The sequence below is a fragment of the Parabacteroides sp. AM17-47 genome, from assembly GCF_003434625.1.
GTDB classification, from domain to species: Bacteria; Bacteroidota; Bacteroidia; order Bacteroidales; family Tannerellaceae; genus Parabacteroides; species Parabacteroides distasonis.
The window spans coordinates 57,672-173,014 of the sequence record NZ_QTLI01000005.1 but is presented as its reverse complement, the minus strand read 5'-3'; the positions used below and the strand labels follow the sequence as shown (position 1 = coordinate 173,014).

The following is a 115,343-nucleotide window of genomic DNA, read 5'->3' as shown; positions in this document are numbered from 1 at the left end:
ATTGCCCGTTTAATCGGTGAAAACAGCCCCTTTTTCTAGTCTGGTTGCCCATGTTTTTAAGGTAATATAGTTTTGCTTTCGTAAAAAGATAGAAAACGAAGGCAATATGAAACAATACGCTTTATTATTCGCATGTCTGTTCTTCCTCTGTGTGGGGAGTAAGGCACAAGAGCAACCTACCCGATGGACGTTGCGTGCTTGCTTGGATTACGCTTTGGAGCATAATATCCAAGTAAAGAAAAGCAAGGTGTCGCATCTTTCCGGTATAGAGGATACGAAGCAGGCGAAAGCACAGCTTTTCCCTTCCCTTTCGGCTTCGGTTACCCAAGGATTCGTGAATTATCCTTCGAGCGACGCCGCTACGAATAATAGCTATAGCGGTAATTATGCGCTGAACGCTAAATGGACGCTTTTTGATGGAGGGCAACGTGTACAGGCGATCAAGCAACAGGAAATACAAAATACCGTCGATGAGCTGGGTATCGAGCAAAACGAGGATGATATCCAAATCTCCTTGATACAGACCTATATGCAGGTACTATATGCGATGGAGTCCGTTCGTATCAACCAAAATACGGTCGAGGTATCTACGGCGCAACGGGATCGTGCGGTGGAGTTGCTACGTGCCGGTTCGATCTCGAAAGTGGATTTGGCTCAGTTGGAAAGCCAGTTAAGCACCGATAAATATCAATTGGTCGTAGCCCAGACGAATCTAGACAATTATAAGTTGCAATTGAAGCAATTACTAGAACTGGATATAACCGAAGAGATCGAATTGGTGATGCCGGAGCTTACGGAGAAAGATATCTTAACCCCGCTTCCGAGCAAGCAAACGATTTACAATACCTCTCTGGCCGTGATGCCGCAAATAAAGAGCAGTGAGCTGGCCGTGGACATCGCCGAGCTGGAGAAGAAAAAGGCGAAAGGTGCTTTCCTTCCTTCGCTCTCCATGAACGCCGGGCTGGGTACCGGCCATCTTTCCGGAACGGATTACGCTTTCGGTAGCCAGGTCTGGAATAGTTTCAACGAGAGTGTCGGATTGACGATCAGCATCCCTATCTTCAGTAACCGTCAGTATAAGACGGCCTATAACAAGGCGAAATACGCGATTACCACCAGCCAGTTGGAGTTGCTGAATACCCAAAAACAATTGCTGCAAACCGTGGAGGGGATCTATCTGGACGCTACCTCGTCGCAGACCCAATATACCTCGGCTACCGAACGCTTGAGTTACGTGAAAGAAAGCTATAACTTGATCGATGAGCAATTCAGCCTCGGTATGAAAAATACGCTTGAGCTATTGACGGAGAAGAACAATTATCTGACCGCCCAGCAAGAGCAGCTACAAGCGAAATACATGGCCTTGATGAGCGTTCAATTGCTGAATGTTTATCAGAAGAAGCCGGTTGCGGAGAATTATTAACCCACTAATGGATATATTTACTCCACTCTCTTTTTTCAAGGTTACCCTGCGACGGAGGTCGTGGGGGGCCTTTTGAACAAGAATACAACGTAAAACAGAAATAAAAAGAATCAGAATATGGACAAGAAGAAACTAATCATGGGCGGTGTTGCCGTTATCCTCATTGCGGGGGGCGTGTTCCTTTTCACGGGCAAATCCTCGAAAGGCGGGATCAAGCTGGAGACCGCTAAAGTAGGGCGCAGCACGATCACGAATACGGTTACGGCCACCGGTACGGTAGAGCCCGTTACCGAGGTTGAGGTAGGTACGCAGGTCTCCGGTATCATCGATAAGTTGTACGCTGATTATAACGACGTGGTGAAAGCCGGCCAACTGATCGCCGAGATGGATAAGATCAACCTCCAAGCCGAGCTTCGTTCCGCCGAGGCGCAATTGGCGAGCAGCAAGACGGAGTTCGAGTATCAACAGAAGAACTACGCACGTAGCAAGGTGCTTCACGAGAAACAATTGATTAGCGATACGGATTATGAGACGGCTACCTATAATTACGAGAAGGCGAAGGCCGCTTACGACCAGAGTCAGGCCTCCATGGTAAAGGTAAACCGTAATCTCGAATATGCCACGATCACGAGCCCTATAGACGGAGTGGTTATCAATCGGGCTGTTGAGGAAGGACAGACCGTTGCCGCCGGCTTCGAGACCCCGACGCTGTTTACCATTGCCGCCGACTTGACGAAGATGCAGGTAATAGCGGATGTGGATGAGGCGGATATAGGTAATGTGGAGGAAGGCCAACGGGTTAGTTTTACGGTGGATGCCTATCCGAACGATCAATTCGAGGGCGTGGTTCGTCAGATTCGTTTAGGGGACAGCGAAAGCACTTCCAGCGCTTCTTCCAGTACTTCTTCTTCCACGGTTGTTACGTATGAGGTAGTAATTACGGCGGATAATCCGGACTTGAAACTGAAACCTCGCTTGACGGCAAATGTCACAATTTATACGTTGGAACGTGCGAATATCTTGACCTTGCCGAACAAGGCGCTTCGTTTTATCCCCGAGCCCGCCATCATGGAATCGTTGGGTATGACCGTGACGGATCCGAATGCGGAGGTACAACCCGGAAAACGCTTGGTTTGGTCCCGCCAAGGAAATACCTTGAGCCCGAGGCAGATTACGGTCGGAACCAGCAACAACAGCGTGACCGAAGTAACCGAGGGCTTGAGCGAGGGCGATGAGGTAGCCGTAGATTTAGCGAGCGCCGCCAACATGCCGGAAGTAGGTGCAGGAGCGGAGCGTAGCCCCTTCATGCCGGGCCCTCCGGGAAGCAACAAAAATAAGAGATAGTTTGCGTCATGAAAGAAATTATCACATTAGACAATATAAAACGAGACTTCCACGTAGGCGACGAGACCGTCCATGCCCTGCGAGGCGTGTCGTTCACGATTCGCGAGGGGGAGTTCGTTACGATCATGGGAACCTCCGGCTCCGGAAAGAGTACGTTGCTGAACACGCTGGGTTGCCTTGATACTCCTACGAGCGGGGAGTATTACTTAGACGGAGTATCCGTGCGCACCATGAACAAGCGGCAGCGAGCGACCCTCCGGAATCGCAAGATCGGATTCGTTTTTCAAAATTACAATCTGTTACCGAAGACGACAGCGGTAGAGAACGTAGAGCTTCCTCTCATGTACAATCCTACTTATAAAGCGGCCCAACGTAGGGAGAAGGCGGTCAACGCTTTGATCGCCGTGGGCTTGGGAGACCGACTGATGCATAAAAGTAACCAGATGTCCGGTGGCCAGATGCAGCGTGTGGCGATCGCCCGTGCCTTGGTGAACGATCCGGCGGTGATCCTTGCGGATGAGGCTACCGGCAACTTGGATACCCGTACCTCTTTCGAGATCTTGGTGCTCTTCCAGCGCCTGCACGCCGAGGGACGCACGATTATCTTCGTCACCCACAACCCGGAGATTGCCCAATACAGCAGCCGGAATATCACGTTGCGCGACGGTCATGTAACCGCCGATACGGTGAATACGAATATCTTGAGCGCCGCTGAGGCTTTGGCCCGCCTGCCCAAGAATGATGATTAGAATAATGAATTAATGTGGTAATAGCATATTATTTAGAATGAATACGACGAATTTACTAAAGATAGCCCTCCGGGCCTTGGCCAACAACAAGCTGCGGGGATTCCTCACGATGCTGGGTATCATCATCGGCGTGGCTTCCGTGATCACGATGCTGGCCATCGGTCAAGGCTCGAAGCGGAGTATACAGGCGCAGATCAGCGAGATGGGCTCGAACATGATCATGATCCAGCCGGGAGCCGACATGCGTGGCGGCGTACGCCAAGACGCCTCTGCCATGGAGACGCTGAAGCTACAGGACTACGAGGATATCGTGAACGAGACTCGCTACGTCTCCGCCACCTCGCCCTCCGTGAACAGTAGTGGGCAGGCCATCTATGGCGCCAATAACGCCCCGACTACCGTCTACGGTATTAGCCCGGATTATATGGAGATACGCCGATACGAGGTGGAGGATGGCGATATGTTCAGCGATCAGGACGTACAGACCGCCGCCAAGGTATGCGTGATCGGGAAGACGGTGGTGGATAACCTTTTCCCCGGCGGAGAGAATCCCGTCGGTAAGGTGATCCGTTTCCAGAAGCTACCGTTCCGGGTCGTGGGCGTACTGAAAAGCAAAGGATACAACAGCATGGGAATGGACCAAGACGACCTGATCTTAGCTCCATACACAACTATTCAAAAAAAGATCTTGGCCATTACCCATTTGCAAGGCATAACCTGCTCGGCGCTCAAGGAGGAGTACACCGATCAAGCCATAGACGAGATATCGGAGATACTGAGGCGTAACCATAGGTTGCGGGAAACCGATGATGATGATTTCACGATCCGGAGTATGCAGGAGTTGAGCACGATGTTGACAAGTACGACGGATATAATGACGACGTTGCTGGCTGCGGTGGCTGGTATCTCTCTTCTCGTTGGTGGTATCGGTATCATGAATATCATGTACGTGAGCGTGACGGAGCGTACGCGGGAGATCGGCCTCCGTATGAGTATCGGTGCGAAAGGCATGGATATCTTGGCTCAGTTCTTGATCGAGTCTATCCTTATCAGCGTGACCGGAGGATTGATCGGCGTGCTTTTCGGCGTGGGAGCTGCCTTGATCGTGAATGTCGTGGCGCATTTCCCGATCTATATCCAGCCGTGGAGCGTACTGCTCTCTTTCGTGGTATGTACGGTGACGGGCGTGTTCTTCGGATGGTACCCGGCCAAGAAGGCGGCGCAGCTCGACCCGATCGAGGCCATACGCTATGAGTAGACGGATGCTCACTAGATAAGGCTACATGGCTCATATAACGGTAGGAATGACTATATTTGCGTAGCACTAAAGAGGATAATAAGATGAATGACACACCACAATCTCCCCCTATCAAAGGTTTGGGAAAGTTGATACACATCGCGGGATGGGGTATCCTGTTCTGCTCCCCTTTCTTCTTCACGGGGAGGGAGTCGCAAGTCACGTTCGAGGGCTATTTCCGGAGCATCATCGTGCCGCTTTCCTTCATGCTCGTCTTCTACTTGAATTACGGGTGGCTGGTGAGGCGGTATTTGTTTAACCGCCGGACAGGGCGTTTCCTGTTGATCAATCTATTGCTTATCGGGGCTACGATGCTGTTCGTGCATCTCTGCATGCGCTATTTCTATCCGCCGGAGATGCATCATCCGGCTCGTCCGCCCCGCCCGTTGAACGAGACGGTGGGGTTCTTTCTCGTCAACGCCGTTATCTACTCCTTGGTAGCCGGCCTTAGCGTGGCGATCAAGATGACGGACGGATGGTACCGGGTGGCGGCTATCCAGCGGGAACTGGAGAAGGAGCGTGCCGAGGCGGAATTGCAGAACTTGAAGAGCCAGCTTAACCCGCATTTCCTGTTTAATACGTTGAATAATATCTATAGCTTGATAGCGTTCAGCCCGGAGAAGGCGCAGGAGGCGGTGCACGATTTGAGCCGCTTGCTTCGCTATGTCTTGTATGAGAGTAGCCAGCCTTTTGTCCCATTGGAGAAGGATTTCGACTTCCTTCGTAATTATGTGGAGCTGATGCGTATACGCCTGCCCAAACATGTGGAGCTGAAAACGAATATCGTCGCTTCCTCCCCGGGAACCTTGATCGCCCCCCTGTTGTTTATCTCCTTGGTCGAGAATGCGTTTAAGCATGGGGTGAGCAATAATAAGCCGTCTTTCATCCATTTGGATATCCATCAGGAGGGGGCGGAGGTAGTTTGTACTATTGTGAATAGCTATTTCCCGAAAAGCCCGGATCAAGATAAAAGTGGTTCCGGTATCGGGCTGGTGAATCTGGAGAAACGCTTGGGGCTGCTCTATTCGGGGCATTTCTCGTTCCAATGCGGTCGGGAGGGGGATAACTATTCTTCTTATCTATCAATTACTATAAACGAGACTGAGATATGAGATTGACTTGCGCGATTATTGACGATGAACCTTTAGCGGTTAGCTTGCTGGAAAGCTACGTCTTGAAAACTCCGTTCCTGGATTTACAAGGGACTTATAATAGTGCCTTGGACGCTCTTTCCGACTTACGGGATCGGCCGGTGGATCTGCTTTTTCTGGATATCCAGATGTCGGAGTTGAGCGGATTGGAGTTCTCCCGTATCTTGAACGCCGATACCCGTGTCATTTTTACGACGGCTTTCGATCAATATGCCGTGGATAGTTACCGAGTAAACGCGCTGGATTATTTGTTGAAGCCAATTAGTTATCCGGACTTCCTTGCCTCGGCGAATAAGGCGTTGCGATGGTATGAGTTGCTCCGTAAGCCGGTGTCTTCGGAAGAGAAGGAAGGATCCGCGCCAATCGCGGAGAAGGGCGGGATGGAGAGTATTTTCGTCAAGAGTGAGTATAAGCTGTTGCAAATAGAGCTGCGCAAGATATTATATATTGAAGGATTAAAGGATTACGTGAAGATATTCGTGGAGGATGAGCCCCGTCCGGTCCTTTCGTTGATGAGCATGAAGAGTTTGGAGGATATGTTACCTTCGGATCGCTTTGTGCGTGTTCATCGCTCTTTTATCGTCCAGCCGGAGAAGATCAAGGTGATCGAGCGGAATCGGATTGTCTTTGGAAAGGAGTATATCCCGATCTCCGACAATTATAAACAGCATTTCCTAGAGATGATAGAGCGTAGATCGATCCTGCCGAAATAACCGCTGGTTAGTTGAACAACTGGAGCAATAATTTCTCTATCGCTACGGTCATAGGACGTCCGTCGCAGGAATAGTTGTTTACGAATAGGGCGATGGCGTATTGCTTATCGCCTTTGTTTATATATCCCGCATATCCTTTTACCCGGCTCATGCTTCCGCTTTTAAGATGAGCTTTTCCTTGGAGGGATGAGCCTTTTAAGAAGTTCCTCACCGAGCCTTCTACCCCCGCTACGGGCAATGATTCGTAGAAGGCTGTGTGTTGTTGTGAACAGGTTTTCATATAAATCAATAAATCAGCCACAAAAGCTGTTGATAACTTGTTGGTAACCGCAAGACCGCTACCGTCGTACATCCAGACGCACGAGAGGTCGAGTCCTTTCCCTTGCCAATAGTCCCGAAGCACCTGGATACCCCGGTTAAAAGAAGATATGACCTCTCCCTTACGGGGCGTATATCGTAGGCCGATCGTCTTGATCAAGGCATCGGCGAATAAATTATGGCTGACATGATTGGTCACTTCCACGATTTCCCGAAGCGTAGGGGAGTAAGTGGTAACAATCTCGGTCCGTTTCCCGGGTTGCCACCTACCGGCTTCCCGCAAGATACGGAAACAAGACGGTGATTCGCCGACCGTGATCCCTTCATGTTCCAATTGCCTAGTGAGATAATCCGCTAGGAAAAGAGCCGGGTCGGGAATATCCCCTTTGAGCGGATACCATTCCCGGTTAGCGGGGACAATGCCATATAAATAACGATCCGTGGCGAATGGCGCCCCTACGATAAAAGAACTATCCGAAGATACTTGCTGGGTCGTTAAGTAATTATGGAAATGGATGCCGGATAATTCCGGTTCGGTTCCTTTCAACTTCGGGCGGGTTCCGGGAGCTCCGGTTTGCAACCCTAATTTATAAAGATTGTCGAATACGCAAATCCCATAGCTTCCGGCACCATAATAACTACCCATATCTTCGCCAACCCATTTAAGGGAAGTGCCTTCCGTGTCGAATATACTTTCATCAGCGATTACGGCTCCTTGTATTTTATGGATACCCACCTTCTTCAAGGCGGAGATCCATTCCTGTAGAAACCGCTTATGATCCGGGGCGAAATGCGCTGAGCCAAGGCTAGGATCTCCGCTTCCCTTGATATATAAATTGCCTTTTAACAAGCCGTTCTCGATGGAGCCGTCGTATTCTAATGTTGTGGGAAAGCGATAATCCTCGCCCAGTATCTCCAATGCGGTAGCGGTCGTAACCGTTTTCATGACCGAGGCTGGGGTCAGCTGCCGGATTGTATCGTAAGCGAATACCGTCTCGCCACTGTTAACCTCTTTCACGATCAAGGAAAATGAAGCTCCTTCCATATAAGGCTTGCGCAGGAATTGCTTGATAGGTTGTGGAGTCTGTGCCCCCACTGAAAGGTATAAGCAAGAAATGAGGAAGAAAAAGGATATTTTACGTATCATGATGTTTATATATTCTACTTTATTCTATCTTTGTCGCAAGCAAAGATATGAAAATAATATGAATCCACTGTTTGACAAGCCTTTTACGTTTGACCGTGTAATACGCATAGTGTTCGGTATACTGGTCATCTCAGGAATTATTTATTTGATAGCCTTATTACGAAACGCTTTGTTACCTTTCCTGATCGCTTGGTTACTGGCTTATATGATGCAACCGTTCGTAAAGTTCTTCCAATATAAATTATGTTTTAAGAGCCGCATCTTATCGATTATGGCGGTATTGGTGACTTTAGGGCTATTGATAACGTTGCTGGTAGTCATGGTCATTCCTTCCATTGCGGCTGAGGCGGATAAAACGCTAGAACTGATCCGCACACATGATCCCGGTGAAGGTCATGTCCCTTTGATCCCGCATTCATGGATGGAATATCTGGAAAGTAATGTGAACTTCGCCCAGATCATGGAGTTATTGAGTAAGGAGAATTTGTTGAAAGCGGTGAAGCAGATTGCGCCCCAGTTATGGTCTATCTTATCGAACACTTTCTCAATCCTTTTCAGTATCACGATCGTGTTCGTGATCTTGCTTTACTTTATTTTCATCCTTTTGGATTATGAGAAGATCGCGAATGGTTGGATCGATTTGATACCGGAGCGTTACCGTCCGTTCCTGCAAGGTTTGGCTGAGGATGTGGAATACAGCATGAATCGTTATTTCCGCGGACAATCGTTGATCGCTCTTTCTGTAGGGGTTCTCCTCGCGATCGGCTTTAAGATCATTAATTTCCCGTTGGCGGTCACGTTGGGTCTGTTTATCGGCGTGCTGAACTTAATTCCCTATATGCAGGCGATCGGTATTATCCCGATGATTCTATTGAGCTTATTGCGTTCGGCCGAGACTGGCGAGAACTTCTGGTTGATCTTTGGTATGGCTATTTTAGTCTTGGGTATCGTACAATGTATACAGGATTTATATCTTACCCCTCGCATAATGGGTAAGGCTATGGGACTGAATCCCGCCATCATCTTACTCTCATTATCCATCTGGGGAACGATCCTAGGCTTTATAGGCTTAATAATAGCCCTCCCATTGACAACATTGTGCTTATCCTACTATAAACGCTTTATCTTGCACGAAGATAATGAGTTAGATCCCGGAAACCTTGCTCATCAACCTAAGCGAGAGAAAATAAATTCAGATTTAAGCGCAAAAAAATAGCCATGCCTATTGCATATTAAAAAAATACTCCTACCTTTGCACCCGCATTACAGAAGTAACGCACAGGATGATTCGCTAGCTCAGCTGGTAGAGCACAACACTTTTAATGTTGGGGTCCTGGGTTCGAGCCCCAGGCGGATCACATAAGAACAAAGCTAAAAGAGATAAGTCCTGCAATATTAACGTATTGTGGGACTTTTTTATGTTTTAGTCTTGCTTGAAAGCCCAAAAAGGCGCACGAAAAGATACGGTTGAGTATCCAAATCGTACCCCCTTCCCCGAAAAACAAAAAGGGGGTACAATTGTCGGAAAGTCCTTCTGATAAACTACGTGGAGGTCTTCTATTTAATACCAAAACTCATGATCGAATACAGAACTAGCTTTTTTATTTGGTAGATAACCTATTTACTTATTTCTCCAACTTTATAACCTACGATTCCAAAAGACTTGTGTAGCGCCGGGATTAACCACATGATCAAGCCGGGTAGTCCCCAGCGTTTTTTCTCTTCGCTGATGAAATAGAATCGTTCGATCAGTTTGAGCTTGGGGAACCATTGCTCGATTGTGTGCGGATCGTTTAGTCCGAAATGGAAACGGGCTTTTGTCCGTTTTACCGATTCATGCTTGTCGGAGTTGCGGGCGGCCCATTTACTGACGAAATCAAAATATATCTCGCATCCGGGAAAGCGTTGGGCGAGGTTTTGGATAACAGATTTTACCTGTTCCTCATTGAAATACATCATTACACCTTCCGCGAGGAAAAGGAAGCGGCCGTGAGGATGTTTTTGTCTCAACATATCCATCCAGTCCGTCTCGAGCATAGAGCCTTTGATCGTGAGATCTTTAGCGGAGGCAGGGAATAGCTTTTCACGCAAATTGATTACTTCAGGTAAGTCTAGTTCGTAGAAGGTCGCTTGGTTATGGTTGGAGACACGTTGGAAACGGCTGTCTAATCCGCAACCGATCGATACCACTACCGGATCTTCAGTTACCTTACGGTCGATGAATCGCTGGACCAAACGATCGAAATGGCGTAGGCGGATAGTGGTTCCGGTAGTACTCATCGTGATTTTACCAAACTTGGCGAAATCATAATCTATTTTCTCAACAAGCTCACATGCCATCGGGTCTTTTAATATCGCGTCTTTCCGGTGACTTTCGTGAGCGCGTGATAGTAAGGGAATAAACAAGGTCTCCGCGATGTCATCCTTTATCTCTGGTTTTATTTTATTCATAATATACCTATTTATAGGGATTGATTATCCGGTACAAAGATGGGATCTTTGCTTTTGGTTTATTTACGCAAGAAGGAAGTGTATTTTAATCAAACGGAAAAATGGTACACATAGAACTCTCATCTCGTGGAAGAGATACGATCGCTTTAGAAATGCCGGATATAAGTTATTTTTCTACCAATCGTTCAGGAGGGCTAGAAGAGAACTGTTGGGAGGCGGAGAACAAATTATTGACCTATCGTATCAGTGATTTCAGATGCAGGGATTTTAATGTGACAAGATACCAGATCTATTGCAAGGAGGATTGTTGCATGCGTTCCCTAAATGTCGGTAACTCGTTTATGGGACTTTCTGTTGTTCGTCAGGGGATCGTCGAATGCTTTTTGTCGGAGACACGGGATAAGCGGATTTGGCGGAAAGGGTATACGAATATGATCGTAAGTTCTGGTATCAAGGAAGAGCGGAATCTGTTCCGTAAAGGAGATACTTTTGGTATGACAAGTATTCTGGTGTCGCCGGATTTCTTCCAACATTTGTCGGAACGTTATACGGAGTACTTCGGGAGTGCTTATTTGCGATTCGGCAGGGGGGAGACTTTCTTTATCGCTCCCAAGAATCTCTCGATTCCAATCGCTTTATCTGTGGCGTTGAATGATCTTGAGGTCTCTCAGATGATGGGAAATGCCTCGCCAATGTATCTCGAAGCAAAAGTAACCGAGTGCTTGTCTTTATTTATGCGGGAGACGGAAGGTAAAGAACCGGTTAACGCAAAGATAGTAGGCTTTTCCGATCGGGATAAAATTTATCAGGCCCGGGATATTATATGTTCCGAATATTTGAACCCGCCTTCATTACATGATTTGGCTTTACGTGTCGGAACTAATGAATGTACTTTGAAAGCGGGGTTTAAAGAAGCGTTCCGGACGACCGTGTTTAACTATCTCTTTGATTATCGTATGAATATAGCGATTCACTATCTTTTGGATACCAATAAATCAATAGGGGAAGTTGCCGGCTTGGTCGGTTATGAACATCAAGCGCATTTTTGTACTGCCTTTAAGCGGAAGTTTAATGTCACCCCGTCTGAATATAGGTTGAAAGCGTAGTATAGACCATCGACTTTTATTTCCCGAATCGGGAACTATCCACCTCTTTATGCTCTTTAGCTTTAAAATCTCCGAATTTATAGATAAAGGATAAGGAGACTCGTCTGGAATCCGGGATCATACGCATATGTAAGTCTTGTGTTTTGTATTGGAGATTAAGATCTTTTGGGACCCATGAATTAAACATGTCATCCACTTTTAAAGAGATCTCCGCTTTGCCGTTGGGGGAGATCCATTTCAAGCCGGCGTCTACGTTATACATACTGCTGATCGTCATTGGCCTTGAATGTTGCGGGTAATATAAGAACCGGATACTTCCGCTTTGATAGTAGGCTTCGATGAGATGTTGAACGTATTATTTAATTCGGCATAGAATGCCAGATTATCTTTATTGAAGCTTATATCATGGTAATTATCACATTTCATCTTGTCATAATAACCGTTTAACGTTAATCTGGAATCAAGCACGGAGCCGGCTTTGAATGGTATCATTACATTTAGGCCTAGCTTACTGGAATAGTCGAAATTCAGTGTCTTATAGATAAGAACTAGTCTCTCGGAGGATTGATAGGGGAGCTGGTTGAAATTATTGTCTATATAATTTGCGTATAGCGTGAAAATGTATTTGTTTTTTAGGATGTAGTTCAATTGGGCAGAGTAGAGTCTGGACGGCCTTAAATCCGGGTTACCTTGTATCTCGGTATATCCATTCAGATAAGACACCGTATTCTGCATCTCCCAATAGCTGGGATAGGTCTTGTCTGAAGAAACGGATAATTGCAGGATGTGGCTGGGGTGGGCTCGGTACGTGATTTCCATCATTGGGAATAAGCTCCAATAATCAATCTCCTTATGTTTGTAATACTCTCCGGTCAAAGAGGCGTTTACGGATAGGTTATCAGAGAAGCTTTTGGAAAAGCCGGTATATAAATCATATACATATTCATCCAGTTTACTGTAACTATTAGAGATGGACCAATCGTGTTTGCGCAGTGAATGATATACCTGAGAACTTTTGTCTGAGGCGAAGCTGAATTTTGTCCCATAGTTGAGCATCCAGCCTTTTCCTAATTTATGGTTCTGGTCCGCGTAGACGGAGAGCCTACGGATGTCTTGTTGTGATTTAGCGTTGAAGGCATCTTCTTTCCCGGCTTTCTTCTCTTGGTAATATTGTGTCGTAAGATTGATGTAAGCGGTAAAATCAATCCCTACATTAAGGCCGAACCCGGAGGCATAGTCGAGCGCCAGATTATGCATCTGGATCGGTTTGTCGGATTTCTTTCTGTTTTCGGAATCCGAATAGGTTCCTACAGAAGAGGTGAAAGGATGAGTCCATTGCTGGATCTCTGAGGTATAGGCGAAGCTTAGTTTGTTCTTATCGTTCAAGAACCAATCATTGCCTAGGCGTATGGTATGGACTGGGAGCCGGGTATGTCCTCTGTCGAATTGCTCGATCTCGTAGGTCTTACCATCGAATAAATGGTGTGATAAGATATCCTCACCTGTCCGTTCCCTGTGGTAGCCGAAGGAGTACATGAGATCGGTAGAATATTTAGGCGCGTTGTAAACGAGAGTAGCGCCACTTTGGTAATTAGCGTAATGCCCTTGGTTGTATAGAGCATTGACTTGTCCTTGCAGTTTGGGAGTCTCGGAAGTACCGTTATTAAGGACCAGATTAATCACGGCCCCGCGTACATGATATTGGGGTGGAGCGCTATACATGATCTCTGCTTCTTGAATACGTTCTTTGGGCATATTCTTAAGCAGATTCTCCAATTGGCTCTCACCCATATTGGTGGTCTTGCCATTGATGATAACCGTGACTCCATTTGTTCCGGCAAGTTGTATTTTCCCGCTTTGTTCCCGCACTCCCGGTAGTTCTAGGATCGCTTCGTAAGCGCTAACGGCCATCTTGTCTTTTAACAAATGCGGCATGCTGTAGGTTATTTTACCATCGACAACCTTGGCTAAGGGACGCTCTCCGGTAACAGATACTTCCGAAAGCGTCTGGCTTTTCTCGTTCAGTTGTATATTGCCTATCGTAAGTGAGTCATAAGTGCTTTGATACGTTTCATACAGCAGATGCTGGACGGTTAAGAGGAAAGGGGATATCTCCGCTTTGACACTAAAAGAGCCCAAAGAGTCCGTATAGGTGGAGTTTACATATACTGAATCGTTCGTTTGTATAATCACGACCGCTAGTTCGATAGGATGGTTATTTAAGTCCGTAACCCTTCCCGTAATAACTTGTGCCTGTGTGAATGTGGTAAATAATAATCCTAAAAAGATAATCCAGCTTCTCATATCATCCTCGATTTAGTCAACATTCCTGTGCATATTTCGCAAATATACTTTTCATTAGGGAATCTACCTAATAAATTCTACTTTTAGGACTTAGGGGATTAGGATATATTTGATAGCTTTGCGGAGGAATGGGGTTCGTGCCTCTTTCTCGAATAGATGATAACAATAAAAGTAAATGATAATGAATGAAAAAATGAATACTCCATTGGGTAGCGCTTTTCCCAAGGAACGGGTTCGTTATGCGATGCTTTCTTTCTTTTTAGCGCAAGGTCTTTGTTTCTCTAGTTGGGCTAGCCGTATTCCGGACGTGAAGGATTTCTTTGAGGTGAATTACGCTTTCTATTGGGGGTTGGTCTTGTTCCTGATCCCGGTAGGTAAGTTTGTGGCGATACCGTTAGCGGGTTATTTGGTGTCGAAGTTGGGAAGCCGTATTATGGCGCAGGCCAGTGTGTTGGGATATGCCTTGGCCTTATTCGCGATCGGTACGGCACATAATATTTATCTGCTGGGTGTCTATTTATTCTGTTTTGGGGTGTTCTGGAATCTTTGCGATATATCCTTGAATACGCAAGGGATTGGTATCGAGCGGCTCTATGGACGTACGATTATGGCCTCATTTCATGGAGGTTGGAGTCTGGCGGCCTGTTTAGGAGCTTTGATCGGGTTTATCATGATCGTATCCGGCGTCACTCCGTTCTGGCATTTTACGTTGATTGCATTATTGATTGGAGTGACTGTTTTGGTAAGCCGGAAGTATTTGCAGGAAGACGTGGCGGTTGAGTCACCGGAGGAAGAGAAGGAAGCGGAGAAGAAAGAAGCTCCGGCATTGTTGAGCTTTATCCGTAAGCCGGAAATGCTGTTGATCCAGTTAGGTATCGTCGGACTGTTTGCCTTGGTGGTGGAAAGTGCGATGTTTGATTGGAGTGGACTTTACTTCGAATCGGTACTACAAGTTCCTAAATCCTTGCAGATCGGTTTCTTAGTGTTCATGGTGATGATGACGGTAGGCCGTTTTCTTACGAACTCCGCCTATAGTGTTTTAGGAAAGCAGAAGGTGTTGCAATTGGCGGGTTTCTTTATTTTTGCCGGTTTCTTTATCTCAGCCATGTTGGGCGGTATGTTCGAATCGATGACGGTAAAGGTGATCGTGAATTCCTTAGGCTTTATGTTGGTAGGCTTGGGTATCTCGTGTATGGTGCCTACTATTTATAGCTTGGTGGGTGCTAAATCGAAAACTCCGGTGGGAATTGCCTTGACAATCCTTTCTAGCATCAGTTTTATCGGCTCATTGATCGCACCTTTGTTGATCGGGGCGATCTCGCAGGCTTTCAATATGAAATACGCTTATATCGTGGTCGGCTTGTTAGGGCTTTGTATCTTGCTAATGACTACATTCTGCAAAGCATTCAAGAATAATTAAAGATAGAGAATTGAGAATTGAAAATTAGGAGAGAGCGAATAATTTTCAATTCTCAATTTTCAACTACTCAGGCATTCGTTGTTCCGCTGTCTCTAAGCATCGCAACACATCTTCCTTAGTGCCGTTGAATGGGCCTATTCCTTCGATTTTCAATGTTGTCATAGCTGCCGCGAAACGTCCGGCTTCTTCTATGCTTGCGCCTTTGGCACGTTTATAGAGATATCCTGTCATATAAGTATCACCCGCTCCGGTAGCGTTTACTACTTCTTTCGGTATGTAAGCGGGGATTTTATGGAAAGTGGAACCGTCGTAAATGATAGATCCCATGCTTCCGAAAGTCAGCAATACCTCTTTCACGCCCCAATCGTAGATAACTTTTCCTGCGTTCACGGCATCGGTATATCCGGTTAACACCTCCATCTCATGTTCGTTAGCCTTGAGGAAGTGCACGTATTTAAGTACTTCTTTTTTCTCTGGCCAATCCACGGCAAATACATCCTTGTCTCTTACTTCCCGTAGATACCCTTGCGAGTCAATCGATACTAAGCCTTTCCCCGCTAAATACTTTACCACTTCCAAAGAGAAATCATCGGCAAGCAAACTACCAAGGTGGAAGATCTTGGAGTCGATGTTCTCCAGATACTCTACGGTGAAAGGATCTGCTTTCGCCAATACACGTTGCGTACGGTTATCTTGGTTCTCTCCATAAATATTCTCGAAATAAACGGTGTGCTTACTTGGCATCACGGCAACGTCGATACCTTCGGCTCGTAGTTCCTCCACCGTTTTCATCTCAGATTCAGCCAAGGCTGTCACTAGAGTATAGTCAATATCATCGAAATGTTTTATCGCATGCGAGAAATAAAAGGAGGTTCCTCCCGGCATATGGACGGTGTTCTTAGGTGTTACTACCTTATCCAAGGTGATGTGTCCTACGCAGCAAAGTTCGTGTGTATTCATTTTTTACTCAGTTTATTATAAAGCGACAAATTTATGAAAAAAGAGTTCAAGTACATAGGATAGTCGTTATTTTGACCAATAAAAGCATAAACGAGGCGTTTCCATTCAAGAGCGAAAGTATTTACATATAGTAGAAACGAAAGTGTTTACCTCTAGAAGTAAAGTCATTTACATATGGAAGTAAACAGCGTTACATCTAGTTGTAAATGTAATATGCTGATAATCCGTATATAATACTGTTGGCGGATAATGCTCGGTGTATCTGCTGGAAATATTCAAATTCACCTTATCCGATAAGCATGCTTATTTGGATTTAGAAAGAAGAATTGATAATCAGTCAACGACATAGATAATATATAATGTACGCTCGTACATTATAATATATGCAATACGCATAGAGGTTATACTACTATATAGGTGATGTATATTTTATGTGCGATGGAATAGAATGTGAGAAACGACTAGTCTAAACGATCGATTTTTCTAGTCATTTGCAAAGGTACGCGTTTCTTCGACACTTACAACCCTTCCGCATTATTTTTTTATCGCTTATCCTCTTTCTTATCAATAGGATAGGTTATCCTTTACGAAACAACGGATTCTTTCAACAAATCTCCTGTTTTGGCACTAAAAAAACGCAAGATTTAGACGATCGTTTAGACTAGTCGTTTTATGCCCAATTTGAAGGGGCAAAATATTGAAGAGCTTTTAATTAACACTAGTATTAATATTAATTTTAGAATTATGAACAAAAAGTTTTCTACTCTTGTAGCTGGACTTGCAATGATTTCGGCTGTTGCTTCAGCCCAAATCACCAAAACAGACGGTTACACCATGTTGAAGTCCAGTTCTTCTGATTATTTAGCTGTTTATGGAGCTAAATCGGACTCTGTAGTGGTAAAAACATTTAGCAATTTGGCAACTGCTCCTAAAGCTTCTATTGACTCTGCTATGTGGAAGGTTACTGAAGCTGGAGTTGATGCTACAGGAAACAAGCTTTACAGCTTCACTAACAAAAAGACTGGTGCTGTATTGTCTTTCGCTGCAAAAAAAGATGCTAAACCTAATTTAGCGGCAGGTGTTGACAAGTGGTCTGTAACTACTGACGGCAAGATTTCTGCTTATTATTCTGCGAACGGATCTTTAGGATTGGTTGTGTCTGGAGGTAAGTTATCCTTGGGCATTGCTAGTGCCGCTACAGCATTCACTTCGGAAGTAAATTCGGCTTTGAAGGCTCGTACTTTGGCTGCCTCTGACTTAGGCGATGGTTTCACTGTATTCTCTTTGAACTTTGGAGAGGCTTATCAAGAGAACATCTTTGAGGGCAAAGAATTAGTAGCTACTCAGTTGACTGGTGCTGATGCTGATTATGTACAGTTGCAGGAAGTTGGCGCTGATAAGATCGGTGAAAAGGATGCTTACTTCGGTTTGGATACAACTAAGTACACGATCGCTGGGCAAAAGGATGTATTTGGCTATAAATTCGCAAAAGACTCAACTTGGTTGGATAATGGTTATCATACAGTATTGAATGGTGATTTTCAAAAGTTCAAATTTATTCAAGACTTATCAAACGATAAAGTCGCTGTTTATGTAAAGAATGCACCTGTTTATAATACAACTACTAAGAAATTTGAAGCTGCGCTTACAGGTACTGCTGCTGATGTTCAAGTAGTATATGCTCAGGTAACCAATTCAAAGGTATTGACAGTCTCTAAACTTTCTGGTACTCCTTCTACAATCGAGCAAGGTGTCGCTCCTTCCGTAAAATTAGGTAAGGGCACTCCGGCTACATTGCCTACTGGTGATGGTGTTTACTTCATCAAGGTTAAATCTGGTGATGAGTTTAAGTATGTTTATGCTACGGCTAGTGGATTGGAATTGAAGAAGGATGCTCCTAATGCATATAACCCTGCTGGTCAGTTCTATGTAGTTGCTAAGGGTGGTAAATACCAATTCGTTGAACGTAACTTCAACCAAGGTCTTACAACTGCTGCCGCTCAGATCTATAAGGTAACAGGTAAAGACGCTTACAGAGTGGATGCTGTAAATAGCGCTGCTTCTGCAAGTTTAGCGGCTGGTACTGAATTCTATTTCGAATATCAGAAAGATATCAAAGCCGGTGGCAAGGAATACAACTATATGGCTACGAAGTATTTGGACAAGGTAGCTGTTGATAACTTCGCTTATACATTGAACTTGATCTCCGGTACGGAGGGTGTTGATGATTTGTATACAATCGTTGACGGCGTATTGAAGGTTAAGAAAACTACAGCCGAAGACGCTGCTAAATTCAAGGTTGAAGTAATTAAAGATAAAACGGGTAAGGTCTGGACTAGCAATGCTGATGAACACAAAGCTGGTGTAGGTGCTATCGCTTTAGGTGATACTTTAGCTACGGCTACTTATAAACTTTACAAGCAATATACAAAAGAGTATGTTGTAGCTAAGGATAATGAATTTAAGTTGGCAAAAGAAGATAATACAGCTACTCCTGCAGTTGCTGGTTCTGAGTTCACATTCAAAACAGCTAAGGGCAATGGTTATTTATTGTCTACAGGTGATAAGATTGTGGTATTGGATGTTAATACTGGTAAGTTGATCTCTGCTGCAGCTTCAGCTGTAAATAACAACTATTTTGACTTGGTAGTAGAGCCATCTCCGGACTACGCTACATTGAATGCTCCTTCTCACATGTTGGTTAAATCTGCCGAGGCTGATGGTAAAGCTCTTTCCATGAATCCTAAGTCTTTGTTTGCGGAGGTTAAGTTGGCAGGTCAAGAAGAATATATCGACAGCTTGTTTGGTTTGTGGATTGATACTGCTTGTGTAAAAGATGTAACTAGACCTACTTATTACATCACAACAGGTAATGGGTTAGACTCTGCTGCTATCGCTGATGGTTACAGATATTTCTTGGTAAATCCTCAAGATTCTGTTTATTCTGCGGTTAAGGGTGATGATGATAAATATACATCTAAGACAAATGAAGGTAGCGCTTATTGGAATGCTACAGAAGGTTTGGTGAAAGCAGCTTTTGTTAAAGCTATCGTTTATGGTGAGGATTCTTTAGCTATTGTTCGTGAAAAAGCAACTGCTGTTGATACCTTGAAGACTATGTCTGTAAATCCGGCTGCAATGGCATTTGTTACAACTGCAAATAATACATTGAAGATCGAGAATAAGACAACAAAGGAGATTGCAAACGAAGATGATGCAACTAAGACTGATCGTGAAGATGTAACTTCTTATTTGAAAGTTATCAACAACGTATTAGTTTGGACGGATAATCGTGACGAGGCTCATGAGTTCGTTGCTGAGGCTACGACATTACACCCGACATCCAACGATAACGTTGAAGAAGGAGCTTCTGCTATCTCTGTTGTCGCTAACGCTGGAACTGTAACAATCCAAGGTGCCGCTGGCAAGTCTGTTGTTATCTCTAACATCTTAGGTAAGGTGGTTGCTGAGACAGTTCTTTCATCTGATAACGCTACAATCGCTGTACCGGCAGGTATCGTAGCTGTAGCTGTAGAGGGTGAGGCTGCTGTTAAGGTGGTTGTTAAATAATTATTTTATTCGAAATGATACAGTAGAGGCGGGCACGTCCCGTCTCTATCTAAATATATTTAATTAAATAATTTCCACGCAACAAAGTATCCCGTGATGGGGGAACGTGTGGTTAATACTAAAGTAAAAAAGTTCTTCCGATAGTATTTCCGTGAGGAAGGAAACCGGATAAAAAATTGCTCCCGGCGATATTCGTATCGTCGGGACTTTTTTATGGTTCGGAAAGCTTTTACATAAATAAATGCGTATATTGCGGCAAGCTTATAATTTTAGAGTTTATGGAATATACCTTACTGATACTTCTATTACTGATCATGATTTGGATAAACTTGCGTAATAAGATATCCAAATCACAAGAGAAAACGGAGGAATTGTTGAAAGAGATCGCTGCCTTGCGTAAACGTTTGGAGAATAGTCCGGAAGTTGTGGACGAGATAAAGGAACCGGAGCCTGAGATCTTGAAAGAGCCGGAAGTTTTCGTACAACCTGAACCGGTAAGGGCGATTGTCGAACCTGCTAAAAATCCTCAACCCCAGAAGGTGCGGAAACCTGTCAATTATGAGAAATATATCGGTGAGAACTTATTCGGTAAAATTGGTATCCTGATACTCGTCTTGGGTATGGGGCTTTTCGTGAAGTATGCGATAGATAAGGAATGGATAAACGAGACCTTGCGTACGATCCTTGGCTTTGGGATGGGCGGATTACTTCTATTCGTGGCTTGGCGTTTGAAGGATTCCTATCGTACCTTTAGCTCTTTGCTGGCGGGAGGCGCTTTCGCGATCTTCTATGTAACGGTGGCGATCGCCTATCATTATTACGGGCTGTTTAGCCAAACGGTCGCTTTTATTCTGCTTGTGCTGTTTACCGGATTTATGTCGTCTTTATCTATACTCTATAATCGTAGGGAACTGGCGATTATCGCTTTGGTGGGTGGATTTATCGCTCCATTCTTAGTGGGTAGCGGAGATGGAAGTTATTGGGTGCTGTTTACCTATGTCATGATCTTGGACCTAGGAATGTTCGGGCTATCTATCTATAAGAAGTGGGGGGAATTGCCTGTAATTTGTTTTGCCTTGACTTGGATCGTCTTTGCGGGTTATACGTATGCTGCGGATCTGGATTTGATGGGAAGTGTCCAATTAACACATTTACTTATTTTCTCTATCGCCTTCTATTTGATCTTCTTATTATCGGTCGCTTCCATCGTACGAATCAATATCCGGGGGATCAATCAATATTTATTAGGAGTGATCGGATTGAACAATTTCGTATTCCTGTTCTTTGCCCTTTGTCTCCTGCAGAATATGGAGCTTGAGCGGAATTGCAAAGGTCTGGTAACCCTTTTTGTTGCGGCTATTAACTTCGCTCTTTTCTTTTGGATCAAACGGAAAGGGGAACCTTTCACTTTCTTGATGCATACGTTATTGGGTATCGCTCTTACGTTCGTATCGGTGACGATCCCGATCCAACTGGAAGGGACCTTTATTACCTTGTTTTGGGCTTCAGAGGTAATGATTATTCTCTGGTTCTATAGTCGTTTCCGTCTGCGGGTTTACGAGATATTCGCTTGGGTACTTCCGGTCTTGACGCTGGGCTCTTACGGAATGGATGTCTTCCACGGATGTATGGAGGCTCGGTACGGAGATTCTTCCCTATTTATAAATGGCTTGTTCGCTACCGGTATTTTTACGGGGCTATCGTATTGGGTAGACGCTTGGTTGGTACGTCCGACAAGGATATCTACGAAAGGGCCTCTCTTGACGGGATGTGTCGTATTATATATAGCCTTTGTTTTCGATTTCTATTCATATGTAGATCCTTCGATCGTGTCCTTTAGCTATATCGAGACATTTACGGTGGCGGTTTTATTTGCTGCGAATGTTTTATTAGGGAAAAGCTATTTGCCTGTGTCAAGAAATGCGGGGGGATACGGACTACTCTTGGGGCTATCTTTATCCCTGTTCGGAGGAATGTCTTTGTGGGTCGGGTATGATGATCTCTTTATTCCCCGGTTCCTGCTATGGGTTTCCTTGCTTTTAATCGGGGGGCATATTTTTGTCTTGGGGCGGTACTATTATAAGTCATTTGACGCAAGAGAAAAGCGTACGCATGGGATGACCTTATATATTTGTTTGCTGTCTACGATATTACTGGCCGTGGGAACGAATAATTTGTTGAATCAGTTGGGCTTGCCGGATGAATTAAGCGCAGGCTTCTCTATCTCGTTGAGTCTTGCCGGCTTTATGCAAATGGCGGTGGGAATGCGATTGCACCTGAAGGTTGTCCGGATGATTAGTTTGGCCACTTTCTCGATCGTATTGCTAAAGTTGGTGTTGGTAGATCTGTGGCTCTTGCCTACGATCGGGAAAGTGGTCGTCTTTATAATCTTGGGAGTTATCTTATTGGTTCTCTCCTTCTTGTATCAGAAGTTGAAAACCGTCTTGTTCGATGATAGCTTATAGGATATCCGCTAGTTTCTCCAGCCCCATGCTATGAGAGCCTTTGATCAAGATATGATAGCCCTTTAACGGCTGTTTCCGAAGCTCTTCCACCATTGCCTCCGTGGTAGCGAAGGGGGAGAACTCTTTGCCTACTTTAGAGAAATGCTCGCCGCAGAGGAACACCTTGTCGAACTGGCCTTTCTTGATCTGTTCGACAACCTCCGCGTGTAATTCGTCGCTAGTTGGTCCAAGCTCGCGCATATCTCCAAGGATGATGGCTTTAGGCTGTACGGGCATGGTGATGAAATTGTCCAGAGCTACTTTCATGCTACTCGGATTCGCATTGTAAGCATCGATAATCAATTCGTTATTCTCGGTTTTCTTGAATTGGGAACGGTTATTGGTTGGCTCGTAAGCGGCGATAGCACGACTGATACGCTCTGCCGGGATCTTGAAGAAGCGGCCTACGGCGACGGCGGCCAATACATTATCTAGGTTATAACTACCGATCATATGTGTTTCGACGGTATGCAACTTTCCTTGTTGCTTCCAATTGAACACTAAGAAAGGATCGCAACTGACTACCTGTCCGGACGCGAAAGCATCATCCCCGTTTCCATATGTGATTTGTTCGATGCCTTTGGCGATAGACTGAAGGTACTCGTTCTCTTTCTTGATAAATATCTTGCCTTTGGAGCGACGGATATAATCATATAACTCCCCTTTTGTCCGGATCACACCCTCGAAAGAACCGAAGCCTTCCAGATGGGCACGGCCTACGTTCGTGATGATGCCATAGTTAGGATGGACGATATCCACTAATTCCTTGATGTCTCCCGGATGGCTGGCGCCCATCTCGATAACCGCCATCTCATGGTCATGAGTCAATCGGAGCAAGGTCAAGGGAACGCCAATATGATTATTGAAATTACCTTCGGTATATAGCAAATTGAATTTCGTTGAGAGTACGGCAGCCAATAACTCTTTGGTCGTGGTCTTGCCATTCGTTCCGGTAATCCCGATGATCGGCAACCCCAGTACCTTGCGGTGATGGTGCGCTAATTGTTGCAAGGTCTTCAGCACGTTATCAACAAGGATCGTGCGTTCGCCTATATAATAATCGGGATTGTCTATGACGGCATAGACACAGCCGGATGCCAAGGCTTTCCCGGCATATTGATTTCCATCGAATTTATCGCCTTTTAAGGCGAAGAAGATAGAACCCTTCGGACAGTTCCGGCTATCTGTCGTTATTTGAGGGTTATGTATAAATAAATCATAGAGGTCGATAATACTCATGACTGTATCGCGTTAAATATTTATTCCTGTCTAATTCGGGGCAAATGTAGCAATTAAATAAAGAATGAAGAATCTAGAAGGAGATTTTAAGAGAGAAACCTGTATCTTTGCTGGAAATAAGGAAAGATCATGTTAGATAAAACGCTCAATATTAGAGGGACACTCACTTCTTTAGCGACGCCGTTGGTGATGGGAATCTTGAATATTACCCCTGATTCTTTTTATGCGGGCAGCCGCAAACAGACCGAGACCGCTATCGAGGACCGTATCCGAGAAATCTTATCGGAGGGAGGGGATTGGATAGATATCGGTGGTTATTCATCCCGTCCGGATGCCGCTGAGGTTACGCCGGAGGAAGAGATGCGCCGTTTGGAGTTTGCCTTACATATATTAAATAAGCATTACCCGGATATCCCGGTGTCCGTAGATACGTTTCGTGCGGGGATTGCCCGTCGTTGCGTAGAGGAATATGGAGTGGCTATCATTAACGATATCTCCGGCGGTGAGTTGGATGCGGATATGTTCCAAACGGTAGCGGATTTGAAGGTGCCTTATATTATGATGCATATGCGTGGAACCCCTCAAACTATGCAGAGGCATACTGATTACCCGGATATGATGGAGGAGATCATGCTGTATTTTTCCCGGAAGGTACGCCGGCTTCGGCTTTTAGGGGTGAATGATATCATCCTCGATCCCGGCTTTGGCTTTAGTAAGACGTTGGAGCAGAATTACCAATTGATGAGCCATTTAAAGGAGTTCTCTATTTTTGAGTTGCCTTTATTAGTTGGAGTCTCCCGTAAAAGCATGATTTATAAATTACTGGGTGGAACCCCTGCGGATAGCCTGAACGGAACGACCGTATTGAATACGTTCGCTCTCTTGAACGGTGCTAATATCCTCCGTGTGCATGACGTGCGGGAAGCAGTGGAAGCCATTCGCGTCATAGGTCAAATGACCAACAAATAATTTTCAAGTTTCAACTTTCAATTCTCAATTAACTATGTGGATGCATTTCGGTATAAAAGACTTGATTGACGTATTGCTGGTGGCTTTCTTCCTGTACCAGACCTATAAGTTGATGAAAAGCTCGGGCACATTGGCTATATTCAGTGGGGTCGTATCATTCATCGTCGTATGGATCTTGATCTCGCAGGTATTGGAGATGCGGTTGATGGGGGCCATCTTGGATAAGTTTATTAGCGTAGGTTTCGTGGTTTTGGTAATCCTCTTCCAAGACGAGATCCGCCGTTTCCTGTTGGCGTTAGGTTCGCACCGGGGCTGGAAATTCCTAGGAAAACTTTTTTCCAAACGAGGAGACGACCCGGAGAAAGAAGGGAAGTTTGTCGCTCCTGTTGTCTTGGCCTGTATGAATATGGCCCGGAAAAAGACGGGTGCCTTGATCGTGATCCAGCAAGATATGGACTTGACTATCTATGAGCATACGGGCGAGATGTTCAACGCCGATGTAAATGCCCGCTTGATCGAGAATATATTCTTTAAGAACAGCCCGTTGCATGATGGTGCCATGATCATAGCCGATAACCGGATCAAGGCGGCCGGTTGTATCTTGCCGGTCGCCCAGAACGCCACCCTTCCCAAGGATATGGGATTGCGCCATCGTTCCGGTTTAGGGATGTCATTGGAGACAGATGCGCTGGTTATTATTGTCTCGGAGGAGAGAGGAAAGATCTCCGTGGCCCATAAAGGCAAGCTAAGTGTGAATGTGACAGCGGAAGAACTGCAACAAATACTCTCCGGGGAGCGGGAAGTGACGAATTACTGTTAAAAGATCTGAAACTGGTATCTCTACCTGTAATTCTTTTGCCTATTTTGTAAACTCTATATTGCATTATGCCTAATTTTGTAGCCGGATTACGAGTACAATTATTAAATAATATAAAATATCTTCCGCTATGGATTTAATGCAAGACATTATTGCGCGCGCTAAAGCTGACAAGCAGCGTATCGTTCTTCCCGAAGGTACTGAGGAAAGAACTCTTAAAGCTGCCGACCGATTACTGGCCGACGGTGTAGCAGACATTATCTTAATTGGAAACCCCGCTGAGATCAAGGAGTTGGCGGCTGGTTTTGGGTTGAACCACATCGGTGAGGCAACCCTTGTCGATCCGAAAAATCACGAGAAGAAAGCCGCGTACGCAGACTTGCTTTTCCAACTTCGCCAAAAGAAGGGTATGACTCCCGAGAAGGCTGCGGTTCTAGTTGAAGATCCTTTGTTCTTGGCTTGTTTGATGATCAAGGCGGGTGACGCTGACGGCGAGATCGCCGGCGCTGAGAATACGACGGGTAATGTATTGCGTCCTGCTTTGCAAATTATCAAGACGGCTCCGGGCATGAAGTGTGTTTCCGGTGCGTTCCTTATGTTCACGCAGACTCCTCAATATGGGGATAATGGTATTTTGGTATTCGCTGATTGTGCGGTTATGCCAAACCCGAACGCGGAAGAGTTGGCCAGCATCGCTGTAGCTACCGCCGCTACGGCTCGTAATATCGTAGGCGTTGAGCCTCGTGTGGCTATGTTGAGCTTCTCTACGAAGGGTAGCGCTTCTCACGAGATGGTGGACAAGGTAGTGGAGGCTACTCGCTTGGCTAAGGAAATGGCTCCAGACTTGAAGATCGACGGAGAGTTGCAGGCCGACGCCGCTTTGGTTGAGGCTGTAGGTAGCAAGAAAGCTCCGGGTAGCGAGATCGCCGGTAAAGCGAATGTTTTGGTATTCCCGACTTTGGAGGTGGGTAATATCGCTTATAAGCTGGTTCAACGTTTGGGTGGCGCTGAGGCTGTCGGTCCTATCCTTCAAGGTATGGCCGCTCCGGTGAATGACTTGTCTCGCGGTTGTTCCGTAGACGATATTTATAAGATGGTAGCGATCGCTTGTAATCAATCCATCGGTTTGAAATCCGCAAAATAATAGATAATCCTAACGACTTAATAATATGAAGATTCTAGTATTGAACTGCGGTAGTAGTTCTATCAAATATAAGTTATTCGATATGACCTCCGGTGAGGTTATGGCTCAAGGTGGTATCGAGAAAATCGGTTTGCCGGGCGCGTTCCTGAAATTGACGGATAAGGAGGGCAAGAAGGTGGTTATCGAGAGAGAGAGCCCCGGCCATCAACAAGGCATCGAGTTTATCTTGAGCGTATTGACCGACGCTACTTATGGTTGTATCAAGGACTATAAGGAGATCGACGCTGTTGGTCATCGTTTGGTACATGGTGGCGAGGAGTTCGCTTCTAGCGTATTGATCAATCAGGATGTAATCAATAAGGTAATCGAGTGCTCTGATTTGGCTCCGCTTCATAACCCGGCTAACTTGAAGGGTGTTCGGGCGATGGAGGCTTTGATCCCGGGTATTCCTCAAGTAGCGGTGTTTGATACGGCTTTCCACCAGACCATGCCGGATTATGCGTATATGTATGGTTTGCCTTACGAGATGTACAAGAAATATGGCGTACGTCGTTATGGCTTCCACGGAACCAGTCATCGATATGTATCCCGTCGTGCTTGCGAGATCTTAGGTGTTCCTTATGAGGATCAGAAGATTATCACGGCTCACGTAGGTAACGGTGGTTCTATCACCGCTATCAAGAATGGTAAGAGCGTGGATACTTCCATGGGCTTGACTCCGGTTGAGGGTCTGTTGATGGGTACTCGTTGCGGCGACGTGGATGCGGGTGCTTTGTCTTTCATCATGGATAAGGAAGGCATGGATGGTGCCGGCCTTTCCGACTTGATCAATAAGAGAAGTGGTGTTGCCGGTCTTTCCGGTATCTCTTCCGATATGCGTGAGATCGAGGCTGCCGTAGCTGCCGGAAATCCGCGTGCGATCATGACCATGAACGTATATAACTACCGCATCAAGAAATATATAGGTGCTTATGCCGCCGCTATGGGTGGTTGCGATATCTTGGTTTGGACCGGTGGTGTTGGCGAGAACCAATGGGCGACTCGTCGTGCGGTTTGTGAGGACATGGAATACATGGGCATGAAGATCGATGTTGAGAAGAACGAGGGCATGCGTGGCGAGGAGATGGTAATCAGCACTCCGGACAGTAAGGTGACTATCATCGTCGTTCCTACGGATGAGGAATTCATGATCGCTGCCGATACCTTGGAGATCTTAGATAAAAAGTAACCAGTAACGTTTCATATAATTTTAGCTAATCCTCGCAGCTTACAAAACACGGGATTAGTGTTTAGATCGCCCCGACACCGGTTGGGGCGATCTTTTTTATTTATTGTTGTATACTATAAGATTAATTCCTAATTTTGTAAAAATGATTCATTATGAGGTCTGCGGCAGAATATAAAGAGATATTGGCTAGATTCAAGAAAGAGTTTGGTGCTCAGTTCGGGATTAAGGAACTGGGGATATTTGGTTCAGTGGCTAGAGGTGAACATAGGGAGGATAGTGACTTAGACGTATTTGTGTCATTAGAGAAAGTCGAGCCTTTTATTATCTTCGATCTAAAAGAGCTTTTGGAGTCTTTGTGTAAATGTAAGGTGGATTTAGTCCGATTAAGAGACTCTTTACGGCCTGCGCTAAAAAATAATATTCTTAAAGACGGAATCTATGTTTGATAAGAATCGAATTATAGACCGTTGCGAACAAGTTGTCGAGTCAATAGATTTGATACTTCATTGGAGTGAGGCTATCAATACTCCGGAAGAGTTTTTATTGTCTCCTGATAGTGTTTTGGTATTTGACGGATGTGTCATGCGTCTTCAAATTATAGGGGAGAGCATTAAAAAGATAGATGATCAAACAAATGGTGAACTATTGTTGAGTTTTCCAGATGTTCCTTGGCGAAAGATTATAGGACTAAGGAATATTATTTCACATGAATATTCTAGTATTGATGAGGCTATTATATTTGCGATTATCAAACAAAGTCTTCTTCCTTTGAAATCGAATGTCTTGCGAATTATCACAAGCCTTCAATAAATCATTACTTTTGCGGAATTACATATTAAATATATACAAAACATGGCTCAATACAAACGTATCTTATTAAAATTAAGCGGTGAGTCGCTGATGGGTGGTAAACAATATGGGATCGATGAGGTTCGCTTGAATGAATATGCGGCACAGATCAAGGAGATTGCCGAGATGGGTGTACAGATCGGTATCGTGATCGGTGGAGGTAATATTTTCCGCGGGTTGAGCGGCGCTTCCAAAGGTTTCGATCGGGTAAAAGGAGACCAGATGGGTATGCTGGCAACGGTGATCAATAGCTTGGCGCTTAGCTCCGCTTTGGTCGCTCAAGGCGTGAAGGCGAAGGTACTGACGGCTATCCGTATGGAACCGATCGGCGAGTTCTATAATAAATGGCGTGCGATCGAGTTGCTGGAACAAGGCAACGTGGTAATCATGTCCGGCGGTACGGGTAATCCGTTCTTTACTACGGATACCGGATCTTCCTTGAGAGGCATCGAGATCGAGGCGGATGTCATGCTGAAAGGTACCCGTGTGGACGGTATTTACACCGCTGATCCGGAGAAAGATCCTACGGCTACCAAGTTCTCCGATATTACGTATGATGAGATCTATACCCGGGGCCTGAAGGTGATGGACTTGACCGCTACCACGATGTGTAAAGAGAACAACCTCCCGATCATCGTATTCGATATGGACACCAACGGCAACTTGAAGAAAGTGATGAGCGGAGAGAATATCGGGACACTGGTGCATAATTAGTGCCATTAACCGATGACATGGCAGTGCCATGCTGATGGCATAGTTGTGCCACTGGTTATGGCACAGCTATGCCATCCGTATGGCACTGTCGTGCCACAGGCATGGCAAGGTTGTGCCAGCCCTGTGGCAAATACGTTAGACCTTTATTCTTGTATATGAAGCATCCCTTTTTACTAGTATGGTTAACCTTGATCGTATTGTGTGGTTGCACGAGCTCGGGGAAACAGAAGAGGCACGTTATCGGCCTCTCCCAATGTATGCTGGACGATGCTTGGCGGGAAGCTATGATTAACGATATGCGTATCGAAGCCTCTAACTATGATGATGTGGAAATTATTATAAAGGACGCGCAAAACAATAACGAGACACAAATACAACAAATACGAGACTTGATCCGCCAAAAGGTGGATGTCTTGATCATCTCCCCCTATCAATCCGAGCCGATCACGGCAGTTGCCGAGGAAGCGTACCGTGCCGGAATCCCGACGATCATTACAGATCGCAAGGTGAATACCGATCAATACACCTCTTTTGTCGGGGCGAACAATTATGAGATCGGACTAGCGGCAGGCAATTACGCCGCCCATTATCTTCCCCCGAACGCTATTATCTTAGAGATATGGGGACTCACGCAAACCTCCCCGGCGCAAGAGCGACATAAAGGTTTTGTCGATGCCTTGCGAGAAAGGGAGGATCTTTCTTTCCGTAAGATAGAAGGACAATGGTTGGTCGATACGGCCCGGATGGAGCTTCGGAAGTTAGAGCATCCCGAGCAGATAGATTTCGTTTACGCCCATAACGACATGATGGCCATCGCCGCCCGGGAATACTTTATGGCATGGGATTCCATCCGAGGACGGGATTTGCGGATTATCGGCGTGGATGCTGTGGCGGGTGCCGGTCTGGAAGCCGTGGAAGATAGACGGATCAACGCCTCTTTCCTCTATCCGACAGGAGGGGAGCAAGTGATTCGCACGGCTATGCGTATCATTCAAGGGGAGCCGGTGGATAAGTTTATCCCTCTTCGTACGGCTCCGGTAGATCATCAGTCTGCCCGCACCTTATTGTTGCAAGCGGACCAACTCCAGAAATATAAGCAACGTATCGAGGCGCAGCGTTCCCGCATCGACGGTTTGTCCGACCGGTTTTATTTCCTGCGAAACTCTTTAGGGGTGATCTCCTTATTGATGATCGGTTTTATCGCCCTTTCCATTTACGCCTTTTACATAAACCGGAAGATGAGGCAGGCGAATCGTAAGCTAATCTCCTTGAACGCGGAGATGAAAGAGGTGACAGCGCAGAAACTCCAATTCTTTACGAATGTCTCCCACGAGGTACGTACGCCCTTGAGCTTGATTCTCGCCCCTTTGGATCGCTTGATTGTCTCGTTGCGGGAATCTCCTTACGCCTCGGATCTGCGGTTGATCCAGAAGAACGCCAACCGTTTGTTGCGTGTGATCAATCAGATATTGGATTTCCGGAAGGTGGAAGGCAAGCAAGAGAAACTAGCGGTACGGGAAATCGATTTGGTTCCTTTCGTTGGCGAGATCAAATCTTATTTTGACAGTATGGCCTCGGTACGTGCGATCTCCTATACGTTCACTTCTTCGATAAAACAATGTACGCTATGGATCGACCCGGACTTATTGGAGAGAGTATTTTTCAATCTTCTCTCGAACGCTTTTAAGTTTACGCCGGAGGGAGGTAGCGTGCGAATAGAGCTGACGGAAGAGGGAGATCGGGTCTTTATACAGGTTATCGATACGGGAAGTGGCATCCGTCCCGCTAACCTTCCGCATCTGTTTGACCGTTTCTATACGGAGGATCGGTCGATGGGAACCGGGATCGGATTGCATTTGGTAAAGGAGTATATACATATGCACGGAGGGGAGATCCATGTGGAGAGCGAGCCGGGACAAAGGACTACCTTTACGGTCTGCCTACGGAAAGGAAAGGCGCATTTCGAGGATAGCGACCTGATGGAAACGTCCGTATCCCATCAAGCCTACGAAGCCTCCCGGTTGGACGATTCGGAAACCAAGGAGATACTTTCCAAGACCTATCCTTATACGATACTGATCACCGAGGATGACGATGAGGTTCGCTGCTTTTTGGAACGTGAGCTTAGCCTTCATTTCAAGATCCGGACGGCCGCGAACGGGAAAGATGCCTTGCGGGTATTGGAAGAGGAGGAGATATCATTGGTAGTAAGCGATGTGATGATGCCGGAGATGAATGGTTTCGAACTTTGCCGGACGATCAAGTCGCAACTTCCCTTTAGCCATATCCCGGTGATCTTATTGACCGCCTTGACCGATGAGCGTCAACGGATTTTCGGAATAACCGGCGGGGCGGACGATTATATACAGAAGCCTTTCCATACGGATTACGTGAAGATCAAGATTATCCACCTATTGCAAGAGCGCCAGAAGTTACGGGAACGTTTGTTGGAGAAGCTGCGGGATAATAAGCTCCTTCTGTCCGAGCCGGAAAAGGTGGAGAGTATCGATGATGCCTTCTTGCGTAAGTTCGCGGAACAGATCGAGGCGGTTTATGCGGACCCCGAATATAATGTGGAGAAACTAAGCGAGACCTTGGGATTATCCCGGGGGCACCTTCACCGGAAGATCAAGGAGCTTACCGGAACCGCACCCGTCGAGTTCTTGCGTACCTATCGCTTGAATAAGGCGACCCAGTTGTTGAGGCAGAATGCGTATACGGTGAGTGAGGTCGCTTACCGAACCGGTTTCTCCTCGCCCGCTTACTTCTCTAAATGTTTCAAGGCGGTCTACGGGGTTACGCCTACCGAGTATCAATAACATTTGTACGATCTTTATCACAAATGTCATATCTCCTCATCTTTAGGGGATAAGTGTTTTTCTATCCGGAAGAATCCTATTAATTTTGGCGGAGAATCAAACTGTATTATCCTTTAATCCGTTCGTTTATGAAACAACAAACAAAGAGACTTCTAAAGAGTTTATGTATGGCTGTCGGTGTCGTTTTATTAAGTGCTGTCGATCCGTTGGCCGGATATGCGGCAGAACGTACTATAGATATAAAGCATCTGGGTGAAGGGCAAAGCATTGTCCGTGTGGATGCGCAAGCCAAGTATTTGTTGCTTCCGGTCGAGGAGTCCTCGCCGGAATCCAAGTTATATATGATTGTCGATAATGATGTGGTACGGACTTTCAATGTTCGTTTGGCGGTGAATAAGGTGGATTATTTCGTTCCGGTAGATCTATCAGGGTATGCGGATAAGCATATCTCCTTCAACTTCCAGCTTGCCCCGGAATCGGCTCTTTGCTGGAAAGAGATGAAGCTATCCGATCAGTTTGATTCGTCTAACCGGGAGAAATTCCGTCCGGCTTATCATTTCTCGCCGGCTTGGGGATGGATGAATGATCCGAACGGCATGGTATACAAGGATGGTGAGTATCATTTGTTCTATCAATACAATCCGTATGGCTCGATGTGGGGGAATATGCACTGGGGGCATGCGATCAGCAAGGACTTGATTCATTGGGAGCATCAACCGGTGGCGATCGCTCCGGATGCCTTGGGTACGATCTTCAGCGGTAGCTGTGTGGTGGATAAGGATAATACCGCCGGTTTTGGCGCTGGCGCTATCGTGGCTTTCTATACCTCGGCCAGCGACCGGCAAGTGCAGAGTATGGCCTATAGCTTGGACAACGGCCGGACGTTCAAGAAATATGACCGGAATCCGATTCTTACTTCTACGCAACGTGATTTCCGTGACCCGAAAGTCTTCTGGCATAAGGAATCCAATAAATGGATCATGGTGCTCGCCGTAGGGCAGGAGATGCAACTCTATTCTTCTCCCAATTTGAAGGACTGGACGTATGAGAGCAGTTTCGGGGAAGGACAAGGAGCGCATGCGGGCGTTTGGGAATGCCCGGACTTGATCGAGCTTCCGGTGAAGGGTACGGAATTGAAGAAGTGGGTCTTGATCTGTAATATCAATCCCGGCGGTCCGTTTGGCGGCTCCGCTACCCAATATTTCGTGGGTACGTTCGATGGGAAACAGTTCGTGAATGAATCTCCGGCCTTGACCAAATGGATGGATTACGGCAAGGATCATTACGCTACGGTAACATGGAGTAACGCTCCGGAGGACCGGAAGATCGCCTTGGCTTGGATGAGCAATTGGGAGTATGCGAATAACGTGCCGACCTCGCAATACCGGAGTGCGAACTCGGTTCCTCGCGACTTGGCTCTTTATACGAAAAACGGGCAGACGTACTTGAGCAGCACCCCGTCTCCCGAGGTGTTGAAGTTGAGAGGGAAAGCCCAGAAGAAAGGTTCCTTCAAGGTAGACCGTTCCCATGAGGTCAATCCGATACTTTCCGATCATACGGGAACCTATGAGATCGAGATCAAGTTTAAGAATAACGGAGCCGATATCATGAGCTTCCAGTTGTTTAACTCGAAAGGCGAGGAAGTGGAGATGTATTATAATCTTCTGGATAATACGTTCACGATGGATCGCCGTAACAGCGGGGCTACGGATTTTAGCAAGACATTCGCCACGGCTACCTCGGCCCCGATCTCCGCCGCTAAGGAATATACCTTACGCTTGTTGGTAGACAATTGTAGCATAGAGGCCTTCGACGGGAATGGAGAGTTTGTCATGACCAACCTAGTCTTCCCGGAAGAGCCGTATAATCGCATTAGTTTCAATGCGAAGGGAGGAGCGTTTACGGTTACGTCATTAACCATTTATCCCTTCAAATAATTAAAAACAAAATATATCATGGAAAAGAGTAAACCTGTAGTAGTAGGCATTGGTGAATTATTGTGGGATGTTTTCCCGGAAGTGAAGAAAGCCGGTGGAGCGCCGATTAATTTTGTGTATCACGCTACCCAATTAGGAGCGGAAGGTTATGCGATCAGTGCCGTGGGCAACGACGTGTTCGGAACCGAGATTATTCAGGAATTGGATAAGAACGGTATCGATAGTAATTATATCAGTACGGTGGAATATCCGACCGGAAGCGTGATGGTAGAGCTAAAGAACGGCATCCCTTCCTATACGATCATCGAAGGTGTGGCATGGGATCATATCCCTCTTACCCAAGCGTCTATTGATTTGATGAAACGTGCGGACGCCGTATGCTTCGGAACATTGGCGCAACGTGCCGCGGAATCTCGTGAGACGCTTCGTACCTTACTTTCTTATATGCCTAGTCATGCCTTGCGCTTCTTCGATATCAATATCCGCCAGCATTTCTACTCGAAGGAATTGATCGAATCGTTGCTCGAATTGGCGAACGTATTCAAGATCAATGATGAGGAATTGGAAATGCTTCGCCCGATGTTTGGTCTGGAAGGCACGATAGAGGATATGTGTCGCTGGTTCATGAAGAAATATGGTTTGCGCTATTTGGTACTTACGGCCGGGGCGGAGTATAGTACGATCTTTTCCGAGGAGGAGGTCTCTACGATTCCTACCCCGAAGGTACAGGTGGTAGATACGGTAGGCGCCGGCGATTCTTTCTCCGGGGCGTTTATTTCATCGATCTTAACCGGAAAACCTTTACGTGAGGCACATGAGAAAGCGGTAAAAGTAGCCGCTTATGTTTGTACGCAGAGTGGCGCATGGCCTGCTTACCCTAAAGATTTATAAGCCATGAGCGAGAAGACTTCATCCTTGAAATTGATTCCCGTGATGTTGGCGTTCTTCGCCATGGGATTCGTGGACTTAGTGGGAATCGCCTCTAATTACCTGAAAGCGGATTTAGGCTTGAGTGATTCGGAGGCGAATATCTTCCCGTCGCTCGTGTTCTTCTGGTTCTTGATCTTCTCCGTCCCGACGGGGATGTTGATGAACCGTATCGGGCGGAAGAAGACCGTGTTATTGAGCTTGATCGTAACGTTTCTTTCGCTAATGATCCCGATCTTCGACGACGCATATATGGTCATGTTGATATCCTTCTCCCTGTTGGGTATCGGCAACGCTTTGATGCAGACTTCCTTGAACCCGTTATTATCGAATATCGTAAGCGGGGATAAGCTAGCTAGTTCCTTGACGTTTGGCCAGTTCGTGAAGGCGATCGCCTCCTTCTTGGCGCCTTATATCGCCATGTGGGGTGCTACCCAAGCGATACCGTCGATGGGACTCGGTTGGCGTGTCTTGTTTCCGGTCTATATGGTGATCGCCGTGATCGCTATCCTGCTATTGGGAGCTACCACTATCCACGAGACCAAAGAGGAGGGGCGGCCCTCCACCTTTGGCGAATGTCTGGCTTTGCTGGGCAAGCCTTTTATCCTGCTTTGCTTTATCGGTATCATGTGCCATGTGGGGATCGATGTAGGGACGAATACGACCGCCCCGAAGATCTTGATGGAACGTCTAGGCATGACGTTGGCCGACGCAGGCTTCGCCACGAGCCTCTATTTCATATTCCGTACGGCGGGATGCTTCTCCGGGGCTTTTATCTTGCGAAAAGTCTCTCCGAAAGGATTCTTCGCCTTTAGTGTTTTCTTGATGTTATTGGCGATGATCGGTTTGCTGCTATTTCATTCGAAAGAGATCATCTATGCTTGTATCGCCTTGATCGGCTTTGGAAACTCGAACGTCTTCTCCATTATTTTCGCCCAAGCCCTACTTTCTATGCCGAATAAGCAGAATGAGGTGTCCGGTTTGATGATTATGGGACTGTTTGGCGGCACGATCTTCCCGATCTTTATGGGCGTGGCATCCGATATGTTGGCTTCTCAAGTAGGAGCGGTGCTGGTGTTGTGCGTGGGCGTAGCCTACTTACTATTCTTTACGCCTAAGTTAAGTAAACAGTGAGGGCGATAAGCTTTTGTATGGTACTATAAATCTTTTGTTAGGGAGTATTTTAATTATATGTTTGCGAAGTTGGAAATCTTTATTACTTTTGTTAATTAAAAGATTCGCAAACAAAAAACGTATATTTATGATAGATACGAAACAATTGATCAAAGCAGGGGAAGAGAAGATGACGTTCGCCATTGAGTATCTGGACGAGCAATTGTCTCACATTCGGGCTGGTAAGGCTAATCCGAAAATCCTCGATTGTGTGAAGGTAATGTATTATGGGGCGCCTGTTCCTCTTACTAACGTGGCTACGGTGACGGTTCCGGACGCACGGACTATCATGATCACTCCGTGGGAGAAGAAGATCATCCGCGATATCGAGAAAGGTATTCTGGATTCTGAGTTAGGTATCACGCCGGAGAATAACGGTGAGGTGATCCGCTTAGGTATTCCTCCGTTGACTGAGGAGCGTCGCCGTCAATTGGTGAAACAATGTAAGCAGGAGGCGGAGAATGCGAAGATCAGCGTTCGTAACGCTCGTCGTGACGCTATCGAGGCTTTGAAGAAAAGCATCAAGTCTGACGGGGTTCCCGAGGACGTAGAGAAAGACGCCGAGGCAGAGGTTCAGAAAATCCATGATAAGTTTATCAAAAAGATCGATGAGCTTTACGCCGCTAAAGAAAAAGAAGTAATGACCGTTTAAATAATTGAAAGTTGAAACTTGAGAATTGAGAATTAAGGAACCCCATTGAGTCCTTATTCCAATTCTCAATTTTCAATTCTCAATTTTCAATTCTCATGAGGGGACTGGTAATAAAAAACACAGGTAGTTGGTATACGGTCCGTACGGAAGACGGGCGAGATATAGAGAGTAAGATCAAGGGGAACTTTCGTCTGAAAGACATAAAGAGTACCAATCCGGTCGCGGTAGGAGACCGTGTCGTAATCGATATTAATAAAGAAGGAACCGCTTTTATTACAGAGATTGAGGAGCGTAAGAATTATATCATCCGTCGTGCCTCTAACTTATCGAAGCAATCGCATATTATCGCCGCGAACTTGGATCAGGCGATGCTGATCGTTACGGTGAATTATCCTATAACAACAACGATATTTATCGATCGCTTCTTGGCGACAGCCGAGGCTTATCGTGTCCCCGTTAAATTAGTTTTCAATAAGATTGATCGTTATAATAATGAGGATCAAAGAGCGTTGGAGAATTTAATCGAGTTGTATACCTCGATTGGTTATCCCTGTTCGACGCTATGTGCCCGGACCGAGGAAGGTTTGGATGCCTTGAAAGCGGATCTAAAAGATAAGATTACGCTTTTGTCCGGCCATTCGGGTGTCGGAAAATCCACGATTATCAATAAACTGGTGCCGGGGGTGAATCTCCGTACCGGTGATATCTCCGAATATCATAACAAAGGAATGCATACGACCACCTTTTCCGAGATGATTTCTCTTCCCGGGGGAGGCTATTTGATCGATACTCCGGGTATCAAAGGATTTGGAACGATCGAGATGGCGGACGCTGAGATCTCCCATTATTTCCGGGAGTTGTTTAAATACTCGGAAGAATGCCGTTTCAATAACTGCACGCACCGTCATGAACCGGGCTGCGCCGTCATTCAAGCCGTTAACGATGGGCTAATCAGCGAGTCCCGCTATAAAAGCTATCTAAGTATCTTGGATGATCGCATGGAAAGCAAGTACCGGGAAGAATTCTAACACTTTATTACAACATCAAACGGCCGGCAGGCTCATACCGGTGATTTTACGGTATAGATCGAGCGCATATACATCGGTCATGCCGGAGATATAATCGAGTACGCATTGTATCTTGCCATATGTAGTAGGAGCGTTTGTGTCGTATTGCTCCGGTATCCGTTGTAAGAGCAGTTTGCTGTAAGCATGCTCTTGGTTCATCACGGCCTCGGTCAGGCTGTCGATCAGATGGCTGAAAATATGATAACCGGCTAATTCAATGTCGAGCACTTCTTTTGCCTTATATATTTTCTTGTATGCTGTAGCCGAGCAATTAGCGTAAGCCTGTTTGGCTTGATCGCATATGTTATTGATTAACGGAGTGCTGTAGGTACCATTGAGGATGCTTTCCTCGTTCTCTAAAAAGACACGGGAACATTCATCCACTAATAGCCCGATAATACAAGAACGCAGATAGGCGATTTGCTCATTGGTATCGTCTACCATATGCATGACCTTGCGGATATGCTCCAACCGCTCTCCTTCGAAAAATCCCAATAATAGTTGTATGGCCTCTTCGGTGGTCAGGATATGTAGTTTGCAAGCATCTTCTATATCCATAATTTGATAGCAGATATCGTCTGCCGCCTCTACTAAGTAAACTAACGGGTAACGAAGAAATTTGTCCGGGGCTTCCGGGCTATGTCCGATCCCTAGCTCTTGGGCGATTTGCAGATAGCTTCCCTCCTCCGATTGGAAAAAGCCGAATTTCCCTTTCTTTCCTGAATAGATGGATGCGTAAGGATATTTGATGATAGAGGCTAATGTGCTATATGTTAAGGCAAATCCCCCTTTTCTGCGTCCAATGAACTGATGGGTCAGCAACCGCATGGCGTTTGCGTTACCTTCAAAATGGACGAAGTCTTCCCAGCGTCCCCGTTCCTTCCGTACTTTCTCTTCTAGTTTTCGCCCATTCCCTTCGGAGAAGTAAGCGGAGATCGCTCTCTCTCCGGAATGCCCGAATGGAGGGTTTCCCATATCATGGGCAAGGCAAGCGGCTGATACGATGGAACCTATCTCCGGGAAGTTGATACTGCCGTCCGGATATTTTTGCATAAGTCCTTTCGCTACGTTATTACCCAATGAACGTCCTACGCATGATACTTCCAGACTATGTGTAAGTCGGTTATGTACAAAGATACTTCCCGGAAGGGGGAACACCTGTGTCTTGTTTTGTAGTCTTCGAAAAGGGGATGAGAAAATCAAACGGTCATAGTCACGTTGGAAATCAGTTCTCTCGTGTTTCCGCTCGTGATACTCTTCCATCCCGAAACGCTTGCCGGATAATAGCTGGGTCCAGTTCATAGTCAATACATTAATATATATATCGCAAATGTAGAGATAATCTGTGCAAATCATTGAATATTTGTGGAAGAAATTAGAGTTAATGGTTAATTTCCTGACTGAGTTGTTTTCGAAGCTTATAAATAGAGCTGTAATTTTATTCCAAGATGATAGTCAGATAGTGATTGGATGTTATAGGAGGAAGATGATAATGAAGAAAAATTATGTTAATTGAAATTTGTTGTTAGTTTCATTAGAACTAAATCAAATTAACATATTTAATTTATTGAGGGATGATGAAAATTTGACTATGTGTTATCGCAAACACCTGAAAAAGTGAGGAACATACTGATTTTTGTTACGTTTTAACTTGTATGTATAGTTATTATATATATATTTGTCTGTCAAAACATGAAAAACGACTTAGTTCTAATGATACTACGTTGTTATTGTTATTTAAAATAGAACCGTTTGATTTTAAATAGAAAGAGATTTCTGTATGAACATAATAATAACTTTAAACAAAAAAGAGTAAATGCCTATGCACTAAAAAAGAAAGAAAAGAGAGCCCGATCTCTCTAAAAAGAGTATGAAAATTAAAAAAGCACAAATGTAGAATCACTTAAATCAAAAACGATTTTTCATGAGAAAGTCATTTATCTTATTATTGGCGTTTTTTCTGTGTGTTACAGGATATGCACAGAAACTAACGATTAGTGGTGTCGTCATTGACAAGGATCTAAATGAGCCACTAACAGGAGTGAACGTGTTAGTAAAAGGTACGACAACCGGTACCATTACTGACTTTGATGGAAAATATACCTTGGAGGCTGACGCAAACTCTATTTTGGTATTCTCTTATTTAAGTATGAAAACGATTGAGGAGCCTGTAAATGGCCGTACGAAAATCGATGTTACGATGGTTTCAGACGCAGAGGCTTTGGATGAGGTTGTCGTAACGGCGATGGGTATCAAACGTGAATCAAAGACTTTGACTTATTCCGCACAAACGGTAGGCGGTAAGGACTTGAACGAGATTAAGAATGTGAATATGATCAACTCTTTACAAGGAAAGAGCGCTGGTTTGCAGATTACCCCGAACTCTACGGGTGCGGGTGGTTCTTCCAAGATCTTGTTCCGTGGTAATAAATCTATTAGTGGTAATAATCAGCCGTTGATCGTTGTGGATGGTGTTCCTATGATGATGAATGTCTCGGATTCACAGATTGATGGATCTTATGGTGGTGGTCGTGACGGTGGTGATGCCATGTCTACTATCAACCCGGACGATATCGCTCAGATTACCTTGTTGAAAGGTGCTTCCGCCGCTGCTTTGTATGGTGCGGTCGCTGCCAACGGTGCCATTATGGTTACGACTAAGTCGTCGCAGTCTGGAAAAGTCGCTATAAATGTATCTAGCAATACGACGGTTGAGACTCCGATGGTGTTACCGAAGTTCCAGAATTCTTATGGCGTAAGTAACCAAGGAACGTTTAGCTGGGGCGATAAGCTTGCTTCTTCTTCTCCAAACTATGCGAAGGATTATTATAATCTTGGCTATACGACCAACAACTCTATCTCGTTGGCTGGTGGTAATGATAATATCTCATCTTATTTTTCTTATGCGAATGTATCTTCTAATGGTATCGTTCCGGAGAATACATATATGAGCCATAACTTGCTAGCGAAGGTTGGCTTTAACCTATGGACAAAACTTCATGTAGACGTGTCTGCTCGTTATAATAATCAGCATATCGAGAACCAGCCGACTGCCGGTTATGTAGGTAATCCTACTTTGGGCGCTTACTTGTTTCCAAGAGGAGAGGACTGGGATTATTATAAGAGTAACTATGAGGTATACGATGGTACAAGAAATATAAATGTACACAATTGGACAAATACCGCTCAAGAGCAGTTCTCCAATCCATACTGGATGTTGAATCGCCAAAAACCGGTTTCTTATCGTAATCGCTATGAGTTTGGCGGTAGTGTCAAGTATGACATAATGGAAGGTCTTTCTGTTACAGGTCGCCTGCGTTATGAACGTGGTGATGAGACATGGAACTTGAATGAATATGCGTCTAGTACAGCAGGCCGTAACTTGCTGGGTACGATGAAAGACACACGCGTGAATAGCGAGCAGACTTATGGTGATTTGTTGGCCCAATATAATAAGACTTGGGAGGATACTTATTCTTTGTCTGTAACCGCGGGTGGAAGCTACCAAAAGACAAAAAGTTCTTCTTTAGAATTGATCGGTTGGGGTGATTCTCAGTTCTCTGTTAACGATGCGGGCGTGATTACAAGTGGTGCTTACTATCCTAATATCTTCTCTCCGGCTAACTATTATAAATTACAGACTACAAAGACTTTGGCCGAGAAACGTTTAAATTCAGTGTTTGCTACTGCCCAATTTGGTTATAAGGAAGGTCTATTTATCGATGTTAGTGCCCGTAACGACTGGTCCTCAACATTGGCGTTTACAGATGGTGTTTCATTCTTCTATCCGTCTGTTGGAGCAAGTGTTTTGTTGGATAGATTTATTGATTTCGGCAAGAACGTGGATTTATTCAAGTTACGTGCTTCTTATTCTATTGTAGGTAACGATGTGCCTATCGGTGTGACCAACGAGCGTTATACATTAGGAGATCAAGGAGCGTTGAATCCGCCGGAAAAATCATCTTTCCGTACGTTGAAACCAGAAAAGACAAATTCGTTGGAAGTCGGCTTTGATGGTACATTCTTCCAGAATCGTTTCAACGTAAATTTGACCTATTATAAGACAAATACCAAAAATCAATATTTTGACATCTCCGCTCCATGGGAAACTGGTTTGAAGAGCCGTTATATTAATGCTGGTAACGTACAAAACCAAGGTTTCGAGGTTAGTCTAGGTTGGTATAATCAATTTACGGATAATTTCAGCTGGAGCACGAACTTTAACTTCTCTTACAATAATAACAAGATTATAGAGTTGGCCGACGAGCTTTCCGAGTGGAACCTAACAAGTTATTGTACAGGTGCCAAAGTGCTCTTGAAAGAAGGTGGGCATTTCGGAGACCTTTATGTTCGCGACTTACAACGTGATGATAACGGAAAGCCTATTGTCTCTGATACCGGTGCCCCTGTATTAGCTGGATCCGATAATAAAGATCTTGTTTATGCGGGCGATATGAATGCGAAAGTGAACATGGGTTGGACAAATACCTTCCACTATAAAGATTTCACGTTGTCTTTCTTAATCGATGCGAAGGTTGGCGGTAAGGTCTTGTCGATGACTGAGGCTACCATGGATGGTTGGGGCGTTTCCGAACGTTCTGGTTTGGCTCGTGACGCAGGTTTTGTAGAGGTCGATGGAGTACAATTTGATCCGCAATTGTATTATTCAACTACCGGTGGTACAAGCTACAACTCTAATATCTTGACTTCCCAGTACGTATATGACGCAACTAATGTTCGTTTGCGTGAGTTATCATTTGGTTATACCTTCCGCAACTTGTTTGGCGCAGGTAAAAACTTGACCGCTTCTATCATTGGACGTAACTTGTTCTTCTTCTATAAGGATGCTCCGATGGATCCGGATGTAGCTGCTGGAACGGGTAATGGCTGGCAGGGTATCGATATGTTTGCGTTGCCGACAACCCGTAGCTTTGGTTTGAACTTAAAACTTAATTTCTAAATCTTACAGGTATTACTTATGAAACTAAATAGAATTCTAAAATATGCGGCTGTATCAGCTTTAGCTTTTAGCACAGGATTAACAACCGTGAGCTGTACAGACGATTTTGAGACATTGAATACCGATCAGTATGAGGTAGACCCGAACACTCTTCCTTTCTCTGCGCAGTTTAAAGAACCGCTGTCTTATGTATATGCTCCGCAACAGAACTTGTTCCAGTACTGCTTTAGTTTGAACGTAGACTTGTTTAGCGGTTATTTCATGACACCACATAATTTCAATGGTTCCGGTAACGTGGATTATGCGTTGAATCGTAGTTTTTGTGGAGGTATGTACGAGAATGTTTATTTACACATTTTCAATAATACACGTCGTTTGATCGCCTCTTGTGACGAACAAGGATTGACAGACTATGCGGGAATGATGCGTGTTGTTCAGGCTTATGCGATCCAGATGTTGACGGATGTTTACGGTCCGGTCGCTTATACGTCTTGTATCGAAGATCCGACAAATGGTGCTTCGTTCTCTTATGATACACAGCAGAGCATTTATAACTCCATTTTCGAATTGTTAGATAAAGCGCTTCAAGATTTCCAGAGTCCGAAATCCACATTGGAGGAGAGACAGTCATTCGACTATTGGTGTAATGGCGATTTGGATATGTGGATTCAAGTAGCCAATCAATTAAAGCTACGTGCAGCCTTGCGTATCGTGAAGGCCGACCCGACTTTAGCTAAACAAAAAGCTGAAGAGGCTGCCAAGGGCGCTATCTTAAAGCAGGATGTATTGATCAATAAGAGTTTGAGTAATGAGCAAACTCGTATGTTCGAATGGGGAGATAGTGGCATGAACGCTAACTTAACTACGATACTGGAAGGATTCCAAGATCCTCGCTTACCGCTGTATATGACGAAGAACCAAGCTGATGTTGAATGTGAGGATGGGAAGACGATTGTATCCGGTACTCAATATTTAGGTATTCGTGGCGGCTGTGACTTGCCTGCTAAACCGAATCAATGGGGTAACTTCTCGAAGATCGTTTGTTCTTATACAACAGCTTTACCGGTAATGATGGCAGCCGAAGGTTATTTCTTGCGTGCGGAAGGTGCGTTGCGTGGTTGGAGTAACATGGGAGGTACGGCGAAGGAACTGTATGAGCAAGGTATCCGTGTTTCTATTAAGAATCAGTTGGCTTATAAGGGAAGTCTGGCCGGAGTAAGTTCAATTTCAGAAACAGAGATCGATGCCTATATCAGTGGCACGACAACACAAAAGGACTTCGTCGACCCGGTTAATGGTCAAAACAGCATCAAGGCTCAGAATGATATTACGGTTAAGTGGGATGAGAGCGCGACTAATGAGAAGAAATTACAACGTATCATCACACAGAAATGGATTGCGAACTTCCCGTTGTCTTGCGAGGCTTGGGCGGAATTTCGTCGTACAGGTTATCCGAAATTATTCCCGAACCGCGTGAATAAGAGTAATGGGGATATTGATACGAATGAACAGGTTCGTCGTTTATTGTATTCCGATAATGAGGATAATACGAATACCGTGGAATATCAAAAAGGTATCGAGCTGCTGAACCAAGAGAATACGGGTTCGATCTCCGGTGATAAAGGTGGTACTCATGTATGGTGGGATAAAGCTGGTGCAGGTAATTTCTAATCGGCATTAATAGGTTTTATTGTTAAATAATATGTAATGAAAGGGCTTCTTCGAGTTTGCGAAGAGGCCCTTCTAAATTTTGTAGTACTTTAGAAGGATAAATCTAAGATTATATGATGAACAGACGTATTTATTTATTTTGTTGGCTTTGTCTGGCTTGCTGGTTAAAGCCTGTATCAGCAGAGGAGCAAGCGTTGTTGGTGATCCCGGAGCCGGGAGAGAAAACCTTGATTCACTCAGATTGGTATGCCCGGAAAGCGAATGAAGTGAAAATGGATGGAAACCGGTTGAGCGCGGCGCCTTTGGATAAAACAGGATGGTTTCCGGCCCGTGTGCCAGGCACGGTATTGACTACACTTTTGGAGAACCATATGTATCCGGCTCCCGAGTTCGGCTTGAATAACAATCTGATACCCGATATACATGAGGTCGGCAATGATTTCTATACTTATTGGTTTACTCGTCAGTTTACTATCAATAATTTACCAGAGGGACGTAATGTCTGGTTAAATTTCCGGGGTATTAATTATAAGGCGGAAATCTTTTTAAATGGTAAGCGGATCAATCGAAATACCCATGAGGGCATGTTCTTGAGGAAGACTTTTAATATAACCCCTTATCTTCGTACGGATGCCCCCAATGTATTAGCGGTATTGGTTTATCCACCTACACATGCCGGAAATCCGAATGGCGGACAAGGTGGCGATGGGCAGATCGCCCGGAATAATACGATGCAATATACGCCGGGTTGGGACTGGATACAACCGGTACGTGACCGGAATACGGGTATTTGGGATGAGGTCTCTATTACGACAACCGGGCCGGTATGCCTCTCTTCTCCTTATGTCGTGACCAAGGTACCCGGCGTACGTGATCCGGAAACGAAAACTCAAAGGGAGGCTTTTGTGAATACCTCTGTCGAGCTAGAGAATACCGGGAGCACTTCCTTAAAGGGGCTATTGGTTTGTGAGACGAACGGAACCCGCTTAACCCAGCCGATTACTTTATCGCCATTCGAGAAGAAAACGGTATCCTTGAATCCTTTAGCGGTAAAGAATCCTCGTTTATGGTGGCCTAACGGTATCGGTGAGCAGCCTTTATATGATATGAACCTCTCTTTTGAGATCGGGAATCAAGTGAGTGACAGGGAACGGCTGCGTTACGGTATCCGGGAGATTACTTCCGATAAATGTCCGGATAACGGGGGACGCCGTTTCTTCGTGAACGGACAGAAAATATACGTCACGGGTGGTAACTATATTAATTCCGATTGGCTGCTTCGTCTTTCTCCGGAACGTTATCGGGATGAGGTACGTTTCCATGCGGAAATGAATCTGCGTATGATCCGTGTATGGGGAGGTGCGTTGGTGGAACGGCCGGAATTCTATAACGCCTGTGATGAGTTCGGTATCTTAGTCTTTCAAGATCTGTGGGGCAGTGGTGATTGCAATGGCGCTTGGGAGGATCCGACTAAGATGGATTCCCGAGAACGTCGTTGGGAATATCCCGATAATCATGATTTATTTATCGCCTCCGTGGAAGATCAAGTGAAAATGATCCGTAACCATCCGAGTCTTTGTTTCTGGTGTGGGGCGAATGAATGGCCTTTAGCGAAAGATATCGATCAATGTTTGAGAAAGGAGGTTTTCCCCCAGCTAGATCCGGAGCGTCTTTTCGTGAGTTTCTCTACAGATACGTTGTTTACCCGGAATTATTTGGGGGATAATGGGGATGGTCCTTACGGTATACAAGAGCCGGAATGGTTCTTTAGCTTCCGTTCGCATCCGTTTAATCCGGAAGCCGGATCGGTTGGTTCCCCGGAGGTCGAGAGTATGCGGGAGATGATGACGGAACAGGATTTGGCCGGTTTCCCAAGGAAAGGTTTTACTCGTAATTATACGTGGCGGTATCATAAGGATCTGGGCTATGGCGATCATCTGGAGCGATATGGGGAGGTGAAGGATATCGAGACCTATTGTAAGTATGCCCAAGTCGTGAACTATGACCAATATCGTAGTTTTATGGAAGGCTGGGCCTCTCATATGTGGGATTGGTATACGGGTATCTTGATCTGGAAAACCCAGAATCCATGGACATCCTTGCGGGGGCAAATGTATGATTGGTCTCTCGATGTAAATGCTTCCTTGTACGGAACCCGGAAAGGCTGTGAACCCTTACATGCCTATTATAACCCGGTAACTCGTAAGGCGGGATTGTTGAATACGACCCTGAAAGATTATACGGATTTATCGATTATAGCCCGTATTTATAATCTGGAAGGCAAACTGCTTTGGGAGAAAGAGACGAGAGCGAACTCCAAGGCGAATACGGTACAGGAATTATTGGATATCCCCGTTCCGGAAGGGATTCAAGGCGCTTATTTCTTACGGCTGGCTTTGAATGCGGACGTCCCCAATATTTATTGGCTGACAACCGAGCCGAAAGACTACACCAGCTTATCTCAACTTCCGAAGTCAAGACCGGATATCAAGACCGATATCAAGAAGGAAGGCTCAAATTTCGTAGGTACAGTCCGTTTGAGCGCTGATTCGCAGATCTCGTTCTTCAACCGTATCAAGGTTTTTGATAGGGAGACAGGCAAACGAATCCTACCGGTACATTATTCGGATAACTATATTACGCTAATGCCGGGTGACCAACAAGAAATAAGCTTGGAGTTTCCCGCTAATCTGCCGGAAGAGCGAATACAAATCGTGGTGGATAGCTACAATTCTCCTTTGCCTTGACGTACGATCTCGAAATTATCCGTCGTGCAATCTATAACCGTAGAGGCTTCCAATCCTCCGAAACCGCCGTCGATTACGATATCCACTTGATGCTCGTATTTCTCGTGTATCAATTCCGGATCTGTCGTATATTCGATCACCTCATCCTCGTCACGGATGGACATGGTTAGGATTGGATTTCCCAAGGATTGTACCAATGTACGGGTAATGTTATTGTCCGGTACACGGATTCCGACTTCTTTCCGGTTCTTGTAAATCTTTGGAAGCTCGCTGCTGGTGGGTAAGATAAAGGTGAAAGGACCGGGCAGATGTTTCTTCATCAGTTTGAAAGCGGCGTTGCTTACCTTGGCGTATTCACTAAGATTAGACAGGTCGTAGCAGATGATAGACAGGTTGCTTTTCTGTGGATTAACTCCTTTCATCTGACATATTTTCTCTACCGCACGCACGTTTAACGCATCGCAACCGATCGCGTAAACCGTGTCGGTAGGATAAACGACAAGGCCGCCGTCCTGCAGGACTTTGACGACCTTGTCTATTTCTTTTTGATTCGGATTCTCCGGATAGATTCTCACTAACATATTAGCCGTAGATAATGTGTCCGTTCTCGTCTGTATATTCCTCTAATCCTTTACTATATTGGTTCATGGCCCGGAGGCTCATACCCATGCTTGAGAAACCACCATCGTGGTATAGGTTCTGCATCGTTACCTTGCGGGTAAAGTCGGAGAACATCATTACGCAATAGTCCGCGCACTCGTCGGCGTTGGCGTTACCCAGTGGACTCATTTTGTTAGAAAAGTCCATCAAGTGTTCCATTCCCTTCACGCCACTACCTGCGGTTGTCATTGTCGGGGATTGGGAGATCGTGTTCACACGTACGCCTTTCTCGCGGCCATAGATGTAACCGAAACTACGGGCGATAGATTCCAGCAGGCTCTTAGCGTCCGCCATATCGTTGTATCCGAAGAACGTGCGCTGGGCGGCCACATAACTTAATGCCACTACGGAACCATTCTCGGCGATAGCGTCTTGTTTCTTGGCTACCTGTAGCATCTTGTGGAAAGAGATAGCGGAGATATCCAACGTCTTTTCCAGCATTCCATAGTCCAGATCATCGTACGTACGTTTCTTGCGTACGTTCGGGCTCATACCGATAGAATGTAAAACGAAATCTATTTTACCACCTAATATTTCCACTGACTTCGCGAATACGGTCTCCAGATCCTCTACGCTGGTTGCGTCCGCCGGGATTACCTGCGCGTTCAACTTCTCCGCCAAAGCATCTACCTGACCCATACGAACAGCGATAGGCGTATTGCTTAACGTGATAGTCGCACCTTCCTCTACGGCTCTTTCTGCCACTTTCCAGGCGATAGACATATCATTCAGCGCGCCGAAGATAATGCCTCTCTTGCCTTTCAATAAATTATGACTCATACCTCTTGTTTATTAATTACGGCACAAACATACACAAAATGTGCAACATACGCAAATGAATATCATAGCCTGACATTTGAATATGTGCCTTGATATTAAAACAAGGTAGAGTCATTCTTTGTTGGCGGTTACTTCTTATTCCCGGAAATAAACCCTCTTTACCCGAGGCGAGATAGAGGTTAATATCTCATAAGGGATTGTTTTCAGTTTATCCGAAAGTTCGCTCACCGGTAGTTCGTCGCCGAAAATAATTACGGCGTCGCCTTCTTGCGCATGGATGTCGGTGACGTCGATCATGCAAGCGTCCATGCAGATGTTGCCGATAATCGGGCAGCGTTGTCCATTGATCAAGACCTCCCCGCCTCCGTTGCTGAAGTGGCGATCCAATCCGTCGGCGTATCCGATCGGGATGATAGCGATCCGGGAATCACGTTTCACATAACTCATACGGCTATAACCGATCGAATCCCCTGCGGGTACGTTTTGTATTTGCAGGATCGTCGTCTTCAAGGTGCTGACGTTCCGTAAGCCTTTTTGTCCGGATGCGCTTACTCCATATAAACCGATACCTAAACGTACCATATCCATTTGATAAGCGGCGAAACGCTCGATTCCTGCGGAGTTTAGGATATGTTTGATTACCTTATACTCTAACCCGTTTTCTAATTCCCCTGCGGCTTTGGTGAATTTATCCAATTGTTGATGGGTAAAATCATCGAAGACGTACGAGTCGCTTCCGGCTAAATGAGAGAAGACCGAACGGGCGATAACCCCGGATTGCGCTCTCAAGCGTTCACAGATCGCCGGGACATCCTCCGGTTGAAACCCTAGGCGATGCATGCCGGTATCGATCTTGATATGGATAGGGTAAGAGGTGATGCCTCTGCGCTCGGTCTCCCGGATCATGGCATCCAATAGGCGGAAGCTATAGACTTCCGGTTCCAGATGGTTCTCGAACAAGACATTGAAACTGCTGAACTCCGGATTCATGACGATAATAGGGATCGAGATACCTTCTTTACGCAATTCGGCTCCCTCGTCGGCTACCGCCACGGCCAGATAGTCGCAACGATGTTCTTGAAGGGTCTTCGCCAACTCGTAAGAGCCGGCTCCATAACCGAAAGCTTTTACCATACAAACCATCTTAGTCTCCGGCTTTAGCTTGGAACGATACTGATTGAAGTTGTGTACGATCGCGTCCAGATTTACCTCTAGGATCGTCTCATGCACCTTTTTCTCCAACAACTCGGAGATCTGCTCGAAATGGAAATGGCGGGAACCTTTAATCAAGATCAACTCATCCTTGAATTTCTTGAAGGAAGGAGACTTGATAAATTCCTCGGTGGTCGTGTAAAACTCCTTCTCGATCTCGAAGACGGAAGCATATTCCTTTAAGTCGCGGCCGATACCGACGATACGATCTATCTTCTTACGGCGAACCAAATCGGCGACCTTCTTATATAGAGATTTCGGCAAGGTGCCCGATTGAAGGATATCGGAGAGGATTAAAGTGCTCTTTAATTGCTTGCCTACCCGGCGGCTTTGTTGGAAATCGAGTGCGATATCCAAGGAGTTGATATCCGAGTTATAGGTATCATTTATCAACAGGCAATTGTTGATACCTTGCTTTACGTCCAATCGCATAGCCACCGGCTCAAGATGTAAGAATTTCGTTACGTCGTTTACGCTGGTGGGTTTTAGGTAAAGCATAACCGCCATACAATGGATCACGTTCTCGATAGAAGCGTCGTCCGTGAACGGAATGGTAACGACCCGGTTGAAGCCCAGTAAAGTACAGTGAATGATCGTCTCAAACTCTTTCTTATCGATAGACTCGATAAACAAAGGAGCCTCGGAGTCCGTACGGCTCCACGCGATCGCTTTATGGGAAAGGCAAGCCGATTCGATACAATTGGCGATAAATAAATCATCCCCATCATAAATAATGGCTTCGCAATCATTGAAAAGCGTCAGCTTCTCCATACATTTCTGATTGGAGGAGAGGAAATTCTCTTGATGAGCCTCCCCGATATTCGTGATGATACCGATCGTGGGGGCGATAATGGGTTGCAGGCGTTCCATCTCGTCCGGTTGTGAGATACCGGCCTCGAAGATGCCCAGTGTATTTTTCTCGCTCATCTGCCATACCGAGAGAGGAACCCCCAACTGGGAGTTGTAGCTCCGGGGCGAACGTACGATGTTGAACTCGTTATGCAGCAGTTGATAGAGGAATTCCTTTACGATCGTCTTTCCGTTGCTACCGGTGATGCCGATCACGGGGATGTTGAATTGCTTCCTGTGGTGAGTCGCCAGCTTTTGTAAAGCTCGTAACGTATCTTTTACGATCAGGAAGTTCGCGTCCTTCATGCTCTCGAACTCCGGTAGCATATCGCTTACCACGAAGTTGCGAACACGAAGTTTATAGAGTTCCTGTATATATCTATGTCCGTCGTTCGTCTTGGTTTTCAAGGCGAAGAAGAGGCTTTGTTCCGGGAAGGAGAGACGACGGCTATCTGTCAACAACAAACTGACCGTATCGTCAAGCAATTGGTTTGTTTTAGCACCGATAACTCTTGCTATTTCTTTAATTGCGTATTCCATTCTTTTATTTTAGTTTAGACTTTACTATTTCGATCTCTTTTCTGATATCAAAGGAAGGAATTTTCTCGCTAATTCGTTCCATCTTTAACAAAGTTTGAAGGATAAACCGCTTATAGGCCTCGCTATCCGGTTGAAAAGGCTTATGGTTAATAGCTTTTTGAATATCACCCCATTCTTTAAGGATTGCCGAAGTGTCTGTGGATAAGAAATTTTCGATAAAACGTTGCCAAATATAATCAATGGCCAATGGGGAGGGATGGAGCATATCGTCCGCATAGAAACGATAATCCCGGAGCTCGTCCATAAGGATCTCATAAGCGGGGAAGTAGGCGATTCGGTCGGGATAATCTTTCTGTAAGGCGTCCGTGGCTAGCAATAGGGTGGCTTTGCTGAGTTGGTTCTCGTGCGCCCCGTCTTTCCAGTGGCGGATTGGACTTACGGTAAATAAGATTTTCAAGGCGGGGTTTTGTTCCCAAAGGGCTAGTAACAGAGGTTTCCAGTCCTCGACGATCTCTTGCGTGGATAATCGTTGCCGATCGAACATCTTTTCCGGTAGCTTATGGCAATTCGACACGATTCGCCCGTCGCTCTTGAGGCGGTAGACGAAAGCGGTTCCCAACGTGATTACCAACCGGGTCGCTTTTCGCAGGAAATCGGAGGATTCGGATAAGCGGCTGTTTATATGGCCTAGGCATTCTTCTTCCGAGGGAGCGGAGAAACGGCTATGATGGGTAAAACTATGGTATATGCCCTCATGCTGGAATAAATCGCCGGGAGTGAAATACTCCGGGCGTAGCAGCATCCGCAATCCTTCCGCTACGGAAGCCGGGTTATACAGAGTACCGAATGGGTTTATATCTACGGAGAATTTATTCTCTTCCAGTTTCCGCCCGATATTCTCGGCGAAGCAGGAGCCCATCATCACGACCCGGTCCTCATACGAGAAAGAGAATCGTGCTTTCGGCAACAGGATTCGGGTATAAAGTTCCATATTTACTTTTTCGCAAAAGTAGATATATGTTTACGGAAATGCAAATAAGGAAGGTGTTTTAGGGGAATAATGTAACAATGCCCATTGTAAGGTTGTTAGGATGGGCAGTATAAGGAGCTTACGATGGGCATTGTTGCGACCTTATAATGCCTATTGGCGGAAGGTCGGGAGTGATACTATAAAAGAACGGCGGTAACTTGTTGAGTGTTACCGCCGTTGGTCGTAGCCTTTGCCGGGGCTACGCTTCATCTCCCATCGTTGCCATATATTCTTTCCATAAGGAGTCTATGTCGTAATCATTGCCGAGCGCATATTTCACGCCACCATCGAACGACCAAGGAATAACCTCTAATGTGCTTCGGTTGAACTTCCGCAGGAAATCCGGGCTCTTGGTTTGCGTAAGCCATGCGAGGAAGAAGCCTGTCGTGCGGTAACCATCCATATAATGGCCGCCTTTGGGACGATCTTCCAAGGTAAAACCGCCGTTTAAGTATCTTACGGCATCCGCCACACCTTCTATCATGGCCCAGAAAGTCTTATTAGTCCCATAGCTACCTATGCCTTGAGGCTCCAATTGGAAACCATGCGTCAGCTCATGGTATAATACGCCACGGGTCTCGTAATCCACTTTCGCGGTGTCGTTATTGGCAAAACTTTTCTCGATCCATTTCGTGCTGTATACGATACTGATGGAAGGGGGCGCTCCGTCTTTCGCGGATACCCCGTCGTATTCCTTTAATGTATAGTGGATCTCCTCGATGCCCGGGATACTATCTTCCGGAGTGAAATAAAGTGTCTCTACGACCTTGCGGGCGTGCTTGGTAATATAAGCTTCCGGATCAGGGATAACGGCGGCATAGATCGCCGAGCCCTTAGCCTCGGGGGAAAGATTCTTGAAATCGATCTTTCCGATGTAATAATTATCCCAAGGACTTGAGGTGGCTTCCGCTACCGTAGCCGCCTGTTCCTTTTTGCCGGAGCAAGCGATGCAAGTCCACAGCAGGAAAGCACCGCTGATTAATTGTTTATACTTCATGAGTCTTGTCTGTTTTTTCTGATAAAATAGGTTAATCCGTCAGTGAATAAGGACGATCCTCTCCGTTGAACAATCGCTTTTTGTTCGGGCTGGAAGTCATCTCGAAAGTGAGCGTTCCACCGTTCATGATGTCATCCTGCGTGATGTATCCTTTGGTATAAGGTTTCCCGTTTAGCTTTACCGCTTTTACATAACGGTTCTTGTCGCTGACTTTATCGGCTTTTACCTCGAAAGTCTTGCCATTCTCCAAGCGGACCTTCATATAGGGAAGGTAAGGAGCGCCTAATACGTATTGATCCGTACCCGGGCAAACCGGATAGAATCCCATGGCGGAAAGGATATACCAAGCGGACATCTGGCCGCAGTCGTCGTTACCGCAAAGGCCGTCGATATTGTTGCGATACATCTTATTCATGATCTCACGTTGCCAGTATTGGGTTTTCCAAGGCTGGCTGGTCCATGTGTATAAGAATGGGATGTGATGGCTGGGTTCGTTGCCGTGTACATAACCTCCTAGTAATCCTTCTTTGGTTACGTCTTCGGTCTCGGCAAAGAACTCATCGGGAAGATGCATCGTGAATAAGGAATCCATTTTAGTGATGAATGCTTGCTCGCCTCCCATCAACTGAATCATACCATTGACATCTTGAGGGACATAGAAGGAATAATTCAAGGCATTTCCCTCGATAAACCCTTCACCGTGCGTGCTTAACAAACTGAAGTCCTCTTTGAATTTACCATTCGTATAACGGGGACGAGCATATCCGATCGAGGTATCGAATACATTCGCGTAATTGGACGCACGTTTTTTATAGGTATCGGCCACGGATCGGTTTCCCGCTAATAAAGCTGTATTATAGATTGTCCAATCATCATAAGCATACTCCAAAGTCAAGGAGCCTGCGCTACCGTTGCGATCTAAAGGAACATAACCTAATTCCATAAACTCTTTGGTTCCCTCATAATACGGAATCGTAGAACTGCTGATCATCGCTTTTAACGCGGCGTCTTTATCAATCGGTAATCCTTTGGCGATAGCGTCCGCCAAGACAGAGACGGAATGATAACCGATCATGCACCAGTTCTCGTTTGCCATATGGCTCCAGATCGGCAAGGCATGATGAACGCTTTGCTCGCAATGTTTCAACATGGATTTGGCGATATCCGTGTTAACTTGTCGGTTGATGATATTGAACAGGGGATGTAGGGCACGATACGTATCCCATACGGAGAATACGGTATAGTTCGTGAATCCGTCCGCTTGATGGATATTATGGTCGAGTCCGCGGTATTGACCGTCAACGTCAGTGTATACGCAAGGATTGATCATCGTGTGATACAAGGAGGTGTAAAGCATAGCCAATTGGTCATCGCTTCCTTTCGCGTCGATGACGGAGAGCGCCTTATTCCAAGTATCGGAGGCTTTGGCGGCTAATTGGTCGAAGTCTGCACCGGAAGCCTCGGCACGTAGATTTTTTAAGGCTCCCTCGGTGCTGACTCCGGAAAGGGCGACTTTCACTTCCAACTCATCAGACATTTTCGGATCGAAATCAAAATAAGCGACGATCTTACGTCCTCCGATATCCGGGAAGTTCTCTTTCATATTGAACTTGGCATAACCGCCCCGATAATCAACTTTCGCTTTCTCTTCGCATCCGTAATGCGTGATCGGTTTGGAGAAAGACATGGCGAAATAAGTATAGTTGGTACGTGCCCAACCGTTTGTAATACGATAGCCGGTTACCAGCGTATCGTTCTCTACACGAATATTGGTCCAAAGAACTTTGCCGTCATAGTTATAGATCCCGTGAATCATATCAAGGATAATGCGTTGGTTCTCACTGTTCGTAGGGTATGTGTATTTGTGGATGCCGGCCCGTTGGGTAGTGGTTAGTTGCGCCTTTACGCCATAATCGGCGAGCATCACCTCATAGTATCCGGGACGGGATATCTCGGTGTCATGCGAGAAGCGGGAACGGTAACCGCCATCGGGATTCGTGGCTGTACCGGGATTTAGCTTCAACGTTCCGGTGGTAGGCATAATCAAGATGTCTCCTAGGTCGGAGTGGCCGGTACCGCTGAAGTGGGTGTGGCTGAAACCTACGATGCTGCTATCCTTATGTTGGTAGCCGGCGCAATACTCGTAGGAACGTGGCTGGTATTTACCGTCTACGTTGTGCGGTATGGTATCCGTATCCGGACTGAGTTGCACGAGTCCGAAGGGTACGCAAGCGCCCGGGAATGTATGTCCCATTCCATTTGTCCCGATGATCGGGTTTACAAGATCAACTACATTGGTCTGTGCGATCGCTACTGTTGAGCTGGCTGCCAGAAAAAGGCAACACATCGATTTCTTGAGATTTATCATGTCGTATCAATTAGTTAGAAAAGGATGAAACATAAAAGGCCACCTTTGATAGTTCCAAGGATAACCTTTGATAGTGACAAAGGTAACCTTTTATATTTTCAGATCAATAAGTATAGTAGTCCTCTATCATTGTCAAGTGCTAATTTGTTAATAATGGATTTCTACTATACTTAGTTGATATTTAGAACAATGAGTTAGCCTCGTTCGGAGATAAGTTTGCGTTAGCATCCAATTGTCTTTGCGGAATAGGGAAGATATTACGCTTTGGTTCGTTGGATGCAGTCTTGTCCCACCAAGAAGTGGTTACGAACTTGTTGAAACGAACCAAGTCTGTACGGCGGATTCCTTCGAAAGCAAACTCTCTACCTTTTTCGGCCAAGAACTCATCCATGGTCAGAGTAGCGGTCGTATATTTCGCTTTCTCCCAATCCTCTGCCTTGAAAGAACGTTGACGAACGCTGTTGATCATATCTACCACTTCTTGCGTTGCTTTGCCCCCGTTCTTACGCATCAAGGCCTCCGCTTTGTTATAGATAACCTCGGAATAACGGAACATCACCCAGTCGTTGTTCATATCGCCGGTAGTACCCGGTTGGATCTCATACTTGATAGAGCGAGCGCCGCTGTTTTCTTCGCCCTCGGTCATGGACTTAATGTAGTTTACGAATACCAAATCCTGCCCATTGTACTCCTCTGAACCTTTCAAAGGCTCTGCGGTCGTGTCGTAGTAGTAATTACCGTTTTCATCCACTTTGCGAGGATATTGCTTACCGATCAAGAAGCCTTCCACCTTTCTCAAGTCGTTATCAGCAAATGAGTCATAGAAGGTAGGTTGTGTCACCAGACCGTTCCAAGGCCCGGATTGCAAATCCCAGCCAGTTTGGTGTGCGTAATGCAACCAACGTTGATACCAGCCCATTCCTTTGGCATATACTTCATCATACACGATTGACCAGATGATCTCGGTAGATCGCTTGTCGTTATCCGCACGGAAAGTGTCGTTCCACTTCTTATCCAATGCGAAACCTCCCTTAGCTAATTCATCGCAAGCTGCGATACAATCATCCCAGCGTGCTTGTCCAGTATAAATTTCCGCATTCAAATAGAGACGAGCCAGTAATGCGTAAGCCCCCCATTTGGATACACGTCCGTAGGTCTCTGTTTTACTCTCTGACAAAGAAGGAATACTCTCGTTTAACTCTTTTTCGATCCAAGCGAATAACTCTGCGCGAGATTTGGAGGAAGGATTGATTTCACCGATTTTCTCGCAAATTGGAGCCGTACCGAACATATCCATCACATACCAATAACAGTAAGCGCGATATACACGCATCTCCGCTTGTGCTTGTGCTTTAGACATTGGAACTTGGAGTGCTTCAAAATCTATATTCTCTGTATCTGTAAGGAAGTTGTTAGCATATCCGATACCTTCAAATAATTTTTTCCAAGCATCCACTACTTGACCATCCGTAGGAATCCATTGATGGCGGTGTAGGCGAATCCAGTCTCCATTGTCATAGCCGTGGCGACCTTTTTGAGGCCATGCGGCACCGTCGGAAGATAACTCGTTACATGACCAAGGCGATTGGGCTACTTGCATGGTTCCACAGAAGTGCCCCCATGGACGCATCATGGCGGCCATTACCTCGCCTGCATTGTTGTAGTAATTTTCAGCGATTACCGAGCTATGTATTTCCTCTGTCAGGTCCGTACAAGAGGTAAATGCGGTAGCTCCCAGCAATAATGAAATTGCGCATATATTTTTTAAAGCTTTCATTGTATTGTCTTAAATCTATTGTTACTTAATTAGAATCCAAAATTAACGCCAAACGTGAAGGTACGGGTGGTGGGATAAGATCCGCGCTTCTCTATACCTGCTTGTAGTCCTGTTACGTTTACGTCAGGGGTTAAACCTGAGTATCCTGTAATAGTCGCAAGATTGGTGACATTACCATAAATACGTAAGTTGCGCACATATTTATTATTTTTGAAGTTGAATGTATAACCTAGTGTCACGTTATCGATCTTCAAGAAGTTCCCTTTCTCTAGATAATAAGAAGAGAACAATGGTTGCTCTGTTACCTTGTTCTTCAAGGCATCCTTATATACGTTTGTGCCAGACTGATCGATATTGACAGTCGTTCCGAAATAAATAGCACCCTCGTTCAATACGTCATAATCAAACATACCGCGCAGGAAGAAGCTGAAGTCAAAGTTCTTATAGGTAAACGTGTTCTGCAAACCAGCCTTGAATTTCGGCAAACCGTTACCGATAAAGGTACGGTCAGCGTCAGACAGACCTTCCTTTCCGTCTATGTCGCGAAGATTCCAAGTTCCGTCCGGGTTGATGCCATCGCATACATAACCGAAGAATGATGCGATCGGCTGTCCTTCTTGTAGGCGGTAAGCCTTGCCCGGGTTGCCCGGAGAGGGCAGGTCATATTGATCCTCGTAAGAAGATTTGTACACGTCGTTAGACAAAGATGTCAATTTATTATTCTCGTATGAGAACGTGAAATTAGCCGTGTAAGAGAAATCCTTAGTCTTTACGACCTCTGCGTTTAATGCTAATTCTATACCTCTATTTCTCATCGTGCCTACGTTGGTGGTGATCGTGTTGTAGATCAAAGATGGCTGTTGGGCATTGTAGCTACTGATCAAGTCGCGAGTCGTACGACTATACCAATCGATCGTACCATTTAGGCGTCCACCTAGCAAGCCGAAGTCGAAACCTACGTTCAAGGATTCATTCTTCTCCCATTTCAAATCTGGATTCGGGTTGATATTCGGACCGTAAGTGGCGGTTAGCCATGAACCGGTGTAAGCGTTCCAAGCTCCAGCGCCTGTACCGTAGGTAGCGAGAGACATATACGGATCGGTAGGCAAACTACCCGTGATACCGAAACCGGCACGGAATTTCAATACGTCGAACACTTCTTGGCTCTCCATGAAGTCCTCACGAGAGATCATCCAGCCTGCGCTGACAGAGGGGAACCAAGCCCATTTGTTGTTCGCTCCGAACTTCGTGGAACCTTCACGGCGGATAGAGGCGCTGGCCATGTATTTACCGTCGTAATTATAGTTGGCGCGGGCGAAGAAGGCGATCAGTTTGCTGGTCTCTTTTTTACTCTTCATCTCGGCCTTACCATCTTTTAGGTAACCGCCGGCTTCTAGGTTATTGGTACCGAATACGTCCGTCAAGAAGTTCTTGTTCTCGGCGCTGAATTGCTCGTATTCAAAATCTTGGTAACTGTATCCCAGCAAACCGGTAATATTGTGTACGCCGTTGATGGAAGTATTGTAGTTTGCTGTCCATTCAGTGGTACGGTTGGTATTCTGATAATATTCTTTTTTGGCGCGTCCGTTTGTACCGTCTTTATGTTGGCTATATTCCTCACGCATACTATAATCGTTAGTTAACGCATCGTTCTTCTCCATAGCGAAGAAAGCGGCGGCTGTCAAACCGGGGATAATCTCATATTGAGCCTTGAAGTTCGCCAATAAATTCTTGAATTCCTTTTTCTTGGTACGCTGGTATATGCGGGCTACCGGGTTGAAATCTTCGTAACCGCTGTAAGTTTCCCAGAAGGAGCCGTCTTCCTTATAAATAGGCATCGTCGGGTTGATACGGATAGCCTGGTATAATATGCCGTAATTAGGGATATCTCCTACCTTATCCACATCATCGGAAACTGCGTCCACTTTCACGAAAGAGTTTGCTAGATTGAAAGAAAGCTGTAGTTTATCATCAAACGCACGGTGGTTCACGGCGATAGAGCCATTGATCGTTTCACGGCTGGTGTTACGGATCATACCATCATTCTTTTTGTAATTTAAAGAAGCGCGATAGTTTGTCTTACCATTACCACCTGTAGCGGTCAAGTTGTGTACATGGGTGAAATTACTCTTATTCAATAAAGCGTCGTAATGGTTATCCCGTCCACCAAAGTCGCGGATATTGGCGTTGTTAGTTTCTTTGCCATAAGCGACGAACTCGTCTCCATTTAAGATTTCCGGTCGTTTATAAACCGCCTCGTGCATGATATATCCTGAGTAATCCACTTGAGTAGTTCCGGCTTGCGGACGTCTCGTGGAGACGATGATCACACCGTTATTACCCCGGGTTCCGTAGATAGCGGCTGCGGAACCGTCTTTCAATACGTCGATCGCCTCGATATCCTCGGGTGCGATAGCGTTCAAAGAAGTCATATTACCCGGCATACCGTCAATAATAACGAGAGGCTCATTGCTACCTTTCAGAGATGAGGCACCACGCATCTGTACTTTTACCTCGCCATTAGGGTCGGTGCTACCACGTGATACAGTCAGACCAGCTACACGTCCTTCCACCAATTGCATCGGGTTCACTACCGGTGCCTTGTTAAAGTCGGATGCTTTCACGCTGGTAACGGATGAGGTGATCTCACCTTTCTTTTGGGAACCGTAGCCAACGACTACTACCTCGTCTAGTGTCTCAGAGTCTTCAGCTAAGACTATGTTCAATGTTTTTTGCCCGGTATAACGAACTTCTTGGGGTTTGAAGCCGATGAAGGAAAATACCAATGTGCTGTTATCCGGCACATCCAAGGTGAAATTTCCGTCAAAGTCCGAAGCTGTTCCGTTCGTGGTTCCTTTCACAACAATACTAACGCCAATCAGAGGTTCACCCTTTTGGTCTTTTACTACACCTTTAATGGTTGAACTTTGCTGTGCGATCTGATGAATCTCCATGTTTCCCATTTCAGGAACAGTAGAATCTCCGGCCGCATAAGAGGACTGAAACATTAAAGATAAACAAAGTAACAAAGAGGTTCGTCCACCTAATAAAGTCAGGCATTTCCTCGTCTTACCTTCACTCTTTTTTTCCATAAAAACATTAAATTAAAAGTTAATAATGTGCTTCCCGAAGGAAGAATACACACAAGCGGTTTGCTTTGCTATTCGACAGCAATATTAATAGGTCTTAACGAATTGAAGAGTGCTTTGAAATGCCAAAGAAGTGTCATGAAATGCATATAGCAGATTATGATACTCTTTTGGTAGATTATGACACTATTTAGGAATCAATGATTTATGCCTCTTTTGTGCGGTATTCCTTAGGTGTCATGTTATATTTACGGGCAAATTCCCTATAGAAGTATGATTTGTTAGAAATTCCTACATTATAAATAATTTCCTGAACGCTCATGTTGGTATTCACGAGTAATTGCGCTGCATAGTTTAACCTATAATCCTTTATAAAATCACTCGGCGTCATAGTAGATATTTTCTTGAAACGACGATATAAGATGCGAGTGTTTATATTCAATGCGTCCGCTACCAGCTCGGGACCGAGTCCTTCCTTGCTGACATTTTCTTTGATGATAGAGGTTACGGTGTCAAGGAATTCCTTGTCTTCTTGATGTAATAATTGCCCTTCCGTATATTGATAAGCACTTTCCGGAGAATAGAAATACTCTTTTAATTCTCTTTGGTTAGTCATCAATCGATTCACGACGGATAGGAGAACTGTTGGCGAGAAAGGCTTGGTTAGATAGGCATCCGCTCCGATATTAAGTCCTGCCGCTTGCTCTTGGTCTGATATTTTAGCAGAGATGATAATAAGCGGGATATGGCGGGTATATTTATTTTCTTTGATAAGCGAGATCAATTCTAATCCGTCCATATTAGGCATCATGATATCGGTGATGATAAGGGACGGAGTGTATTGTTTGAGGAATTCCAGAGCCTTTTCCGCATTATAAGCTTCTTGAACCTGATATTCGGAAGAGAGGGTTTCCGTGATTAACCAGACGATGTCTTTATGATCGTCGATAACGAGTATCATCGGTTTATCTTCCGTCTCTTTTTGTGCCGTATGTGAGATTTGCGGCTCTTGTATATCCGTGTTTGGGGAAGGAAGCGATACGGGAATCTCTTCGTCTATCGTGTTGTCTGAGGTCTCCTCTACGATGCCAAAAGGTAAGGTAACTGTAAATTCAGCATATTGGCCGACCTCACTCTCTATGTCGATTTTACCACCTAAGGATTGTACGAGGCTGTGACAGATAAATAAGCCGAGGCCATTCCGTGTCGTATTTTGCCTGTTATCATCGTTATCCATCGTGCCAAGGATACGATATCGGTCGAAAATATTTTGCATGTCTGCCTCCTCGATTCCTTTGCCGGTGTTGTAAACTTTAAGGACGAGGAAGTTCTCCTCCTCATGTAAGGAGATACGAACCGTGCCCCCGTCTTCCGTATACTTAAATGCGTTGGAAATCAGATTTGCTAGGATCTTCTTGAAATAGACGGAATCCGTATTCCAATAAAGCTCTTTGGGAGCATCGATCTTGAATTGGATTTGGTGTTGCTCGGATAGTGGGTAAAACCATTCGAATTGAGTTCGCAAAAGAGAGGATACGGATACTCTCCGGATGTGCGTATGACTGAATCCTGCGTCTTCCGCTTTTCGGAAATCAAGGATTTCTTGGATAAGTCCGTTCAGTTCCTCTACATTTTCCCGGAGGACTGAAGTGTATTTTTCTAATGTCTTGTCTTTTGAGGTGGCGGCATAGGCTTGGATATAATTCTCCACGCCATTGATCAAGGTAAGCGGGGTGCATAGCTCATGCGTAATGTGGGTAAAGAAATTCAGCTTGGACTCGTATAGCTTCTCTTTTTGCTCCTCCTTGATCTTGTCTGCGATCTGCTTCTGTTTCTTTAGTATTTGGTGATGGATACGATAGGTGGCGATGATGAGCAAAACTGTACCGATAAAAAGATACGTGAAAATGGCTAACGAGCTTAGATAAATAGGAGGTAATACCTTGATAGGTAGAGTGTATTCTTTTGCTGACGAATCAATGACATCGTTGCGATAACGGACTTTCAGCAAATATTCCCCGTACGGTAGGTTCATGAAAGTTACCTTGTTTGTCTTTTGCAATTTTTCCCAAGAGGAATTATAGTTGACCAACTGATACGAATACTCGTAATTCTCCCCGTTGATGTAATCCGGAGCGACGAACGCAATCGTTAACGATTGCACATCAGCCGGAACCGTTACACCGTTCCGGCTGATGTCCTTATATAATGGAAGGATTTGTTTATCCATTTGCAACTCGAAGAAACTTAATTCGGGTTGATAGGTATGCTCCGGCTCCGTTTGTTTATTTACCCAGACTAATCCGTTGATGCCTCCAAAGAATAAACGCTCGGAGTATGGGCATTTCCAATAAGCGTCATCAGAGAATTCCGTGACGCTAAAGTAAGGCTGATGATAATTATGGAAAAAGTTGTTCCGGGGATTATATTTGGTGAGACCTTTATTGGTACTAAGCCAGATACAGCTATCGTTCCCCTCATGGATACCATGGATCATGTCGTTTACGATCCCGTCGCTTTTATCGAATTGGCGTAAACGCATCTTTCCCCCTCTGAATTTAATCCGGGTGAGACCGGAGCTGGCGCCTGCATAAAACGTGGAATCTTCGGTCTGGCATACGGAAAGCACATCTCCAATGGCCGGGTTTCTTAAATTGTTGGTTTGCAGGAATTCATATCCTTGATTGAAAATATTGAAACGAATGACTCCGTAACCGCCACGGCTCCCGAGGAACAGGGTAGAGTCGTTGTCATATACCATCGATTGGATTTCTTTACAGATGTTCTTTCCGTTTTTTAACGGGAAGGTTTGTACCTTCCCGATTGTAGGTACGGCTTTATCTATATGTAAGGTAACCTTTTGCAATCCGTTACCCGTTGTCGCTAGCCATAATGTGGAATCATCTACCTCGCAAATAGAGTGGACATAGCGTAGAGGGGTGGTGTCTTCTCGTTGCGGTATCGTTTTTATTCGTTTCTCTTTATACGAATAACAGGTCAGTCCCGGGCCTTCCGTGCCAATCCAGATACATGGATGGTACTCGCTTTTTTGGAAGCAATACACACGGTTGCTGGATAGGCCGTCGGCGGTGGTAAAATGCGTGATAGCGCTTTGTGGGATCATCTTTTTGTTATGGTAAGTGTCATACGCTTGTATCCGGACAATACCGTCTCCTTTTGTCCCGAGCCAAAGGGATTGATCATCGTCTGTATATAAAGAACGTATGGGGTTCTGTATATTAATCGGTAAATCCTTGAGTAAGATAGAGCCGAAAAGATCGGGTTTGTCATAAAACATCCGTATACCTTGCCCGTCTGTTCCCAACCAGAGAATCTCCTGCCTTTTATCGTTCATTAGGCAAAAGATACCGATGCCCATATTTATCGTGTTTTCCGGTTGGCTTAGGTCTAGAATATTGCCGTTACGGAAAACGATATACACATTGGATTGGAAGGTGCATATCTTGATGATGTTACCATATTGTTTTGTCATTTCAGGCAGATCGAACAGGAATTCTTTCCCCTTTCCGTCTACATGCTGTCGATATAATTTATTGTCGGTATCTACTATGAAAATATGATTATTCTCGTAAAATGCGGATAAGATCGGTTTATTATGGAATTGGCGTTCTTCCGATAGCAAATTAAAAGTAGTATCGGAGAAATCCGGAGTCAACTTTTTCAGTATGCCCGAGGCTAATAATAAATAAAAATGTCCGTCCGTCCCGGCGAATAAGGTACGTACGGTTTGAGGGCCTACTCCTTCTCTCGGCAGGTCCCGGAACCCATCGCTAGATGGGGTGTAGCAAGAGATTCTGTTTTCCTTACAAATAGCGAGCGTGATGCCGGATGAATCGGAGGCCAATAGATCGCATTCCATGTATCCGGGGAAAGACTCGGTGACTTTCCGTTCTTTTAGTGAGAATTTATTGATACCTAAAGAGGTTGATATCCATAAAAAGCCGGGTTCTGCGTCGGATATTTTGTGAATGATATTACTACAAAGAGAGTTTTTGTTATTTAATTCGAAACGATATACATACGTATCTTTTCCGTTGTATAAGTTAAGTCCGTCGTAAGTCCCGATCCACAAATAGCCATCCGGATCTTGATGCATGCAAATAATAGCGTTATTTGAGAGATCAACCATAGAAGTTTTATGCAATACGGTTGAGGCAAATAGGTCTGTTTGCGTGATCAATATAAGGAAACTGGTTAACGCTAGAATAAGCCTTGTGAATCTCATGTATTTAAGATTTAGTGTTTGTTTTCAGCGCAAAGATAATATCTTTATGAACGAACAGAAAAGAATTCACTTTTTTGTTTACTTTTGCAAAAAGCAGGGCTTTCGTATAAATTAGAATGTCTGACGTATGATAATACGAAATAAAGTAAGTGACAGATGGAACAATGTGAAGAGAATTCTCAAGAAAATGACGATGTGATAATAGAGAAAGAAATTTCTAAATTAATAGAAGAACAGCGTTTATTTACGGAGAGTATATATGCTTGTCTGCCGGTGGGTATTGAAATTTATGACGCACATGGTGTGCTGCGTAGTATAAACGACCATGCGTTGAGGATGTATGGTGTGGATGACCGGACATCGGTGGTGAATATAGTCAATCTTTACAAAAGTCCATTTGTTGATTCAGAACTTTTAGCTCGGATACAATCGGGTGAAGATATTTCCTTGGAGTTTGAGTATGATTTTGATCGGGTTAATAAGGATGCATATTATTCTTCCTATAATAAAGACACGATGATCTATGGGGTTAAAGTTATCCCGATATGGAGTAGAAAAAAACATCTTATCGGACATATATTACTCGCAAATGATATGACTTCCGTGAAAGAGGTGGAATTCCGTACGGAAGAAAGCAAGAAAAATCTGGAGATGGCCATGAAAGCGGCTAATATGGCTTCTTGGGTATATGATGTGAATAAAAAGGTTTTTAATCCATTATATGGACTAACCGTAGCCAAAAAAAATATGCCAATGGAGGCGGTACTGGATATTTTGCATCCCCAAGATCGAGCTCCGTTAATCCGGCTCTTCTCTCAATTGATAGGAAATGAGATAGAACAAGGACAAATGACTTTGCGTTTCTATAACGAGCAAGAAGAGATGTATCGTTATTATGAGAGCCGGATGCGCCTATCGACAGAACATCGTGGAAAATTGCAGATCATCGGGACACAAATGGATATAACCGAAAGGTTGCAAATGGCCAAGAAAGCGCAGGATCTGATCGCAAAACGTGATCTGGCCATGAAAGTCAGTAATATTGTTCATTGGGATTTTGATGTAAATTCCCAGAAATTCGAATCTTATAATGATCCGATCAACGATTACGTTTCAGATCGATTATTGACCGTTTCGGAGTATATGGATGTTATATACCCCGAGGACCGGTCTGTTTTTTACGACGCAATGCAATCCCTGATAGCTGGAAAGAATGTCACCATCAATTTTACCTGTCGCATACAAACCAAGTATGATGAGACTTGGCAGTATTGTGATTTTATGGGTGTCCCTTTCGATCAAGATGAAAATGGAGATATAATACGCTATACGGGATTCAGGCAAAACATTCCTAAGATCCAGCAATTGAATCGGGAACTTAAAGAAAGAAATTACAAGATAGAGCTTTCTTTCAAGACGGTTGGTATGTCGTATTGGGATTTTGATGTAAAAAGCCTGAAATTCAGTGCTTTTAATGATCCTATTAATGATTTTTATTCGGAAAAGACAATCACTCCCGAGGATTATTTGAACGCTACACATCCGGATGATGTGGTTTTTGTGCGGAAATATATGGAGCATATGTTCCGGGGCATAGATAAAGATTTCAACGTTAAATATCGTTCCAAAACCAAATGGGATGACGAGTGGCAGACCTTATTGGTTACTGGAATCCAGGTTGAAAGAGATAAAGAAGGCCATGTGACTCGCTATACCGGTATTACGATCAATAATACGAAGTGGGAGAAGATGATTCAGCAATTGAAGGAATTAAAGGAGAAAGCGGAACTTTCGGATCGTCTCAAGTCTGCGTTTCTCGCTAATATGAGTCACGAGATACGTACCCCGTTAAACGCTATTGTTGGTTTTTCAGAGTTAATGGTAACTTGTGATGATCCGGAAGAAAAAAAAGAATATATAAATATCATCCAATCCAATAATGAGTTGTTATTGCGATTGATCAACGATATCCTTGATCTTTCCAAGATAGAGTCAGGCATAATTGAACGTAGGAAGGAGAATTTCAATCTGGCTAAGGTTTGTAATGAGTTATTTGTTACGATTCAGGCGAAGATGACAAATCCGAATGTCGAGTTACGTTTAGATGGTCCCAACTCGGAGTGCTGGGTACTTCTGGATAGAAACCGGCTTAAGCAAGTATGGATGAATTTCCTCACTAATGCGGTAAAATGCACCAAATCCGGATATATTAAAATGGGATATGGCATTGAAAGGAAAGGTCTTCGTATCTATGTTGAGGATACGGGAATCGGTATACCGGATGATTTGCATGACAAAGTATTTACCCGTTTTGAGAAATTGAATGAGTTCTCGCAGGGTACCGGACTTGGCTTGACGATCTCCAGAGCTATCGTAGAAGCGGCAGGGGGAGAAGTGGGCTTTACTTCAAAACTTGGTGTCGGATCTACTTTTTGGGCATGGTTGCCTCTTCGCCCTTAGGTCTGACTCCCCATTTATTGGTAATGTCCTTTTAAAATAGTGAAGGATGAGAAGCTTTTTTATCGCAATTTATAGGGATTTTAGAACTGGTGTAGCATATGTGACAGAAATATGACGATAATTCTCCTACCTTTGCGGCGGTAAAAATGTGGTATTAGATAAGATTGTTTATGAAATTTGAGAATGAGTGCTGGGATCACTTTAAAGGTGAGACCTGGAAAAGAGAGATCAATGTAAGAGATTTTATCCAGAGTAACTATACGCCTTATGAAGGGGATGATTCCTTTTTAGTCGCTTCTTCCGAGAAGACCCGTAGGGTCTGGAACAAGCTGACCGAGATGTTTAAGGTCGAGAGGGAAAAGGGAGTTTATGACGCCGAGACAAAATTACCTCAAGGGATCGATGTATATGGCCCGGGCTATATTGATAAGGAGAATGAGGTGATCGTTGGGTTACAAACCGATGCTCCGCTGAAACGTGGTATCTTCCCGAAGGGCGGTATCCGTATGGTTGAGAATAGCTTGGAAGCTTATGGTTATCATTTGGACCCGATGACGAAAGAGATCTTCACGAAGTACCGTAAAACTCATAACGAAGGCGTTTTCTCCGCATATACGGAAGAGATGATTGCCGCACGTCGTTCGGCTATTATCACCGGTCTGCCCGACGCGTATGGTAGAGGACGTATTATTGGTGACTATCGTCGTGTCGCTTTATATGGTACGGCAATCTTGATCGAGGAGAAAAAGCGTTTCTTGAATCGTTTGGATATCCAAGAGATCACGGAAGAGATCATCCAGAGCCGTGAGGAGATTTCCGAACAGATCAAGGCTTTGAAAGCGTTCGAGAAAATGTGCGCTAGCTATGGCTTTGATGTGACTCGTCCGGCACAAAACGCTCGTGAGGCAGTTCAGTTTGTGTACTTAGCTTATCTGGCGGCGGTAAAAGACCAAGATGGCGCGGCGATGTCTATCGGACGTACTTCTACGTTTTTGGATATTTATATCGAGAAAGACATCCGTGAGGGTAAGTTGACCGAAGAGGAGGCGCAAGAATTGGTAGACCAGCTGATCATCAAGTTGCGTATCGTTCGTTTCTTACGTACGCCGGAATACAATGATTTGTTCTCCGGTGATCCGGTTTGGGTAACAGAGTCCTTGGGCGGCCAAGGAGTGGATGGCCGTTCTTTGGTAACAAGAACTTCCTATCGTTATCTCCATACATTATATAATCTAGGTCCGGCACCAGAACCCAATTTGACGGTTCTGTGGTTTAAGAACGCTCCCGAGAACTGGAAACGTTTCTGTGCCAAGGTCTCTATCGATACATCGGCTATCCAATATGAGAACGACGATTTGATGCGTCCGGATTATGGAGATGATTATGGTATCGCTTGTTGCGTTTCTCCTATGAAGATCGGTAAGCAGATGCAGTTCTTCGGAGCCCGTGCGAATTTGGCGAAATGTTTATTATATGCGATCAACGGAGGACGGGATGAGCGCAGCGGCGTACAGGTAGCCCCGATGTTCGAGCCGGTTCGCGGCGAGTATCTGGAATACGATGAGGTGATGGCTAAGTATGAGCAAATGATGCGCTGGTTGGCGAAAGTGTATGTGAACGCCTTGAAGATAATCCATTATATGCATGATAAATACGCATATGAGGCATTCGAGATGTCGCTTCACGATGGAGATGTAGAGCGTATCCGTGCGACAGGTATCGCCGGTCTTTCTATCGTTGCCGATTCGTTGGCTGCTATCCGTGATACGAAAGTACGTGTGATCCGTGACGAGCGTGGCTTGGCGGTTGATTTCGAACGTGAGGGCGAATATGTTCCTTTCGGTAATAACGACGATCGTACGGATAGTATCGCTGTAGAGATCACCGAGAAGTTCATGGAATATTTGCGTCAGCACGAGACCTATCGCCATGCGAAACCTACGCAGTCCATCCTTACGATCACCTCTAATGTGGTATATGGTAAGAAGACTGGTACGACACCGGATGGCCGTATCGGTGGAACTCCTTTCGCTCCGGGCGCGAACCCTATGAACGGTCGTGATACGAAAGGTGCTATCGCTGCGCTAGCTTCGGTAGCGAAGCTTCCATTCCAGCATGCGCACGACGGTATCTCTTATACTTTCGCTGTTTCTCCGGCTACGTTGGGAAAGGAGCGTGAAGTGCAGATCAATAATCTGGTTAGCTTATTGGATGGCTATTTTACTCCGGATGGAGGTCAGCATCTGAATGTTAACGTATTTGATAAGGATTTGTTGATCGACGCTATGGAACATCCTGAGAAATATCCGCAACTTACGATCCGTGTATCCGGATATGCGGTAAACTTCGTGAAACTGACTCGTGAACAACAGTTGGATGTTATTTCAAGAACCATTAACCATTCACTGTAAGTGATAAAAGGTAAGATACATTCATTAGAGAGTTTCGGGACCGTAGATGGTCCCGGAATTCGCTTTGTCGTTTTTATGCAGGGCTGCCCGTTGCGTTGCCTGTATTGCCATAACCCGGATACTTGGAACCCGAAAGGGAAGGTGAAATATCAGATGACTCCCGGCGAGCTATTGACGGAAGTCTTACGGTATAAGAGTTTTATCGCCCGTGGGGGGGTGACTGTTACCGGTGGGGAACCTTTATTGCAACCTGAGTTTCTGAAAGAGTTTTTCCGTTTGTGCCAAGAGCAAGGTCTTCACACAGCTTTGGACACATCTGGTTTCGTATGTACCTCAAAAGCTTGGGAAGTCTTGGATTATGCGGACTTAGTGTTATTGGACATCAAAACCTTAAACCCGGATTTACATCCGTTACTGGCGGGTGTCAAGCAGGATAATACGCTTCTGTTCTTGGATGAATTGGAGAGACGTGGCATAGATACTTGGATTCGCCATGTTATTGTCCCCGGATATACGGATAATGACGAGTGGCTGGAGGCGTTAGCTCGGTATGTCAGTTCATATAAAGTGGTTCGCAAAGTGGAATTATTGCCTTATCATACGATGGGAACCTATAAATATGAGCAATTAGGTCTCGATTATCCGTTAAAGGGGGTGGAACCCTTATCAAAAGAACGTTTAGATAATGCGAAAGCGATATTCTCTCGCTACAAACCAGAAAATAACAAGGCCTGATCTCTCGATCAAGCCTTGCGATTATGCAACAGCTAATCAGGGAAAACAATCTAATCCGATTAGCTTTTAAACGATAGTAATAATTTTTTGCCTAGACTAACCTTGACTATTTAATATGTGTTTGTTTTGTTATATGCAACAAATATCTATTTTTGTAAGGAGATAAAAAATGATATAGATCAGAAAATGATGAATAGTATGAAGACACCACAAGAAATAGCCGAAATGATATCCAAACGTTTTTATCCATTACCCGATGCGGATTTGGATTCTCTGGCCTCGATCATAGAATCAAGTAAGGCTGCGAAAGGAGAATTATTGTTGGATAACGGACAAATATCTAAATATTTATATTATGTGGAATCGGGATTATTACGCCAGTTTTACTATAAGAATAAACGTGATATTACCGAGCATTTCTCCTGTGAGGGAAATATCGTTATTTGTATAGCCAGCACATTCCAAAGAGAACCGACGCGTTTATTAATCGAGGCATTGGAACCGACGGTTTATCACCGGATCTCTTTTTCGGAATTTAGCGATTTATTGAAAACATCTTTAGCTATTAATAGATTGTACCAGAAAATACTGGAGTGGGCTTTGATGCTTTCGCAAGAGAAAGCGGACTCTTGGCGTTTTGAGTCGGCAAGAAAACGTTATCTGCGTTTTCAACAGGAATATCCGGAAGCAGCGAAACGTGCTTCTGTCAATCATATCGCCTCGTATTTATTGATGACACCCGAATCTTTGAGCCGGGTGCGGGCGGGAGTGTTGTAGTCTCTACCTACATTCAGGTATTATTGAGGTGAAAATAGCAATTTGTGGTGATTTCACGGTTCAAGTAATCCATCTATATTTGCGTCAGTTTAAAAAACGTAGAAGCAATGAAAATAGAAAAGATTACAGGACGTGAGATCCTAGATTCAAGAGGTAACCCGACAGTAGAGGTTGATATTTTACTAGAGTCCGGCGTTATGGGCCGTGCGTCTGTGCCTTCCGGTGCGTCCACCGGCGAGAACGAGGCTTTGGAGTTGCGTGATGGCGATAAGAAGCGTTATGGTGGTAAAGGCGTATTGAAAGCGGTTGAGAATATCAATACGATTATCGCTCCGGCATTGAAGGGGATGTCTGCCTTGGATCAGATAGGTATCGATCATGCGATGTTGGCTTTGGACGGTACGAAAACTAAATCGAAACTAGGTGCGAACGCTATCCTTGGCGTTTCTTTAGCTGTAGCGAAAGCTGCCGCAAATTATTTGGATATTCCTTTATATAGATATATTGGTGGAACGAATACCTACGTGATGCCTGTTCCGATGATGAATATAATCAATGGCGGTTCGCATAGCGACGCTCCGATCGCTTTCCAAGAGTTTATGATTCGTCCGGTAGGTGCCGCTTCTTTCAAGGAAGGCTTACGTATGGGCGCTGAGGTATTCCATGCGTTGAAAAAGGTATTGCACGATCGTGGGTTAAGTACCGCTGTTGGTGATGAGGGTGGTTTCGCCCCGAATTTGGAAGGTACGGAAGATGCCTTGAACTCAATTATCGCCGCTATCAAGGCGGCTGGTTATGAACCGGGCAAGGATGTGATGATCGGTATGGATTGCGCTTCTTCTGAGTTTTATAAGGATGGAATCTACGATTACACGAAGTTTGAAGGAGAAAAAGGAGTGAAACGTACTTCCGACGAACAAGTGGATTATCTGGAAAAGCTGATCAACGAATACCCGATCGATTCCATTGAGGATGGTATGAGTGAGAATGATTGGGCTGGTTGGAAGAAACTGACAGATCGTATTGGTAACCATTGCCAATTAGTCGGAGATGATTTGTTCGTGACAAATGTAGAGTTCCTTTCAAGGGGTATTAAAGAAGGTTGCGGTAACTCAATCTTGATCAAGGTAAATCAGATCGGTTCCTTGACGGAGACACTGAACGCTATCGAGATGGCTCACCGTCATGGATACACGACCGTTACTTCACACCGTTCCGGTGAGACGGAAGACGCTACGATCGCCGATATCGCTGTCGCTACCAATAGCGGACAGATCAAGACGGGATCATTAAGTCGTTCGGACCGTATGGCTAAATATAACCAGCTGCTTCGTATCGAGGAGGAATTGGGAGACCGTGCCGTATACGGATACAAAAGAATCAATTAAGTATATAAAGTAAATTATAATCGCTAATTATGTAGTAATCCAAAACCCAAGATATTGAAGGGCTTATCCGTGAGGATAGGCCCTTTTTATTGATTGATAAAGTATTATCTATAACCTCATAAAATATATCGATTAGAAAAATTGTTTTAATGAATAAATATGTTATATTTTTGTATCGGAAATAAAAACAAATAGTATTCATTTAAAAATAGGAACAAGTATGGAACCGATTATTAATTCTCAACTTCCGGAGTTTAAAGTACAAGCTTTTCAAAATGGTAATTTCAAGACTGTAACCAACGAGGACGTCTTGGGTAAGTGGGCTATCTTTTTCTTCTACCCGGCCGATTTTACATTTGTTTGTCCAACAGAGTTGGTCGATATGGCTGAGAAGTATGAGCAGTTTAAATCAATGGGAGTAGAAATTTACTCTGTAAGTACAGACTCTCATTTTGTACATAAAGCTTGGCATGACGCTTCCGAGACTATCCGTAAGATCCAATATCCGATGTTGGCGGATCCCACTGGAGCACTGAGTCGTGCGTTTGGTGTGATGATTGAGGAAGAGGGTATGGCATACCGTGGCACTTTCTTGGTAAATCCGGAAGGAAAGATCAAAGTGGCCGAGATTCATGATAACAATATCGGTCGTGACGCTTCCGAGTTACTTCGTAAAGTTGAAGCCGCTCAGTTTGTCGCTTCACATGATGGTGAGGTTTGTCCCGCTAAATGGAAGAAAGGGGAGGCTACCTTGAAACCTAGCATTGACTTGGTAGGGAAAATCTAAATAATTAAGAGTATAGATCGTGTTAGAATCAACATTAAAAGAACAATTGAAAGGTATATTCGCAGGGTTAAATGCGAATTATACCTTTGATATATCGATCTCTCCTGCGTATGAAAGTAGACAGGAATTGTTGGATTTATTAGGTGATGTTGCCTCTTGTTCGGATAAAATATCTATGCAAGTATCTGATGGGGAGGGATTGGAATTCATTTTGTTAAAGGATGGAGCGAAAACGGGGATTAAGTTTCGTGGAGTACCTAATGGACACGAGTTTACTTCCTTACTGTTGGCGATCTTGAATTCAGATGGGAAAGGCAAGAATTTTCCGGACGAGAGCATTTGTAATCGTGTTAAAGCCTTGAATGGCCCGATACATCTGACGACCTATGTCTCTTTGACTTGTACGAATTGCCCGGATGTGGTACAGGCATTAAACGCTATGACGACTTTAAATCCTCAGATCCATCATGAGATGGTAGATGGGGCTATCAATCAAGCGGAAGTTGATGCCTTGAAGATACAAGGCGTCCCCTCTGTCTTTGCGGATGGAAAACTGATCCATGTAGGACGTGGGGAATTCGGAGAATTGTTATCGAAGCTGGAAGCTCAGTATGGAATCAATGAGAGCCTAACGGAGAAGACGGTAAAACGATATGACGTGGTTGTGGTCGGTGGGGGTCCGGCTGGTGCTTCTGCCGCTATTTATTCCGCACGAAAGGGGCTGAGTGTCGCTGTCGTGGCGGAGCGTATCGGCGGGCAGGTGAAGGAGACGGTAGGAATTGAGAATCTGATTTCAGTTCCGGAGACAACAGGTACCCAGTTGGCTGACAATCTGCGCTTGCATATGCGGCAATATCCGATTGACCTGCTGGAGCATCGTCGTATAGAGAAGGTAACGATAGAAGGAAACGAGAAGGTTTTATCTACGGCTGGAGGTGAGATATTCAAGGCTCCGGCGGTTATTGTCGCTACGGGCGCTAGCTGGCGTAAATTGAATGTACCGGGTGAGGCAGAGTATATAGGGCGTGGAGTGGCTTTTTGTCCTCATTGCGACGGTCCGTTTTATAAGGGAAAACATGTTGCCGTGGTTGGCGGTGGAAATTCCGGTATCGAGGCGGCTATTGATTTGGCGGGGATCTGTTCGAAAGTAACCGTTTTGGAGTTTATGGATGAGTTAAAAGCGGATCAAGTCTTGCAAGAGAAAGCGAAGAGTTTGCCGAATGTCGAGATCTTTGTTAGTTCACAAACAACCGAGGTGGTTGGAAATGGCGACAAGGTAACCGGTATCCGTACAAAGGATCGTAAGACAGGGGAAGAGCGTGTTATTCATTTAGACGGTATTTTTGTTCAAATCGGCTTAGCCGCTAATAGTGGTGTCTTTAAGGAGATTGTCGAAACAAATCGTCCCGGTGAGATCGTGATTGACGCACATTGCCGGACGAATGTCCCGGGTATTTATGCAGCGGGCGACGTTTCCACCGTACCCTTTAAGCAAATCATTATTTCTATGGGAGAAGGAGCCAAAGCGGCCCTTTCGGCCTTTGAAGATCGGGTACGTGGCGTACTTGATTGAGGAAAGTACCTACAAATAGGTAATTTTTGAACAGCGTATCTTTTTTATCGGTTATATTACTATATTTGCGATCGAGAGAAAAGAGATGGATAGATTAAGAAAATATCTGAGGATATTACTCCCTGCGCTGTTCATAGCCTATTTGGGATGTATTATTGCGTTTACTCACGTTCATATTGTCAACGGGGTAACGATCGTCCATTCTCACCCGTATCATAAAACGGACGATGGTCGTCCGGACCATGAACATGGCTACGCCGAGTTTCAGTTGCTTCATCAGTTATCTGTCTTGCAGATAACAGGTGCGGCTTTCGTCGCTATTCTGCTGGCGGCTTTTTATTCCTTTATCCGTAACTTATCTTTCGCTCCGGTCTATCCGGACTATATCGTTCCCTTCCGGGGAAGACGTACGCTTCGGGCTCCTCCCATATTCTGATATTGTGAGATTAATAACATTGTATTACTTATCAGAATAAATTAAAATGAATAAATTTTTCATCTTTATACTATGCCTGTGCTGTGCCCTAACGGTAGCTCAGGCCACGGGAGAGGACCGTCTAAACGACTCAGACGCAAATGTTTTCGGACATGTATTGGATAAGAAAACAGGGGAACATCTTCCCTTTATCAACGTATTGTTAAAAGGTACCACGATCGGTACGACCACCGATAACTCGGGACATTATTTCCTGAAGAATCTGCCGGAAGGTAAATTTACGCTAGAATATAAAGCGCTCGGGTATAAGACTATCTCTAAAGAAGTGACCCTAAAGAAAGGAAAAACCTTAGAGATTAATGTAGAACTGGAAGAAGACCAGATCGCCTTGGATGGCGTGGTGGTATCTGCGAATCGTGCGGAAACTTCCCGCCGGTTGGCTCCCACATTAGTGAATGTATTGGATGCGAAGGTTTTTACTACGACCAATGCGGTGAATTTGGCACAGGGACTAAATTTCCAACCGGGTGTACGGGTAGAGACGAATTGCCAGAATTGCGGTTTCCAGCAAGTCCGGATCAATGGATTAGACGGACCTTATACCCAAATACTGATTGATTCACGTCCCATATTCAGCGCTTTATCCGGCGTATATGGGCTTGAGCAAATACCGGCGAATATGATCGAGCGGGTAGAGGTGATGCGAGGAGGGGGATCGGCACTGTTCGGCTCGTCCGCTATCGCCGGGACAATTAATATCATCACGAAGGAGCCCTTGAGAAATTCCGGGGAATTGTCGCATACGTTAACCTCGATCGGTGGGACATCCGCTTTCGATAATAATACGACCCTAAATGCCTCTTTGGTATCGGAAAATGGGAAAGCGGGCTTATATCTTTTTGGCCAGAACCGTCATCGTTCCGGTTTTGATCAGGATGGAGATGGTTTTACGGAGTTGCCTAAATTGAAGAATCAAACGGTTGGTTTCCGTTCGTACCTGAAAACGAGTACTTATAGTAAATTGACATTCGAGTATCATCATATGAATGAATACCGCAGGGGAGGAAATCTGTTGGATCGTCCACCTCATGAAGCGGATATCGCCGAACAGTTGGAGCATTCGATTGATGGAGGAGGTCTGAAATTCGATCTTTTCTCCAAGGATTACAAACATAAATGGAGTGTTTTCACTTCTGCCCAGAATACAGACCGGGATAGTTATTACGGGACGAATCAAGATCCGAACGCTTACGGCAAGACTACGGACCTGACGGTTATGGCCGGTACGCAATATGCTTATAGTTTTGATAAATTCTTATTTATGCCATCGGATTTGACTGCCGGTTTGGAGTATAGTTTCGATCATTTGAAAGACGAGATGATCGGGTATAATCGCTTTACGAATCAGAAGGTGCATATCGAGAGCGCATTTTTGCAGAATGAGTGGAAAAATAAGCGATGGAGCTTCTTGATTGGCGGTCGTTTGGATAAACATAATATGATGGATCATATAATATTCAGCCCTCGTGCGAATATCCGTTTTAACCCGACGGAAGATATCAATATCCGGGCTAGTTATTCCAGTGGTTTCCGTGCCCCGCAAGCGTTCGATGAGGATATGCATATCTCGGCGGTCGGCGGAGAGGTCGCTATGATCCAACGTGCGAAAGATTTATCCGAGGAGAAATCGCGGAGCTTGAGTGCTTCGGTCGATTTTTACCATCGTTTTAAGAATGGTATCCAGTTGAACTTCTTGGTGGAAGGTTTTTACACCAGCTTAAGTGATGTGTTTGTCTTGGAAGATATCGGGAAAGATGAGCAAGGCAATCTGATTAAGGAACGTCGTAACGGTTCCGGGGCGAAAGTGATGGGATTAACCTTGGAAGGGAAGTCGGTGCTAACTTCATGGCTATCTTTGCAAGCGGGCGCTACTTTCCAGCGAAGCCGTTATAAAGAGGCCGAGAAATGGAGCGATGACGAGAATGTACCAGCCGAGACAAGGATGTTCCGTACGCCGGATACCTATGGTTATTTTACGGCTACCCTTACGCCTATCAAACGTTTCACGGCTTCCCTGTCGGGAACTTATACGGGAAGTATGTTGGTGCAGCACTTGGCGGGATATATACCTTTGGATAAGGCGGTGGAGACTCCGGATTTCTTTGATATGAATATCAAGCTTGCGTATGAGTTCCCGCTTTACAAAGAGCTGAAACTAGAAGTAAATGGAGGCGTGCAGAATCTGTTCAACGCTTACCAATCCGACTTTGATCAAGGTAAGAACCGGGATTCCTCCTATATCTATGGCCCGGCTAGCCCGAGAAGTTATTTTGCCGGTGTAAAGATGAGCTTTTAATCATGTAATGCCCTTTGAAAAAACATGTACGTGTTTCGTGAAAAACACGTACGTGTTTCCGAAAAAAGACGTACGTGTTTTTTTGAAGGCAAAATAAACAAAAAGACAGTGTTCCCAAGCGTATGATCGCCCTGCGGAAACACTGCCTTTTTTATGGGATAAATCGGGATGTTTTATTTAACGAACGGAGCGGCTTGCAAATAGGCGGCGCTCTTCTCTACACCCTCGAACTGAGTACGGCCTTTCTTGTCGCCTTCCAGTTCCACGTAGTAGCCGAGGATACCGATCTCGTACGCTTTTTTGAATATATTCGGGAAATTCATCATACCGGAATCACCGATGATCCAACGATCCTTGATGTGCAATAACTTAAAACGATTCGGATAATTCTCCATCCATTCCACGGGATCTTGCTGCCCCATAACGGCCCAATATACATCCAACTCGAACATAACCTTATCCGGATCGGTATTTTTTAGGAATAACTCCTCGATATAAGTACCTTTAGGAGGTGCCCACGGATTCGGGTTCTGTTCCGGTTTCTCGCCGGCTTTCAATACCCGTTTGAACTCATTGCTATGATTATGGTAACCCCATAGGATTCCGGCTTTCTTCGTGATCTCTCCGGCACGGTTGAAGATCTCCGATACTACTTTGGCGTCATCCTCGTTTTCGATACGGGGTAAACTCGGTTGTACCATACAACTAACACCTAGCTCGGCATGGATATCGGTTGCCTTTTTCCAGAACTCGTCGAATTTGGGCATATTCTCTTTCGTGTACTCACGAAGAGAAGGGGTCAGGTGTGAGCTACTGATTCTCAAACCGGCATCATCCACCATTTTCTTATAATCCTTGGAGGCGATGAATGTCGTATTTTTAGGATTATAATCACCGAATTTACCAGTGTCTTCCCTATATCCGAAAATCTCCAGATCGGTATATCCCGCTTTTGCCAATCGGTTCAATCCGTTAGGCATATCTTGCAGTAACTCCTGTCCGAGCGAATAGGTTTGCAATCCCATCTTTTTCCCGGCGGTTGCCGAGGATATCGCATCCGTGGCGGGTATGGATCTGGTGGGATTTGAAGCCATTACTTTTTGGCTGGCTATGCCCCCTAAAGTAAGTAATGAAATGTTTCTCAAAAATGTTCTTCTGTCTGTCATGGTGATAAAGAATTAAAATTAAACATCTGTTTCTCGCAAATATAGTTAACCTTTTTGAAGTTTATTAAGAAAATGTCTCTCAAAAACTTGCGATTGGGTTTAAATAGATTTAAAATTTGACATAACTCAATTTTACGAACTTACTCCATACATCCAATTACCTGAATAAGGGGATTGTTTGGTATACCTCCGTGGATTTTTAATGTGATTTTACCCATTCTTAGGTATTGTGGGGCTGTAGTCTCTGATCGTAACTTTGCAACGTTTTAAATAACATAATTGATTAAATGATGATGAAGAAAATCAGAGGGCTTTTCCTCTCCTTTTTACTGTTGCTTATTTCCATCTCGGCTTTTTCTCAACATAAAACAATGATATCGGGTAAAGTCCTGTCCACGGAAAAAACAACCGTGGATTTCGCTACCGTTTATCTAAAAGGTACGAATTACGGCGGGACTACGAATGAGGAAGGTATCTATCATCTTCAAGCTCCCGCGGGAGAATATACATTAGTAGTATCGGCTATCGGATATAAGACGGTAGAGAAACCCGTGAAACTGATGCGTGGGGAACGGACGAAGATGAATGTGGTAATCAGCCCTCAAGCTACGGAGTTGGATGAGGTGGTTGTCGTTTCTAATGGCGTGACCCGGCTCAAGCGTTCTGCGTTCAATGCCGTGGCCCTCGATACGAAAGCCTTGCAAAATTCAACCCAGAACTTGAGTGAAGCCTTGGCTCAAGCGCCCGGAATGAAGATCCGGGAGTCTGGCGGTGTCGGCTCGGATATGCAACTGATGATGGATGGATTTACCGGCAAGCATATCAAGATCTTTATCGATGGGGTTCCGCAAGAAGGTGTCGGCAGTTCTTTCGGACTGAATAACATTCCGGTGAATTATGCCGAGCGTATAGAGGTCTATAAGGGTGTGGTACCGGTGGGTTTCGGAACAGACGCTATCGGAGGTGTTATCAATATCATCACCAAGAAGAACCGGAACAAATGGTTCTTGGATGCTTCTTATTCATACGGGTCTTTCAATACGCATAAATCTTATGTGAACTTCGGACAGACTTTCCGGAGCGGACTCACGTATGAGATCAACGTTTTCCAGAATTATTCGGATAATAATTACTATGTGGATACTCCGGTGAAGGACTTTACGACCGGAGCGATCAATAAGAAAAAGATCGAGCATGTGAAGCGTTTTCATGATACGTATCATAACGAGGCCGTTATCGGGAAAATCGGTTTCGTGGATAAGAAATGGGCGGATCGTTTGATGTTCGGGTTTACCTATTCACATATGTATAAAGATATACAGACGGGCGTACGCCAAGAAGTGGTGTTTGGCGGCAAATATCGGAAGGGATACTCGATCATGCCGTCGTTGGACTATCGCAAGCGTGATTTCTTCGTTAGGGGCTTGGATGTGGTATTGACGGCGAATTATAATAAGAACATGACGAACAATGTAGATACCTCTTCCTATGAATATAATTGGCGTGGCGAGATGCGTCCTCTCCGGATGCCCGGTGAGCAATCTTATCAGAACACCCGGTCGGATAATAATAACTGGAACGGAACCTTAACAGCTAACTACCGTATCGGTAAGGCGCATACGTTCACGTTCAATCACGTGATCAACGCGTTCCGGCGTTCGAATCAGTCTCTTTTGAACGAGGACTCGGAAGCGAACGCTATCCCGAAGGAAACCCGTAAAAATATCAGCGGTCTTTCGTATCGCTTGATGCCGACGGAACATTGGAACTTGTCTGTGTTCGGTAAATATTACAACCAGTTTATCGCGGGGCCTGTCGCTACTTCCTCGGCTCAAGATGACTATATACGTACGACCAATTCGGTAAGCGCGATGGGATATGGGGCCGCGGGAACTTACTTTATCTTGAAAAGCTTGCAAGCGAAATTGTCCTATGAGAAAGCCTATCGCCTGCCGACCAATGAGGAGATGTTTGGCGATGAGGACCTTGAGACCGGCGATATTTCCTTGAGACCGGAGAACAGCGATAACGTGAATCTGAATTTAAGCTACAACGAGACATTCGGTAAGCATTCCGTATATGTGGAAGGCGGATTGATCTACCGAAATACGAAAGATTATATCCAACGGAATATATCGGATTTGAGCGGCGGTAAATATGGCGCTACCTATGTGAATCATGGTCGTGTAGAGACCAAGGGTTACAATATCTCGGTTCGCTACGGTTTCGCTAACTGGGTAAGCGTAGGAGGAAACTTTACGCAGATGAATGTAAGGGATAACGTGAAGACGGTTACCAGCGGGACGAACCAAGAGAGCTTGACATATGGCGCACGTATGCCGAATCTTCCTTATCAGTTTGCCAACTCGGATGTGACCTTCTACTGGCGTAATTTGTGGAAGAAAGGCAATACGCTAAGTGTCACTTACGATAATTTATATATGCATAGTTTCCCGCTGTATTCGGAGGCAGTAGGCAGTGAATCCGAATTTGTGGTACCAACTCAATTCTCGCATAACCTGACACTCTCTTATGGTATACAGAACGGGCGTTACAATATCTCTTTCGAGTGCAGGAATCTCACGAACGAGAAATTATACGATAACTTCAGCTTGCAGAAGGCTGGCAGGGCTTTCTATGGTAAGGTGAGGGTTTATTTCGGTAATTAATTTAAAGTGTGACTATCTTTTATTTATCAATAATTAATTCAAAACATAATAGATTAAAACAACATGAAGAAGAATTATTTAATGACAGGTCTTGCCGCCGCGTTATTGGTTGGGGGGGTATTTACTTCTTGTAGTGACGACGATCCTGTAAACCCGGATAACGGAGGCAACGGGAATGGAAATGGCGGAGGATCGACCTCGGAGGCGGTTTCGAGCTATGTAGTTGCCGCTTCTGTCGGTGACGCGAATTACTTGTTGACAGCCGATACGCTGGGTGATGGCTCTATCTCCGCTAAAAACAACGGACTCACTACGGAAAGCGGTACGCAATGGATCTTCTATAAGGATAAATATTTGTATCGTTTGGTTTACAATCAAGGAAATGCCGGTGTTACTTCTTCATACGTACTGAATACGGAAGGCAAGGTTAAGGAGCGTGATAATACTTACGAGATCAAGCGGTTTACTTCTTATGGTATCTATGGCGACTATATCATTACATCTTCTACCGGTGATCTGGGTGAGGAATATGCGGACGAGAATGGTTATCTGCCTAAAGGTTTCTTGCTCTCTTATCTGGATGTGGCCAAAGAGACGTTTACGACAAACACGAATACGATCTTGTCGGAGAATTATTTGGGAAATGGCGAGTTTGTTACGTTAGCGGGTATTCTCCAAGCGAACGGCCGGATCTATTCCGCGGCTATCCCGATGGGATTGAGTAAGTACGGCGTGAAAGCGGAGGGAGGTAAATATGTTAAATACCCGGAGCTGGTAAAGACTGAATCCGGAGGAAGCGGTAGTGGCGCTTACGAAAAAGGGGAATTGCAATGGACGCAATATCCGAACGAGGCTTGGGTCGCTATTTATGCGAACGAGAAATTCGAGAACCCGAAACTGATAAAGACGGATAAGATCAGTTATGCTTGCGGACGTAACCGTTCTCAATACTACCAGACCATTTGGACGGCAGACAACGGCGATGTGTATGTGTTCTCGCCCAGCTATGCCAAGACGATGACCGCGGAGGTACAGAAAACGACTTTGCCGGCCGGTGTAGTTCGTATTAAGGCTAACGCGGAGGGGTTTGATCCTGATTATTATTGTAATTTGGAGGCACAGACGGGTGGTAAGGCATTCTTGCGTTGTTGGCATATCACGGAAGATTATTTCTTGTTGTTGATGTATGATCGTCCGTTGACTGAATCCGGATTCGCCGCGAAAGAGTTGGCTATTTATAAAGGAGAGGATAAGAGTCTTACTTACGTGAAGGGGCTGCCTTCCACGGATGTTATTTCCGGATTTGGCAATACTCCGTTCTCGGAGGATGGTATCGCTTATATGGCGGTTACGACTACCGATGGAAGTCAACCTGCCGTGTATCGTATCGATCCGAAGACAGCTACCGCAACAAAAGGTCTTACCGTTGAGGCAGAGCAAATCAGTGGTGTAGGTAAATTGACTGCCGCTCAAGAGTAATAAGCAAGTATGAGTCGGACTCACATTCTTTTAATATTCCTCCTGCTCCCGCTAACCCTGCGGAGCCAGGAGGATATTTGTATAGGAAAGGAACTGGTTTTGTACTCTACCGTATTGCAAGAAGACCGGAGTTATTGGATACACCTGCCGGAGCATTATAATATGGATACGAAACAACGCTATCCGGTTGTTTACCTGCTAGATGGAGATTCTTTCTTTCATTCGCTGGTAGGCATAAGGAAAACGTTGGCATCCGGTAGAGGTAAATATCTACCTCCCTGTATTATTGTCGGGGTATTAAATACGGATCGGACACGTGATTTTACGCCTACCGCTTCAGCCGCCGGACGGGATGGTAAAATCTCCATAGATGCGATTCCGCAAGGAGGGGGAAGTGAGGCTTTCAGTAAGTTTCTTACGGAAGAACTTCGCCCTGCTATCGATAGTGCCTATCGCACGAACGGCTGGAATATGCTTATCGGTCATTCGTATGCGGGGCTTTTCACCTTGAATACGTTTCTTCGTCATACGGAATTATTTGATACCTATCTAGCGGTCGACCCTAGTTTGTGGTGGGATCAGGGGCGGTTGGTCCGGGAGGCGGAGGCTTTGGTTGCAGGCCGGGATTTTAAAGGGAAAAGCCTGTATATCGGTGTCGCGTCTAAAAAAAGGACGGACCGGGTGGACATTCATCTTGACAAAGTGAGTTATCTTCTTTCGGAGCTTTTACCGCAAGCGGAGAACCTGCGTTTCTTTAGTAAATCATTTCCCGACGAGAACCATGGAACGGTAGCGGTTCCGGGTATATATGACGGGATTAAACAATTATTCGGAAAATGAGAAAATTCTTTGCGAAAGTACATTTATGGCTATCGATACCTTTTGGCATTATTATTGCGATTGTCTGCCTGACCGGGGCGATTCTCGTCTTTGAGACAGAGATATTAGAATTAGGCTACCCTTCCCGTTATTTTGTAAAGAAAGTAAAAGGGGAACCTCTCTCGCCTGCCACCTTGATAGAATCGGCGCGCCAACAATTACCCGATTCGGTTCGAATAAACGGTATTCGGGTATCGTCTGACCCGAGACGAACCTATCAACTTGTATTACCGGGGAAAAAAGCCGCCGGTTTTATTGATCCCTATACCGGGGAGGTGACCGGGATGGATGACGGACAAGGTTTTTTCCTGAAAATGATGCGTCTTCATCGTTGGTTACTTGATGAGTATAAACGGGATGGAAGTTTTTCTTGGGGAAAATCAATAGTTGGCTATGCGACTTTGGTCTTGGCGATTATTATTATAAGTGGAATCGTAATTTGGTATCCCCGTAATAAAAAAGTATTGAGAAACCGGTTGAAAGTAAAGACCAAGGCTGGTTGGTTCCGTTTCTTCTATGATTTACATGTCTCCGGGGGATTCTATGCGGCATTGCTCCTGCTTATCTTAGCGTTAACCGGATTAACATGGTCGTTTGGTTGGTATCGAAATGCCTTTTATAGTGTCTTCGGTATTAGTGCAAACCCGCCTCAAGCGCATCATGCTCCAGCTTCTTCCGGCGCGAAGAAACCCGCGAAGAAAAAGACGGATTACACACAATGGGCTGAGGTGTTATCGGCATTGAAAAGCCATTATCCGGACTTTAACTCAATCACGATCCAAGATGGCTCCGCTACGGTTTCTACGGCCCGTTATGGAAATACAAGAGGAAGCGACCGTTACTCCTTTGATCCTGCTACGGGTGAGATTACGGAAGTCCAATTATATAAAGATCTCCCAAAATCGGGGAAGATAAGAGGATGGATTTATTCCGTACACGTCGGCTCGTGGGGGGGAATGACTACCCGTATATTGACTTGCTTAGTTTCCTTGTTGGGGACGATCTTCGCGATAACCGGCTATTATTTTTGGATAAAGAAACAATTCAGGAAACTGAGATGAAAAGAAAGAGGTATGTTTGACCCACATACCTCTTCATAAATCTAAACCAATCAAGTTGAATACGCAAACGTTGTAATATTAAGGTTAAACAGTTATGTATGTAAAAGTGTGCGTCTATTCAATTCCTTCTTTCCTTATAGATGCCAACCACTGGTCGATCCGCCCTTCTGTTTGATCGTCTTCATTCATTTCATCCAAAGGAAGTCCGACGAACATACCGTTTATGCAGGCGGTGGAACTGTCAAATGAATATCCCGAGGCATCTACAGCGCCAATGAATTTGCAACCTGTATTTCGCAGGTCGGAATAGATCGTACCGATGGCGTCACAGAAAGTGTCGCTAAAAGAGGCTGAGTCTCCGCAACCGAATAATGCGACGGTTTTCTCACTTAAGTCCAGCTTTTTCAGCTTCCCTAGATAACTATCCCAATCATCTTGCAAATCTCCGGCGCCCCAAGTAGAACAGCCCAATAACAAGATTTCATAAGGCGCTACATCAGCGGGAGAAGCGTTAGATACGTCATGAATATCTTTGTCTTCCACACCCAGCTTCTCTGCGATACGTTTCGCGATCCCTTCCGTCGTTCCTGTAGACGAGCCGTAGAATATTCCTATAGTCTTCATTCCTATTTGTTTTTATAGTTTAATAACGAAGACAAATATCCGATATCTTATTAGTCTCAGCAATACCTACAAATATGTATTTTGACGGTCGGGAATACCCATGAATGACCAGTGATGGTTGGGGGAAGAAAGCATTTTGTGAATTTGTCGATAATTTGAATTGTTTTTTATAAATTTGCCAACGTATTGGTTCGCCTACTTTATTCAGGGTACGGCGATTAAAAGGGAATCAGGTGAGAAACCTGGACAGTCCCGCTGCTGTAAGCTCCAAAAAAGCTTTAGACATCAACTCATTGCCACTGTTTCCGGAAGGAACGGGAAGGAAGTTCTAAAGTGGAGTAAGTCAGAAGACCTGCCAATGCCGGATAACCGCCGTGATTTTACGCTACCGGGGTTTAGCGTATGATTCAAATATGGAATACAGAGGACATTGCTCTAAAGAGGTAATTTTGATAGGGTAAGTTATGCCATAGTTCGTGGGGAACTATGGGTAATTTATTTTGTGTTAACCTGTTAAAGCCATGTCTTTTTATATCATTCAGTGTATTTGTTTTTTGGAGTTTTACATTAATATTATGCTTATGAGAAAGTTTTTATCTTTTTTCTTTGTAATGGCTTTTTACGTAGTTGGAGCCTATGCGCAAGTATTGGTCCAAGGTCAACCGCATCCTTCCGCAAGGAATATCTCAACAAAGCAGGAGTCTCAGTTAAGAGCTGATGCCAGTTTTACTTTCGATGACATCCAATATTGGGTTGGTAACGGTAGCAATAAAGCCGCTTTAGTGATTGAATGGCATGATGGGAATCGCCCGGATGCCATAGTTTGGGGATATCGCTGGGATGGCGAGGCAACCGGACATGATATGATCGTGGCGATTGCTCAAGCAGATCCTCGATTGGTATTGCTCACCCAATACACTGGCTGGATGGGATATACGATCGATGGAATCGGGTATGGTGAAAGTAGACTTAATATTTCTTATGATCTAGAGGGAGCGAAGTCTGAGCCTAAAAATGCGTTTAAATTTGAACCTCCTATCACAAATCCGCTGTTGGGGCAAACTTCTCATCCAGAGCATCCGGCAGAGGATGTTGCGGCCGCCATTCGGCAAGGGGTTCAAACAGGAGTTATTTATCACCCGATAAATGCGGAAAGATATGGATATCCATCTTATGACTATGACCATTGGAGTTGTAGCAATGGCATTCATTGGCAAGCCGGTTGGTATTATGGCTATTGGAGTTATTTTGTGAGAAGTAGCCAAACCTCTAATTTTAGCTATTCTGGTTTAGGTGCTACAAGCCGTGTATTGACGGATGGTTGTTGGGATGCGTGGAGTTGGAATGGAAATATGAATACATCAGAAGGAACTCAGCCCGGAGATGTCTTTGTCGCAGCGACAATACCCTCTGGAGGTGGAGGGGATGAACCCGAGATCCCAGTGATACACGTAACATCCATTTCTCTCAATAAGTCTTCTTTGCGTTTACAAGCAGGAGCAAACGCAACCCTTGTAGCTAGCATCTCTCCTGTAAACGCTGATAATAAGCAGGTTACTTGGAGTAGTTCCGATACAGGCATAGCAACGGTAGAAGATGGGGTCGTAACTGGTGCCAAGCCCGGTGTGGTGAAAATAACAGCCCAATCGGTAGATGGCGGATATACCGCTGTTTGCGAGGTAACGATAACGGAAGTTGTTATTCCGGAAATAGATTTCAATGGTCCTGATGCTGTTTTAACTTTCCCGAAAGTAGAGGAAGCCACCTCTTATGAAGTTCGTGTTTATAGAAATGAGGATAGTGGTCATAAAAGAATCGCTACTTATGTAATCGATGCCGAAGGTAATATAATCACAGAATTAAGAGCGGTGAGCTTACAAGGCTCTTCTGGGGAAATTTTGGTTCCATTGAAAAATTTAGACATAGACGGTGTTTATACGATAGAGATACAGGTGCTGAATGGATTGGATATAATAGATACCTATACAGTAGAAACAATATCGAATCCAGTAAGTAATGAATATTTATCCGTAAGTGGTAGTCGGGTAATTTATCAAAATGGGACATTGTCTTTGGAGCATTTGGATGGATATCATTTTTATTTAATGACAATGGAAGGAAAAATATTGAGAACCTTTATAGCTCGAGTTCCCCACGAACTTTATCCTATATCGCTTCCCTCCGGGAATTATCTGTTGACAGGAGAAAAGGATGGAGACCGAAAGGTCTTTAAATTCCGTATTAATTAATAATTAAATTCATTTGCATGAAAAGAACACTTTACTTAAGTATGGTTTGCTTACTATCGGCCTTTTCGGCTGTGGGGCAAATCGGTTTGCGGGGGCTGAATCCGATAGAGAAGCAGAAACTGCAATTGCCTGAACTTCCGGCTTCGCAAAGCCGAGTCACGCTACTACGTTCAAGTGAAAACGTAGATTATACACAGGGAGTTTTTATTTTGAACGAGGACTGGTTTGGTCATAACAACAGTACTATTAATTTTATGACTTCTTCTGGTGATTTTGCTTATAGGATTTTCCAGACAGCAAACCCTGGTAAAGAATTAGGTTGTACATCTCAGTTTGGTACTATTTTTGGAGATAATATGTTTATTACTTCTAAACAGCCAAAGGATGGTGGAGCCAGTATTGAAGGAGGTCGCCTGAATGTGGTGGATGCCAAGACAATGAAAGTGAAAGCTCAATTTACGGATATAGGCGGAGGCGATGGGCGTGCTTTTTTAGGCGTGAATGACTCTGTTGGCTATATTGGCGCTTCAAACGGTATTTTTTTGTTTGATATAAAGAACTTGACGGTTGGAGATCAATTGAAAGGTGCCTCAAATTCCGGGGGACTTTATAATGGTCAAGTAGGAATGATGGTCCGAACAAAAACATATGTGTTTGCAGTTCAGCAAAGCAAAGGCGTTTTAGTGATAGATCCTCTAAAACATGAGATTATCAAATTGATAGAAGGAAGTTTCAGCACTTTGACACAAAGTAAGGATGGCAGTGTTTGGGTAGGTGCTGGATCACGCCTGTTATGTATTGATCCGGAGACTTTGGAAGAAACTTATCTATCATTACCCGATGGCTTGACTATTCCGGATTCATGGTATGCTTGGACTGCGGGTGTTCTTTGTGCAAGTACGCAAGAAAATGCTATTTATTGGACAAAGGGAGGTGGTTTTAGCAGTGGTAATGAGATTTATCGTTATGAGATCGGTAATCCTTCTTCTATGGATAAACCATTTTATACCATTCCGGAGAAGGGACGCGTATTGTATGTGGGTGCCGGTTTACGTGTAAGTCCAGATGACAAATTGTATATTTCCGCTTTTGAGAATTTTGGCTCTATAAACTATTGGCAATATGTTGTAGATGCTAAAACTGGCCGTCAATTAGGGTGTTATCCGCTAGAACCCAGCTATTGGTTCCCTGCCATGCATATCTTCCCTGATAATGAGGCTCCGGTTGTTAAAGATTTTACTTCGATAGAGGCTGGTATTAATGATGCGCCTATAACTGTATCTTTAAAAGATATGGCTACGGATAAAGACAATATAGCTGAAGCTATCTATAAATCCGTTAAATCAGTATCGAATGAGAGTCTGTTATCTGCATCTATCTTAGGTGATAATCTGACTCTAACATTGAAGCCGGATCAAACAGGAGAAGCTACCGTCTCCGTTAATTTCGATTCGAATGGAAAAATTGTCACAAAGGATTTGAAAGTGACGGTGAAAGGAAAAGCAGTTTATTTAGATAAGCATGAGTTATCTCTGAATGTGGGTGAAAAATCCACATTAAAGGTGACTGTTCCCGAAGGTGTTTCTGCCGTATGGACTTCTTCGAACAGCAATGTGGCGAGTGTGGTGAATGGAGAAATAACCGCTGTTGCTCAAGGTTCTGCCAAAATTATCGTGTCAGCAGGTAATGAGAAGGACACTTGTCTTGTAAATGTTTCTCTTTCAGTCCAAAGTTTGACTTTAGATGTCGAGAGTGATACGACCCGTGTACAGCGTGATGGTACACTCCAGTTAAAAGTTAAATTACATCCTGAAGGAGCGGTTCTACCTGAATTGCTTTGGAACTCCTCGAACACAAAGGTCGCTCATGTGAATAATAAGGGATTGGTTACGGCTTTTGCGGATGGACTAGCTGTTATTAAGGTTATGAGCGCAGATTCATCCAAAATGGATAGCTGTGTTATCAAGGTTCTAGCCAATATTCAATCCGTGAGTTTACCGGAATCAATATCCCTAAATACGAATTCGAATGGAAAGCAACATACTTATACATTGAAACCTACGTTTATACCTGCTAAGCCTACAAATACGGTTGTTAGTTGGAAATCTTCGAATGAGGATATTGTCACGGTTTCAGAGAAAGGCTTAATTACGGCTATTAAAGCAGGTGAAGCTACCATTACGGTGACTACGGAAGATGGATCGAAAACTGCGGAATGTAAAGTGAATTGTGTACAATGGCCGGATGCGGTTAAATTGGATTTGACATTTGTTTCTATGAAACCGGGTAACACGCAGCAATTGACGATAACGACAACACCAGATTCGATAGGTGCCGTACCAATGAAGTATGTTTCTGATACGCCGGATGTTGTTACGGTTGATAAGAATGGTGTATTGACCGCGAAAAAATATGGTGAGGCAATCATTACGGTGTCTCCGTTAAGTGGTGCGGATGTAAAAGCGACTTGTAAAGTTGCGGTTGAGATTCCTGTAACGAGCATCCAATTGGATAAAGATACGATTTGCCAGAAACCGAACACTTTCGCTCAATTGACCGCAACTATTAATCCGGGGGATGCTACATTCCAAGAACTGACATGGAAGTCTACCAGTATGAGCCCCGTGCGCGTGTCTAGCGATGGCAAGGTTTCTTTCGTTCGTCCGGGTAAATCAAATGTCGTCGTTACTTCAAAATACGGAGGAATAACCGATACTTGCGTAATAATCGTTGATTCAATCCATGTGGAATCTTTTGAATTAAAACAGCATGAGATGACAATCGATATCTCGAAGTCTGGTCGCTTAGAATGGATTTATGCGCCTGATGACGCATCTCAGACAATGCCCGATATAACGGCCGCTGATGAAGATATATTATATATTTATTATGATGGACGTATTCGTGGAGAAAAGGCGGGCTCTACTTGGGTCTATGCGAATATGGAAAATGGCAAGTTTGTCGATTCTTGTTTAGTCCATGTCGTATGTGATATAGATACTGTAACGTTGAATAAGAATCAAGCTACGATAGAACTAGGTCGTACGATAACGTTAACTCCGACAGTTAAAGTAAAACCAACCGTAGAGAATCCGGAAGAAGTGGATCAAACAGTTTATTGGGAAAGTGATAATAAGGAGATCGCTACCGTTGTGGACGGTGTAGTGACCGCTATTTCAGGAGGTTCTACTCGCATTTGGGTATATACGAATTACGGAGATATTCCTGCCTATTGTGATGTAACGGTAGTTCCGGTTACGGAGGCTCCTTCCTCTTCAGTTACAGGGGTTTCTTTAAATGCTTCTTCTTTGTCTTTAGATAAGGGCGAGACGGCTGTTTTAGCTGCGATTGTCACTCCTTCAAATGCGGAAAATAAATCCGTGTCATGGAGTAGCTCGGATATTACTGTTGCTTCCGTAGCCGACGATGGTACGGTTACCGCCGGAATTGCCGGTGTCGCTACGATAACCGTAACAACGGATGACGGTGGTTATACGGCCACTTGCGAGGTTACGGTAACCGACCCGGACTTGGATAAACCAGTGGTTGAGGCCGCTGATTCCACGGCTACGCTGACCTTCCCGAAAGTGCCAGAGGCTACCTTCTATGAGGTCTCCGTATACAAATATGTGAATGAGGTTCCCGTATTGTTCGGTGTTTACACGATGGATGCGGACGGGAATATCCTCACCGGCTTGCGAAGCGATCTGCGTTTAGGTACTCCGGGTAAGATCGCTATATCCTTGCGGGATTTGGATGAAGATTCTGATTATATCGTGAAAATTACGGCTGTTAAAGAGAAAGACGGAAAGAAAGAGGTGGTAGGCACATTCTATAGTGAACCGTTCTCTACCTCTTCCGGGACGGTCAGCAATGAGACGATAGGTGCGGGTGAGGCCCGTATCTATTATTACGCCGGCTATCTGCATTTGAATAATCTGGAAAGCTATCGTTGCTATATCGTAGGATTCAACGGTACGGTATTGGATGCTTTTGAGGTGACCGATTTGAATGAGAGCCGTTTGATGAGTTTTTCCAAAGGATCTTATATCATCACTGCCATCAATGGCAATGACCGGATAACGAGGAAGTTCGTAATCAAGTAATATCGAAACAAGGTGAAGGAGAGTCAAAAGGCTCTCCTTCCTATCGTTATAACAATGTGATATGAATGACATTTTAAATTAATTAGCTTATGAGAAAATTTTGTTCTTTATTTCTATCTTAGTACTCCGTTATTGAGCAATTTTAAGCATGAGAAGATTTATAGCTCCCGCATTGCCGGGTGAAACCTCTGAGGAGGAGGATGTTTACGAGCTAACGCATATCGATCACTTGTTCATAAGAGACCGGATCGAGATTCCGGGATTCGGTAATTACGAGACGTTAAAATGCGACTTTCATACCCATACGGTATTCTCTGATGGCTTGGTATGGCCCGACGCAAGGATATATGAGGCTTGGCAGGAGGGATTGGATGCGATAGCGATCACTGACCATATCGAGCACCGGATCAACAAGGATGTTTTGAAAGGAGATTTAAACAAATCTTATAAAATCGCTAAAAAAGCCGCAGATGACATGGACTTTATCGTGATTCCCGGAGCGGAAATAACACGTTTCAAACCCTTGGGGCACCTGAACGCCTTGTTCGTACAAGATGTCAATCTTATGGAGAAAGAAAATCCTGTGGAATCTATTGCCGAGGCGAAAAGGCAAGGGGCATTTATTGTGTGGAATCATCCCGGCTGGCCGGATCATAGGGCCACTTTATATCCTATACATGAACAGCTGATTCAAGAGGACATGATCGACGGTATAGAAGTCATGTCTTACAAGGACTTTTACCCGATTGCATTAGAATGGTGTTCCTGTTTTAAGAAAGCGTTTATGGCAAGTAGCGACGCTCATTGTGTTCTTTCCGGGATATACAGGAAAGGGCTACGTCCCCTGACACTGGTATTCTCGGAAGAAAGAAGTGAGAAAGGGATAAGGGAGGCATTGTTCGTCGGTCGTACGGCTGCGTTATTCGATGGGAAAATCGCGGGAGAAGAAAAATGCTTGACCCCATTGGTCAAGGCCTGTATTCGGGTTAAGCGAATGAGGAATACGTGTTTGGAGGTAACCAATATATCTGATATTCCTTTCGTCATATATTGCGAAAACAATTTATACCTGCTTCCGGAAAGAAAAACGATTATAATGATGAATCCTAAGGAAAATAGTTGGATAATGAAAAACTGTTTTATCGGCAGGAATAAGAACCTATCGATTTATTTCGATGATTTCTTGGTATGAGTCAATTTTCATCCAGCTCCCCTGTTTTCATCCGAGCTGATCATGTGGGTATCTATATTAAATCGGATTACTATTGATAGTAACCGCGTTTTTTATGGATAGTAGTCCGTATTTCCCTCGTCCTTATTTTTAAAATTTATACAATATGCAGTATAGTCAAAAAAGCATTTAATAATATTGTGTATATTTTGAATTGTTTTTCATAAATTTGCTGCCGTATTGGTTCGCCTACCCTATTCAGGTACGGCGATTAAAAGGGAATCAGGTGAGAAACCTGGACAGTCCCGCTGCTGTAAGCTCCAAAAAAGCTTTAGACATCAACTCATTGCCACTGTTTCCGGAAGGAACGGGAAGGAAGTTCTAAAGTGGAGTAAGTCAGAAGACCTGCCAATGCCGGATAACCGCCGCGATTTTACGCTACCGGGGTTTAGCGTAGGATTCAAAAAAGGGAAATATACGAAGTGAATATTGTTTTAGATGAAGGATTGATCGGGTAAATCGTGACTTAGTACCTCCCGGACTATGGAAATATTCATGATTATTTGATCTTTCTTTTATATTCCCTCTTGATCGTTTTTTGGAGTTTTACATTTAATATAAAAGCTTATGAGAAAAATTCTATCTCTTTTCTTTGTAATGGCTTTGTGTGTAGTAGGTCTTTCGGCGCAAGGATTGGTTCAAGGGCAACCACATCCCTCGGCTCCGAATGTGCCGGTGAAACCAAAGTCCCAGTTAAGGGCTGACGCCAGCTTTTCTTTTGACGACATCCAGTTCTGGGTAGGAAGCGGCAGCAAGAGAGCCGCTTTAGTGATCGAATGGCATGATGGGAATCAACCGGATGCCATGGTTTGGGGATATCGCTGGGATGGCGAGGCTACCGGACACGATATGATCGTGGCGATAGCGAAGGCCGATCCGAAACTTCTTTTATTAACCCAATATACGGGTTGGATGGGTTATACGATTGATGGTATTGGATATGGGGATAATCTGGACGTTCGATATGACTTGGATGGGGCCAAGAATGAACCGAAGAATGCTTTCAAATTTGAACCTCCTATTACGAATCCTTTGTTGGGGCAGACTGGTTTTCCTGAAAATCCGGCGGGGGACGTAGCGGCGGCTATTCGACAAGGCGTACAAACCGGGGTTATCTATCACCCGATAAATGCGGAAAGATATGGATATCCATCTTATGACTATGACCATTGGAGTTGTAGCAATGGCATTCATTGGCAAGCCGGTTGGTATTATGGTTATTGGAGTTATTTTGTGAGAAGTAGTCAAACCTCGAATTTTAGTTATTCAGGTTTAGGTGCTACAAGCCGTGTATTGACGGATGGTTGTTGGGATGCGTGGAGTTGGAATGGAAATATGAATACATCAGAAGGAACTCAGCCCGGAGATGTCTTTGTCGCAGCGACAATACCCTCTGGAGGTGGAGGGGATGAACCCGAGATCCCGGTGATACACGTAACATCCATTTCTCTCAATAAGTCTTCTTTGCGTTTACAAGCAGGAGCAAATGCAACCCTTGTAGCTAGTATCTCTCCTGTAAACGCTGATAATAAGCAGGTTATTTGGAGTAGTTCCGATACAGGTATAGCAACGGTAGAAGATGGGGTCGTAACAGGTGCCAAGTTCGGTGTGGTGAAAATAACAGCCCAATCGGTAGATGGCGGATATACCACTGTTTGCGAAGTGACGGTAACGGAGACGGTTACTCCTGAGATCGATTTTGAAGGGACCGGGGCGGTTATCTCATTCCCTAAAGTGGAGGAAGCCACCTCCTATGAGGTCCGTGTCTACAGATATGAGAATGGAAATTATAAAAAGATAGGCACTTACGTAGCGGATGCGGAAGGCAATATCATTACTGAACTACTGACGAAAGGCTTACGGGCTACTTCCGGCAAGGTATCGGTCCCTCTGAAGAACCTAGGGAAGGATGACGCTTATCGGATAGAGATCCAAGTCATGAATGGCTTGGACGTGATCGATACCTATATGGTAGAAAAATCTTCTGATCCGGTGAGCAATGAGACTATGGTTCCCGTTATCCCAAAGGTTTCCTATCAGAATGGAGCGTTGCGCTTTGAGCATTTAGCCGGATATCAAATCTATTTAATGCAGATAAACGGGAAAATGCTGGAACGTTTTGTGATTCAAGTCCGGGAGGAACTTCATCCAATATCTCTTCCATCCGGGAATTATCTATTGATAGGCGAAAAGGATGGCGATAAAAAGACATTTAAAATTCATATTACTCAATAATTAAATTCATTAACATGAGACGAACACTTTACTTAAGTATGGTCTGTTTGCTATCGGCTCTGTCGGTAGCCGGCCAAACCGGTTTGCGGGATCTGAATCCGATAGAGAAACAGAAACTGCAATTACCGGAATTGCCCAGTTCGCAGGCACGAGCCTCGATGCTTCGATCCAATGGAAGCGTGGATTACACGAAAGGTACCTTTATCGTAAACGAGGATTGGTACGGGCACCAAAACAGTTCGGTGAACTTTCTGTCGGATGATGGGACTTGGACGTATAACGCGTTCCAAAAAGAGAATCTGGGACATGAATTGGGATGTACGAGCCAGTTCGGTACGATTTATGGGGATTTGTTGTATATCGTGTCCAAGCAATCAAAAGATGGTGCGGCATCTGTAGAGGGAAGTCGCTTAGCGGTAATTGACGCGAAAACGATGCAAGTGAAGAAGGAATTTCAGACGATCAACAGCGCAGGAGCTGATGGACGTTCTTTTTTAGGAGTGGATCTGACGAAAGGTTATATCGGAACGAGTAATGGTATTTATATTTTTCATACAGGATACGATGAAAAAACCGGAAAATATGATGAAAACCAGATGTCTATAGATGCCAGCGCGATCGAAGGAACAACGGGAATTTCTTCCAGCGATTTGTATCATTCACAGATTGGAACCATGATTCGTGTTGGAAAATATGTATTTGCGGTACATCAAACGAAAGGATTGTTGGTGATTGATCCAGAAAAAGATATAGTAGTGAAAACGATATTGAAACCAGGGGATGATAGTAATCACGGCTTGGGCTCTATCGTGCTTTCTAAAGATGGTAATTTATGGGCCAGCGTGACATTCGAGTTAACAGGTACCGGAGCGACAATGCCTTATATGTGGAAAGTGAATCCATATACATTGACTACCCAAAAAATAGATATACCTACATCGGATGGTATTGAGGAGATTCCCAACTCTTGGTATGCATGGACCGCCGATGGTTTCTGTGCCAGTACGAAAGAGAATAAGATCTATTGGAAAGGGCAAGGTTCCGGTAGTTGGTTCACGGGATATAAGATTTTCTGTTATGACATAGATAAGGATTCTTTTTATCAAGTATTTGATTTTTCAAAGCTAGATAAAGGAGATTGGCGTCTTTATGGTACGGGATTCCGTATTGATCCGGTAGATGATAATATGTATTGTTTCCTTTATCATGAATTTTTAAATCCGGAACATGAATTAGCGGTAATTAAAACAGATGGAAGAGGGGATACGAACGGAACAATGGTAGGTCGCTATCCTTATGAGAAAGTGAATTATTGGTTCCCGGCTTTACCGGTGTTCCCGGATAACATGGCTCCGACAATCACAGACGGTTTACCTAGCGAAATTACGTTTTCCGCTGAAAATACGAAGTATAGTAAATCAATGGATGAGATTATAGAAGATGGTGATAATATGATTTCAGCGGTTGTTACTACGATTGTGAATCCGAATCCGGAACTAATTAGTGCGGAGGTGATAAATAACACGTTGACTATTGCTCCGATCGTGGAGAGTATCCAAGAAGCGAAAGAAATTCAACTTAATTTGAGTTTTAACTCAAATGGTAAGATCGTAAATAAACAAGTTGTCGTAAAGTTGACAACTTCAACAGTAGCTCCTTTTGAGTTTAATGAAAAAGAGGTGACACTGGAAGGAAAAGAAAAAACTTTAACATTGGCTGTTACAGGATTAGCGGAAGAGACAATAGAATGGAGTAGTTCTCATCCTGAAATTGTGAGGGTTTCGGAAGATGGTACTGTCATTGGTGTCACTTATGGTACTGCGATAATTACAGCGAAGAGTAAGATACGCCCGACACTTTCTGCGAAATGTTCTGTTACTGTCAAGCGTCCAGCAATGACATTAAAGGAATCTTCTGTAGAATTATATGTTGGAGAAACAAAAGAAAGAGTGCTGACTCCTGTAGATAATAGAATAGAATTAGGAGAAAAGATAGAGTGGACTTCATCCGATGAAAATATCGTAACGGTGGAAGGAACGGCATATTATGCGAATGTTACTGCTCATTCTGCTGGTGTCGCTGAAATTATTGCGACAATTAAATCGGAAATAACCGGAGAAACTTTGTCTGTAACTAAACGTAAGGTAACGGTAGAAACATTTATACCTGTCGAAAAAATAGAATTGCGATTCGCATCTTCAGGAGAGTTGCTGCCAGAAGATGTCATAACGATGAATCTGAATGACAAGCTACAGCTTTCCGCTATTGTTAGGCCGGACAATGCCAGTTCGAAGGGTTTGAAATGGTCTTCTAGTGATGAAACTGTTTTTTCTGTTAGTAATGCAGGAGTGATACAAGCAAAGGGTAGTGGTGAAGTGACTATTACTGTTTCAGCTGCGGGCAGTGATGCTTTAGCTTCGTGTCAACTTTCTTGTTCGTTTGAGTATGAAGGTGCGGCCTTTAAAAATAAGACTGTAAAATATAATTATAATGATGGTGCCGGAGAGTGGTTTTTGGAAATTCCTGTTGTTTTTAAACCAGCTAAGCCTGATTATATTGATATTATAGATGCTAGAGTTGAAGGAGATTTAGCGGATCGTTGGGGATTTAATAGTTTTGACGGTGAGAATTTAGTTTTGGACTGTTATGATGATACTCAAGGGACAGGAACACTTATAGCGACAGTCCAGAACTCGCAGACAGGGGAAACGAGTGAAATTTCTTGTCTTCTGTGTAATGCAAATGATTTAACTAAGTTCGAATTGGAAAAAAGTTCATTGTTTATGAAAACCGATGAAACTTTTCAGTTAAAACCTCAAATAGAGTGGGGAGACGTAGAACCTGTAAAAGTCTTATATGTTTCATCGGATGAAACGATAGCTTCTGTTGATGATGGAGGATTGGTTACGGCCCATAAAGAAGGGAAAGCGAATATTGAAGTATATCTTGAAAATGGTTTGGCTTCTACAGAATGTCAGATAACTGTTGCAAAAGTTGCTGCTGCCAGATTAACAATTCTTGTACCAGATAGAATTGTGAAAGTGGGACAAAATGAAAGGTTTCAGTTCACCGCAAAGGTTTATCCTGATGATGTTAGTTTCTCTTCGGTTAAATGGAGTGGTTCTGCTTATATTGATGAAAATGGTTTATTTCAAAGTCGCAATATGTCTAAGCATACAATCATAGCAACATCGGAAGATGGTCAAGTGTCTGACACGTGTATGGTTTATGTACAAGGAGAAATACCTCTAGAATCCTTTAGTGTAGAACCTAAAGATATATTATGGGATATAAATGATGGACAGGTTTATGATTTGCGTTCTAAATTTAAATTTAATTATTATCCAATGAATGCGTCTTGCGCTTCTAGTACAATGCTTCCTGAAATGGTTATCGAAGATGAGGATATTATTACTTATGTAAAACCGGATCCCTCAGGATTGAACGGAGGTTATAAACCATCAAAGGTTGGAACAACAGGAGTTGTGTTTGAGGCGATAGATGGCGGTTTTAAAGATTCTGTTCAAATCCATGTGACTGATAAGAGCTTGGGGGTTTGGGGTGTGACTTTAGAGTCTTCTCAAAGAGTAGCGGCTATTGGTGAGCATTTCACTTTATCTTATGAAGTACAAACTGATCCAACAAAGCCGGATGTGGAAAAAAGTGTGACATGGACTAGCAGTGATGAAAATGTTGCGACAGTTAATTCTAAAACAGGAGAGATCCAAGCATTAGCTGACGGTGAAACGGCAATTCGAGTGAAGACTGATACTGGTGGGTTTGTTGCGACGTGTACATTGTCTGTGGGAAAGGGTATTATAAAAGTGACAGGTGTTTCTTTAAATCAAGATCGGCTGGAGTTGCTAATAGGGCGTTCTGCTCAATTAATAGCGACAGTTCTTCCGGAAAATGCTAAAACAAAAACTGTAAACTGGTCAAGTGATAATCGATTGGTTGCGGAAGTCGATGAAGATGGCAATGTTTCCGCATATGAGGAAGGAACTGCTACGATCACGGTAACAACCCTTGATGGAGGCTATACAGCTACTTGTAAAGTGATTGTTTCTGCGGAACTGGAAAAACCGGGGGCAAATGTTACGGGTGTTAGCCTAAATGCGTCTTCTTTGTCTTTGAATAAAGGTGAGGAGGCTGTATTAGCAGCGGTGGTATCTCCATCCAGTGCGATTAATAAATCAGTAACTTGGAGTTCTTCGGATGCCACGGTAGCCACAGTAACTAACGACGGTACGGTTAAGGCCGGTATCGCCGGTGTAGCTACAATTACGGTGACAACAGATGAAGGTGGTTATACCGCTACTTGTGAAGTAACGGTAATAGATCCGAATTTGGAAAACCCCGTGGTTGAAGTAAAAGATTCCACGGCTATATTAACATTCCCGAAAGTTCCGGAGGCTACTTTCTACGAGGTGTCTGTTTATAAGTACGTAAATGGGATACCTGTATTATTTGGTGTTTACACGGTTGATGCAGAGGGTAATATCCTTACTGGCTTGATGAGTGAGCTTCGTTCTGGGGAACAAGAAAAGATCAAGGTCTCTATTCCTGAATTAGATGGAAGTTCAGAATATATCGTAAAAGTTACAGCAATCAAGGAAGGTGATGGTAGGCAAGAGATATTAGGAACATTCTATAGTGAGCCATTCTCCACATCCGGTCCGGTGGGTAATGAGGCTATCAGTGTTGGTGAAGCGATGATTTATTACTATGAAGGTCAATTGCATTTGAATAATCTGGAAGGTTATTCTTGCTATATTGTAAATATGAATGGCGCTATATTGGATCTTTTTAAGATATCGGGAATTAACGAGTCTCATCCAATCCAATATTCAAGAGGTGCTTATATTATAGTAGTGGTAAAAGATAATGATCGGATGAGCAAGACGATCGTTGTTAAATAAATAATGTATTAACAAATTAAACATTGATGAGCATGAAAAAGCTTTATCTTTTTCTCGCATTAATCTTAATGGCGGGAAGTATCAGCGCACAGCGTATGGTACAAGGTGTGTTACGTTCGGATTTACCGGCGGAAAAACAGAAAGCGGCTTTGATGTCCGCAAGGAGTAACCGTACTTTTTCTTTTGACAGTATTGATTTCTGGGTAGGTGATGGTGAAAACCGTGCGGCTATAGTTTTGACTTGGCATGATACTGATAAAACCGTACCCGATAATATGGTATGGGGATATCGATGGTCTGCTGATGTAGATACCATTTCTGGATTGAGCCTATTTGAGTCTGTGATGAAAGCTGATCCCCGTTTGGTTGGATTGGTTCAATATACAGGTTCAATGGGTTATACGATTAATGGCATTGGATACTGTGAACCAAGAGCGACTTCAATGCAAATATCTTTTCAGTTAGACAGCGCTAAAGCTCATGTTAGTTATACTTATCCAGATAATGCGGCAACACTTGCAAGAACTGCTATAAACCAAGGAAAATCATCAGGTGTTATTTATCATCCATTTGGTTCAAATGGAACAAGTTATCCTGCTTATGATTATGACTATTGGGTGGCTACGGCTACGGCAACTAACCACTGGTTCGCTGGTTGGTATTCCGGTTATTGGAGTTATTTCGTTCGTGATTCCTATACTCAAGATTTCTCTTATTCCGGATACGGGGCATCAAGCCGAAAAGTCCAGAATGGTACTTGGGATGCTTGGAGCTGGAATAGTTTTATGGGAACGACATCGGGAACAGAACCGGGTGATAATTTAGTAGCGGCAACTCCTATCATTTGGCTTAATAAGAAAGCTATTTCTTTGAGTGGAAGTGGAACCTATCAATTAGTTGCGTCTGTACAATCTGCTTATGCTTCTTTAACGGGTGCGGTATGGTCTTCTAAGAATACTGCTGTTGCGACAGTTGATCAAACGGGTAAAGTTACGGCTGTAGCTCCGGGTACAACTGAAATCAAATTAATTACAGCTAATGGTAAATATAACACGTACTGTAAAGTAACCGTAACCGGTACAGCCACGAAATCAGCGGCCGCAACCGCAAACATCTCTTATTCCGACAATACCTTGCATGTAAAAGATCTAGCCGGTTATACCGGTTACATCACGAACACCGCAGGTTCTGTAGTATCTACTTATGTGATCACCTCTTCTGATGACGTGAAAACAGTAAACTTGAATAAAGGTGTTTATGGCTTTACAGCGGTAAAAGGTACAGAGAAAGTCTCTGTTAAGTTTGTCGTGAAGTAAATCATCTCTTGATTTCGCTAGAGCGCTCTCTCTTACTCATGAGAGTACTCTAGCGTTACTGATTCCGTGAAAGATGTATGATCTTACGGCGATAAGATTATACATCTTACAACGGTAAGATCATATATCTTTTTATCGGACTACAAGCTAGCTTCTTTTGGGTTGATTTGCGTTCCTTGCGACGATCCCGGAGTATATCGCCATAATACCATGCCATTGTTTTTTCATTGAAAGCTTCACGTGTAGCTGTACTGTGTTCCCTGTATTATAATGTATGTAGTTGCTGATTTTTTTATTTCTTTACAAGAAAATTTTCTTTTCATATGATCGAATATAAAAGCTACGATTATACAAGAACCATCCCTGTGGATGATTATATCTTACGTTATCGGGATGAGCGGCGTTTCATGGCCTATTGCCGGGAGTGCCGTAGGTATGGGAACAGTTGGAGTTGTCCGCCTTTTAATGATTCGGAGGACTATTTATCCAGTTTTCGGAATCTATTGATTGTTTGTACGCGGATTACTCCTGTCGTATTGGATGTGCCGGATGCGGTGGAAGCGGGGCAAGAGTTGATGCATAGGGAAAGGAGCCGATTGGATAAACGTCTTCTTGCGTTGGAGGAGGAATATAATGGGCGGGCGTTTTATGCCGGTAGTTGTATCCTTTGCCCTTGGGAAGAGTGTACACGTAGATCTGGTAAGGCTTGCCGCTACCCCTTGCGGATTCGTCGTTCCCTTGAGGCCTGTGGGTTCGATCTGGGACGTACTACCTCGGAGTTGTTCGGTATAGAGATGAAGTGGTCCGAGAATCGGAATTTGCCGGAATATTTACTTTTGGTTAGTGGATTCTTATCTGATAGGGAAACCCCGATTTGGTAAGTTAACTTACTTTGCCATTTAAGTTAACTTACTTCGTCGATGGAGTTAACTTACTTTGCCGATGAAGTTAACTTACTTTGTCGATGAAGTTAACTTCGTGAAATGGAGGAGTGGTACGGCTAGGCTTTATTTATTCGGTAACCTCCCAGCATTTCCATCCTTTATTGGCGCAGATATATACAATGTACGAGCGTACATTATATATAGGGAATTTCAGTTTGGTATCCTTGGCGTAAGCACGTACTTGCGCCACGTCCTCGGGGCGGGGAGCGTTTAGCGCCAGCATGTGTTCGGCCTCTTTCGCCTTGAAATACTTGAATTCCACCAATCGGTCATCCTTATAATAGTTCGTGCCGGGTATGCCGGTCATCTCGAAATCGGAACGGCCTACGGAGTTGTTCTGCTCGATGGCGAACGTATAATAGCTGCTTAGGTAGCGGGAGCAAAGCTCGAAGAAGGAGCAACGGATAAAGTTCTCGTTGATCTTGTCGAACACCTGCGCCGGGAACTGCCCGAGATACTGCTCGAAATAGTTTTGCACCAACGGCTCGAAACGGCGGTCTTCCGTGAAGCGTTCGTAGGTGGGTACATAACGGGGAGCGCCACCTTCTATATGGTTCATCTCGTTATAATAGTCCATGTAGATACTGCGCATCGTGAGGTTGGGCAGTACCATGCGATAATTGTTACGTAGCGTAGTCATACCCAGATAGAAGAGGCTGACAGGATAAAAGGTCTTATCGAAGAACTTCTTCTTATTGAACTTACTGGATAGGTCGGGAACGTTATACGGCAACTCGTCGTTGATGACCAAAGCGTCCAGCATCTCCTTGGCGTTCTCCAAGGATAGTGTCAAGCGGCGGATCCAACCGATATCCGTACGTAGGTTCTCATCCACCAGTTCCCTGGGGATCCCGCCTTTACGCACGGCGAATTTCTTGAAGAAATAGGTCAGGATCGTGGAGTTAAACAGAGGCTCGGCCTCCGGCAAGAAGCGGTAACCATCGTAATTATTCACGATCAATTGCCAAATCTCATTGAATCGATCCTGTCCTTCCGTATATTTATCGAGCACGTAACGCAGGTAAGCGCCCGCTTCCTCATACGTGAACCCCAGCATATTCAAGAACTCCGGTTCCAGTGTCAAGATCTCCGCTATATTATATCCGCTGGTCAGATCGTCCATCGTCACGGGAAGGACACCCGTGCAGAAGCAGGTACGGATACTGCCTTCGCCGATACCTTTCTTTATAACCTTGAAGAAGGTACGCAGGAAACTATCCTTCGTGGTTATTTGCTCATACAGCGGGTCCTTGTAGGCGGTCAATAATTGGTTGGTGAAATTATCGTACTCATCGATCAAGATATATACCTTTGGAAGGCCATGCTCGCGGGCGTACCCCAAAGCCTCCTCCAGCATTTGGGAGGCATTGCCTTTGGTGGTAAACTGGAAGTCTTGGAATAAGTCCCGATTGTGTGTCACCATGATCTCCACGGGAGAGCAATTCAAACGGTTAAAATTCTGCTCCAACCCCTCCATGTCATCGGCCATGGCCATAGCAGAGAAATCATAGCGCACGATCATATAACGATTATGCTCTTCCGTCGGATGCTCCCCGATCCAAGTGCCGCCGAACAATTCCTCGAAGCGATCGGCCTTGGTGCGATCGTAGTAACAGGCAAGAGTGGATACGAGTAGGCTTTTCCCGAAACGACGGGGACGCAGGAAGACCGGGGCATTATAATTCTCCAATCTGGGGATGAAGTTCGTTTTATCCACATAATAGAATTTACGCTCCCGTAAATCTATAAAATCCGCTACCGCATAAGGAATCGTTATTTGTGCCATGACATTTCTTTTTTCCTAATTACACAATATTACAAATATACGAAATTTCCTTATGCGATGCGATTTACTGGACTTATGTTTACCGGAAAGGGAAATGTTTCTGCCGATTGCGAATAACCCAAAGGTAAACTCCCGTGAAATAGAGGAACGGTATGGCTAGGCTTATGAGGATCCATAGGATTCTGGAGAAGTGCCCGAGGAAAGTGCCGAAGTGGACAAAGTACATGGAGCGGACAAGCTTCTCGGCGGCCGGTTTGTCTTTCCAGAGGTTTATGGCGACGACCTTGCCGGTAATAGGATGGATGTAGATATGGTTGCTTCCAGTTCTTTCGAAGTCCCCTTCCCGATACATCCGTACGGAGAAAACAGACGTGTTGTCTTTCGGGAAGAATATCATTGTCGGGGTTCCCTCTTTGAACTCTTCTTGGGCGGTCGTTAAAACGGAATCCAATGATACCCAATCACCTGTGTATTTATCAGTTTTTGGTGCCGGTGCGACTGCTTTTCCTGCGGATATGGATTCAAAGAAAGATTGATATTCTTTCTTGAACCCGAAGTAGGAGCCGGTAAAAGCGATGACCAGCAAAAAGAGGGATGTACATATACCTATGATGGAATGCGACTTGAAAAGCTTGGCTCTCAAGCCCATCTTTCGGCTCACGGAGAAGATACGACGCTTGGGTAATAATAGAAAGCCGGAGAGAGTTAGGAAAATCAACAGGAATCCCGATAAGGCGACGATGGTAGCTCCTTGCTTTTTCAATAGCAGGTTCACGTGAAAGTCGTATAACCATTGAAAAACCTTATGCCGGTATCTGTCCACTCCCGTAACTTCCCCTGTATAGGGATTGACATAGATCTGGATACGGCCTTTCTCATCCGGGAATGTAGTACGGAAACTGTAGGCGCAATCCTCGCCTCCGTATAAGACCATATTATTGATCTTAGCTTGTGGATATTCGCATCTTACGTTCTCTAACAAAGTTTGCGGCGGCACGGTTCGGGAGGCTGGCTTGACAAAAGCGATATCCTTGACAGATAGTTTTTCAAGTTCCGGCTTGTACACGATCGCTGTGCCGGAGAGGCATATTAGGGTTATTACTAGCCCTAATATGAGTCCGGTGTATAAATGTAACTTTACTATGATCTTTTTAATGATCGAATTATGCGACATGTCTTGTGCCTTTTTTAGAAGTTGACCGCTAGCATAACCATCAGCGTCCTGGCCGAGCCGGGGAATAAAAGATAGTTCCCTTGGGATCCGGTATAATATTCTTGGTTGAATACGTTTTTCAAGTTCGCCGAGATCTTGTAGAAACTACGCTTGTAAGCCACGAAACAGTCAACCAGATGATAGGCGTCCAGATCGATCGTATGTGCCATGTTTCCGTAGGATTTACCTTGGAAGTACCAACCACCGCCGAAAGATAAGCCTTTAACCGGGCCTTTACGGATTAGGTAGGAGGTCCAGAGGTTGAACTGGCTTGGTGAGATATTGGCCAGTTGCGTACCTACGGGATAGGTCTCGTCGTTCGTTTTCGTTACCTCGGCATGCGTATATGCGTAATTGAAGGCTACGCTCCAACTGGGGGTGATCTCTCCGTTTACCGAAAGCTCTATACCTTTGCTGGTCTGCTTGCCGATCAGTATCTTATATTCCTCGTCTTCCGGGTCTATCGTCGGCAAGTTGGTCTTCGACAAGGTATAGAAGGCCAGACTGGTGCTCAAGCGATCGTTGAAGAATGATTTCTTGACTCCCGCTTCCCATTGTTTAGAGGTAATCGGGTCGAATGCCTCGCCATCCTTCGTTTGCCCGGATTGAGGGACAAAAGACTGACTGTAGGTAGCATATAGGCTCAAGTCGGGCATGGGCAGATAAACAAGACCCACACGAGGCGAGATGGCAAAATTGTTTTCATCCGTTTTTTTATCCTTAATATAATTATCTTGTTTATCGTTCACCCAGTCCGCACGGGCGCCAAGCAATAACTTCCATTGAGCGGAAAAGCTTACTTGGTCTTGTAGATAGATCGCGTAGGTACGTTGGGTGATACGTAAGTCTGTACTCTGTTCCATCTCGAAATCAACTGGTTCTTCGGAATATTCCGGATGAACATAACTAATCGGGGTGTACATATTCCCTTTTACTTTCCTTCGGTTGGTAAGCCATCCATATTCTAGGCCCGCTATTACTTTATGATGGATAAAACCTGTCTTGAAACTACCATTCAATTCCTCCAATACGTTGGTATAATTGATTTTTGCGTCCCAATGTGCCAAACGGCGGGTAATTGTGCTGTCCTTCTGAGGGGTTTTCATCTGGAAATACAGACGATCCTCATGCGTGAAATATTGGCGGGCGGAACTTCTGAATGACCAGTTCTGGTTGAAACGGTGGGTCAACTGGAAACCAACGCTATTATTGGTAAACTTGCCATAGGCCCACGGTTCGCCGAGGAATGTCTTGAATCCGTTATTTATCACCTCATTGTCGATATGCAAAACGCCCGGATCTTGAGTCCTTTTATCCCGGAAGATATCGGCATCGATATTAAGGGTGGTCTTGCGTCCTAAGTCAATGTCGATGACTGGGGTGATGTCGTATCGTTTGCTGTTTTGCGGTTTCCTGAATTTATCGGCATCCTCATACATTCCGTTCAAGCGGTAACGAATGGTCTTTTTGGCATTCAGCGGGCCGGAAATGTCGATAGAGGCTTGCTTATAGTCGTAACTGCCGTATCTGATCGTAGCGCCATACCGGGGCGTATATAAGGTCGGCTTGGTGATAAAGTTGATGATACCTCCGGGCTCTACCGCTCCATAAAGGACAGATGCCGGGCCTTTGAGGATCTCTATGCGCTCGATACTGGATAGAGCGTCGTTCGAGAACTTTAGGTATCGTACCCCGTTCCTGAAATAGTTACGGGAGTTCGTCATGGAGAAACCACGGGAAGAGAAGACCTCGTTGATGTTGGAAGCCTCACCGGAAGGTCCGCCTTTCACGCCGCCCAGGTTCCTTACGGCCTCGGTCATGGTGGTAGCCTGTTGGTCTTCCAATAATTTCCGGGTCGCTACGCCTACGGTTCCGGGTATTTCCATCACGGGGATATCCATACGGGTAGCCGAATTAGCGATGTCGGAGTTATAACTCTGTGGTTTCGCCCCGACGATATCTACCTCGGGTAGTCCTAGTAGCTTGTAAGATAACTGGATATCCATCTCGTAATTCCCTTCTCCCGCGGGAATATCTCGGATTGCCGAGACGGTGTTGTAACTGTTGGTGATTAGTACGTGCTCCTTCGTGTCCTTGAGTGGTAAGGAGAAATACCCGTCCGTATCTGAAATAACTCGTATATCCGTACCCTTGATGTAAATGACAATGTTCGCCATCGCCTTGTTATCCTCATCTACGATCGTACCGGATACGACTCTGATACTTCCCACCGATGGCCTGCTTTGAGCGATCATTCGGGTGCCAGACAAAACAATCCCGCTAACAATTAGCAGGAACAAATAAAAATGTCTCATAATGTATAAAAATTAATTACGCAGTTTACATCTCCAGTGCAATCGATCCAATGATTCCCCAAAATCCCGGAAGAATCTATTCCTTATTTTTGTCTGGCAGGTTTCCTGACTAACCCGGAAAGCGACCTTCCCATCTTTAAAAAAGACAGTGGCATGAAGAAACTTTCCTCCTTATGGGTTTTACAGTAGCGGGCTCTGTTCCGGAATCTAACCGAAATTCCCTTTTATAGACTTGCGGAATGCAACATCTATCACCAAAACGTCACAAAAGTATAGTATTGATAGGGCTTTTTTTAATGAAATATGTTAAATATATTGAACGTGTTAAACAATTTGGCATATCCTTATGCGATAGTTTTTCCCGGACTAATCTTTATGGAAAAGTTTTTTCACCATTCAATGAACTTCCCTCTTTCCCGGCGCTTTTCCAGTTCCTCTTGTAAATGTCGTTGGCGATCTTTGGCGATGTAACGACGGGCGAAGATGTTCGGGACAGCTACACCGAGTGAGATACAAAGAATGATGAGTGCGGAATTGATCCCGTTGAAGAATGCGTTTGTGACCTCACCGATTACTCCATGCAGATTAATGAACGCTAATAAAGAACGATACATCAAGACTCCCGGGATCATGGGGATAACCGATGGGATGGTCAGCACATGATTGGGAACGTGGCACCAATGGACGGCTTTGACGGCAAGCACGCTGACTACGAAACTTCCCATGAACGAGCCGATTACGGGACCATATCCCAACTCGAAGTTTACGAAGTTACGGGTACATACGGCGATGATACCTCCTACGGCCACTACCCATAATAGCCGACGCTGGATGTTGAATATCATGGAGAAACCCATGGCCGAAATTGCTGCCGCTATTGCGTATATGTAGTACGGATCATGTGGAACCATACTCAATTCACTGAACTTATGATCTATCTCGACATCATTCATGACAAGTACCCGCATGGCGAACGCGATGCCGAAGGTCATGGCGGCTACCATCATGACCGTATTGGAGGCTCGGGTGATGCCGACCAGCAAATGATTGTCTAGCATATCATCCACGAAGTTGATCAAGGGTACGCCCGGCACGATAAACAAGGCGCAGGCTAATAATGGATGATAAGGTGTGTCGGATAGCCCGGAGAAGGAGGACGCATATGCCAAGCAGGTGGATACGAAAGCGGCCGCGGCGATACTCATATATACGTTAAGTCCAGCTTCGACACAGCGGGCCCGTACCCTAAACCCGACGAAAGCGCAAATGGAAGCGAATAGGAATGCCATCCAGTCGCATCCAAATAGCTTACAGAATCCTCCGCATGCGAATCCCGCTCCGATGGCTACGATATAAGGGGTATAATTCCGGGGTTGGTGAACGATCTTCTCCAGTTCTTCCTCATATTTATCCAAGGAATAATCTTGCTCGATCGCCCGCCATGAAAGCTTGCTTACCTGTGAGATTGCCGTCATATTGATTCCGTGCTTCTCGCATTTCTGGAATTTGGAGAAGGAATTTCGCTCATCGCTTACGTTCACCATGATCATGGTCCATCGGATATCGATATGCAGTTTCTCCTCGGGGATACCCATAAAGGCGGCAACTCGTTTCATGTTTCGCTCGATACGATTCGTGTCGGCGGCACTTTCCATCAACAATTTTCCCGTACGGAGCAAAAGATCCAATTTGCGCCGTAACAACAATACTTCCTTGTCTGTCATCATTTCTTTTAATTCTTATGTTGTACTCTATATCCTAGTCCACGAGGATATGAATCTTAAATGAATGGCAGGTCTTCTGACTAGCTCCCATCCTAATGCCTTCCCGACTACCTTGAGCCAGTGGCGAAAGTAGTATTAGAATGTTAAAGGAGTTTCACAGCAGCGGGACTGTTCCGGATTCTCACCGGATTCCCTTTTAATCCGTATGCCCGAATAGGCATTACGAAACCAATTCGGGCACAAAGGTAAGGAATTTTTTTTATTTCTTAATCATCCTTACGGTCTCTGTCTTCCCTCCGGTTATGATACGGATGAAATAGAGGCCTTGGGATAGATCGCTTACGTTGATGGATTCTCCGGGATTGATCGTGGATTTCCGGACCATTGTTCCGCGAGATGTATAGATCTCTATCTCCGCCGGGGTATCGATATTGATTTGTATCGAGTTAACCGCCGGGTTCGGATAGATTTTCAAGGTCGGCTGCGATAGCTCTTCTATGCTTGTCGGTGCTTCTTCGGTTGTTACGACCATGTTCTTGGTGACGATCTTTCCGTTCGAGTTGAAGCGGACGGTTATTGTAGCCTCCTGATATTCCTTGATATCTGAGGTTGTACTGATAATTAAGGAGTCATTACGAACGATCGCGTTAATCGGGCTGGAGGGAGTAACGGATGAGACTGATTTTACGATGGCGGCATCCATATTGTCCTCATCGGTCACCATATTGCCTAAAGCGAGTTTATAGACCGGCTTTTCCTCGGTTAATACGATAGAGGAAGGGAAATCGGAAGATATTACCGGTGCGGCGTTATCCGGGAAAACCGGGATAGCGGGGAACCAATAGTTTACGATCATCGAATATTCTTGTACCACTTCGCCTTTGTTATTTATACGAGCTAACATGTGCGTAGGATCTTGGAATTCATGATACAAGAAGGTGTATAGCTCGTCGGTTTTTGGGTTAAGGCGAAATCCGGTTCCGTACAAGCGCCAATCCCAGTCCAGTTTCCTAAGGTCGATCAATTGGAAGAATTGCTTCTTGTCGATATCATATCCGCAGATTTGGTAGCCGGTGAACCAGCTTCCTTCTTTGGGCTGTCCGTTCCAATAGATTTTATTTTCCTTGGCACTGGCGCAGAAACCGTCGGCGGTCCATGCGTACCAAGAGTTCGGAACGACACCGATGGTCTCGCTTAACGGGATCTTTACCGTGTCCACCTTAAAGGTATAGGGGTTCAAGTTTAGCATATATTCCAAGGCGGAACCATCCCCGGCCGTATTCTGGGTCATGCTGATCCAGAGCGTACCATCCTTGGATTGAACGATAGAGCCGAAACCTCGTTGAATCTCCTTCTCTTGCCCTTTTACGGTCTCTTTCTCGATCGGGGCGGCGATGGTACGGATAATTTTATCGGTTTTCGGGTCTATTATCAATAAACCATATTGTTGATGGACGGCAAAGACAAGGTCGTTGGCACGTACCATGGTACCGATCTGGGCATAATACAACTCACCGTATCCATCGGCGTTCGGATTTCCGGAACCTTCTATTTGTTTGCCGATCGTCATCTTATCGCTATCGTAGATCCAGATACCGTTGCTGGTTCCTATATAGCCTTTGTGCTCGTCTACCGGAAGATAGGAACGGCCGTCGGCTATGGATTTGCCCTCGGCGTTTTGGGCGATATACTTGAATTCTTTGATCACCTTCATGGTCTTGGCATCGCATACGGCAAACCGGCTTCCGGTGATTTTTGCCCCGGGATCTCGTTCTTGCTTAGAGACTAGGTAGAACTTATCGCCATAGATCGTACCGAATTGCGTGGTACATCCTAACTCATGCCCCGGATTCTCGGTCTGGAAGACACGATAGTGCCATTCTCCATCTTGAGTAAGGAAATTGACGGTACTGTTCTGATGGCCGTACCAATCCTCGTTTACGATAAATGTACCTTGACTGTAATCCATATCCGTGGAACGCAGGATGGAAGATTGTGACGGTACATCCCTCATTTGGGCCTGATCGATGCCGGCGGCGATCCATGAGGTATTGCCTTGGGCCATTAGGCCGCTCGTGGCGAACGTACAGAGAAGTAAGGTAATCGTCTTTTTCATAAGCCTTTTATTTTTAAGATTGCTTGATCATATTGTAATTTCATTTGTTCGCTTACCGGATCGGGTACGATGATGGAAGGGGGGGCGATGTGTAAATCCTGCGCACGGATAATCTCCGTCGAGGTCTCTCCGATCCAACCGCAATATTGGTTTACCGCCGTGTATACCTTGATAAAGTCCACGCCGTGTAATTCCACCTTATTACCTTCCGCATCCACGGCCCATTCGATATCGAAGCTGTTCAGATCCTTGTAATCGTTCGGATGGTTATCCACGTATCCCCATGGATACGAATAGAGTACGTAGTATTTACCCGTATCACTCTCGTCTGTAGCGTTATCCTTTAACCGGGTACCGGAGAAAGTCAAGGAATTCTCTTCAATCCACATCGGATAATAACTTTGCGTATGATATATATTTTTCGCTATATAACCGGTATTGCCTTGATTATCTTTCCATGGTACATAAGTAGCGTCACTCCATTGCTGGCCCATGTCTGGCTCGGGGATCTTGTTGGGATCCGGACGATCATAAGTAATGCGATAATTCTTGATGGTTTCCGGTTTATAGTATTCACTACCGGCCAGTTCGTACCATTCATCGTCCGGTAAGCCGTTCTGGTTCGTGTCGAAAGAGACCATGACAATACCGGGCTCGCAGCTGCCTCCCTTTTTTTCTTGATATTCCGGCAGGTCGGAATAGAAAGAGTTCCCAAGGATCATAAAGTCCTTCTTCCCTTTGACGTTGATGACCGTATGGTCGAAGCCGAAGATAACGTATCCTCCGTATCCTCCGAGGGAAATCATCACGTCGTTCGTACCGGAGATATTCTCCTCTACCTTTTTCAGTATGGTTTCTTTCGTATCGCCTTCCTCATATTCGGGCATCGTATTGACGAACTGACCCGGTGCGGGACAAAAGTCGTACACTTTGGATAAATAAGGGCTATATTCTATTTCCTCCTGCATCACCTCGAAACGAAAATCGTGCTTATAGGGGGTCTCCTTATCGATGATCTCGAAGGTCATCTGATAGGTGCCCGTATCTTTCGCGAGGAAGATATAAGAACGTTCGGTAGATACGAGAGAGTCCGTCCCGTTCCGGTGCAGTGTCCACCGATACTCGTCGCCGGTAAAGGCTGGGCTGAGTAGATAGGTTTTCATGCGGGGCAGATAATAGACATCATCGATACCCAAGCTAACCATCTGTATCTTGTCTTGGGTACAGGATAGAAATGCTAGGAAACCTGAAATGAATAGATATAAAACTTGTCTCATAACGCTGTTCTATTTATAAAGGAAAACCATATGGGCGGGGATATCCCCGGTACGTACGCCCCATTTTCGTATTCCGTTCTTATCGTAGCAATAGAGGGTCCCGCTGGATACGTAGTTCTTGGCATCGGTGACGAAGATGTCTTTCGTATAGGGATGGACCATGATCCCGTATGGGATACGAATGTCTTTCTCGCTACCGTCGGTGATAAAGTTCGTGCTGATCACCTCTTTGGTACGGACATCTATGATTCCGTACGAGATGCTGTTACTCTGCGTGTTCACGTTCCATTCCGTACTGTAATAGAAAAGGGAATCTCCGCTGATGCAAAGGTTAGAGCAAGGGATATTCAGGGTATCGGTAACCACCATCTCGTTATATCCTTTTCGTTTTTCCAGTACATACAGGTTGGAATGTACCGTATCGTAATCTCCCCGGGAAGTTACCCATAATTTACCGTATTTGTCCGCACGGATACGATGCAGATTGATCCCTACCGGAATCTTTTGAACTTGCTTGAAACGGTTTAGCTCGATTACGGAAACCGTATTGTCGTACTCCGGGGCACGATATCCTCCAGAATTCGCTACGTAGATATATTCACCCAAAATCTCCAACTCATCCGGTTGGAAACCGACTATGACTTTGGCGTCTACTTTCAGGCTGGTCGTGTCTACCCTGTATACGGCTCCTTGCGGGGCGTTCGGGTCGATTTGCACCGGACCGACATAAGAGGTTACATAGGCGTTTCCCCGGTAAAAACGGATGTACCGGCAGTTGGGAATGTCTATTTGCGTGATCCGCTCGCAAGTCCGGGCATCCAGTATTTCTACTTTATGGGAACAATTGACTACGACATAAAGCTTGCTTCCGTAAATCTGGATATCGTTGCCGACATCGCCCAGCTCCTTGACTACGTTCGGGTTCCGTTCCGAGTAGAGGTTACGGATATAATAACCGTTCACGTAATCCAGATAATCCAGCGTACATTTATTGCTTCCCATATTCCCTTCGTTCACCAAATACATCCCTTGAGGATTCGCCTCGGGATGGATACCGTCGGAGACCAGCTCGTATTCCGAGGGAACTACGATCTCGATCTTGCGGCAGGATGAAAAAGCGCAACCGATCAGGATACCTATTATATATAATGTATATCTTTTCATATCTCGATGGTTAAAGACACTTTGTAATTTCGCTTCGGCATCGGATAATTCAGGATCACGTCGTAATCTTGGCTTAACAGGTTGTTTACCTCCACGGCGGCCTTGATAAGCCCGAAATTGAATTTCAAATCTTTCGACAAGGAGATATCGCTGGTATACCAAGGTTGCGTATAATTGTATTTGATATTTTCCTGCTGGTTATACCGCTCTCCCACATAGATGAAACTGTAGTTGAGGTTCCATCCCTTGAAGGACGCTTGCGCGATGGCGGAACCGCTGTGCCAAGGGATATAAGGGATTTGATCTCCGTAATAGGTATCCGAGGGATCCGTGAAGTCTTGGGCCTTTTGATAGGTGTATTGTATTCGTAGCGTGACGAATAAATCTTTTACCGGATTGACGGTCGTTTCCGTGCTGACATCTATGCCTTTGATTTCTACCTTACCTAAATTCAACATAGTCCAACGGAATTGCTGGCCTTTGGGATAAGCGATGATCTTGTCTTTCACCTTGTTGAAATAACCATCCGCCTGTATCTTGAAGCGATAGAAAAGATGGTTCTCCCATGTTTTCGTGTAAGCGAAGCCGGCATCATATTGGGTTACATATTCTGGGTTTAATTTGGAGTTTCCCATATCGGCGTAATATAAATCGTTGAAGGTAGGCATACGGAAGATTCGTTTATAGAAAGCGCGTACATTAAAGTCTTGTTTCTCGAACGGCTTGTAGGAGGCGAATACGGCGGGTGTAAGGATTTGCCGGGCTTCCGGTGTGGGGCCTTCTTTTACACGGTCGTTGATAAAGGTCGCCAGTCCGCTGGCCTGTAATTTTACTTTCCCTAACCGGAGCGCCGTGGCGACCGAAAGGAGGTTGGTGAAGCGTTCCGGGTAAACGAATCCGTACATATCGGCGTTCATCTTGTTCCATTGCAAGTCGTAAGAGGCGGATACATCCCAGTTTGAGAGGATGGAATAGACATTCGCGGAGGATAGGTAAATCTCTCGTTGCTTATACAGGTTATCTACATGA

The 115,343-nt window shown here is 44.7% G+C and carries 73 protein-coding genes, 1 tRNA gene and 4 riboswitches (1 of these 78 only partly in view); of the genes, 48 read left to right on the top strand and 26 right to left on the bottom strand.

Annotated elements, in window-relative coordinates:
- Positions 1-106: 106 nt before the first annotated feature.
- The 6 genes from DW205_RS05340 (at position 107) to DW205_RS05315 (ending at position 6,677) form a co-directional block, all read left to right on the top strand.
- Positions 107-1,423, top strand: a complete 1,317-nt coding sequence (locus tag DW205_RS05340) for a TolC family protein (protein WP_005859798.1) — start codon at positions 107-109, stop codon at positions 1,421-1,423.
- A 117-nt stretch (positions 1,424-1,540) separates the two neighbouring features.
- Positions 1,541-2,767, top strand: a complete 1,227-nt coding sequence (locus DW205_RS05335) for an efflux RND transporter periplasmic adaptor subunit (RefSeq protein ID WP_005867336.1) — start codon at positions 1,541-1,543, stop codon at positions 2,765-2,767.
- 8 nt (positions 2,768-2,775) lie between these two features.
- Positions 2,776-3,516 (top strand): ABC transporter ATP-binding protein, encoded by a 741-nt coding sequence (locus DW205_RS05330; protein WP_005867337.1) that lies wholly within the window; start codon positions 2,776-2,778, stop codon positions 3,514-3,516.
- Between the two features lie 37 nt (positions 3,517-3,553).
- Entirely contained in the window at positions 3,554-4,774 is a 1,221-nt protein-coding gene (locus DW205_RS05325; protein WP_005867338.1) for an ABC transporter permease, read from the top strand.
- Between the two features lie 83 nt (positions 4,775-4,857).
- The gene (locus DW205_RS05320) at positions 4,858-5,925 is read left to right on the top strand and encodes a sensor histidine kinase (RefSeq protein ID WP_005867340.1); all 1,068 of its coding nucleotides are present in this window, start codon (positions 4,858-4,860) and stop codon (positions 5,923-5,925) included.
- Positions 5,922-6,677, top strand: a complete 756-nt coding sequence (locus tag DW205_RS05315) for a LytTR family DNA-binding domain-containing protein (RefSeq protein WP_005867341.1) — start codon at positions 5,922-5,924, stop codon at positions 6,675-6,677. Before DW205_RS05320 ends, DW205_RS05315 begins: the two co-directional genes overlap by 4 nt.
- Before the next feature lie 7 nt (positions 6,678-6,684).
- Here the strand turns inward: DW205_RS05315 and dacB are convergent, their stop codons facing one another.
- Positions 6,685-8,142 (bottom strand): D-alanyl-D-alanine carboxypeptidase/D-alanyl-D-alanine-endopeptidase, encoded by a 1,458-nt coding sequence (dacB, locus tag DW205_RS05310; RefSeq protein WP_005867342.1) that lies wholly within the window; start codon positions 8,140-8,142, stop codon positions 6,685-6,687.
- A gap of 58 nt (positions 8,143-8,200) precedes the next feature.
- Here dacB and DW205_RS05305 point away from each other — a divergent pair, with 58 nt between their 5' ends.
- Positions 8,201-9,358, top strand: a complete 1,158-nt coding sequence (locus DW205_RS05305; RefSeq protein ID WP_005867343.1) for an AI-2E family transporter — start codon at positions 8,201-8,203, stop codon at positions 9,356-9,358.
- A 69-nt stretch (positions 9,359-9,427) separates the two neighbouring features.
- A tRNA-Lys gene (locus DW205_RS05300) sits at positions 9,428-9,500 on the top strand.
- Positions 9,501-9,759: 259 nt separating this feature from the next.
- Here the strand turns inward: DW205_RS05300 and DW205_RS05290 are convergent.
- Positions 9,760-10,593 (bottom strand): class I SAM-dependent methyltransferase, encoded by an 834-nt coding sequence (locus DW205_RS05290; protein ID WP_005867344.1) that lies wholly within the window; start codon positions 10,591-10,593, stop codon positions 9,760-9,762.
- A gap of 101 nt (positions 10,594-10,694) precedes the next feature.
- Here DW205_RS05290 and DW205_RS05285 point away from each other — a divergent pair, with 101 nt between their 5' ends.
- A complete protein-coding gene (locus DW205_RS05285; RefSeq protein WP_005867345.1) occupies positions 10,695-11,699 on the top strand; it encodes an AraC family transcriptional regulator in 1,005 nt (334 codons plus the stop codon).
- A 16-nt stretch (positions 11,700-11,715) separates the two neighbouring features.
- Here the strand turns inward: DW205_RS05285 and DW205_RS22460 are convergent, their stop codons facing one another.
- Both DW205_RS22460 and DW205_RS05280 read right to left on the bottom strand, forming a co-directional pair.
- The gene (locus DW205_RS22460; protein ID WP_005867346.1) at positions 11,716-11,976 is read right to left on the bottom strand and encodes a hypothetical protein; all 261 of its coding nucleotides are present in this window, start codon (positions 11,974-11,976) and stop codon (positions 11,716-11,718) included.
- The gene (locus tag DW205_RS05280) at positions 11,973-14,003 is read right to left on the bottom strand and encodes an outer membrane beta-barrel protein (protein WP_005867347.1); all 2,031 of its coding nucleotides are present in this window, start codon (positions 14,001-14,003) and stop codon (positions 11,973-11,975) included. Before DW205_RS05280 ends, DW205_RS22460 begins: the two co-directional genes overlap by 4 nt.
- A gap of 181 nt (positions 14,004-14,184) precedes the next feature.
- Here DW205_RS05280 and DW205_RS05275 point away from each other — a divergent pair, with 181 nt between their 5' ends.
- A complete protein-coding gene (locus DW205_RS05275; RefSeq protein WP_005867348.1) occupies positions 14,185-15,423 on the top strand; it encodes an MFS transporter in 1,239 nt (412 codons plus the stop codon).
- A 63-nt stretch (positions 15,424-15,486) separates the two neighbouring features.
- Here DW205_RS05275 and DW205_RS05270 read toward each other — a convergent pair whose 3' ends face one another.
- Positions 15,487-16,383: a PfkB family carbohydrate kinase gene (locus DW205_RS05270; protein WP_005867349.1), complete on the bottom strand. Its 897-nt coding sequence runs from the start codon at positions 16,381-16,383 to the stop codon at positions 15,487-15,489.
- A 672-nt stretch (positions 16,384-17,055) separates the two neighbouring features.
- On the opposite strand from DW205_RS05270, the gene DW205_RS05265 reads away from it, so the two are divergent.
- The gene (locus DW205_RS05265) at positions 17,056-19,953 is read left to right on the top strand and encodes a DUF6383 domain-containing protein (RefSeq protein ID WP_227793813.1); all 2,898 of its coding nucleotides are present in this window, start codon (positions 17,056-17,058) and stop codon (positions 19,951-19,953) included.
- A gap of 278 nt (positions 19,954-20,231) precedes the next feature.
- Positions 20,232-22,418, top strand: a complete 2,187-nt coding sequence (locus tag DW205_RS05260) for a DUF2339 domain-containing protein (protein ID WP_005867351.1) — start codon at positions 20,232-20,234, stop codon at positions 22,416-22,418.
- Here the strand turns inward: DW205_RS05260 and murF are convergent.
- On the bottom strand, positions 22,413-23,696 hold the full coding sequence (gene murF, locus DW205_RS05255) for a UDP-N-acetylmuramoyl-tripeptide--D-alanyl-D-alanine ligase (protein WP_005867352.1): 1,284 nt from the start codon (positions 23,694-23,696) through the stop codon (positions 22,413-22,415). The two genes, DW205_RS05260 and murF, sit on opposite strands and share 6 nt — an antisense overlap.
- 129 nt (positions 23,697-23,825) lie before the next feature.
- Between murF and folP the strand changes: the two genes are divergently transcribed.
- From folP to rsgA, 13 genes are all read left to right on the top strand, one after another.
- Positions 23,826-24,665 carry a dihydropteroate synthase gene (gene folP / locus DW205_RS05250; RefSeq protein ID WP_005867353.1) on the top strand — a complete coding sequence of 280 codons (840 nt, stop codon included), beginning with the start codon at positions 23,826-23,828 and terminating at the stop codon, positions 24,663-24,665.
- Positions 24,666-24,699: 34 nt separating this feature from the next.
- The gene (gene cdaA / locus DW205_RS05245; RefSeq protein WP_008779131.1) at positions 24,700-25,485 is read left to right on the top strand and encodes a diadenylate cyclase CdaA; all 786 of its coding nucleotides are present in this window, start codon (positions 24,700-24,702) and stop codon (positions 25,483-25,485) included.
- A 127-nt stretch (positions 25,486-25,612) separates the two neighbouring features.
- Complete coding sequence (gene pta, locus DW205_RS05240; RefSeq protein ID WP_005867355.1) at positions 25,613-26,626, top strand: phosphate acetyltransferase; 1,014 nt, start codon at positions 25,613-25,615, stop codon at positions 26,624-26,626.
- A 25-nt stretch (positions 26,627-26,651) separates the two neighbouring features.
- The gene (locus DW205_RS05235) at positions 26,652-27,854 is read left to right on the top strand and encodes an acetate/propionate family kinase (RefSeq protein ID WP_005867357.1); all 1,203 of its coding nucleotides are present in this window, start codon (positions 26,652-26,654) and stop codon (positions 27,852-27,854) included.
- A 152-nt stretch (positions 27,855-28,006) separates the two neighbouring features.
- Entirely contained in the window at positions 28,007-28,300 is a 294-nt protein-coding gene (locus DW205_RS05230; RefSeq protein ID WP_005867359.1) for a nucleotidyltransferase family protein, read from the top strand.
- Positions 28,293-28,664, top strand: a complete 372-nt coding sequence (locus tag DW205_RS05225) for a DUF86 domain-containing protein (protein WP_005867361.1) — start codon at positions 28,293-28,295, stop codon at positions 28,662-28,664. Before DW205_RS05230 ends, DW205_RS05225 begins: the two co-directional genes overlap by 8 nt.
- A 42-nt stretch (positions 28,665-28,706) precedes the next feature.
- Positions 28,707-29,417, top strand: coding sequence for a UMP kinase (gene pyrH, locus DW205_RS05220; RefSeq protein ID WP_005867363.1), 711 nt, complete (start codon positions 28,707-28,709; stop codon positions 29,415-29,417).
- A gap of 155 nt (positions 29,418-29,572) precedes the next feature.
- Positions 29,573-32,236, top strand: coding sequence for a substrate-binding domain-containing protein (locus tag DW205_RS05215; protein ID WP_005867364.1), 2,664 nt, complete (start codon positions 29,573-29,575; stop codon positions 32,234-32,236).
- A gap of 128 nt (positions 32,237-32,364) precedes the next feature.
- Positions 32,365-34,173 carry a DUF4980 domain-containing protein gene (locus DW205_RS05210; RefSeq protein WP_005867366.1) on the top strand — a complete coding sequence of 603 codons (1,809 nt, stop codon included), beginning with the start codon at positions 32,365-32,367 and terminating at the stop codon, positions 34,171-34,173.
- Positions 34,174-34,191: 18 nt separating this feature from the next.
- Entirely contained in the window at positions 34,192-35,064 is an 873-nt protein-coding gene (locus DW205_RS05205; RefSeq protein WP_005867368.1) for a carbohydrate kinase, read from the top strand.
- A gap of 3 nt (positions 35,065-35,067) precedes the next feature.
- Entirely contained in the window at positions 35,068-36,234 is a 1,167-nt protein-coding gene (locus DW205_RS05200; RefSeq protein WP_005867370.1) for an MFS transporter, read from the top strand.
- A 127-nt stretch (positions 36,235-36,361) separates the two neighbouring features.
- Complete coding sequence (gene frr, locus DW205_RS05195; protein ID WP_005859749.1) at positions 36,362-36,925, top strand: ribosome recycling factor; 564 nt, start codon at positions 36,362-36,364, stop codon at positions 36,923-36,925.
- 95 nt (positions 36,926-37,020) lie between these two features.
- The gene (gene rsgA / locus DW205_RS05190; protein ID WP_005867373.1) at positions 37,021-37,953 is read left to right on the top strand and encodes a ribosome small subunit-dependent GTPase A; all 933 of its coding nucleotides are present in this window, start codon (positions 37,021-37,023) and stop codon (positions 37,951-37,953) included.
- A 15-nt stretch (positions 37,954-37,968) separates the two neighbouring features.
- Here the strand turns inward: rsgA and dgt are convergent, their stop codons facing one another.
- Positions 37,969-39,294 (bottom strand): dGTP triphosphohydrolase, encoded by a 1,326-nt coding sequence (dgt, locus tag DW205_RS05185; protein ID WP_005867374.1) that lies wholly within the window; start codon positions 39,292-39,294, stop codon positions 37,969-37,971.
- A 622-nt stretch (positions 39,295-39,916) separates the two neighbouring features.
- On the opposite strand from dgt, the gene DW205_RS05180 reads away from it, so the two are divergent.
- From DW205_RS05180 to DW205_RS05170, 3 genes are all read left to right on the top strand, one after another.
- Positions 39,917-42,952: a SusC/RagA family TonB-linked outer membrane protein gene (locus tag DW205_RS05180; RefSeq protein WP_005867376.1), complete on the top strand. Its 3,036-nt coding sequence runs from the start codon at positions 39,917-39,919 to the stop codon at positions 42,950-42,952.
- 18 nt (positions 42,953-42,970) lie between these two features.
- Positions 42,971-44,623, top strand: coding sequence for a SusD/RagB family nutrient-binding outer membrane lipoprotein (locus tag DW205_RS05175; protein WP_005867377.1), 1,653 nt, complete (start codon positions 42,971-42,973; stop codon positions 44,621-44,623).
- 113 nt (positions 44,624-44,736) lie between these two features.
- Positions 44,737-47,370: a glycoside hydrolase family 2 TIM barrel-domain containing protein gene (locus DW205_RS05170; RefSeq protein WP_005867378.1), complete on the top strand. Its 2,634-nt coding sequence runs from the start codon at positions 44,737-44,739 to the stop codon at positions 47,368-47,370.
- Here DW205_RS05170 and DW205_RS05165 read toward each other — a convergent pair.
- The 9 genes from DW205_RS05165 to DW205_RS05125 form a co-directional block, all read right to left on the bottom strand.
- On the bottom strand, positions 47,349-47,951 hold the full coding sequence (locus DW205_RS05165; protein WP_005867379.1) for an L-threonylcarbamoyladenylate synthase: 603 nt from the start codon (positions 47,949-47,951) through the stop codon (positions 47,349-47,351). The genes DW205_RS05170 and DW205_RS05165 overlap by 22 nt on opposite strands.
- 1 nt (position 47,952) lies before the next feature.
- Positions 47,953-48,810 (bottom strand): enoyl-ACP reductase, encoded by an 858-nt coding sequence (locus DW205_RS05160; protein WP_005859732.1) that lies wholly within the window; start codon positions 48,808-48,810, stop codon positions 47,953-47,955.
- 135 nt (positions 48,811-48,945) lie between these two features.
- Positions 48,946-51,411: a bifunctional UDP-N-acetylmuramoyl-tripeptide:D-alanyl-D-alanine ligase/alanine racemase gene (locus tag DW205_RS05155; protein WP_005867380.1), complete on the bottom strand. Its 2,466-nt coding sequence runs from the start codon at positions 51,409-51,411 to the stop codon at positions 48,946-48,948.
- Positions 51,412-51,415: 4 nt separating this feature from the next.
- Positions 51,416-52,402: a GSCFA domain-containing protein gene (locus DW205_RS05150; RefSeq protein WP_005867383.1), complete on the bottom strand. Its 987-nt coding sequence runs from the start codon at positions 52,400-52,402 to the stop codon at positions 51,416-51,418.
- Positions 52,403-52,640: 238 nt separating this feature from the next.
- The gene (locus tag DW205_RS05145; protein ID WP_005867385.1) at positions 52,641-53,438 is read right to left on the bottom strand and encodes a basic secretory family protein; all 798 of its coding nucleotides are present in this window, start codon (positions 53,436-53,438) and stop codon (positions 52,641-52,643) included.
- Between the two features lie 31 nt (positions 53,439-53,469).
- Positions 53,470-55,806: a GH92 family glycosyl hydrolase gene (locus tag DW205_RS05140; RefSeq protein WP_008777747.1), complete on the bottom strand. Its 2,337-nt coding sequence runs from the start codon at positions 55,804-55,806 to the stop codon at positions 53,470-53,472.
- A gap of 181 nt (positions 55,807-55,987) precedes the next feature.
- Positions 55,988-57,583 (bottom strand): RagB/SusD family nutrient uptake outer membrane protein, encoded by a 1,596-nt coding sequence (locus tag DW205_RS05135; RefSeq protein ID WP_005867390.1) that lies wholly within the window; start codon positions 57,581-57,583, stop codon positions 55,988-55,990.
- 29 nt (positions 57,584-57,612) lie between these two features.
- Positions 57,613-60,675: a TonB-dependent receptor gene (locus tag DW205_RS05130; RefSeq protein WP_009016819.1), complete on the bottom strand. Its 3,063-nt coding sequence runs from the start codon at positions 60,673-60,675 to the stop codon at positions 57,613-57,615.
- Positions 60,676-60,877: 202 nt separating this feature from the next.
- A complete protein-coding gene (locus DW205_RS05125; protein WP_005867393.1) occupies positions 60,878-64,918 on the bottom strand; it encodes a response regulator in 4,041 nt (1,346 codons plus the stop codon).
- A gap of 156 nt (positions 64,919-65,074) precedes the next feature.
- Here DW205_RS05125 and DW205_RS05120 point away from each other — a divergent pair, with 156 nt between their 5' ends.
- The 9 genes from DW205_RS05120 (at position 65,075) to DW205_RS05080 (ending at position 77,841) form a co-directional block, all read left to right on the top strand.
- A complete protein-coding gene (locus tag DW205_RS05120; protein ID WP_008777749.1) occupies positions 65,075-67,378 on the top strand; it encodes an ATP-binding protein in 2,304 nt (767 codons plus the stop codon).
- 170 nt (positions 67,379-67,548) lie between these two features.
- Positions 67,549-69,789 (top strand): formate C-acetyltransferase, encoded by a 2,241-nt coding sequence (gene pflB / locus DW205_RS05115; protein WP_005867395.1) that lies wholly within the window; start codon positions 67,549-67,551, stop codon positions 69,787-69,789.
- The gene (gene pflA, locus DW205_RS05110; protein WP_005867396.1) at positions 69,790-70,524 is read left to right on the top strand and encodes a pyruvate formate-lyase-activating protein; all 735 of its coding nucleotides are present in this window, start codon (positions 69,790-69,792) and stop codon (positions 70,522-70,524) included.
- 186 nt (positions 70,525-70,710) lie between these two features.
- Positions 70,711-71,301: a Crp/Fnr family transcriptional regulator gene (locus DW205_RS05105; protein ID WP_008777750.1), complete on the top strand. Its 591-nt coding sequence runs from the start codon at positions 70,711-70,713 to the stop codon at positions 71,299-71,301.
- A 107-nt stretch (positions 71,302-71,408) separates the two neighbouring features.
- Positions 71,409-72,689 carry a phosphopyruvate hydratase gene (eno, locus tag DW205_RS05100; RefSeq protein WP_005867398.1) on the top strand — a complete coding sequence of 427 codons (1,281 nt, stop codon included), beginning with the start codon at positions 71,409-71,411 and terminating at the stop codon, positions 72,687-72,689.
- Between the two features lie 220 nt (positions 72,690-72,909).
- The gene (gene ahpC / locus DW205_RS05095; RefSeq protein ID WP_005867400.1) at positions 72,910-73,476 is read left to right on the top strand and encodes an alkyl hydroperoxide reductase subunit C; all 567 of its coding nucleotides are present in this window, start codon (positions 72,910-72,912) and stop codon (positions 73,474-73,476) included.
- Positions 73,477-73,495: 19 nt separating this feature from the next.
- Entirely contained in the window at positions 73,496-75,049 is a 1,554-nt protein-coding gene (gene ahpF / locus DW205_RS05090; protein ID WP_005867401.1) for an alkyl hydroperoxide reductase subunit F, read from the top strand.
- Positions 75,050-75,134: 85 nt separating this feature from the next.
- Positions 75,135-75,485, top strand: a complete 351-nt coding sequence (locus tag DW205_RS05085) for a hypothetical protein (protein WP_005867403.1) — start codon at positions 75,135-75,137, stop codon at positions 75,483-75,485.
- 46 nt (positions 75,486-75,531) lie between these two features.
- A complete protein-coding gene (locus DW205_RS05080) occupies positions 75,532-77,841 on the top strand; it encodes a TonB-dependent receptor (RefSeq protein ID WP_005867405.1) in 2,310 nt (769 codons plus the stop codon).
- A gap of 173 nt (positions 77,842-78,014) precedes the next feature.
- Here DW205_RS05080 and DW205_RS05075 read toward each other — a convergent pair whose 3' ends face one another.
- Positions 78,015-79,007 (bottom strand): sugar phosphate isomerase/epimerase, encoded by a 993-nt coding sequence (locus tag DW205_RS05075; protein ID WP_005859698.1) that lies wholly within the window; start codon positions 79,005-79,007, stop codon positions 78,015-78,017.
- Between the two features lie 287 nt (positions 79,008-79,294).
- Between DW205_RS05075 and DW205_RS05070 the strand changes: the two genes are divergently transcribed.
- From DW205_RS05070 to DW205_RS05055, 4 genes are all read left to right on the top strand, one after another.
- Complete coding sequence (locus tag DW205_RS05070) at positions 79,295-81,676, top strand: TonB-dependent receptor (protein ID WP_008777751.1); 2,382 nt, start codon at positions 79,295-79,297, stop codon at positions 81,674-81,676.
- A 63-nt stretch (positions 81,677-81,739) separates the two neighbouring features.
- A complete protein-coding gene (locus tag DW205_RS05065; RefSeq protein WP_005867406.1) occupies positions 81,740-83,155 on the top strand; it encodes a DUF4374 domain-containing protein in 1,416 nt (471 codons plus the stop codon).
- Between the two features lie 9 nt (positions 83,156-83,164).
- Positions 83,165-83,995, top strand: a complete 831-nt coding sequence (locus DW205_RS05060; protein WP_005867407.1) for an alpha/beta hydrolase — start codon at positions 83,165-83,167, stop codon at positions 83,993-83,995.
- The gene (locus DW205_RS05055; protein WP_005867408.1) at positions 83,992-85,095 is read left to right on the top strand and encodes a PepSY domain-containing protein; all 1,104 of its coding nucleotides are present in this window, start codon (positions 83,992-83,994) and stop codon (positions 85,093-85,095) included. The genes DW205_RS05060 and DW205_RS05055 overlap by 4 nt, the downstream gene beginning before the upstream one ends.
- 114 nt (positions 85,096-85,209) lie before the next feature.
- On the opposite strand, the gene fldA is transcribed toward DW205_RS05055, so the two are convergent.
- Positions 85,210-85,719, bottom strand: a complete 510-nt coding sequence (fldA, locus tag DW205_RS05050) for a flavodoxin FldA (RefSeq protein ID WP_005859688.1) — start codon at positions 85,717-85,719, stop codon at positions 85,210-85,212.
- Positions 85,720-85,889: 170 nt separating this feature from the next.
- A riboswitch (cobalamin riboswitch) is annotated at positions 85,890-86,094 on the top strand.
- 206 nt (positions 86,095-86,300) lie between these two features.
- Here fldA and DW205_RS05045 point away from each other — a divergent pair.
- The 7 genes from DW205_RS05045 (at position 86,301) to DW205_RS05010 (ending at position 102,656) form a co-directional block, all read left to right on the top strand.
- Positions 86,301-87,968 (top strand): Ig-like domain-containing protein, encoded by a 1,668-nt coding sequence (locus DW205_RS05045; protein ID WP_229055183.1) that lies wholly within the window; start codon positions 86,301-86,303, stop codon positions 87,966-87,968.
- 17 nt (positions 87,969-87,985) lie between these two features.
- Positions 87,986-92,074 (top strand): DUF5074 domain-containing protein, encoded by a 4,089-nt coding sequence (locus tag DW205_RS05040; protein ID WP_005867411.1) that lies wholly within the window; start codon positions 87,986-87,988, stop codon positions 92,072-92,074.
- Positions 92,075-92,222: 148 nt separating this feature from the next.
- A complete protein-coding gene (locus tag DW205_RS05035) occupies positions 92,223-93,266 on the top strand; it encodes a PHP domain-containing protein (RefSeq protein ID WP_005867412.1) in 1,044 nt (347 codons plus the stop codon).
- A 203-nt stretch (positions 93,267-93,469) separates the two neighbouring features.
- A riboswitch (cobalamin riboswitch) is annotated at positions 93,470-93,673 on the top strand.
- Positions 93,674-93,872: 199 nt separating this feature from the next.
- The gene (locus DW205_RS05030) at positions 93,873-95,540 is read left to right on the top strand and encodes an Ig-like domain-containing protein (protein WP_121963064.1); all 1,668 of its coding nucleotides are present in this window, start codon (positions 93,873-93,875) and stop codon (positions 95,538-95,540) included.
- 14 nt (positions 95,541-95,554) lie between these two features.
- Positions 95,555-100,459 (top strand): DUF5074 domain-containing protein, encoded by a 4,905-nt coding sequence (locus tag DW205_RS05025; RefSeq protein WP_005867414.1) that lies wholly within the window; start codon positions 95,555-95,557, stop codon positions 100,457-100,459.
- Positions 100,460-100,491: 32 nt separating this feature from the next.
- Positions 100,492-101,775, top strand: coding sequence for an Ig-like domain-containing protein (locus DW205_RS05020; protein WP_005867415.1), 1,284 nt, complete (start codon positions 100,492-100,494; stop codon positions 101,773-101,775).
- 323 nt (positions 101,776-102,098) lie between these two features.
- Positions 102,099-102,656: a DUF2284 domain-containing protein gene (locus DW205_RS05010; RefSeq protein ID WP_005867416.1), complete on the top strand. Its 558-nt coding sequence runs from the start codon at positions 102,099-102,101 to the stop codon at positions 102,654-102,656.
- A gap of 130 nt (positions 102,657-102,786) precedes the next feature.
- Here the strand turns inward: DW205_RS05010 and DW205_RS05005 are convergent, their stop codons facing one another.
- The 8 genes from DW205_RS05005 to DW205_RS04970 form a co-directional block, all read right to left on the bottom strand.
- Positions 102,787-104,505, bottom strand: coding sequence for an ATP-binding protein (locus tag DW205_RS05005; protein ID WP_005867418.1), 1,719 nt, complete (start codon positions 104,503-104,505; stop codon positions 102,787-102,789).
- A 79-nt stretch (positions 104,506-104,584) separates the two neighbouring features.
- Entirely contained in the window at positions 104,585-105,679 is a 1,095-nt protein-coding gene (locus DW205_RS05000) for a PepSY domain-containing protein (protein ID WP_005867420.1), read from the bottom strand.
- Between the two features lie 14 nt (positions 105,680-105,693).
- Positions 105,694-108,033, bottom strand: a complete 2,340-nt coding sequence (locus DW205_RS04995) for a TonB-dependent siderophore receptor (RefSeq protein ID WP_005867422.1) — start codon at positions 108,031-108,033, stop codon at positions 105,694-105,696.
- A 77-nt stretch (positions 108,034-108,110) separates the two neighbouring features.
- Positions 108,111-108,307, bottom strand: a riboswitch (cobalamin riboswitch).
- A gap of 115 nt (positions 108,308-108,422) precedes the next feature.
- Positions 108,423-109,760, bottom strand: a complete 1,338-nt coding sequence (locus DW205_RS04990; RefSeq protein WP_005867423.1) for a threonine/serine exporter ThrE family protein — start codon at positions 109,758-109,760, stop codon at positions 108,423-108,425.
- 45 nt (positions 109,761-109,805) lie between these two features.
- A riboswitch (cobalamin riboswitch) is annotated at positions 109,806-110,005 on the bottom strand.
- 11 nt (positions 110,006-110,016) lie between these two features.
- The gene (locus DW205_RS04985; RefSeq protein WP_005867424.1) at positions 110,017-111,873 is read right to left on the bottom strand and encodes a DUF5074 domain-containing protein; all 1,857 of its coding nucleotides are present in this window, start codon (positions 111,871-111,873) and stop codon (positions 110,017-110,019) included.
- A complete protein-coding gene (locus DW205_RS04980; RefSeq protein ID WP_005867425.1) occupies positions 111,870-113,150 on the bottom strand; it encodes a hypothetical protein in 1,281 nt (426 codons plus the stop codon). The genes DW205_RS04985 and DW205_RS04980 overlap by 4 nt, the downstream gene beginning before the upstream one ends.
- Positions 113,151-113,159: 9 nt before the next feature.
- Complete coding sequence (locus DW205_RS04975; protein ID WP_005867426.1) at positions 113,160-114,314, bottom strand: YncE family protein; 1,155 nt, start codon at positions 114,312-114,314, stop codon at positions 113,160-113,162.
- Positions 114,311-115,343 carry the 3' portion of a TonB-dependent receptor gene (locus DW205_RS04970; protein ID WP_005867427.1) on the bottom strand. Its footprint extends 983 nt past the window's final position, so the window shows 1,033 of its 2,016 coding nt (coding positions 984-2,016); the start codon falls outside the window, past its right edge; its stop codon occupies positions 114,311-114,313. The genes DW205_RS04975 and DW205_RS04970 overlap by 4 nt, the downstream gene beginning before the upstream one ends.

Excerpts from the sequence above, each read along its gene's own strand:
- DW205_RS05340 (WP_005859798.1), top strand. The coding sequence starts at position 107 with ATGAAACAATACGCTTTATTATTCGCATGTCTGTTCTTCCTCTGTGTG.
- DW205_RS05335 (WP_005867336.1), top strand. The coding sequence starts at position 1,541 with ATGGACAAGAAGAAACTAATCATGGGCGGTGTTGCCGTTATCCTCATT.
- DW205_RS05330 (WP_005867337.1), top strand. The coding sequence starts at position 2,776 with ATGAAAGAAATTATCACATTAGACAATATAAAACGAGACTTCCACGTA.
- DW205_RS05325 (WP_005867338.1), top strand. The coding sequence starts at position 3,554 with ATGAATACGACGAATTTACTAAAGATAGCCCTCCGGGCCTTGGCCAAC.
- DW205_RS05320 (WP_005867340.1), top strand. The coding sequence starts at position 4,858 with ATGAATGACACACCACAATCTCCCCCTATCAAAGGTTTGGGAAAGTTG.
- DW205_RS05315 (WP_005867341.1), top strand. The coding sequence starts at position 5,922 with ATGAGATTGACTTGCGCGATTATTGACGATGAACCTTTAGCGGTTAGC.
- dacB (WP_005867342.1), bottom strand. The coding sequence starts at position 8,142 with ATGATACGTAAAATATCCTTTTTCTTCCTCATTTCTTGCTTATACCTT.
- DW205_RS05305 (WP_005867343.1), top strand. The coding sequence starts at position 8,201 with ATGAATCCACTGTTTGACAAGCCTTTTACGTTTGACCGTGTAATACGC.
- DW205_RS05290 (WP_005867344.1), bottom strand. The coding sequence starts at position 10,593 with ATGAATAAAATAAAACCAGAGATAAAGGATGACATCGCGGAGACCTTG.
- DW205_RS05285 (WP_005867345.1), top strand. The coding sequence starts at position 10,695 with ATGGTACACATAGAACTCTCATCTCGTGGAAGAGATACGATCGCTTTA.
- DW205_RS22460 (WP_005867346.1), bottom strand. The coding sequence starts at position 11,976 with ATGACGATCAGCAGTATGTATAACGTAGACGCCGGCTTGAAATGGATC.
- DW205_RS05280 (WP_005867347.1), bottom strand. The coding sequence starts at position 14,003 with ATGAGAAGCTGGATTATCTTTTTAGGATTATTATTTACCACATTCACA.
- DW205_RS05275 (WP_005867348.1), top strand. The coding sequence starts at position 14,185 with ATGAATGAAAAAATGAATACTCCATTGGGTAGCGCTTTTCCCAAGGAA.
- DW205_RS05270 (WP_005867349.1), bottom strand. The coding sequence starts at position 16,383 with ATGAATACACACGAACTTTGCTGCGTAGGACACATCACCTTGGATAAG.
- DW205_RS05265 (WP_227793813.1), top strand. The coding sequence starts at position 17,056 with ATGCCCAATTTGAAGGGGCAAAATATTGAAGAGCTTTTAATTAACACT.
- DW205_RS05260 (WP_005867351.1), top strand. The coding sequence starts at position 20,232 with ATGGAATATACCTTACTGATACTTCTATTACTGATCATGATTTGGATA.
- murF (WP_005867352.1), bottom strand. The coding sequence starts at position 23,696 with ATGAGTATTATCGACCTCTATGATTTATTTATACATAACCCTCAAATA.
- folP (WP_005867353.1), top strand. The coding sequence starts at position 23,826 with ATGTTAGATAAAACGCTCAATATTAGAGGGACACTCACTTCTTTAGCG.
- cdaA (WP_008779131.1), top strand. The coding sequence starts at position 24,700 with ATGTGGATGCATTTCGGTATAAAAGACTTGATTGACGTATTGCTGGTG.
- pta (WP_005867355.1), top strand. The coding sequence starts at position 25,613 with ATGGATTTAATGCAAGACATTATTGCGCGCGCTAAAGCTGACAAGCAG.
- DW205_RS05235 (WP_005867357.1), top strand. The coding sequence starts at position 26,652 with ATGAAGATTCTAGTATTGAACTGCGGTAGTAGTTCTATCAAATATAAG.
- DW205_RS05230 (WP_005867359.1), top strand. The coding sequence starts at position 28,007 with ATGAGGTCTGCGGCAGAATATAAAGAGATATTGGCTAGATTCAAGAAA.
- DW205_RS05225 (WP_005867361.1), top strand. The coding sequence starts at position 28,293 with ATGTTTGATAAGAATCGAATTATAGACCGTTGCGAACAAGTTGTCGAG.
- pyrH (WP_005867363.1), top strand. The coding sequence starts at position 28,707 with ATGGCTCAATACAAACGTATCTTATTAAAATTAAGCGGTGAGTCGCTG.
- DW205_RS05215 (WP_005867364.1), top strand. The coding sequence starts at position 29,573 with ATGAAGCATCCCTTTTTACTAGTATGGTTAACCTTGATCGTATTGTGT.
- DW205_RS05210 (WP_005867366.1), top strand. The coding sequence starts at position 32,365 with ATGAAACAACAAACAAAGAGACTTCTAAAGAGTTTATGTATGGCTGTC.
- DW205_RS05205 (WP_005867368.1), top strand. The coding sequence starts at position 34,192 with ATGGAAAAGAGTAAACCTGTAGTAGTAGGCATTGGTGAATTATTGTGG.
- DW205_RS05200 (WP_005867370.1), top strand. The coding sequence starts at position 35,068 with ATGAGCGAGAAGACTTCATCCTTGAAATTGATTCCCGTGATGTTGGCG.
- frr (WP_005859749.1), top strand. The coding sequence starts at position 36,362 with ATGATAGATACGAAACAATTGATCAAAGCAGGGGAAGAGAAGATGACG.
- rsgA (WP_005867373.1), top strand. The coding sequence starts at position 37,021 with ATGAGGGGACTGGTAATAAAAAACACAGGTAGTTGGTATACGGTCCGT.
- dgt (WP_005867374.1), bottom strand. The coding sequence starts at position 39,294 with ATGAACTGGACCCAGCTATTATCCGGCAAGCGTTTCGGGATGGAAGAG.
- DW205_RS05180 (WP_005867376.1), top strand. The coding sequence starts at position 39,917 with ATGAGAAAGTCATTTATCTTATTATTGGCGTTTTTTCTGTGTGTTACA.
- DW205_RS05175 (WP_005867377.1), top strand. The coding sequence starts at position 42,971 with ATGAAACTAAATAGAATTCTAAAATATGCGGCTGTATCAGCTTTAGCT.
- DW205_RS05170 (WP_005867378.1), top strand. The coding sequence starts at position 44,737 with ATGATGAACAGACGTATTTATTTATTTTGTTGGCTTTGTCTGGCTTGC.
- DW205_RS05165 (WP_005867379.1), bottom strand. The coding sequence starts at position 47,951 with ATGTTAGTGAGAATCTATCCGGAGAATCCGAATCAAAAAGAAATAGAC.
- DW205_RS05160 (WP_005859732.1), bottom strand. The coding sequence starts at position 48,810 with ATGAGTCATAATTTATTGAAAGGCAAGAGAGGCATTATCTTCGGCGCG.
- DW205_RS05155 (WP_005867380.1), bottom strand. The coding sequence starts at position 51,411 with ATGGAATACGCAATTAAAGAAATAGCAAGAGTTATCGGTGCTAAAACA.
- DW205_RS05150 (WP_005867383.1), bottom strand. The coding sequence starts at position 52,402 with ATGGAACTTTATACCCGAATCCTGTTGCCGAAAGCACGATTCTCTTTC.
- DW205_RS05145 (WP_005867385.1), bottom strand. The coding sequence starts at position 53,438 with ATGAAGTATAAACAATTAATCAGCGGTGCTTTCCTGCTGTGGACTTGC.
- DW205_RS05140 (WP_008777747.1), bottom strand. The coding sequence starts at position 55,806 with ATGATAAATCTCAAGAAATCGATGTGTTGCCTTTTTCTGGCAGCCAGC.
- DW205_RS05135 (WP_005867390.1), bottom strand. The coding sequence starts at position 57,583 with ATGAAAGCTTTAAAAAATATATGCGCAATTTCATTATTGCTGGGAGCT.
- DW205_RS05130 (WP_009016819.1), bottom strand. The coding sequence starts at position 60,675 with ATGGAAAAAAAGAGTGAAGGTAAGACGAGGAAATGCCTGACTTTATTA.
- DW205_RS05125 (WP_005867393.1), bottom strand. The coding sequence starts at position 64,918 with ATGAGATTCACAAGGCTTATTCTAGCGTTAACCAGTTTCCTTATATTG.
- DW205_RS05120 (WP_008777749.1), top strand. The coding sequence starts at position 65,075 with ATGGAACAATGTGAAGAGAATTCTCAAGAAAATGACGATGTGATAATA.
- pflB (WP_005867395.1), top strand. The coding sequence starts at position 67,549 with ATGAAATTTGAGAATGAGTGCTGGGATCACTTTAAAGGTGAGACCTGG.
- DW205_RS05105 (WP_008777750.1), top strand. The coding sequence starts at position 70,711 with ATGATGAATAGTATGAAGACACCACAAGAAATAGCCGAAATGATATCC.
- eno (WP_005867398.1), top strand. The coding sequence starts at position 71,409 with ATGAAAATAGAAAAGATTACAGGACGTGAGATCCTAGATTCAAGAGGT.
- ahpC (WP_005867400.1), top strand. The coding sequence starts at position 72,910 with ATGGAACCGATTATTAATTCTCAACTTCCGGAGTTTAAAGTACAAGCT.
- DW205_RS05085 (WP_005867403.1), top strand. The coding sequence starts at position 75,135 with ATGGATAGATTAAGAAAATATCTGAGGATATTACTCCCTGCGCTGTTC.
- DW205_RS05080 (WP_005867405.1), top strand. The coding sequence starts at position 75,532 with ATGAATAAATTTTTCATCTTTATACTATGCCTGTGCTGTGCCCTAACG.
- DW205_RS05075 (WP_005859698.1), bottom strand. The coding sequence starts at position 79,007 with ATGACAGACAGAAGAACATTTTTGAGAAACATTTCATTACTTACTTTA.
- DW205_RS05070 (WP_008777751.1), top strand. The coding sequence starts at position 79,295 with ATGATGATGAAGAAAATCAGAGGGCTTTTCCTCTCCTTTTTACTGTTG.
- DW205_RS05065 (WP_005867406.1), top strand. The coding sequence starts at position 81,740 with ATGAAGAAGAATTATTTAATGACAGGTCTTGCCGCCGCGTTATTGGTT.
- DW205_RS05060 (WP_005867407.1), top strand. The coding sequence starts at position 83,165 with ATGAGTCGGACTCACATTCTTTTAATATTCCTCCTGCTCCCGCTAACC.
- DW205_RS05055 (WP_005867408.1), top strand. The coding sequence starts at position 83,992 with ATGAGAAAATTCTTTGCGAAAGTACATTTATGGCTATCGATACCTTTT.
- fldA (WP_005859688.1), bottom strand. The coding sequence starts at position 85,719 with ATGAAGACTATAGGAATATTCTACGGCTCGTCTACAGGAACGACGGAA.
- DW205_RS05045 (WP_229055183.1), top strand. The coding sequence starts at position 86,301 with ATGAGAAAGTTTTTATCTTTTTTCTTTGTAATGGCTTTTTACGTAGTT.
- DW205_RS05040 (WP_005867411.1), top strand. The coding sequence starts at position 87,986 with ATGAAAAGAACACTTTACTTAAGTATGGTTTGCTTACTATCGGCCTTT.
- DW205_RS05035 (WP_005867412.1), top strand. The coding sequence starts at position 92,223 with ATGAGAAGATTTATAGCTCCCGCATTGCCGGGTGAAACCTCTGAGGAG.
- DW205_RS05030 (WP_121963064.1), top strand. The coding sequence starts at position 93,873 with ATGAGAAAAATTCTATCTCTTTTCTTTGTAATGGCTTTGTGTGTAGTA.
- DW205_RS05025 (WP_005867414.1), top strand. The coding sequence starts at position 95,555 with ATGAGACGAACACTTTACTTAAGTATGGTCTGTTTGCTATCGGCTCTG.
- DW205_RS05020 (WP_005867415.1), top strand. The coding sequence starts at position 100,492 with ATGAAAAAGCTTTATCTTTTTCTCGCATTAATCTTAATGGCGGGAAGT.
- DW205_RS05010 (WP_005867416.1), top strand. The coding sequence starts at position 102,099 with ATGATCGAATATAAAAGCTACGATTATACAAGAACCATCCCTGTGGAT.
- DW205_RS05005 (WP_005867418.1), bottom strand. The coding sequence starts at position 104,505 with ATGGCACAAATAACGATTCCTTATGCGGTAGCGGATTTTATAGATTTA.
- DW205_RS05000 (WP_005867420.1), bottom strand. The coding sequence starts at position 105,679 with ATGTCGCATAATTCGATCATTAAAAAGATCATAGTAAAGTTACATTTA.
- DW205_RS04995 (WP_005867422.1), bottom strand. The coding sequence starts at position 108,033 with ATGAGACATTTTTATTTGTTCCTGCTAATTGTTAGCGGGATTGTTTTG.
- DW205_RS04990 (WP_005867423.1), bottom strand. The coding sequence starts at position 109,760 with ATGATGACAGACAAGGAAGTATTGTTGTTACGGCGCAAATTGGATCTT.
- DW205_RS04985 (WP_005867424.1), bottom strand. The coding sequence starts at position 111,873 with ATGAAAAAGACGATTACCTTACTTCTCTGTACGTTCGCCACGAGCGGC.
- DW205_RS04980 (WP_005867425.1), bottom strand. The coding sequence starts at position 113,150 with ATGAGACAAGTTTTATATCTATTCATTTCAGGTTTCCTAGCATTTCTA.
- DW205_RS04975 (WP_005867426.1), bottom strand. The coding sequence starts at position 114,314 with ATGAAAAGATATACATTATATATAATAGGTATCCTGATCGGTTGCGCT.